The following is a 115,343-nucleotide window of genomic DNA, read 5'->3' on the forward strand; positions in this document are numbered from 1 at the left end:
AGGCCGCTTTTTTCATTAAAAAATCGTCATGGATAACTAAATGAATTTCTTCAGCTTCGCCAAACCATAAGCAGCGATGGTGACACAATCTTTAATCGTACCGTCGATCATCATCTGTTCGAACTCCTCAACAGAAAAAGCGCGCGTGATCAAATCCTCTTCTTCACTGTCGAGTTGATTGCCCACGTCCGTTAAATCACTGGCGAAGTAGACGTGACATGTCTGATTCAAAAAGCCGTATGCGATAAACTGCGCGCCGACATACGCCATGGCGCTCGCCTGCATGCCCGTTTCTTCACGTAGCTCACCTTTGGCAAGCTCAAGATGATCCGCATCTGGGTTTGATTCCCACGCCCCTTGTGGGATCTCCCAGCAACGTTGACCTACGGTGTAACGGTACTGCTGAACCAAGTGAATCATCCCATTATCGATAGCCAGAATCGCAGCACAATCAGGTTTGTCGACCACACCATAGATGCCCTCTGCGCCGCTCGGACGTAAAATTTTGTCCTCACGCACCGTCATCCACTTATTCTGGTAAACGACTTTGCTGTCTAGCTGTTTGATGTCTGGCATGGTTATTCCTTGATTTTTCTGAGGGTTACTGCGGAATAATACCCTATTCGGTTACGCCACCAAAATGTTCTTTAGTTCACTCAAAGACTCAACAGTGTAATTTGGTGCGATACGCTCATCGACACTTGCGCCTGTGGTATTTAACCAGCAAGTTTCAATACCAAAGTTATTGCCACCAAGAATATCGGAATGCAGGTTGTCACCCACCATCAGTACGCGCGTTTTGCATGGGTTGCCCATTTGCTGCATCGCGTATTCAAAAATACCTAAGTCCGGTTTTGCTACGCCCACTTGTTCAGAGATCACCACTTTATCGAAATATTCAGTCATCCCTGTGCGCTCAAGGCGAATTGCTTGCAACTCTGTAAAACCGTTGGTGATGATGCCCATTTTAGCTTTGCCTTGCAGCGCTTCCATCAGCTCTTTTGCACCTGGCAACAAACTGCAAATATCGGCCATTGCTTCTAAAAATGCGCTATTGAGATCGGCTGTTGTAGTATTCAACTTCTCAGCCCACTCGGTAAAGCGGTTATGTTTTAGCTCATCTGCCGTTACTTTGCCGTCTTGGTAATCCACCCAAAGCGGTTTGTTTACGGTTTGGTAATGAGCAAAATCTTGTTCAGTAAAATCTACGCCTTTGCGAGAAAACATAAGCTGCAAACCTTTGAAAGCATCAAAGTGGAATAAGGTTTCGTCAGCGTCAAACAGGATCCAATCGTACTTCATTTTCTTCTTCCCAAAATCAAGGTCGTAATACTGGTGCATAGTCTAGATTGTTTTCTTCTTGAAGATAATCTCTATAATTGGAAATTAATTGTATCCTTGTGCTCAACAATAAATGCTTCACGATGATAGGAGATTGATGTGAACGCGATTGCCTCCCTGCCCGTTTTTGTTGCTGTTGTCGAATGCGGCAGCTTTTCCCTTGCGGCCAAACAGCTGAATCTGACGAAATCGGCGATCAGCAAACGCATCAACCAACTAGAAGACGATTTGGGCATTCGTCTCCTTAATCGAACTACGCGTAAGCTGAGCCTGACCGAAGCAGGAGAACGCTATTTTGAGTACGCCTCTCAAGCGCTCAACCTAGCCCAGCAAGGCGTGGACGCGGTATCGGAGCTGCAAGGTTCTCCACAAGGTCGGCTCAAAATAACCGTGCCGATGTCTTTCGGTGTGCTGCATATCGCGCCTTTGATCAGCGAGTTTCTCGCTCGTTACCCGAAAATTGAAGTGGATTTAAACCTCGAAGACAAAATGGTCGATTTGGTTAAAGACGGTTTTGATTTGGGGATCCGTATTGGTGAACTCACCTCTTCCAATCTAATCGCAAAACGTCTCGCCCCTTGTAAAAGTGTGCTTTGTGCCTCGCCAGATTACTTAGTGGAGTTCGGCACACCACAAAAACCAAGTGATTTAGTCAGTCACAACTGCCTTCGCTACTCCTATTTCCGTGGCGGCGTCGAATGGATGTTCATCAACAATGGCAGCGAATACAAGGTGCTTCCAAAAGGAAACTTTATCGTCAATAACAGCGAAGCCATTCGCCAGTTGCTGTTAAGAGGTTCGGGCATTGCGCAACTGCCAACGTTTATTGCAGGAAGAGACTTTGCCGCAGGAAATCTAAAACCAGTGATGGAAGAGTATTCTCTACCAGAACACGCCATTTATGCGGTGTTCCCTGAGCGCAAGCACATGCCGTTGAAAGTAAGAGCCTTTATCGATTTTATCAGCGAAAAACTCGGCACAGATTTACCTTACTGGGATCGTTACAACCGCCCAGAAAAATAACCATATTGATGATAAGTGAGTGAGATTTCACTACTGACATGTTCTGACATTCCATCCGCGTAACCTTATTTGGAACTCAACAGGCAATCCGCCAAAACCAATAAGGAATCACAATATGGAAACCGTTATCGAAACTGTGCAATTTCGTCTAACCGCAGGCACAACAGAGCAAGACTTGATCACCGCTGCCAAACAGTCACAAACGTTTGTGAAGAATCTGCCGGGCTTTTTGTATCGCTCACTCAGTCACGAAGCGACGGACGATGTGTGGACAGACATCATTTACTGGCGTTCAATGGACGATGCCAAACAGGCGGGAAAACAGCTTAAGCAAGCCGCTGAATTTCAGCCTCTGTTATCGATGATTGACTGCGAAAGTTTCGAGCTTAAACATCACAACTTAAAAATGTGCAGTGAGCTAGAGAAGTAATCAGCCACACTACCACTAACAACCAGTAGGTCTAGATAAGGAACATCATGAGCAAATCAGAACGACTGTTTGAGCTACTGACGCTTTTGCGCGCAAAGCGTTACGCCGTGACAGCGAAAGAGCTCGCAGAAAGAATGGAAGTCAGCGAACGTACGATTTATCGCGATATTCAGTCGTTGCTTAGTTCTGGTGTTCCTATTCAAGGTGAAGCAGGTGTTGGCTACTTGTTGCAAGCTGGCTCTCATCTGCCGCCTTTGATGTTCTCAGAAAAAGAGATGATGGCGCTTGAACTGGGTATGCGGATGGTTCGAGCTTGGTCGGATGCCGAACTTGCCGAAGCGTCTCACTCTGCGTCCACCAAAATACTTTCGGTATTGCCCGATAAGCTCAAACAACAAGTGGAAGATTGTCCGCTGATTGTGCCCGATTATCACACCCAATCCGAGACTGCCAAACGAGGGCAGCTTCTGCGCCACGCGATTGATCATCAGTTTAAAGTCAGTTTGGATTACCAAGATGAAAGCGGACAAGTGACCGAAAGAAAAATCCAACCGTTAGGCCAGTTCTTTTGGGGCAAAGTCTGGACGCTGGTCGCCTGGTGCGAATTGCGCGATGACTACCGCCAGTTCCGCCTCGACCGTATCCAAGCACTGCGTATGCACGATGAAGAGTTTCAGACTGCGGAAACCAAATCTCTCAAACATTATATTGCGCAGTATGAATCGAAAGATTGAGTGTTCTTCATCCTTCCATCACAAGGATTCTAAATTGCTCTGCTCAATGCGCAATATTTGGAAATGCACATTTGGTTAAACTAATGTTTCACTTTTAACAGATGCGTAGCCAACCTAAGATCGTTAACTTAAGTAGCACGTCAACCACACCGGAGCGTGAAGCTATGAAAGTACTGATTCAATACACCCAAGCAGGGAAATATCGAGATCAAGCGTGGGAGTCTTTAACTCTTCGATCTAAAGGTGATATGCAGGCCGTTACCCCTTCTTATGCAGCCCAACTTATCGAACAAAGCAAAGCGACACTTGTGATGACAGAGGATCAACAAATCGTTATTCATCCATAACCGACTATTAGCCTTGTTTAACCAACCTTTGTTAGTTACGCAAGGCTTACACCTCGCCATTACACGTTATCAATTTTATATACGACCACCTATATTTACAAAAAACCAATAAGATAGTTCTTATTTTCATTCTCGACATTCTTCTAAAACGCCCTTCCATTCATAGCTAAGATATAGGCTATCTGTTAGTCTCTTTATTTCTTCATGATAAATATTAGGATATTGATATCCTATAAATAGGATAAACCTTGAAAAAGCATCGGTTTATTATAAGGATAGGTGTAATATGCAATTGATCTGGAACATTATTGGATACTTAATGTTCTCTGGTGTATTAGTTATTTTTTTCCAGACATTCTTTATAGGTATCATGCACCTTTTAATGCCAAAAGACATTGTCAATAGCTACTTTAAAGAACCTTATTTTAACACTTTCGAACTAGCTCTATTTACAGGTTGGCCTTACGCATTTTTCCGAACATTGATGTTTGTTCGTTTAATCGTTCAACCTAACTCAGGTGAAAAACGAAAGTTACCCGATGTATCCCAAGAGGTGCCTAGATGGTACCGTCTATTATCCTTCATATTAATATGGGTAATTATGATAAACTCTACAATGTTAACGCTTGTATTTTTTATCGCAGGTTTCTTAGCACTAGCGGATCATTTATGATATTGACTTATCCAGTTAAATCCAACATCACAATTTAAATGTAAATAACGACACTAACAATTGCACGTAAATGACAAATATATCATCCAATTTGGATATTTTTAAAATGAAAGTCTAGAATGTAAAAAATAAACTTCCTAAATATAGTTTTTTGTTAGTATCTGAGCAAATTAATTATTAGCTAGAGGTGCTCTATGTCGGGATTATTTGAGTATAGAATAAAAACTCATGATAACTTATCATCAATTATATTAAACATGTATGGTGCTCCATATGGTAGCAAGGACTATCAGAGAGTGCTGACTCATATAATGACATTGAACAAGCATATTTCAGATCCTAACCGCATTAAAGCAGGCGATATCATTTGGTTATCAGCTCTACCCAAATCAAGCACCCAACTTAACACTCAACGTAACAATGCTTTACCTCCTAAAAGTATCGCGAAGCTAGGGACTTACCCAGCGTCTAAACCTCAAATGTCTAGTTCTCAGCGCCATAAAGTTTTGCCTCCCAATATTCTCAGCTACAATCAACCTCCAAAATCGATCTCAAATCAAGTTCCACCACAACATGCTGATATGTTTTGGGCGTTAGCATGGTTAGAAAATAACGCCAATATGATTACTATTCCAGGAGGTACCTTGATGGGTGCTACAGGAAACTTGATGAGTAAAGGAAATATTAAGCTCATTGAGAACATCAACGACCTTTACGCAAACTATAAAAACGGAGTAATAAGTAAAGGACAATATGATGGTCGACGAAAGAAACATCTAGACCTACTAAAGAAAAATGTTGACCCTATGGAAAAGCTGTTGTTTGGCAACAAAACGACTCACCAGTCTATTCGTATTGCTCGAAGTGGAGGATTACCAGCTAATGCTCATATAGTTAAACAGGCCGAAAAACTGAATAAAATAGCTCAGGCATCTAAAGTTGGCGGACATGTTTTAGTAGGTGTCGGTCTAACGGCTTCCTGTATTCAGATCGCGAATACACAAGACCAACATGAGAAGAATGAAATTTTTGTTGAGTCAATAACTAGCACAGCTGTAGGAATGAGCACTAGTGCGTTAGTCGGTCTATTTTTAGTATCAAATCCTATTGGTTGGGGGACTGCTATTGTACTCGCTGCAGGTTCAACGGCTGTAGGCTACGCTTCCGGCAAAGTGGCAAAAGGCTTTTATAATTCAAGTGAAAGCAAGCCAAACTTAGTCGCTAGTACTGGAATAGAAGCTACATGCAGCAAGTAATCACATTTCTTTTTTACACTTTAATGACTGGTGTGGTTATTATTTTCTTACAAACCATTTTTATCGGTGTCATGCACTTTCTGATGCCAAAGAAGATTGTTGGGAACTATTTTAAAAAACCATATTTTAATGAATTTGAGCTTTCTCTATTCACGGGGTGGCCTTACGCATTTTTCCGGACATTGATGTTTGTTCGTTTAATCGTCCAACCTAGCTCAGGTAAAAAGCGAAAATTACCTAATATTTCTGGAGAAGTACCAAAATGGTATCGTTATTTGTCGATTCTATTACTAGTTATTATCATTGTTAACTCTGTTGTCGTTACCCTGACTTTATCAATTGGGGCCGTTCTTTTAGCAATTGAGTGAGGAATTAACACTTAAATATAACGATGTACTCGACGAAGAGAGCTCAGGCAGAACTCTCTAATCGCCAGTATTTTGCCAACAGCCCTCTACTCTTCTTCGTTGAGACGACGAATCAACTTAGCAGGTGTGCCTCCGTATAGACAATCTGGCGGCACATCATGGTTGACAACCGAGTTCGCCGCAATCACCGAGCGAGCACCAATCGTTACACCTTGGTTAATGACGGAATTTCCGCCAATCCACACATCATCTTCAATCGTGATGGGTTTACAAAACGTTTCCCAACGTCGGCGACTTCGGTAATCAACAGAATGAGAAGCGGTATACAATTGCACGCTTGGACCGATTAGCACGTGGTTCCCGATGGTAATTTTAGCGCCATCAAGCATGACCACATTCATGTTGATAAAGGTTTCTTCGCCAATTTCGATGGTTTTACCGAACTCGCAATGGAAAGGTGCTTGAACAATGCAAAGACCCGCTTTGCCAAACAGCTGTTTTTGTAATTCGTCGCGCTGACTTTCGTCGGTATTGTTATTGAGCGCTCTAAGTGCTTGAAGAGCATGACTTCTAATTGCGTCAATTTCTTTGTCCATGCCATCAAAGATTTGACCAGACATCATTTTTTCGAGTTCTGTCACTGGGAGACTCCTAAAACCTGCAATTACTACTTTCAGATTAATCACACGGTACGTGAATTGCGGAATAAAAAAAGAGAAAAGCCTGCACTTTTCTCTTTCCTGTTTTTATATTTTGTGGAGTCTGTCGACTTACACGATTTCCCAGCTGTGGGTCATCTCAACACCTTCACCTAGCATTAAGCAAACCGAGCAGTATTTTTCTAGCGAGTCAGCCGCCACTTTTGCTACGACTTCTGGGTCAAGCTCGTCACCTGAAACTTCAAAGTGGATATTCACTTGCGTAAAGATACGTGGTGCGGTTTCACGACGCTCTGTGGTTAGCTTGGCATTAACTGACAAGACCTTTTGGCCTGCCGTTTTCAAACCGTCGACAACATCGACAGAGCTACAGCCACCAGCGGCCATTAGTACCATTTCCATTGGGCTTGGTGCCGTTGCACCGCCATTGCCATCCATCACTACGGAGTGACCCGACTGAGATTGCCCAAGGAATTTAAAATCTTCTACCCATTTAACTTCTGCTTGCATGATTTACCTCATTTAGCATCGCTCGTTGAAGACATCGTTGCCCTATCAAGCGGTGTATTTCGTGTCGATACTTTAGCTTTCTCGCATAAAAGGGCAACGGAATTTTCAACATTGCTGTAATTTTTTCGCTCGGTTGCCTTTCTCTATACGTAACACTTTTTCAATAACACTTTCTACGAAAAACAACGTTGAGGTAGCTATGAAGAATATATCTAAGTTATTGGTCGGATTCTCTTTCGCACTTCCTGTCTTGTTTCTACTTTTGAGTAAAACAGGCACCGCCGATACGATGGATAAGATGAAGGCTTCAGAGAATGCAGAAATCGCCACACTAGCTGGCGGCTGTTTCTGGTGTACAGAATCGGATTTGGAACAGTTGACTGGCGTAGTCGATGTCGTATCAGGCTATTCTGGTGGTCATGTTGAAAACCCAACTTATCGCCAAGTTTCATCAGGTAAATCAGGTCACATAGAAGTGATCGAAGTTAAGTACGATCCAAAAGTGGTTAGTTACGAGCAAGTGTTGGACTACTTTTTTCGTCATATCGATCCTACTGACGATAAAGGCTCTTTTGTCGACCGTGGCCCACAGTATCGCCCTGCTATTTTCTATCATAACGCTGAACAAAAGCAGATCGCAGAACAGTTTATAATGGAAATCGACAAGGCGATGATCTATCCAAAACCGTTGAAAACAGAATTGATCGAGTTTGAAAAGTTTTATCCCGCAGAAGAGTATCACCAAGACTACTACAAAAAGAGCAGCTTAAAGTATAAGTATTACCGCTATGCGTCTGGTCGAGATAAATACTTGGATGAAGTATTTGGTGATGATCGTAAAGAGACCCCAAAAACGCTTCGTCAGTTGATCGAAGAAAAAAAGTTGCTATCAAAAGTGAAAGAGTACAGTAAGCCTGCTAAGTCCGAGATCAAATCAAACTTAACGGAGTTGCAATACTACGTAACACAAGAAGAAGGCACCGAACGTCCGTTTGACAACGAATATTGGGACAACAAAGAAGCGGGGATTTACGTTGATATCGTAACTGGTGAGCCGTTGTTTTCTTCTACCGATAAATACAAATCGGGGACGGGTTGGCCAAGTTTCACTAAGCCAATCAACCCAGGTTACATCGTTGAAAAAACCGATTACAAGCTGATTTATCCAAGAACGGAAGTTCGCAGTAAGTTTGGTGATTCTCACCTTGGTCATGTTTTTAAAGACGGTCCGAAGCCAACAGGATTACGCTACTGCATGAACTCTGCGGCAATGAAATTTGTACCTGTAAGTGAAATGAAAACGCAGGGGTATGAAGAGTATCTGTATCTCTTTGATAAATAGTTCGTATTCATTCAACTTCAAGGGCATACGATGGCGAATGGGGAGGAGCAGATGAAAGGTTTTAAAACACAATTACCAACCAAAATCTGCTCTGTTTGCCATCGCCCATTTTCTTGGAGAAAGAAATGGGCAAGAAATTGGGACGAAGTCGTTTACTGTTCTGAGCGCTGCCGAAGAAACAAATCAGTCAAAAGTTAGAACCACAAAAACTTTATGTCGCACTGCTAGCCTTATTTTCCAAGGTAACGTGGCTCAGACCAAGCAGCGCTTCACCAAGGTAACAAGGCACCATCATAAGCCCAAAATGCCCCGCTATCCTGCGGGGTTGCTTTGTCAATCAATCCCCATAAGTCTCGCGCGACACGCTCTGGGCTAAACAGCTTTCCTTCAGGTACATTCGCTTGAAAAGGTGCCGACAAAGCCGTATCTGTTGTGCCTGGGTGAAGAGCGAGTACAGTCCCGTGTTTGACCATTCTCCGCCATTCAATCGACATGGTTTTGAGGAACATATTTAACGCGGCTTTCGATGCACGATAGCTGTACCAACCGCCTAAGTGATTATCACTAATACTGCCAACTTTGGCCGAAATGGTCGCAAACTTGGGGTTGGTACTGCGTTTTAACTTGGGCGTGAAGTATTTCGCCAACAGTAAACTCGGCAAAGTATTAACCATGATGGTTTGCTGAAAAAAGTCTGCGTCGAGCGAGCTAAGATTTTTCTCAGGACCTTTATCTTGGGTGTGCAACATACCAACGCAGTTCACCAACCAATCAACATGTTCAATTTGTTCACTGAACGCTGTCACCTGCTCGTCCTGCGATACATCCACTTGATGCCAAGCTACATTTGGGTGTTGCCAGTCTGGTTGATGCTTACGATAAGTGGCATGCACGCGAGCTTGAGGAAAGCGAACTAGCGCTTGTTGAACCATCGCCAATCCAATGCCGCCATTTCCACCAACGATCAGTATGTCCATTACAAGCTCTCCAAGTTTTCCATATAGTGCTCAGCAGTATCTAATATCGCTTGGCGTTGCTGCTCTTCCATATTGTCCCAAGATCGGAAAATCATCCCAATACGTGGATTCGTTGCTAAGCGTTTGTCGTGTTTGTTCATAAAGCGCCAATATAAGCTGTTGAACGGACAAGAGCCTTCTCCACTCCTAGCCTTATTGTCGTAGTGGCAACCCTTACAGTAGTCGCTCATTTTGTTGATGTAAGAGCCACTCGCCGCATACGGTTTGGTGCCAACAATCCCACCATCTGCAAACAGCGCCATACCGCGCGTATTGGGCATTTCTACCCATTCAATCGCATCAACGTAGATACCGAGATACCATTCATCCACTTGGTCTGGGTCGATCTCAGTTAATAAACAAAAGTTACCGGTTACCATCAAGCGCTGAATGTGGTGCGCGTAAGCGTAATCAAGAGACTGGCCAATCGCGTTTCGCATACAGGACATTTTGGTTTCGCCGTTCCAGAAGAAGTCTGGCAGCTTTCTACTCGCTTCCAGTTCATTCTTTTTCGGGTAATGAGGCATATTCGCCCAATAAACGCCTCGGATGTACTCTCGCCACCCCAAGATCTGACGAATAAAACCTTCTACCTGAGAAATATCGATGTCGGCATTGGCATGAAATGCCTTAAGTGAAGCGTCAATCACCTCTCGTGGATTCAGCAACTTGCTGTTCAGCGAGAACGAAATCCGGCTGTGGTACAAGCTCCATTTAGCCTCGTGCTGACCTGTCATGGCGTCTTGAAAACGACCAAACAGTGGCAAACAGACCTGACAAAAATGCGCGAGTAAAGACAAGCTTTGAGAGCGACTTACTGGCCAGAGTAAATCACCATTTAATTTACCTATGGTTTGAATGTTGTGCCGACCTAAGCGCTCGGCAATATCACTGACGTCATGACTAAACATTAATGGCTTTGGCAGCTGTTCAATGTCTTTTGCTTTAAGTTTATTTCGGTTATTGGCGTCGTAGTTCCACTTTCCACCAATAGGCTTACCGTCTTGCATCAAAATGTTGAAACGCTTACGCATACGGCGATAAAAGTGCTCCATCATGATGTGTTTACCTTGGGGAAACTGCGATTCTATTTCCTCAAACGGTAACAAAAAGTGTTCCGAATCGACGCTGCGCATCACGACCCCATCAAGCTTTAGTTTGGCTAACTGCTCTAGTAAACGGTATTCGTCGGGGCGTTGATATTCAAACTTACTTGCACCAACTTCACTCACGTAGTGTTGTAAGACTTGCGCAAGATCCTCGAAAGATTGTGTGTCATCCAACGTGAGGTGTAAAACTTGATGCCCTTCTTCCTGCAGCTCGTTAGCAAAATTCACCATCGCAGAGAAAAAAGCACACACCTTTTGAATGTGATGCGTAACGTAAGTATTTTCTTGTTTTAACTCAGCGACAAGGTAAAGCACCGAGTCGTCTACACGTTGAAACCACGAATGCTCGCTATTAAGTTGGTCACCAAGAATGAGCCGAACCGTCTCGTAATGCATTGGTTATCTCCCGCTCTCTTTTTTTGGCGCAATCGGCCAATCCACCATATCGACACTATCAAGATGTACGCCTACGCATCTCCCCTGCCATTTGTCGATAAATGAGAAATCTGGATCATAAGTTTGTGTCTGCTTTTCTAGATTAAACTGACGTGAGCCACGTGGGTCAGCGCCAACACCAGCCAAATACTGCCAGTTGCCCCAATTAGAGCCGACATCGTAATCAATCAACTGAGTTTCAAAATAAGCAGCACCGTAGCGCCAGTCGAGTCCGAGTTCATGAACCAGACAGCTCGCGACCAGTTGGCGCCCTCGATTAGACATATAACCCGTTTTATTAAGCTGATGCATACATGCGTTAACTATTGGAAAAGGTGTCTCGCCTTTCTTCCACTGCTTAAAGCGTTGCGCATAAAAACTGGTCAGTGGTGGCTGGTTGGCGATACCGCCAAATCGAAACAACTTCTGTTGATACTTTCTCGCGTACCAATAAAAGTATTCCCGCCACAACAACTCGAAATAGATCCAATAGGTTGAATCATTTGCTCCGTTCTTCCGCTCATATTGTTTGAGCATGGCATAAATGATTGTAGGAGAGACGCAACCATGAGCTAACCAAGGTGAAAATTTGGTTGAATACTCCATCCCATCGAGCCCATTGCGCGTCTGTTTATATTCGCTCGCTAAACTTGAAGCAAAATAGCGTCGACAATGTTCAAGACCGCTCAGTTCTCCGCCATCAAATGCTGGTTTGGTGTCAAAGTAATATGTCGTGGCGGTAGGAAAATTCATACCTGAAGGTTCTGGCGGTAAAGCATGAACGCTCTCGTAAGGTTGAGAGAGGTCTAAACCTTCGACCTGCTTTCTAAATTTCGTGAAGGTCGCAGGCAGTTGCCTTAATTCAAATGGCAACTGTTCTTCGCACAACAAAGTGCGGATCGCTTGCTGTTTGATGTTCACATGGGGAGTGCCTTCAATTGCACGCTCTAGAGCCTGTTGCTCATCCGAACCAGCAAACGCATCAGCATAAATATGAGTGATACCGAAATGACTGATGGCATATTTGATCGCTTGATAGGGCGTCAGTTCAACCGTCCATAATCGTTGCCCCAATTTAGCTAAAGATTGATTAAGTTCATTAAGCGATGCCTCGAGAAACTGCAATTTCGCACGCCCTAAAGAGGTCTCCTGCGCAAAATGCTGCAAGTAAGGTGTCACCGAGGGGCGACAATATAAACAAATTAACTCATCCATTTCTGCACAAGCGTCTATCAACAGCGGGTTGTCATGCAAACGCAGGTCATTAGTGAACCAATACAGTCCTATTTTCTTATCCAAGTCGCACCCTCTTTTTGTAAACTCGTTTTTTGTAAACTCGGAGTCCCGCGTTCTTGTTGCAAATAGCCTAAGCGCTAAGTCTTTTATTCCACTCGTTGTTGTACGGGCAATAGAGCTTTACGATCATTAGGTTACTGACAATCTCACTAAACCAATTGGCTGGTCATCTTAGAGCCCTTAACACCAAAACATCGTTTGCACATGTTTCATACTAAGATTTTATAAAATTAAAATTTGGCGATATTGATAACGGTCTTAATCACTCATTTTTTATATAAACCATGCAAAAATGATAAAAATTAAAGCGATATTGGTTAATATCCGTTAATCTAAGTCCAATTCCATTTTGCTAGTACCATCGCAGAAATGACCGACGAGTTTAAAAAATCGACCGCTAATTTGAAAAAAGCGGTCCCACTAATGATCAAAAATCATGTTGCTGCCACGCCAGCCAACTATGCGCTTTGGTATACCTACGTTGACAAGACCATTCCTGAACTCAACTTTGAGTTGGATACGGTGTTAGAAAACTACGGTATCTGCCCGCCTGCAACCAATAAACAGCTTTATAACAACTATGTTGCCAGTAAAGCAGAAACTAGCCTTGAAGATCTTAGAACCAATGTAGAAGTTCTGCTGCATGAAGTGTCCAGCTCGATGAGCGATACACTTTCAGATACTTCTTCCTTTTCTGAAATGGTAGACAAAAGTTTTAATAAGCTAGAAAAAGTTGAAGACAACAGCTTAAGTATTGAAGAAGTGATGGTGGTGATTCGTCAACTTGTCGCAGAGTCACACGAAATTCGTCACTCGACAAAGTTTTTGAATAGCCAATTAACTAATGCGAGTGAAGAAATTTCTCGCCTCAAAAATCAGCTGGCTGAAGTACAGCAAGACGCATTGTTTGATGGTCTATCCAACCTTTACAACCGTCGAGCTTTTGATAAAGATCTGTCTTCGCTTATCGCATCAAATCAAGCAATGACCTTGATCATGCTTGATATCGACCATTTCAAGTCATTTAACGACAATTATGGCCACCTTTTCGGCGATACGGTACTAAAAGCCATTGCCCGTCGACTACAACAAAGCTGTCGAGATGGAATATGCGCGTATCGTTTTGGTGGTGAAGAGTTCGCTTTAATTGTGCCCAATAAATCTCTGCGAATTGCTCGCCAATATGCAGACACACTACGCCGCATGATAGAAAAACTGCGCATCAGAGATAAGCGTTCTGGTACACAAGTTCACAGCATTACTGCTTCTTTTGGGGTAGCAGAATATGAGGTGGGTGATACACCTGAAGCTCTGGTCAATAAAGCCGATAAGCAACTTTATGAGGCAAAACAACTCGGTCGTAACCGCGTGATGCCCATTTAAATCAATTTGTTATGTAAGCTTGGTTAATAGGACCGACTTTTTCGAAATAGAATAAAAAACCCGCACTATTGAGTGCGGGGTCTATTTATCTGGCGCTTCACATCTTAATCGACACTGTAGCAGTAGCTTAGAATATAGTCGTCACCGTTTTTCGCAGTGTATTCTTTATCTTCACTGCATGCCATCGGCTTACCTTTTTTGTCGCCTTTGATTAAGCTGATCCAGTGGCGCATCGCCGTCGGCGCATTACCCGTTAGTTCAGGATTAAACGTAGTGCGTGTTTCCAGTTGAATGTCATCAATATCCATCAACTCCACACAACCGGTGCCTTTATGACAGCCAAATAGCACTTCTACGTGGTTACCTGAATCGTCTTTAAACAAGATCGATTTTGGATCTTCTTTCTCACCCGTATACGCTACAAAGTGTTTTGGGCTTTTCAGGCCGCTGTGTGTGCCGTCTTTGAAGTAAGCCAATACATGGCGGTAATCAATTACGTAACTTGATACATCTTGGTGCGACCCGTTCTCCAATGGGAACATGCGGTCTAGTAGTTGCTTCGCTTTTACTTGCTTCTCGCTCTGCTGCTCAGCACTTACCGCTTCGACGGCAAATACAGCTTCAGCGATAAATGGGCGTTGTTGTTGTTGCATCTCTTTTTTATCGAAGTTCAGCATATTCATCGTCATATCCTCGCACTTAAAAAAACTCGTCCTAGAGTAAAAACTTAATTCCTTCGTTTAAGTTTCAGGCAATTCTGTGAAGTTGATGGTTAATTTCCTTGCCTGCTTATTATGTAGACTAGCGAAATATTGGCTACAATTTCACAACAAAAATTTTACAATGTGAATTTTACAAAATGTCTGTGTCAAAAAGCCTTATTCGTCAGTCCCATTTTCTAGGTACGAAAATTCGCAACCTAAGGAAAAACAACCATTTAACTATGGAGGATTTATCTGCACGCTGTGTAAGGATCAATCCTGAGTACGCACCGTCGGTATCTTATCTTTCGATGATAGAGCGCGGAAAACGCGTTCCGAGTATTGATATGCTCGAAGTAATCGCGGAAGTTTTTCAAAAAGATCCTGCGTGGTTTTTAGATGATGAACCGGAATTAGAGGCCATTACCCCCAACAAAGGGAATCGTGGCGGTATCAACGGTATGGCATTGGAGCCGAGCTTTTTGTTCTCCAATGATATTCTCCAAATCGCGATTCCAGAGATGTTGTCTCAAACGGGTATTACTGGACGTCAATTCGCCCACTTGTTGATCCGTGCGCACCAAGAGAACCATCAAAACCATTTTCCTGATTTAGAACGCGCAGCCGAAGAGGTCGGCTTGAAACGCCTGAATCTATCGGTAGAAGATCTGATAGATATTGCGAAAAGCATGGGGTTGGATATTCGCTGGGTAGACCGAGCACCACAGGATGTGATTGATGAACTGGGCGTCAGCGCCAAACAGTTGATTACGTCTTTTATGGAGCCACCTGGTACCATTTATCTCAATAAACGAATGCGTGACTACCCAACCCGATTGAAATATGACTTGGCGGTATACATCGGCCATCGCGTGCTCCATAGCAGTGATGCAATGAATAACGTTTTATCTATTGGGCATCAAAACAACTGGGAGCAAATGGACAGCCCAGTTTCCAACTCTGAGCTCAACTCGCAAGATATCCTACAAGCTTGGCGCGATTTTGAGTCCAGCTTTTTTGCTGGTGCCCTGCTTTGCCCCAAAGTACCATTTCGTCAGTTGCTTGACCGTTCCGGTTACGAAATTGATGTTCACAAAAAGGCCGGCGTTTCTCCTTCCGTTGCGATGCGTCGTATGACCGTCGTTTCTCCGTACCCTCATTGGCACTACTTTGATGCCTATGGTCCGGGCAAGTTGAAAGCGGTATATCGTGGAAATGGCATCCCGCTTCCTTGGGGCAATATGCGCAAAGTGAACGATCCTTGCCAACACTGGGCTGTATTTAGACGTCTAGCCCAACCTTTGGATACCAGTTCAGCGCAAATTTCGATTTTGAATGTGGGCGACGAGCCACGTATTTACTGTTGTGAATCAGTCAACGTATTTGACCCTGCGGGGAACAACCGAGTGTTATGCGCGGGGATAGATTTAAACCCTGCGATTTCTGCACAAGGTGGTGATGCGGTTTCTATTGCGGAAGAGCTGAAGTCACTTTGTGTCGCTTCCGGCGGAAGTAGTGTCATTCCTCCCCACATCAAAAAAGACTTAACAACCATTGCTAAGATATTAAACATCAATTGGATAGAACGAGGTATTCAAACCCAAGCTAGGCTAATCTGCTCAAGAGGGGCCGTTTGTCCAAGGCAGCCTAGTTGTTACAGTAAGTGCGGAGAAGCCGATGAGACAGGTGACAACGTGAATATTATTGGTCTCTAGAAAGAAAAAACGCCAATCACAATAATCGTGATTGGCGGTATATACTTGTGAACAATGTGTATTCACTAACAACGTCAGTTGGCTAGGTGACCCTCGGCTTAATAAGGGTCACTCTAGATAAAGCACGATGCGTGCCAACTTTAAAAAGGCCGTTTTTTAATAGATCCAGATGCATATCGTTGCTTTATTGACCATAAATTTCGCAAACTGCATTTGCAAAATGCAACAACATGCAAATATGCTACTTAATGCACTACTAATAATGACTCTCTCAGCAAAGAGTCTATTAACATGTAAAGTCATATATTCTTATACCCAAATGATGGTGAGATTTCGGATTCTTAACCTTACCACTGCTCCAAAGCCCTGATTGAAACTGGGCTCAGGTTCATCCGCCATGTTTTTGTTGATACATTCTCTCATCGGCTATTTTCATCATTTGCTCTGGAGATGACATGTCCGGATCAAATATCGCGTACCCAATGCTGGTTCTCAGGTAAATGAGCGCTTCATCGTAAATCACGGGCGTCGAACATAAAGCTAACCTGAGCTTTTGTAGCAGAGACTGAACATTTTCTTCCGTCCCAGGGTTATGAACGACAACTAAAAACTCATCACCTCCCATTCGAGCCACTATATCTGATTTACGCAGAGAGCTTCTCACTCTTTCAGCCGTAGCGACTAAGACCTTGTCGCCTGCGTCATGACCATAGGTATCGTTAATATGTTTAAACCTATCCAGATCTATATTGATTAAGGCGAAGCTGTAACGCTTTTTGTAACGTTTCGCTATTTCAAACTGCTGCTTGTAAAACTTCATAAAATAGCGACGGTTTGGTAAGTGCGTCAGTTCATCATGCAGTGCTCTATCATCCGCAATGGTGTACAAGCGATAAATCGCAATAAGCGCGAGGCTCAGTGCAAAAACAATGGGATAACCGATAAGCCTTGCTAAATAAAGCTGATGCCAAGGAATTTGACGGTCGAGTTTGTCTCCGGAGAAAACCACCATACTCCACCCACCATAAGGAAAATGAACCATTTCTTTCGCGTATGGCGTTTTGGTTTCACTCAGTGCGCCAAAGAAAACGTCACCAAAAGCACCGCCACTGTCGTAACCACGAATCATCAAAGGATAGCGATAAGAGAAATCGATCACGCCAGTTTCTCGCATCAGAGCATCAAAATTAATCACCGCACTGATCACACCCCAATAATCCTGGTTCAACGGTGGATCAAGAAAAACCGGAACCCGCACGATCAAACCTTTGCCGCCTTGAATCAAGTTGACAGGCCCTGCTATAAATATTTCTTGTATATCTTTAGCTTTTTGCACTTGTACCCACTGCTGTGGCACCGTTCGGTAATCGAGGCCGATTAAACGCTCATTACCTTGGCGGGGAAATATATGACTGATAACATCATTCTTCGCAATGCCAATGATCGTAATATGTTTGCTTTTGCTCAGGATGCGGTGAGCCGCAATGTTCAATTCGTCTTCTTGGTTTTTAGGCAGTAAAGTAATGAGTGTCGCCAAGGTACTGGCTTTATAGATATCCGCCATAAGTACCGCTTCCAAATTGGAACGGAGGGTGGAAAGTTGCTCTTTGGCCTCAACTTGAACTCGCTCTTGGTGAAGCTCTTGCTGATTTCGATGCAACAGCTCAATAACCCCAACGCATAAAGCGAAAAAACTGAGGAAGAACAATGCAAAATAGCATCGCTTTCTGGGTAAATAACGCATTTTCTCCCCACAACTCGTATATCGTTACGAGATTTTTATTTATTGTTAAAATTCTTATTATCACAAGAATAACCAATCCCAATCGGAAAGGTAACAGTGATTAAAATTTTTTATGTTTTAGGTATGAGATGATGCATCAACAAGGCGATTTATTTGGCGGTACTCAGTGGCAAGAAGTAGAAAGGGGTAAACTCTATTACGATCCTTACTTTCTTAGCCATCTAGAAGCGGATCACTACTTTGACCAACTTCTGGAAACACTGCCATGGCATCAAGAGCGCATTACCATGTTCGGCAAGTCAGTACTTCAACCTCGTTTACAAGCGTGGCACGGTGATGCAGCATATACTTACTCAGGCTTAACCATGCAGCCTCACCCTTGGACTCCTGAATTAACTCAGCTCAAAGTGCGCTGTGAGTCGATTGCGGATGTAGCCTTCAACTCTGTACTTGCCAACCTATATCGACACGGCCAAGATTCGATGGGCTGGCACCAAGACAATGAACCAGAGCTAGGTAGAAACCCGGTTATCGCCTCTTTGAATTTAGGTGAAACACGTCGATTTTTGCTCAGAAATTTACATTGTAAAACTGAGATTGAATATGAGCTTTCTCACGGCTCCTTACTGGTTATGGCTGGCGAGCTCCAACATCACTGGAAACACTGTGTACCAAAAACCGCGAAAACCAAAGGTGAACGTATCAATCTGACTTTTCGACAGATTTTTAACTATTGACTCAGCTTTTACATTCTTAATTAATATTGATGGTAGGTTTAGATTCAGGACTTCATAGGGAATGGATTTATGCGTATCAAACCTCTTAGCTTAGCGGTCTTACTCTCTTGCTCACTTACCTTTGCTGTTCAGGCATCACAGGAAGAGATACCGCTCCTAGATAATGCTCAATCAGCACAGTTGATTCGTAATACCTACGAGCAGGAACTGTTCACTTTACCTGCGTTTAAAGAGGGGCACTTTGGCTTACGCATGTACCGCCAGACATTAGATGAGAAATATCACGCTGCCGTTTGGACCGACATGGCACAAGTAGCTAGCCGATTAAACCGATTTGCTAATGAAGTCGTTGAACCTGAAGATATTATTCTTTATTCATCACAAAGATTGACCGCGTATCAAGAGAAAGAAAGTGAGCGAGGGCAACGACGCTATACCGTCACTAAACACCATCCTGAATATCTTTATCTTGGCGTGGATTTGCTTGGCGCAATGGCAAGAGCAAACGAATATGGTCTGAAACATAAGCAAGACAAAACGCTGAGAAAGATCCTGAGGCGCTACGATTTCTCGCGTTACGTTACGGACAAAGAAATGATAGAGGCGTGGGCAGCTCAGCTCGCAAACCAAGTCTACTGGCTTCGCCAGCTTGGTGAGCAAGATGTGGTCGAGGAATTTACTCAAACCTTTCGCAATACCTACCCCGACGATAAAGATAAGATGCTTTCAGCTCAGCAGTATTGGAACAAACTCTATGGTATGACGCACATCATCTTTGCCGACTCACAGTACTATCAAGAACGAGTAAGCGAAAAGAAACACCAATGGATTTATGATTACTTTCGCAACAACATCGACACAATCCTGCTAAGAGCCAAAGAAGACGTGATTGCAGAAGTCGGCATTTCGTTTTTATTAGCAGGCCTGGATCACGATCCGGTCGTCGAGAAAACCCGCCAAGCCATTCGTCACGCAATCAACGCTGAAAAAGGGATGATTCCATCGGTCGATGGGAGTTTTGATCTCAAGTACGGCGAGCACCGTAATGTCCTAGCCATCATGCTGCTCGATTGGAAAGGGGTACATAAAGCGCCAACTTATCAAGAGCACCCTGACGCTTTTAAATCAATACCCTACGGCTTAATACCTAAGCCTTAGAAATAATAAAACCCGCCATTTAGGCGGGTTTTTAGTGTGCATCTTCAATCTAAATTAGAGCGAGATGAAAATGCCCGCTAAACACGCACTCATCAGGTTAGCGAGTGTGCCAGCAGCAACCGCTTTTAGGCCTAAACTTGCTACATCTTTGCGGCGCTCAGGTGCCATCACGCCGATAGAACCCAGCTGAATCGCAATTGAGCCAATGTTTGCAAAGCCACACAACGCAAAAGTGATGATGACTTGAGTATGCTCAGACAGCGTCGCTTTGTGCTGTACAAAATCGATAAACGCGACAAATTCGTTCATCACAACTTTCTGACCAATGTATGAACCCGCAGCAAGGATTTCGTGGCTTGGCACACCAATCAACCACGCTAGAGGTGCAAACAAGTAACCAAAAATCGCTTGTAGCGTCACACCAGAGAAACCAAGTATGTCACCTAAGTTTTCTAGTCCCGTGTTCACCATCGCGATAACACTAACAAAAGCGATAAGCATGGTACCAACAGCAACGGCCACTTTCATACCGCCCATGGCACCGCTTGCTAGCGCATCAATAACGTTGCTTTCTTCTGATTTATCTAGCTCAATATCGTTGTAATCGCTTGGCGTTTGGCGTTCAGGAACGATAATTTTTGCCATCATCAAACTACCTGGAGCTGCCATAAAGCTTGCCGCAATCAAGTATTTTAGGTCAACACCTAAACCGGCATAACCACCAAGCACACTGCCCGCCACTGAAGCCATACCACCAGCCATCACAGCAAACAGTTCAGAGCGAGTCATGTTCGAAAGAAATGGACGAATAAGAAGTGGGGACTCGCCTTGAGATAAGAAAATGTTACCTGTTGCAACCAGAGACTCTGCTTTACTCGTACCCAAGAACTTCTGGATAGCGCCGCCAATAAATTGAATCACTTTTTGCATGATGCCCAAGTAGTAAAGGGCGGAGATAAGAGCACTGAAGAAGATGATGATAGGAAGGACACGAATAGCGAAGATAAAGCCAGAAGAAGCGAGGTCACCAAAGAGGAATTTAATCCCCTCATCAGCAAAGCTGAGTAGCCCCGCGACACCATTACTTAAACTCGCCAGCGCCGCCTGACCTAACGGAAAATAAAGCACTAAGGCAGCAAATCCCATTTGTAGCATCAAGGCGCGAGATACGGTTTTCCAATTAATGGAAGAACGGCCCTCAGAAAGTAAGAAGGCACAACCTAGCAGTGCAACAATACCAAATAGACTAAATAGAACACTCATGAGCTGGACCTACTGAACGTTGAAAAAGAAAAAAGAGCCAAAGGAATTGGCAGAAGAAAGGGACAACGCAGCGAGTGATAACTCGCCTTCAGATCCAGAATGTAGACAGAACGAATAGTTCGACATCTTATTTTTACCTTATACAAGCAATTGAACGTAGCTGGTCCGGTCCGTGGGGTCATTCACTGCTGGCGAGCGTATTGCTTGGCCTGCTCCATGTGACGGCTTGTATGGGTAAGGGTCCTGAACAACTAAACCCTAATTCCCGCTTAAACGGGACGCAAGTATAGCCAACAAAAAGAGATATTCATCACATTTATTTACGCAAACGTTCAAGCGTTCAAAATTTAGTCAAAAACGTTCTTTTGTCGTCATACTGTTAATAAAAGTAAGGGTATAAGGACAGACTTTGATGGTAAAAAACGCAAAAGTGACCAATAAATACGCAATCAAACTCGAAAGATCCAAAATTCGTCATTTTGCTCTCGCCAACAGATGGATTTTGGTTATACAATTCGCGGTGCTTCTTTTCGAGGCCTCTGAGTATTCAGAGCATCATGATGCCGAGATGGTGAAATTGGTAGACACGCTAGCATGAGGTGCTAGTGCCTTTGGTGTGAGGGTTCGAGTCCCTCTCTCGGCACCATTATCCTTCTTCCCTAATTTTGTTCGAGTGTAATGCAAAGTTCTAAGCAGGCAAGACAGTCTACAGATGCTAACCAACTTCTGAGTGAGCTTGCGGTTCACGCTTTATTGCACCTGCACTTTAAAATTCACGCGTCCTCACATGGTCTCTCCCTTAAAGAGCGTAACGACTTACTGCAGAAATGGCTGAAGCCAAAACTGAAGAGTAATCGCTATAAGCTGATTAAAAAGCCGTTAAAGTCTTTGACTCAACAGGCAAAAGGCGAGAACGGAAATCTGGAAGCGTTACTCGAACGTTGCGTAGGTGCAGATAAACCAAGTAACCCTCAACCTGATCTAGATAGCTACTTGCTGTTGATTAACGAGATTGAGAAGAAGTTGGGGACTACCGTATTATTATCTCGACCGGAAGACGTCGACTTATCTCACGACCAACACGGCTGTTTGCTGTGTGTGCTTTCTGAGAACTTAAATCAGCACTTCGATGATAATAACGCCCTAATCGCTCCTATTTCGATGCTGTTCCGTGGACCAATGAGTCAACGCTCACTTTTCCTTGGCAGCATTTACGCCAGTGGTACCTTCAATTATGAAGTGCAGTATCAAGACGACCAGTTCGTTCGTATTACGTTGGAGTTGGCGTAGCTGTAACGCTAAGAAACAAATCGAAAAAGGCCGCGAAACTCGCGGCCTTTTGCTTTTCTATATTCAAACCTTAATTAATCGATTTCTTTAAACCGAGCAGTAAAGTGGCGCAGCACTGGTGGTTCATACTCAAAAGTGAGCCCTTTTAACTCATGTGCACGATTTTTCAGTTCGATAATCGCATCCGCAATGTAATCCATATGATCGTTTGTGTAGACACGGCGTGGAATGGTCAAACGCATTAATTCTAACTCTGACGCTTTTTGTTTACCTGTTTCAGGGTCACGACCAAGCAATAGTGATCCTATCTCTACTGCTCGAATACCCGCCTCCAAGTACAAGGCATTACACAATACCTGCGCAGGGAACTGATCCGTTGGAATATGTGGCAAAATCTTAGCGGCATCCACAAACACTGCGTGACCACCCGTTGGGTATTGAATTGGAATACCGCCTTCACGTAAGCGCTCACCTAAGTATTGAACTTGGCTAATTCGGTAGTGAAGAAAATCTTCATCTGCCGCTTCATACAAACCGCGAGCGAGCGCTTCCATATCACGCCCAGCCATACCGCCGTATGTTACAAATCCTTCCATAGGTACGCAGCGCGTCTGCACCGCCTGGAACAACTCCTTATGGTCACGAATACAACACATACCACCAATGTTTACCATCGGGTCTTTCTTAGCCGACATGGTGAGCATGTCACCGTATTGGTACATCTCGCGAATGATTTCCAGAATCGATTTATCTTCGTACCCTTCTTCACGCTGCTTAATAAAGTAGGCGTTCTCACAGTAACGAGCCGAGTCAATCACCACTGGAATATCGTACTTGGTTGCAATCTCGTACACGCTGCGCATGTTTTCCATCGACACAGGCTGGCCACCGGAGCTATTACAAGTAATCGTGGTGATAATCGCACAAATGTTATGTGAACCGTGCGCTTCAATTGTTGCCACCAGCTTATCGATATCAAAGTTGCCCTTCCAATCATAAGGCGTAGTGGTGTCGAATGCTTCTTCCGTTACCACGTTAATCGCTTTACCGCCATTGAGTTCAATGTGACCCGCTGTGGTATCAAAATGGTAGTTCGAGATAAATACTGGCGTTTCACCACCACGCACCTGACGCATACGCTCAATCAAAGCTGGGAACAAAATTTGTTCGGCACCACGTCCTTGGTGCGCAGGCACGGTGAGCTTGTAACCAAAGAAGTGCTCTACTGCATCACACAGGTTGTAGTAATTTCGGCTACCCGCATAGGATTCATCTCCCATCATGATGCCAGCCCACTGATTATCACTCATGGCACCAGTGCCAGAGTCAGTCAGCAAATCGATATAAACATCATCACTACGAAGAAGAAATGGGTTATAACCCGCTTCTTTTAACGCGACTTCACGGTCTGCCAAAGTGGTCATTTTGATTGGCTCAACCATTTTGATACGGAAAGGTTCTGGAATACGTTTCATTGTTAATTTCCTTATACGCATTGCCCTACGCGCTATCACGTAAGACTAAAAAAACAAATAGATAAAATGCTTTTCAATGCGGTTGCATTGAGGAAATCAACGAGAAGAGATTTTACTAAGAAGAGACAAGCAGTAGTCTAGGTTGTACCAGAACGACAGCACCAAACGGCTATCGAGAATATCCTTTATTCTCATCGTCTTCGTCCTCCTGATAAAAATAAAAAGCCAGAAACCCCATGTTTCTGACCTTTTCAATATAGTGCAGTTTTCAATCAACTTTCAGTGAAGTCACCCTCATTTTAAGAAGGTCTCGCCCTTTTCATTCTGCGTTTGATATTACTTTCTTTGACTAAATAATCGAAAAGTGGCGCGAATAAGTTAGCAAATAGAATCGCTAACATGATGCCTTCTGGATAAGCTGGGTTCAGCACTCGGATAAAAATCGTCATCACACCGATTAATAGTCCGTATGCCCATTTACCGCCATTGGTAAAAGCCGCCGAGACAGGATCTGTCGCCATAAAGAAGGTACCAAACGCGACCCCACCAATCACGAAGTGCCAGTAAAACGGCATGGAGAACATTGGGTTAGAGTCCGAACCGATCGCATTCAATAATAATGAAGCCGCCACTAAACCAACCAACACGCCTGCAACGATTCGCCACGACGCTATCTTCATAAAGATAAGAATAAAGCCTGTTAATGCAATCAACAGCGTGGAGACTTCACCCATCGAGCCTGGCAAATTACCAACAAGAGCATCTCCCCATGAAATTGGCTGTCCCGTCATACTATTTATCAAGGCACTTTGTCCACCTTCATACCATTGGCTCAGCGGTGTAGCGCCAGAGTAACCATCTGCCGCAACCCAAACAGCCCCGCCAGACATGTTAGCGGGATAAGCGAAGTACAAGAAGGCTCGCCCTGCTAGTGCCGGGTTTAAGAAGTTTCGCCCCGTACCACCGAAAATCTCCTTCGCCACAACAATACCGAAAGTGATACCTAAAGCCGCTTGCCACAGTGGAATTGTCGGAGGAAGGATCAGCGCGAATAGTATAGAGCTGACAAAAAAGCCTTCGTTCACCTCATGCTTTCGCACAATAGCAAACAGAACTTCCCAGAAACCACCAACGATAAACACCGTCGCATAAACCGGAATAAAGTAAGTGGCGCCAAGCCACATTTTACTTGCCCACCCCGCCTGTGAAACCGCATCTAACGAGCCCCATACCCAACTCAGTTGCCACGAAGAGGCCAGCGCTTGCTGAGCTGAGGCTTGATCCATTCCATACAACAAAGCATCGCTGGACTGCTGACCTATGTTGTACATACCCCAGAACATGGCAGGGAAGACCGCCAGCCACACCATGATCATAATACGTTTTAAATCGATGCTATCTCGAACGTGAGTCATGCCCTGGTTAACCTTACCAGGCGTGTAAAAAATGGTTTCGACAGCTTCGAACAATGGATAGAACTTGTGATACTTCCCACCTGGGCCAAACTTAGGTGTCGCTTTCTCAAAGTAGTGTTTAAGGCTCATAACAACTCCTCCTTTATCTAAAAGATGGTACGCACTGCCGTAAAAAGCGATCGTTTTTTAATCTCTTAGCCTTCCTTCTTCGTATTCCATTTTGTTCGTCGCTCTTCCCTCATCTCTTCTAATTCGGCGAACTGTTAATTCGAAACTTAAAAGGGAATGCCCATGGATACACTCGCCATCGATTTAGCCAGATTCCAATTTGCCTTTACTGTCTCTTTCCACATCATTTTTCCAGCGTTTACGATTGGTTTGGCAAGTTACCTCGCCGTGTTAGAGGGCTTGTACTTAAAAACGGGCAACAAACAGTACATGCAGATATATAAATACTGGCTCAAAATCTTTGCCATCAGTTTTGGTATGGGTGTGGTAAGTGGCATCGTGTTGAGCTATCAATTCGGGACCAACTGGAGCGTATTTGCCGACAAAACAGGCCCAGTCTTAGGCCCGTTAATGGGATATGAAGTTTTCACTGCGTTTTTCCTCGAAGCGGGGTTTTTAGGCGTGATGCTCTTCGGTATGGATAAGGTAGGCAAGAAGCTTCACTTCACAGCGACTTGTATTGTTGCATTCGGGACGTTTTTGTCTGCGTTTTGGATACTTTCGGTTAATAGTTGGATGCAAACACCAGCGGGCTATAGTATCAACGAAGCCGGACAGTTTATCCCAAAAGACTGGTGGGCGATTGTCTTCAACCCTTCTTTCCCTTACCGGCTCGTTCATATGTTGCTCGCCGCTTACCTTACTACTGCTTTTGTTGTAGCCGGCGTTGCCGCTTATCACTTGCTAAAAGCAAACCATAACCCTCTAGCCAGAATTATGTTCTCGATGGCAATGTGGATGGCTGCCATCGTGACACCAATTCAAATCGTTGCTGGAGACATGCATGGATTAAACACCCTTGAACATCAACCCGCCAAAGTCGCCGCGATGGAAGGGCACTATGAGTCTCACCAAGGCGCGCCATTGATCCTCTTCGGTATCCCTAACGATGAAGAAAAACGTATGGAATACGCACTAGAAATCCCCAAACTCGGTAGTTTGATTTTAACTCATGACCTCAACGGTGAAGTGAAGGGATTAGATGCTTTTCCAGAGGAGGAACCCCCTCCTGTCTCTATCGTTTTCTGGTCTTTCCGAGTAATGGTCGCGCTTGGTTTTGGCATGCTTGTTATTGGTTTGTGGAGCCTATGGCTAAGAAAACGTCGCAAACTTTTTGATTCAAGGGCACTTCAACGTATTTGTGTCCTGTTTGCCCCAGCGGGGTTCATTGCAGTTTTAGCAGGCTGGATAACCACCGAAGTCGGTCGCCAGCCTTACACCGTATACGGTCTTTTAACCACAGCCAATTCGGCATCGCCTATTGATGCCGCCGCGGTGAGCGTCTCCCTGACGGCGTTCATCGTGGTTTACTTTGTGGTTTTTGGAGCAGGCTTCTTCTACCTACTGCGTTTGATGCGCAAATCTCCAACTCGTTATGAAGAAGGCTTAGACAGCCGACTTCCTGATGGCACGAAAACCGATGCCATCGCACACTCTAACCATCTAACCTAGGAGGCTAGCTCATGGATTACGCATTAATTTGGTACGCTTTGATTGGGCTAGCCGTTCTGATTTATGTCGTGTTAGATGGCTTTGATCTCGGTATTGGTATCCTCTTCCTCAGCGCGAATGACGATGAAGAGCGCGACATGATGATGAACAGCATCGCTCCTGTTTGGGATGGGAATGAAACTTGGCTAGTTCTTGGCGGTGGTGGGCTCTTTGCCGTGTTCCCCCTCGCCTACGCGGTCATTATGCCAGCACTCTATGCTCCCCTGATTTTAATGCTGCTCGGGTTAATTCTGCGCGGGGTTTCTTTTGAGTATCGCTTCCGAACACAACGCGGAAAGTTTTTATGGGATAGCGCTTTTTTCATTGGTTCACTCACCGCGGCATTGATGCAAGGCATTATGCTCGGAACCCTGCTCCAAGGTATAGAGGTTAGTGAACGAGCATACGCAGGTGGATGGTTTGATTGGCTTTCGCCATTTAGCGTATTTTGTGGCCTGGCGCTTGTTTGTGCTTATATTCTGCTCGGTTCATGCTGGTTATTAATCAAACTTCCAGAAGAGCTGATGGGGCGCTATTACGTGGTCGCGCGACGATGGGGACTAGCGATGGTAGCCTGTATATTCATCGCCAGTTTGTGGTTGCCATTGAGCCAACATATCGTCTTTGAACGTTGGTTCTCATTACCAAACTCGCTGCTGTTTTTCATCTTACCAATTATTGCAGCGGCACTCATTTGGCAGCTATTCAAAGCCTTACTCGACCACAAAGCTGTTCGTGCCTATGTACTTGCCATCGGCCTGTTTCTTGTGTCCGCGATGGGTTTCGGTGTCAGTACATTTCCTTACTTGGTTCCCTTCGCACTCACTTATCAAGACGTCGCCGCGCCAGATAAAAGTTTGGCATTTTTACTTGCCGGTGCGGTGGTATTACTTCCTCTGATCATAGCCTACACGGCTTATTCGTATTGGGTTTTCCGCGGTAAGATGAAACGTGGAGAGGGATATCACTAATGAAACTAAAACCCATTTTGTGGTTCATTGGCATTTGGCTGGCAAGCGTGGTCGCCTTGTTTATCGTCAGTTCGCTGATACGAGCTGCGATATTGTAGGCCAAGAGTCTACTGCACCACATCTGAAGTCATTGAGGTCTATACTCAAGCAAGAGTAAAACAACGGAGTGTTTTTATGACCTTAAAGCGGTTTCTGGTAACTTTGGTTCCTTTGACGGTTCCACTGTTTTCACCAAATGCATTGGCCGTAGACAAGCAGATGTCATCCACCATGAAAAGTAAAATGCGGTCTATTTGCTCCGCAACAGAAGAGCAGGGCCATTGGCAAGTTGCTGAAGCAACTCCTGACGCCAGACGCTCACTCAACATGGTGCTTTATCAAATGAATGCCGATGATAAATTGAAAGCGATTCATGAAGTGAGAACGAAAATGGTCGGCGGCACCCATTATGCGTTTGAGTTCGAGTTGCAAGATGGCCAAGTCTGGAATGCAATTGTATTGCACAGTGCCCGAGGCGATTACATGATCGAGAGGCACGCTAAGAAAGACGAACTCTGCCCTAAAGAAGGCGAGTCATAAAACCTCGCTTCAAATATAGCAAAGGCGACAGTTACGTCGCCTTTGTTTTATACCGTTTTCGCCTCTATCTTCTCATTCACCTTATCGCAAATGTACTCTCCAATAGGCATTGCAGATGTCGCTGCGGGAGAGGGGGCGTTGCAAACATGCAAGCTTCTTCCACTCTCGGCAAACAAGAAGTCATGAACCAAAGAGCCATCAGATAACACCGCTTGCGCACGAATACCCGCAGGATATGGTTTGAGGTCTTCGACCTTGATACTAGGGCAATATTTGTTGACCAACTTGAGATAGCCCGGCTTCCACCACGAGTTCTTAAACTCATCCAGTCCAGTTTTTAGATGCTTTTGCGTCACCTTCCAGAAACCGGAGAAACTCAGCATTTGCATGGTATCTTGCAGGCTAAAGTTGACCTTATCGTACCCTTCTCGCTTCCAGCCTTGCACCGCATTTGGACCTACGGTCACGCTGCCATCAATCATACGCGTTAGGTGGACACCTAAGAATGGCAAATCAGGGTCGGGAATTGGATAAATAAGATGATTCACCACTTGGTCGTGTTTGCTATCTAAGCGGTAGTATTCACCACGATAAGGGATGATTTGGAAATCGGTTAGAATACCCATCATCTTAGTCATGCGATCCGCCATCAAGCCACTGCAAGTAACCAAGAACTTGGTATTGAGCTGCATGGTTTGACCGTCTGAAATGCAGGTAAGTTGGACTTCTTCATCCCTCTCTTCGGCAGCCACTACTTTGGTTCTCAGGCTGATTTGACCACCGAGCTTTTGGAACTCTTCCGCCATCTGCTCAGTGACCAAACGATAATCGACAATACTGGTGGTTTTGACATAAATCGCGCCCAAGCCTGTGATGTTTGGCTCAGCCAGCTTGAGTTGAACTTCATCAAGTAGCTTTACGTCGATGCCGTTGACATGGCAGCGCTCATAGAGGGCATTCATACGTTCGACTTCTTGCTCATTGGTAGCAACCAGTAACTTGCCACAGTTCTCCACCGGAATATCGTGCTCGGCGCAGAACGAAATGGTTCGCTCTACCCCACGCTTACAAAAATCGGCTTTTAAGCTGCCCGGTGCGTAGTACACCCCAGCATGAATCACGCCGCTATTGTGTCCGGTTTGGTGCTTGGCAAAACCGGACTCTTTCTCAACCAATAAAATGGATTTGTCTGGGTGACGTTGCTGCAGTTGCCATGCTGTCGACACACCAACGATACCGCCACCAACAATGATGTAGTCATAGACTGATTTCATACGACCTCTTATAAAACCGATAGTTGAGATTGTTGCAATTTGAACTTACGACCACTGTAAATAAAAATCGCGACAAATACTGCGCAGCTTGCTACACGAACCAACATTGGGATGTCGTGCCAAACAAGCAATGTACCCACCACAATCAACACAAGACGCATCAGAATGTTTAGTGGACCTTCCAAGTAGCCTTCAATCGCACCAATCAATGCATAGGTACCGATGATGGCAAAGAAGCCCACGGTAATCACCGACGTCACATCCCAACTGACTAAGCCTGTGTAGGCAATAAGTAGCGGCACAAGATACAAACCTTTGGCGATTTTCCACGCCATCAAACCGGTGCGCATCGGTGGTGTTTTTGCAATGGTTGCTGCTGCAAAAGCGGTCAAACACACTGGTGGTGTTACGTTACTGTCTTGCGATAGCCAGAAGATGATGAGATGAGCAGCCAGCAGTGCTAAACCTACCGCTTCCATACCCAAACTTTGCTCTAGTAGGGTTTCCATAAAGTCAGCAGGTACTAGCGCCACCATTTCTTTCGCCGTTTCCAACGCCATTGGTGCATTAAGAAGTTCCAGCTTTTCTGGCGCTGCCAACATAAAGATCGCTTTTGCTTGTTCAGGCAATTGACCTGACACCATCAATTCAAGCAATTGGTTTTCTGCAATCAACTTGTAAAGCGCAGGGGCAGACAGTGTACCCAATACAATATACGCCGCTGTAACGGGTAAACCCATACCTAAAACAAGAGAAGCGAGCGCGATCAGAACGATCATGATGAACAAGTCACCATTCGCCCAGCCGTCGATCATCAATGAGAACGTGTTGCCAATGCCCGTTGTGCTGATCACGTTGATCACCAAACCAATACCCACCAGCAATACCGCGGTTGTCGCCATGTTTTTCGCACCTTGCGAAAGTGCTTCGATGATCGCTTTTGGTCCCATCTTATGCTCTTTCGAAAACCAAGAAGCCACCACCACAGAAATGATCGACAAGCCCGCAGCGTAAGTCGGTGTAAAGCCTTGAACCAACAAAGTAACCAAAACCGCCAGTGGGATAAGGTTGTGCCAACCACTGATCAACACTTTCAGTAAAGATTCATCGCTGGTCGTGATTTTTTGAACGCCGCTGCGTTTGGCTTCGATACGCACAAAGAACGCAACAGACAAGAAATAGATAAGAGCAGGAATGAAAGACACCGCAATGATATCAACGTAAGGAATTTGCGTGTAAGACGCCATGATGAAAGCACCCGCTCCCATCACTGGTGGCATCAACTGACCACCTGTCGACGCTGCAGCTTCAACCCCCGCCGCAAAGCGCGAAGGGAAACCTGCTTTTTGCATTAAAGGAATACTGATAACACCGGTTGAAACCGTATTTGCCACACTAGAGCCAGATACTGAGCCCATCAAACCGGAGCCAATCACCGCAATAAAACCGGGACCACCGATGATTTTGCCAGCCGCAGCACGTGCCACATTGATGATGTAATCACCAACACCTGAGCGAACAAGAAACGCACCAAACAGAATGAACATGAATACGAAAGTCCAACTGATGCGCGAGATAGAACCAAACATGCCCTCAGAAGAATAAAAGCTACGGTAGAGCAAGGTTTCCATGCTCAACCCCGGGAAATGGAAAATGCCTGTCGCCCACTTACCCCAAAGCACAACGTAGCTTAAACACACCACAATCAGCACTGGAATAAACCAACCCATGGTGCGTCGGATCAGCTCAATAACAATCAAAATTGCCATGATGGCAAAGACCCAATCGCTGGTCACGAACTTCACGCCACGCTCATACAGCGCATCTTCGGCATAGGGAATGTAGAGCAAACACGCGACCGCGCCCATAGCAATTAACACATCGATGCCGAGTGCAACCTTACTCTGCTTGAGAGAGATATGAGCCGGATACCAAAGCGCACAAATCACCGCAAAGCCAGCAAAGTGGGTCGCGGAAATCCATAACTCTGGTAACGTCGATAAGGTATTAAACCAAATGTGCAAAGCAGACAAAACCACGCCAAACACTGTGATTGTGGTGGTTACCCACGGAAAATCAGTGCGCGTGGGCAGCTCAAACTTCTGCAATTCCTTTTCTATTGAGTCGCTCATCTCATACTCCAAGCTCTGGCGGCTTTTTCCATCTTTGAAATCGGTAGGGATAAAATGCCCCGAGCCAAAACTCGGGGCGAAGTAGGCATTATTTCGCCATTAGATCTGATGGGATTTCGATGCCCATTTCTTTGTAGTAACGCGCCGCGCCGGGATGAAGAGGCACTGGCAAGCCAGCAATTGCTTTCTCAATCGCCATTGCTTTTGTTGCTTTGTGGATACCTTGTAAGAAAGGCAGGTTCTCGTAGATCGCTTTGGTTAGCTGGTAAACGTCTTCTTCCGAGATATCTTCACGAACAGCCAAGAAGTTTGGCTGTGCAATGGTGGTGATCGGCTTATCTAGACCCGGATACGTGTTCGCTGGGATCTCGTACTTCGTCCATAGGTTGTAGTTACCGTTCGCCTCTTTGATTTGTTCGTCAGTAAACGAAAGAATCGAAATGTCTTTACCCAGCGCAGCAAAAGCTTGAGTAACCGCACCAACAGGTACACCTGCAGGCGTGTTCATACCGTCAATGGTGCCGTTTTGAAGTGCACTCGCACTACCGCCGTAGCCCATGTAAGCAAGATTGAATTTATCAGGGTCTACCTTCAGACCTTTCATGATTTGACGACCCGAGTTCTCAGTACCAGAGTTCTTCTTACCGATAGAGAATTTCTTACCGTCTAGATTGTTCAGATCAGTCACTGTGCCCGTTTTTGCTAAGTTAGAGCGAACAATAAAGTGCTCAACGTTTTGCCACAGCATAGAGACTGAACGCAGTTGTTCTTGACGACCGCTCTTCTCATAAGGACCTTCACCAGACCAAGCCCAAGCACCGTAAAGACCTTGTAGGATCGCGAACTGTGCTTCGTTCTCGTTCAGCAGTTTGACGTTTTCACCAGAGCCCGCAGAGCTGATTGCAGAAAGGGAGAAGTGGTGCTTTGGTGCCAATTTCACTTTGCTTAACGTCGCCAGTGCTACGCCCACAGGGTAGTAAGTACCACCTGTCGATGCCGTTGCAAGAATGTAGCTACGATCCTCTGCCGCAGCGTTAGCAGCAATACCAAAAGAAGTTACAGCGACAGCCAAAGCTTTTACCAGCTTGTTCATTTTCATTATTACTCTCCGTGTAGTCGTTTCACGATTGGGGATTTACATCATGTTAAATCTTTATTAACAACACATTCCCTAGAGCAATTGAAATGCCAACTTTTAACCCTTTGTATTTATTGAACTAAGCGCTGAAAGACATCAAAAATGAGCAAAATCATGCTGATTTGATAGCAAAGCAATGAGCAAGATCTTGCTCATTGAAGAGAAGGAGGTTGCACGCCTAGAGCGCAAAAGGTTAATAAAATGTGATCAAGACAAAATAAATGCACGATAGGCTGATAAGCAATATTTTGCCGATGCAATTTTGGATTGAACTGCAACTAATGAGCGTCTTAACAATAAGAAGAAAAAGCGCATCATTCTAAACTGCTCACTTTATCAGCGGAGGTTTATAGCCTAAACGACTACAAATAGCACAAAAATACAGCAAAACAAGCCATGTTACAGAATTGATAAGTCATTTATTCTAATTTTGAATTAAAAAAGCAGTTCGATCCACCAGTTAAGAAACAAACATTGACCGTATCAACTTATTTTCTACTTCGGGGTTGTGCCAATAGCCCTATGTTCGTTAGGGTAACAACACGCCAAGGCAAACGTATTCCTTGGTGCTTTTTTGTCATTAAGGATCACTCATGTCAGCAACTGCGCAATTACAATTCGCTTTAAAACGCCCATCTGGCGTTGCTGCTGCGATCCTCCTGCTCTCTCTGAAACTGATTCAGAGCTGACAGGTTATATCTAAACTTTCTGTCAGCTTGAGAAGAAGCTGACGGGAACACCACATACTCCTCCCATTCCTTTCAGTTTCTTCCAAGCGAAACATAAGAGGAATAACAATGTTAAGCGCACGCAATATCGCCGCTTTGGGCTTCATGACTTTCGCCATGTACTTAGGCGCGGGTAACCTGATCTTCCCTCCATTTTTGGGTTATCAAGCAGGTGAAAACTTTCTGAGCGGGATGTCTGGCTTCCTCTTAACGGGCGTAGGTCTGCCTGCAATGGCGCTGGTGATGGTCGCTATCGTAAACGGTTCAGACAAATTAACCGCCGCCCTACCTAAACCTTTGGCGACCAGTTTTTGGGTGATGGTATTTATCGTGATTGGCCCTGCATTCGTGATTCCGCGCGCAATTACCGTGGCTTACCAATTCAGCTTTGCGCCAATGTTTGGTGATGCAGCTTTGGTGCCTTTCACTATTGCCTTCTGTGCTATCACCATTCTATTTGCCCTATATCCGGGTAAGTTGGTCGACAACCTAGGCAAGATCTTAACGCCTGCATTGATGGCTATCTTAATCATCATGTCTGTGACTGCTTTGGTTTCTCCTGCAGGCGAGCTAACTGCCGCAACGGGACCATACGTATCTGGTGCATTTGCTGAAGGCTTGACTCAAGGCTACATGACAATGGACGCGCTAGGCTCTATCGGTTTTGGTTGGATTATTTTCCGTGCGATTCGCAGCATGGGTGTGGATTGCCCGAAAGCCACCGCAAAATACACGCTAATCGCAGCTTTGATGTACGCGGTTGCCATGGCATTTGTTTACATCTCATTGGCTTACATTGGTTCGACGAGCTCGTACTTGGGTTCTGAGTTCAGCAATGGTGGCGACATCTTAACGGCATTCACCTTCAGCCACTTCGGCGCATTTGGTTCACTATTACTTGGTGCCGTGATGGTATTGGCGTGTTTGACTACTGCTATCGGCGTAACCACCGCAGGCAGTGAGTTCTACGACAACACTTTCAGCAAAGTGAACTACAAAGGCTGCGTTATCACGACCATGGTATTGGCAGGTTTGATCGCCAACGTAGGTCTGGAGCAACTATTGGCTATCACATTGCCAGCGGTTGTGGCGCTTCACCCAGTAGCAATTGCGTTGATGATCATGGCACCAGTGCGCAACAAGATGTCGCAAATCATGGTCGTCGCGACGGCGTTCACTGCTCTAACGTTTGGTTGTGTTGATGCGCTGCACATCCTAGGTTACATGCCAGATTCCACCGATGAGTGGATGGGTAATTACATGCCTCTGTACAATGACTTTGCTAGCTGGATTATGCCTAGCGTATTTATGATGATTGTTGGTCTGCTGTTTACGACGAAAACCAACCAAACCGAACAATTCGAGCTGGTAAATGAATAGCCGTTTAACATAAGACATCACTCAATAAGTAAGTTAATATGTAGTTCGCTTATTGATATCAGGCAAAGGAGTTGCCTGAACTATGGATTGATGTGGAGCGCTTATGGACAATCAGTATTTAGACATCAGAACGCTCAACTTTATCGTTATTCTGTTCTCTTGCATTTACTCAATCAGTCTACTTTGTTACCAATACACACAGAAAAAAATCAAAGGCTTAAAGACTTTTTCTCTCTCGCTGTTATTTATTGGTTTTGGGCCTTTTTTACTGGGATTTAGAGGCTCCGCACCAGATTGGCTTACCATCGTCATAGCTAATACGCTCATATTAATCGGCTTCTTGCTTACGCTTTACAGCGTAAGCATTTTTCGTCAATTCCCTCTAAAACTGGCCCACTCACTCGCTTTTTTAACGCCCATTTTCAGCGGTTCGTTTTATTATTTCACCTTCCATGACCATTCAATTAAAAGCCGCATCATTTACTTAAGTGTTTATATCTGCATCGTTACGTTTTTTAGTGGGATCGCCATGCTGAAAGGCACCAAGCAAGACCAAAAACTCCCAACCATAGTGATGGCGTGCTCCTTCTTTTGCTTCAGTATTTTTATGGGCTTCAGAGCACTTTGGAGCGCTTTCGCCAATGAAGTGCCAAATTTTATGACCGCAGGTTTTATCCACCAGATGACGTTTTTACTTAGCATCTGTCTGATTGTCGCTATGAGCTTTAGCATGTTGTGGCTAATTAATGGCCGCTTGATACAGTCAATCAATGATCTCTCACATTTAGACGCCCTCACAGGGCTTCATAATCGTCGCGCGATGGAAGAAATTGTTCCAAATCTTGTTAATCAAGCGCACAAACGGAAGCAATCAATAAGCATCATCATGACCGACATGGACGAGTTCAAAGCGATTAATGATCACTATGGCCATACGGTAGGCGATTCCGTCATGGCTACGATTGCCGCTATCTTTAAGAAACACCTCCAAGAGTCAGCTTGCACAGTACGATTTGGTGGTGATGAGTTCATGATTGTTTTACTTGAAAAAGCACAACGCGCCAAAATTGTTGCCGAGCAAATTCGCCTGGCGGTGGAAACTGAAGCCTCATTACAGTCATTCGAAAATGAGATCACCATGAGCTTTGGAATCAGTGAGTTATCTGAGGGACAATCGCTTCACGAGGTCGTTGCTGAAGCAGACGAAGCGCTGTATAGCTCTAAACATACGGGCAGAAACCAAGTCACCTTGTTTGGAGAAGGGAAAGGCCTAACTTATAAGTTTGTCCCAACTCCCTCGAAAAGCGCATAATCATATTTGTGACGCCCATAGCGGTAAGTCAGCTTAAAAATTGCGTTAAGTATAATCAGAGCGATTTAAACCAAACTTTTGCATTTTTTGGTTAAGGGTTCGACGTGGTAAATCCAACTCCTGCATCACTTCATTGATGCGTCCGTGATGCCTGACCAATGAATCATGCAGCACCTTGCGCTCAAAATTATGTAATTGAATAACCAGTGGAACACCCACTTGCGTCTCCTCCGTGGTTGACGAAGGACGGCTAGAGAGAATTTCCATCACAGATACCGTTTCATCCAAAGCAAAACGCATAGCCACGTTTCGCAGCTCTCGAACATTCCCAGGCCAAGCGTAGGAAAGCACTGCGTTTCTGTCGGCATCACTCAATGGTCTGGTTTCAGGGTTAGTTTGCAAGGTGAAGTGCTCAAACAAAATCAGTGAATCTTCTTCTCTCTCCCTGAGTGGCGGCAAATAAATTTGCGCGACGTTGAGCCGATAGTATAAATCTTGCCGAAACTCTTCATGATCATTGAGATCTTCTTTCGCAGCCGCGATCACTCGTAAATCAACGCCGATCTGCTGATTCCCCCCCACTCTTTCAACGGTATGCTCTTGAAGCGCCCGCAGCACTTTCACCTGCATGGACAACGGCATGCTTTCTATCTCGTCAAAAAACAACGTGCCTTTATCGGCGTATTCCAATTTGCCGATGCGTCGTTTGTTTGCACCAGTGAACGCCCCAGCTTCGTGACCAAACAACTCACTCTCGAAAAGGTGTTCTGGAATCGCACCACAGTTTATCGGCACAAAGTGATGAGGTTTTCTTTGGCTTTCATTATGTAAACTGGTCGCTACCAGCTCTTTACCACAACCCGTTTCACCGTAGATGATCACGTTAGTATCGATTTTCGCCAATTTCGCAACTTGCTCGCGTAATTGCTGCATCACTCGACTTTGACCAATGAGCACCTCTTCTAAACCACTCACGCTAGCTAGATACTCTTGGCGGTGAAGCGTCGATGTTTGCGCGCGATGGCTCTCGACCGCATCTGTGACACGTTGAGACAAACGCTCCGGCTGGAAAGGTTTTTCAATAAAATCAAACGCGCCGTTTTGTAGCGCATTCACCGCCATATCCACATCACCATGACCAGTAATTAGTATCATTGGTGTTGGAATGTGATTCGCAATAAGGCTCTCTAAAATCGAAATTCCATCAGTATCTGGCAAACGAACATCACTAACTATCGCATCAAACTCTTGGTTCAGAATGGCGGTTTTACCTTCCTCCCCCGAGCTAAAAGCTATGACGTCAAACCCCGCCAATTGCAGCCATTGGCTTGTTGCTTGACGAACGATGTCATCATCTTCAATTAGGGCGATACGCGGAATGTCGTCAAAAGTCATGAGTTACTGCCTGATCGGTGATAGAAGTCTTTGCTAAAGTTAGCAAAAACCATTCTATAGAAAAGGAGTTAGATCCCACTTCTTAATCACAATTCTTTAACATCCAATCGGTTAAGCGCACTCTTTCACTACCAACTACGATAACTATGTTCAGCCAAACGGAGCTCGTATGCAGCGCACTAAGAATGGGAAAATGTGGCTAACCGCCGTATTGATCAGTACGCTGGTGATCTTTTTCTACGGTGCTAGCCGAGAGGTGGCCCATCAATGGCTGAGCGTCCAAACTCAACAAGAAGCACAACAGAAACTCCTCGACTACATTGGTGAAGTCCGCCGAGCATTAAAACGTTTCTATCACCTTCCCTATCTCGTCACGAATAACCCAGAAACAATTGCGTTTGTGAAAGGCAATTTAAACTACTACGAGCCACTTCAAGCACAACTGACACAGCTCGATAAAGCCGCGAATACAGAGGGTTGGTTGATACTTTCAACCTCGGGAGAAGTGTTGGTATCGAGTCTGATCGATGAACGGTTCAGCCGCTCTGACCGCCGTGCAATTGTCGAACAAATACAACGTCAGGGAGAAGGCGTCTCACTGGTGAATAAAACAAAAGGTTCTAGTCCGCTTTACTACCTCTCTGCACCAATTTTTGATGGTTTGGAGATAGCGGGCATCGTTGTTGTTCAAATCAACCTGAGTTTGCTAACGGAGCAGACCATCACCAGCCAAGACATCATCACGCTACAAAATCGCCATCAACGCTTCTTCCTCTCCAGCAGCACAAACTATAACGCCGACTGGTTTAATGAACCGAATAACCAAGTCAAAGTCGAAACTCAAACGCTGTATGACAATACGGTGATTCATTTCTGGACTCTCAATCAGCAGCGCTACTTTGCACACACAGTAAAGCTGGACGACTTAAACTGGTTTGTCAGTTACCTTATTCCGACCAAACCTGTTCAGCAAACGATTAGTGTCATTGGATGGAGCATCGCAGCGCTCCTCCTGCTCCTTATCCTGTTGGTCATCATTGGTTTACAGCGTCGACAAAAACATCTCAATCAGCAGCGTATTCAAGCCTTACTAGAAGAATCGCAACGCCGGCTTAAACAGATGATCAATAAAACACATGTTGGTTTGTTGTTGATTGATGAACAAGGTCTATTGTTCGACCTCAACCCAATGGCAAAACGCCTTTTTTGTCTTCCTGAAAGTGTGAATCGTCATACCTTCGCCTGGGAGTTATTTGATGCGGGTAATTCAAATTCGACCACACTCACTTTGCTTAGAGATCTGCCAAAGCATAAGGAACTAGCAGAGATTAGCGCTGTAGAAACCATTGCCAGACGCAGCGATGGAAGCGTCTTTCCTGTCCTATTTTCTCTGACCAGTTTTCCATGGCATGGCGAGCAGTATTTCCTTGCGACGATCATCGATATCAGCAAGCGGAAAAAAGCCGAGCAATCACTGCAACAGGTCAACCAAGAACTGGCGCAGCGGGTAGAAGAGCGAACTCAAGCGCTAAAAGAAGCGCAAAGCCAATTAATTGAATCGAGCAAAATGGCAGCCCTAGGTCGCATGTCGAGCGCACTCACTCATGAGCTCAATCAGCCACTAACAGGCTTGCGAACCCTGCTCACTACAAACGAGCTGCTAGCGGAACGTGGCGAAACCGAGATGATGAAAGCCAACAATGTCTTAGTACAGAAACTGATTGATCGCATGGCAAGCATGACCAGTCAGCTAAAGACATTTGCTTACAACAAGCCTGAAAGACTACAAGAGATTTCCCTCACAACCGCTTTAGAAGAAACCCTACGAGTCTATCAATCTCAATTAGAGAACGTTGACGTGCGTGTACGTGTTCCTCACGATTTACCTAACATCATGGGTGAAGAACAACGACTACTTCAAGTGCTCGGCAATCTTGTGTCAAACGCATTGGATGCAATGGACCAAACCGACAATCCGCAGCTGAGTTTGATCGTCAATCCAACAGAAAATCAAGTTGAACTGCTTGTCAGTGATAATGGCTGCGGCGTATCAGATGAGATGCTTGAATCCATGTTCGAACCATTCCAAACCTCAAAGAAAATTGGTAAAGGTTTAGGACTCGGTTTAGCGATCACGGCTAATAATATGCGTGACATGGGTGGCAGTATTTCTGTGCGCATAAACCACTCCAAAGGCCTTTCCTTTGAGCTTATTTTTATAGCTGCCTAGAAAGCAATCAATAACCACATATTTTTGCTCAAATATATTTACAAGATAATTGATAAGAGCGTCTAAATAATGAGACAATTTACATAAGTTGCATAAGCAGACAGAAACCAACGTCTGCACACCTATAACAATGCAACTGTAAATCCGATCTATTCAATTGCTTCGGCAACAAAAATATAAAGTAACAATGGAAACGTTATGAACAAATTAGCTTTTGCAGTGGCTAGTGCACTAACCGTGCTTTCAACACAATCAATTGCGGCACCATACGTCGCAGATGCTCGCAGCCATGCGATGGGTAACACTGGTGTGGTTTCAGCAGATTACCTAACAGCCCCACTTCACAACCCTGCTCTTGGTGCGTTATACCGTGAAAACGATGATGTCGGCCTACTTCTGCCTGCATTTGGTATCAATGCGAATGACAAAGATGAAGCGCTTACCACTGTCGAAGATGCGCAAGACCTGTACGATCGCATTAAAGGCATGCCAACACCTGCAGATGAGGCAGAAATGTCTCGCTTACTAGATAAGCTCGATAATAGTGCTCCAGTAGCAATCAACGGTGGTCTAGGTCTGGCTATCGCAATCCCGACTCGCCATGTTTCAATCAACCTATTTAGTACAGGTTACGTTGAAGTGATCGCGGCTCCAGACATTGCTGATTCTGGTACGGTAGAGCAGCGCTACCTGAACTCAAACGTTGAGCTAGTGGCATTTGGCACTGCTGAATACGGCGTTTCATTTGCACGCAACTTTGAGCTAGGCGGCCAAAACATCGCGTTTGGTATCTCTCCTAAATACCAACAATTGATGACCTACTCTCAGCGCACTTCTCTAGATGATTTTGATGTCGAAGATTACGATAAGAGTGAAGTATCAAAGAGTGCCTTCAACATGGATCTAGGCATGGCGTGGCACAAAAATGCATTCCGCGCTGGTATCACTATTAAAGATCTGTTCAAACAAGACATCGATACAGAACTTGGCGGGTACACTTACGAACTCACCCCTCAAGCAACTGTAGGTCTTGGTTATGCAAGCGACTACGTTTCATTTAGCATTGATGCCGACTTAACCAAGCAAAAACGTTTCAAAGAACTAGCAGACGACACTCAATTTGTTCGAGTTGGTATTGAAGGCAATGCTTGGGGTTGGGCACAACTACGAGCAGGTTATGAGATGGATCTAGAAGATACTTTAGAAAACTCAATTACTGCAGGTATTGGCATCAGCCCATTTGATGTCGTTAGCTTAGACATCGCAGGCTCTTATGCTGGTGAAAACCAACTAGGTGCAGCAGCAAACCTAGCATTTACTTTCTAAATGTTATCTCCAGCCTTGCATAAGCGGGGCTGGAACTCTATTTCCAACTATTCTGATTTACCCCCCTTCCGATTAAAAAAATACCAGTTGAGCCATATTCTCCCGAAGCTTGAGAAAAACACGATCTCAATATCAGAATCCCTCTTTGACCTACACTATTCTCAAATACAGAAAACACATATTTCAAAACAATAAAGAGTGAGAAACATGATTAAGTTTCCTGAACATTTTCTTTGGGGCGGTGCCATTGCTGCTAACCAAGTAGAAGGGTCGTACAACCTTGGGGGTAAAGGGTTATCGACTTCGGACATGCTGCCAAACGGTATTTTGAGTCCGCATCAAACCCGTGAAGAGCGTACGCCGGGTATCAAAGACCTGGCAATTGACTTCTACAATCGCTACCCAGAAGACATTGCGCTGTTCAAAGAGATGGGATTTAACTGTCTACGCCTGTCTTTGGCGTGGAGCCGCATCTTCCCGAACGGTGACGAGCTAGAACCGAACGAAGAAGGTTTGGCGTTCTACGATAAAATTTTTGATGAGCTAGCGAAGCACGATATCCAACCTTTCGTGACCTTATCTCACTACGAAATGCCTTACGCACTGGTTGAAAACTACGGCGGTTGGGGCGATCGTCGCGTGATCGAATTCTTCGAACGTTATGCTCGCACCGTGCTTGAACGCTACAAAGATAAAGTGAAGCTGTGGTTAACGTTCAACGAAATCAATATGTCTCTGCATGCGCCATTTACTGGTGTCGGCTTGCAAGAAGACGCTAACGAACAAGACATTTATCAAGCGATTCACCACCAGCTAGTCGCAAACGCGAAAGCGGTAAAACTGTGTCAGCAAATCGTACCAAACGGCAAGATTGGTAACATGCTGCTTGGCGCAATCAACTACCCATATACTTGTAACCCTGATGATGTGTTAGCCGCCATGCATGAAAACAACAAGTGGTTGTTCTTCGGTGATGTGCAGACTCGTGGTCAGTACCCAGGCTACATGAAACGTTACTTCCGTGAAAACGGCATTGAAATACAAATGGAAGCTGGCGACTTAGAAGAAATTGCATCGGCCAGTGTCGATTTTATTTCCTTCAGCTACTACGCAAGTGGCTGTGCGAGTGCCGATCCGCAACAAAAAGAAGTGGGTAACATCGTCGATAGCGTACCAAACCCATACCTTGAAAAGAGCCAATGGGGCTGGTTGATCGATCCAAAAGGCCTGCGCGTTTTGCTTAACTTCCTTCACGATCGTTACCAAAAGCCGCTATTTATCGTCGAGAATGGCTTAGGCGCTCGCGATGAATTCGATGAAAACGGGGAAATCCAAGACGATTATCGAATTTCATACCTTAATGATCATTTGGTTCAAGCACACGAAGCGATTCTTGATGGCGTTGAGTTGATGGGCTTCACCAGCTGGGGGCCTATCGACTTGGTGGCTAACTCAACAGCCGAAATGAGCAAGCGTTACGGTTATATTTATGTCGATCGTCATGATGATGGGCAAGGAACGCTAGAGCGTAAACGCAAGAAGAGCTTCTACTGGTATCAAGACGTGATTCGTACTTCAGGCGGTTCATTGAAAAGCTAAGCCTGTTGTCTGGATATAAAGTGCGACTAGGCATTCGCCTAAACCATCAAGCCCTGCATTTGCAGGGCTTGAATTTTAAGGTGTTAATGCATTTAGAGATTAAACTGCAATCTCTCCACCGTCTTCACGTCGAATGACAACCGTCGCCGCTCGTGGACGCACAGAAACACCAGCAGGCGTTTCTTCGGCGGCATCTTCACTGTATGGCCAGTTGCCTGGGTGCTGAATATTCACAAACAATGATTTGTAATCAGGGCTGATAGTAAAGCCTGTCACTTCACAACCATTTGGTCCAACAAAGAAGCGTTTAAGCTCCGCTTGGTTATCCGCACCAATCACTGCTTGGTCACCATTCTCATCTGTTAGCTTAGATGGCACAACGGCCAACATTTGATCATTAGTGTAAGACGTAACTTCATCTGCGCCGTTATCGGTCTGAATCCACAAAATACCACGGCCATCAAACGCTAATCCGTCAGGGCTAGCAAACTGGTTTAGCTCATTCAGGCCAGAACGGTTGGTATCTGCATCACCATTTGCTGGCGAACCAAAGACAAAAATATCCCAAGTAAAGTCTGTAGCTGAAGCCCCTTCATCCCAACGAATAACGTGACCAAACTTATTATTCAAACGTGGGTTCGCAGGATTGGTTTCATCTGTACGGCGCGTATTGTTCGTCAATGTTAAGTAAACCGAACCTGTGAATGGATCAACCGTACACCACTCTGGGCGATCCATTGGGGTTGCCCCAACGAGGTCAGCCGCGCCTGCCGTATTAATGATAATTTCAGCCAATGAGTTAAAGTGCTCCGCTAACGTACCACCAGATTTTGTTACGCTATCAAGCGTCAACGGCAACCAAGTACCTGTACTGTCTTCATTGAAACGCGCAACATAAAGTGTGCCTTCGTCCATGTACTTATCGCCTGTCGCTAGGCGGTTTTCCGAGTTTGCATCTGCTGGATCCCACGATGCCGCAGATTCAAATTTGTATAGGTACTCAAAGCGAGAGTCGTGACCAGAGTAGAATACCACTGGTTTGCCTTCTTCAAGCTTACCAAACGTACAGCCTTCGTGACGGAAACGACCTAGTGCAGTACGCTTTTTCGCACGCGAGTTTTGCGTGTAAGGGTCAATTTCGACGATGTAACCGTGACCATTGGCTTCATTACGGTAATCATCCATTGCACTTGCTCCTGTTGGAGCCACGTTAAAGCGAGAGAACTCATCGAGACGCTCTTCTGCATTTCCTGCAAGTGTTTCCCACAAGTAGCGTGTGCTTTGGTCATCAACACCAATGCGATCTTGTTCTTCTGTACGAGTCCCGGCGTTAACAAAGTAACCTGGCCAGTTCTCTTCACAAGTTAAGTAAGTGCCCCATGGCGTGTAGCCGTTGCCACAGTTGTTTAACGTACCACGTGCTTGGCTGCCATCTGGCGAGAAACGAGTGACGGTTAGTGACGTGTGCGCCACTGGGCCAGATAAGTCCATTGCTGTCGCACCAGTGTAACGGCGGTTTAGTGGATCAGTATCGACTAGCTTCCACATGTTATTTTCAAGCTGAATACGAACCACTGACACACCGTGCGCGTTAATCTCTTTACGCACTTCATCTACAATGGTACGTACGCCATTTTCAACCGTCGGACCGTTTGGATGCAGTGCTGATGTATCAATGTACTCGTGGTTAATACATAGTAAGCCATCTGTGGTGCTATCGTTCAATGGGAAAAAATGCATGCCGTCATGGTGCATGCCTAGCGCATTTAACTGATCGGTACTGGTGTTGGTACCATCATTTTGCCATGCGCTGCCTTGTGCATTAAGTGGTGTTCCCCAAGGTACCAATACTTGTGCGGTGTAGCCTTGTGGAATTGAAACGGCGTCAGTGAGTGAGCCAGGGATAGATTCAAAGTTAAGAACGGCTTTAGATACGCCCGAGCCACTGCTTACTGTACTTCCTGAGTCAGACGAATTACAACCAGCCAATCCGAAAGCACCAAACGCTGTCATCGCACTGATACCTAAACCACCTTTTAGAATGCTGCGTCGAGATAGGCTCGCTTCTAATACTTCTTCAAATGGTTTGTTTTCACTTTGGTTATAACGCGTCGCGTCAAAGGTTTCCTTGCTCATTTTTACTTTCCCGATCTTATAGTTTAATTAATAAATAAGTGATTAGTTGAACGGCAAGAAGTTTGGAGAAGAAAAATGACAAAAGTGCTTAAAACATATGAAACTTGTGTTTCAGCAGTGCAGCAAACTCAGCAGCGTTACCAATTGAGCAATTAAGTTTTGGTCACATAATCACCAACTGTATCGCTTCATTCTGATTTTACTTGGGCTAAAGTGTGATAGAAGGTATAAGGTGTACGAATTCAAATCATCTACGAGAGATAATCATGAAATTAGACAAGATCGATAACAAGAGCCGTCGTATCCGTAAAAAGCTGTTCTTAGGTGAGTTCGCAATCCTAGGTTTCGAGATCAGCTGTGAAACAGACATCAACGACTTCGACCGTTACGATGCATTCGTTGATGACTTTATCGACTACATTGATGGGCTTGGCCTTTGCTTCGGCGGCGGTGGTCTAGAACTGTTTGAAGGCTTCCTATGCTCTACTGACCGTTACGGCAGTGCTACTGAAGAGCAAAAAGCACAAGTTATTGCATGGTTAGAAGCACGTCCAGAAGTGAAAAGCGCAAAAGCTGGCGACTTGGTTGACGCAAACTACCTGTAAGTAACAGAGTCATACTGACAATAATAAAAAGCTGGTCTCCGGACTGGCTTTTTTACTTTTGGAAGTGTGTGATAGTAAAAGTAGAGTGCTTGGAGGTTGTGCGGAGTGAATGTGATTGTGGCGTTTTTGAGCTGGCAATCAGCGGGAAACGGCGTTCCACTGCCAGCTCGTGCCTTTAGGTATCATTAACTATGATTTTTTAGCTGGTGCGTCTTTCGTGTCTTTCCAGTATTGAATACGCACACGATGTAGCTGAGCTCTTCTAGTCTTTTTCATAGTAAAATCCCTCATCTTATATAAGTAACGCTCCTTATGGAGCTTATTGTCTAAGGTCGAATCCCCTTCAATCTATAAGGGAACCAATTATTTAACCGTGACCAATTTCACAACATAATGATAATTACCGATTTCTTGCAGTCATCTTTGGCTAGTAAACGGCGTATTATCTCTCTGACACGGTTAACTTACTCACCAGATATGACAGAAAAATGGCAATCAAGTTCCCTATATTATCTGTCACTGAATCTTAATAATGATTCCTGAAAAATTTTGCAAGTAAGATATCAATTGCCCATCACTTTCAGCCGAGTAACTCTTTTCGCGTTCGTGATCGCAGTTGTGTGCGACCCAATTAAGGCTGGATTCGCTGCTGATATTGCTGACGGTACTCGCGTGGCGTAAGCCCTTTATACGTTTTGAAGTGACGATTAAACAGGGCTTGGTTTCGATACCCTACTCTCTCAAACACAATTCCAATCGGCAAAGGCGTTGATTGCAGCAAATCTGCGGCATGATTGATCCGCAATTTCATTAGGCGTTGGCTAAACGGCTCTTTAAAGTGCTTTTGAAACAATCTTGTGACCGCACTTTCACTCAGCGATAAGTAGTTCGCCAAGTCTGCGAGCGTCACTTTGCTAGCAAAGTGACGCTCGAGATACACGTTGACACTTGCCACTCGTTCTCTTTCCTGTAATTCGTGTTCACTCATCGATAAATAAGAGTGAGTCATCAGTGTTTTCGCTCCTTCATCGTGAGCAATCAGAGACAAAACATGGAGAAATCTCGAGAGTTGCTCCATTGCAGGAAACGTCATGAGCTCATGCAGAAGATCCACAACGTGCTGAGTTGTCCGCTCAGAAAACACCACACCTTTGTTGGCCGCCTTTAAAAGCGGATCAAGCTTTCTAAGCTCTGCGCAATAGAACATCAAATTGGCAATCCACTCACGCTTAAACCAGATCACATGAGTCTCGCACTTGCTCTCGACCAATGTGGAATGAATAGAGTGAGGCACACCTGGAGCGATCAATAGCATTTGGTTGTGAGTCACTTCTAATTCGTGATGACCAATATGCAAACTGCCAGTGAAGTGGCGATGGATGACTAATTCAAACACATCATCGTGAAAATGGAGATCGTACTCTTTTTCTGGCTCATCAATGCGACGATAGCGCCAAGAAAAACCTGGTCTTTGTGGTACTTTTTCGATGTGTGCCATTGGCTACTCCACAAAATAGTATTGTTTCACGCTCAAATAATATCAGTATTGCCAGCTTAATCTTCATCACGCCGAAATAGTATTGATATTAAGCGGCATACTATCAACTTTGTGTCGTCACGCTCCTTATTGTTGCCTTGAAAGACAAGATAACTAAGGAGGCTTTCATGAGTCACTTCACTGTCAAGCTACGCCAAGTCCTGCACAAAACACGTGATGAATGGGCAACATTCGCCATCAAAGAAATGGAAATTCCACCTAATACTATCGCCAAATTTTATGGCTACAAATCGAGTTGTGATCTTGAGCAAATTCTTAAACAGGATGAAAACGACACCAATTCGGACATTTGCTCGACACCTTGTGCGAGATCTCTTACAAGCAATGTAAGTAAAACGACCATCATTGACTAAGACAAAATCGAAAAATTAACATAAGCCATTGAAAATTATCATTTATATCATTTCAAACAATATTCGCTGCCAAAGTTTTTTTACCTAGCTAATTGAGAGTAATCAGCAAAACATCAATACTGATTGTGTCGACAGGATGTTGGCGGGAACAGGAAAAAGCCTAATGGACTAGGTATCTTCAGGATGAAGATTTGGTAGCTTAGGATGAGTTATCAGCAAGGATGTAGTTAAGCTCTAGGATAGAGTTCGCCCGTCAGGATGATAGGCAAGAATGGACACCGCTAGGAAGGCGATGAACAAGGAACTCGGTTAAAGGACTTAACCACAATCAAGGATAGATGCAGGGAGCACCTATAGTAGCCGGATTGCTGCGAAAAAGAATAAGCCCCGTCTGGGAAACCAGGCGGGGTTTTATTTTGTCTGCTATTTATTATTCGCGAGGCACCCGATTCTCTTGCGTCGATTTATTTCGTGCCGTGCTATCATTTTCTCTACGTCTTTCAGCAAGCTCACAGCAAATCTCACATTATGCTTAATCCTGTTTGGTTACATACATTTAAGACATTGATTGAAGTCGGTCATTTCACACAAACGGCAGAAAAACTTTTTATGACCCAACCTGGTGTCAGCCAACACATCAAAAAGTTAGAGCAAAGTTGTCAGCATGCGCTGATCAAACGTGAAAACAAAAGCTTCGAATTAACAGAGCAAGGTCGGATTGTTTACGCCTACGCGCTGGAGTTAGAAGAAAGAGAGAAAGCGTTGCTCGAAGAACTCAGTTTTGATGATGCATTTTCAGGTCACTGTAAACTGGCCTGTTCTGGCGCAATGGCATTGATGCTGTATGGCCCTCTTTTAGAAAAGCAAAAACAGCACCCAGGCTTATCGCTGCATTTAGAAGCCGCACCCAATCACTCGATTCTCAATGCAATAACGGAAGGAAGCATTGATATTGGAATCGTAACTGATGTTCCTCACAAAGGTTTATTTCACAGTGAAAGAATTGGTAAGGAGCAGTTGTGCTTAGTCCTACCTAATCAATACCGCGAAAGGCAGATAACACCACAACTCTTGCACGACTGTGGTGTCATTGCCCATCCTGATGCCAAGCACTACATGACGCTGTTTTTTGACCAATGCGCGGAACAAGAGCTCCAAGAAATTAAGATGAGCGATTTACCATTATCCGGCTACGTGAATCAATTAAGCCAAATTTTACTGCCTGTGAGTAAAGGACTCGGCTTCACCGTGCTGCCTCAAAGTGCTGTCGACAATTTCCCACAAAAAGATACCTTGCACATCGCACAACTGAAAAACACCGTGTGTGAAGAGTTATTTTTAGTTCGCAAACGCAGCCGTGTTCTGCCACTGCGCTATCAAACAATTAAAGATGTGTTATTGGACGTCATCACAAACTCAAAACAAACTACAGAATAGCCTAACGTTTTAAACTCGTCGTAATCCGTTTGCTTAAAAAAGTCCACAGACAACTTCCGGCTTACGACGCTGAGAATGCCCGATGATTCAACAAATTATTTTTGTCGTAACGACGAGTTTTTTTCGTTTTCTTCTCGCGAGAAAAAAACCTAAGGTGCGCACCTCTAACGAAGTGGTTGTCCAACCACACATCTAAATCGTTGAAGTCAGTAGGTAATATCACCTAAATATCACATACCTGCTGCATTCTATACTCTATACTTATATTTTTAATTTGGTACTGACTTACTAAGGAATTGCCATGCGTATTGCTATTCTCTCTCGTAATGAGAATTTATATTCAACCATGCGCCTAAAACAGGCAGGTGAAGAGCGTGGACATCAAGTAGACGTCATCGATACTCTGCACTGTTATATGGACATTACGAGCAACAACCCTAAGATCCGCTATAAGGGTGAAGAATTGCCACAATACGACGCTGTGATTCCTCGCATCGGTGCATCCATCACATTCTACGGTACCGCGGTTGTACGTCAGTTTGAAATGATGGGCACATTTTGTGTCAACGAATCGGTCGCGATCAGCCGCTCTCGTGACAAATTACGCTCGTTGCAACTGTTATCGCGTAAAGGCATCGGCTTGCCGCGCACTGGCTTTGCTCACCACCCTGATAACATTCAGGACGTGATCAAAAATGTTGGTGGCGCACCTCTAGTGATTAAATTACTAGAAGGCACTCAAGGCATCGGTGTTGTGCTTGCTGAAACCAACAAAGCAGCAGAAAGCGTGATCGAAGCATTCATGGGGTTGAAAGCAAACATCATGGTGCAAGAGTTCATCGAAGAAGCTAAAGGCGCAGACATACGTTGCTTTGTTGTCGGTAATAAAGTGATTGCAGCGATGAAGCGCCAAGCGAAAGAAGGCGAGTTCCGCTCTAACTTACATCGCGGCGGCTCTGCACAGTTAGTGCGACTAAGCAAAGAAGAACGCGCTACTGCGATTAACGCGGCAAAAGTCATGGGGTTAAACCTATGCGGTGTAGATATCCTTCAATCTAAAAACGGCCCAGTGGTAATGGAAGTGAATTCTTCACCAGGTCTTGAAGGTATCGAGCTCGCTACAGAAAAAGACGTTGCTGGTATGATTTTCGACTTTATCGAGAAAAACGCAAAACCACACGCAAACCGTACTCGTGGTAAAGGTTGATAATTGTTTGAGTGAGAGCCTGCTTAGTAGGCTCTCGTATTACTCATCGCTAGGATGACACTATGAATCAGAAAATGATCATTGGGAACGCCGAAGCTATTTGCTTACCTGAGTTAGGGATTACTCACCTTGAAGCGCGCATTGATACGGGCGCACAAACCTCTTCATTGCATGTAGATAACATTGATTGCTTTGAAAAAGATGGTCAGTCTTACGTTGCATTCGATCTACACCCGGATGTTTATCATTTAGAACAAGTGGTTCGCTGCACAGCGAAGCTAAAGGCAAACCGTAAAGTTAAATCTTCAAACGGTACCTTTGAGCATCGCTGCGTTATCACCACCATGCTGCGCATGGGTGACAAACAATGGCCAATCGACATTACGTTGACCAACCGTGAAAAAATGACTTACATGATGCTGTTAGGTCGTCAGGGCATGGCAGACAAAGTGCTGGTAGACCCTAGCCAATCTCATTTATTGGCATCTTAACCCCGTAGCTTCAGATGAGTGATCGAGCGTCTTTGTTGAGCATCACTCATCTGGCTTTATCTTCGTCTACTTCCTGCGAAATAGCGCAAACAACAAGCCCTTAGCTTTAACCTTTGTGACGCGCCAATGGGTCATCGGCTTAGTCGGCGCAGTATGCAGAATGTGCTGATACGCTTTCTCATCAAAAGTCACCTCTCCCCCGTGCGCCAAAAGCAAACATTGCGGATCCATCTCAAACACACGCTTTAATGATTGGCGATATTGGTTTGGATGAAATATGGGAAACGGCGCAATCAGGTGTTTCTTAACTTGCACCATCAAATCCGCCACATACAATACATCTTGTTCAGAATGATAAACCGACAAATCTCTATCGGTATGTCCCTGCGTTTCTAGTACCTGCCAATCATCAAACCCCGGAATACACTCACCATCGATGAGTTCGATATCGGGCTTTAACTTGCGCGAATACCACAGGTTTTGCTTTGGTTTACGCATCCGGTTCGCCATCCAGCGCGCTAACATCAAATCGGTCAAATGCATTAGCCAACCGTCTACACCGCTATACCACTGGCTCTCTCGCTTTGCGGCCAATAGTTTACATCCAGTTAAATCACGCAGTTTGTGCGCGCCACCAGCGTGGTCTGGATGCATGTGAGTTACAACGACCAACTTTAGGTCAGAAAAAGGACGATGGAGTTGATGTTCAATAAAATCTTTAAGGTGAGGAATGTCTGCTCGACTTGCACCATCAAGCAACATTAATTTATCGGGATATTCGGCGAGATACATGGTCTGAATGTATCCCTGAATTCTGTGCAGCTGCAAAATATGTCCTTATTTGAGTGAGATTTTTCATGACCGCTTCCATACTGGTCAGACCAACTATAACAGCTGAATGGACGCACTGGTAAACAAATGTTCACATCAACGCACGACAAGAAATCATAATCGAGATGATAGATTTTAATCATTAGACTCAGCGGCACTTTTATCCGTTAATGCGCGCACACGGAGTTCGTGTCAGGGTATGAGGTTAATGCCTCATGATTTGCTTTTTTGTACTTTTCCTTCTAATTAATTAAGGACTTAAGTACATTTTTGTGAGAATCGAGTTGGAAAAAGCAACTAAATTAGACCGCATCCGCGCGGACTACAACGTTCACTACTGGAGCCAAGGTTTCTACGGTATTGATGACCAAGGCGAGGTTTACGTATCACCTCGTAGTGATCGTGCACATCAAATCCCTTTCAGTGCCATTGTAAATGAGCTAGAAGCGAAGCAGTTAAATCTGCCTGTATTAGTGCGCTTCCCGCAAATCGTGCACCAACGTGTGCATGGAATTTGCCACGCTTTCAACCAAGCAATTGAAGAATACCAATATCCAAACAAATACCTGTTGGTGTACCCAATTAAAGTAAACCAACAACGTGAAGTGGTGGATGAAATTCTAGCGAGCCAAGCTCAACTAGAAACCAAACAGCTTGGTCTTGAAGCGGGTAGCAAGCCAGAATTGTTGGCAGTACTTGCATTGGCTCAACAAGGCAGCTCCGTGATCGTGTGTAACGGCTACAAAGACCGTGAGTATGTGCGTCTTGCACTGATCGGTGAAAAGCTGGGCCACAAGGTATTCATCGTACTAGAGAAGCTTTCTGAGCTGGATCTGGTGCTAGAAGAAGCGAAAAGCTTGGGCGTAAAACCGCGCCTTGGTTTGCGCATTCGCCTCGCCTCTCAAGGTGCGGGGAAATGGCAAGCAAGTGGCGGTGAAAAATCGAAATTTGGTTTGTCTGCATCGCAAGTGCTTAGCGTTATTGAACGTCTGAAACGCGAAGGCAGCCTAGATGCGATGCAACTGGTTCACTTCCACCTTGGCTCACAGATGGCAAACATCCGTGACGTACGTAATGGTGTGAATGAGTCTGCACGTTTCTACTGCGAACTGCGCGCACTGGGTGCAAACATCGAATACTTCGATGTGGGCGGCGGTTTGGCAGTCGACTACGACGGCACACGCAGCCAATCATCGAACTCGATGAACTACGGCCTTGCAGAGTACGCACGTAATATTGTCAACACAGTGGGCGACGTGTGTCAGCAATACGAACAACCGATGCCAGTGATCATATCTGAATCCGGTCGTTCACTGACAGCGCACCACGCTGTGTTGATTTCTAACGTAATTGGTACAGAAACGTACCAACCGGAAGAAGTGCATGAACTTGGCGCAGATGCTCCACTATTGCTACAAAACATGTGGCGAAACTGGGAGAACTTACAAGATGGTACAGACGCTCGTGCGTTAATTGAGATCTACAACGATACCCAAAGTGATTTGGCAGAGGTACACTCTCAATTCGCAACTGGCGTGCTTAACTTGGAGCAACGTGCGTGGGCAGAGCAACTGTCACTGCGCATTTACTTCGAACTAAGCCGCAAGATGAGCACTAAAAATCGCTTCCACCGTCCGATTCTGGACGAGTTGAGTGAACGTCTTGCAGATAAGTTCTTCGTGAACTTTTCTCTCTTCCAATCTCTACCAGATGCTTGGGGTATTGATCAGGTGTTCCCTGTTCTGCCACTTTCTGGTCTTGGCGATGCGGAAGAGCGTCGTGCGGTAATGTTGGACATCACCTGTGACTCTGATGGCGCGATCGATCACTACGTTGATGGCCAAGGCATCGAGAGCACGCTACCTGTACCAGCTTGGAGCAAAGACAAACCTTACCTAATGGGCTTTTTCCTAGTAGGCGCATACCAAGAAATCCTTGGTGACATGCACAACCTATTTGGTGACACCCACAGTGCAGTAGTCAATGTTGATGAACACGGTCAATTTGAGATCAGTTACATCAATGAAGGTGATAGTGTAGAAGACATGATGCGCTACGTTCATATCGACGTGGATGCGATTCGTGACAATTACAAACAATTGGTTTCCCAAAGAGTTGAAGCCAATGAACAAGCACAAATCCTAGCAGAACTAGAACAAGGTCTAGCGGGATACACCTATTTAGAGGACTTCTGATATGAATGATTTGTTTACTAAAACCGATTATTCGCTTTACTCCAACTCTATGTCGTTTTTACGTCTACCGTACATTCGTAATCCGGTATCGGCAGACGCAGACGTTGTGGTGCTAGGGGTTCCTCTGGACATGGCTACATCTGGTCGTCCAGGCGCACGCATGGGGCCAGATGCGATTCGCCGTGCCTCAGTCAACTTGGCATGGGAAGGTAAGAAGTTCCCGTGGGACTTCAACGTATTGGATAAGCTGAAAGTGATCGACGCGGGTGACCTCGTGTTCGATTGCGGTGATGCGGAAGATTTCACTTACCGTCTAGAGGCGGCAACCAGTGAAATTCTAAAAAGCGGTAAAACCATGTTGGGATTGGGCGGTGACCACTTCATCACACTGCCTATCCTGCGTGCCTACGCGAAGCATCATGGTCAAATGGCTCTGATTCACTTTGATGCTCATACGGATACCTACGCAAATGGCAGCTCATACGACCACGGTACGATGTTCTACCATGCGCCGAAAGAAGGTTTGATCTCTGCGAAGAACTCCGTACAAATCGGTATTCGTACTGAATACAAACAGCAGGATCACGGCTTTAATGTGATTAATGCGATGCAAGCGAATGACATGTCGGTGAACGAGATCTTAGAAGAGATTCGTCGTACCGTCGCAGATAAGCCAGTGTATGTTACTTTTGACATTGACTGCTTGGACCCAGCCTTCGCGCCGGGAACAGGTACACCCGTTTGTGGTGGCTTGAACTCAGACAAAGCACTGAAGATCATTCGTGGCTTAGCCGGTATGAATATTGTGGGTATGGATGTTGTAGAAGTATCGCCTCCGTACGACCACAGTGATGTTACCGCATTAGCGGGAGCAACCATCGCACTAGAAATGCTTTACGCATACGCATCTGGTCGCGAATAAACATAATCATTTCTAAGGGAGCTTCGGCTCCCTTTTTATTCATGGTGCCTTCTCTAGTCTTTTCTTCGTTCGAACCATGTCTTGCTCTGGCTAACCAAAACAATTCTTCTCTCCTCGGTTTTAACCATAAAAACCAATGACCTATAAGTGGATTTACATTCACAACAAATAAGAGATTTAACGTAATTCAACAAAGAAAAGCAGCCTGTTTCCGAACGCAAATTAAGATTAGTTTTTCTAATCCATATTATAGATTTTTATCTTGCTCAACTTCACACTTTTCGATTGCTAATTGTACACGCAAAGACTAATATCTCGCGCAAAGAGCCCCGTAACACCAAAAGTTTGTTGGCACTCTGCATTAGAGCGCTAAGGGTTTTTACGTCTTAAATTTTTTGGAGAGATACGCAAATGTCTGCTTCGTTTCCATTAGCGAAACTTACCTTTTTAATCGCAATATTGACTGCCGTGGGTCAAATGACCCAAACAATGTACGTGCCTTCAATCGGTCATATGGCGGGTGAGTTTTTGGTGTCTGCGTCATCACTTCAAGCTGTGATGGCTTGTTACCTGATTCCATATGGCTTATCGCAATTCGTGTACGGTACGCTGTCGGACCGCTTAGGTCGCAAGCCAATCATCATAGCAGGCCTACTTATCTACATCGTAGGTACATTGGTGGCGCTCTTTGCACACCAATTTGAATGGTTCTTGATTGGTAGTTTCATCCAAGGTTTAGGTATTGGCTGCGGTGGTGCGATGTCACGTACTCTGACTCGCGACTGCTTTGAAGGTTCTGAGCTACACAGAGCAAATAGCTTAATCAGCATGTGTGTGATTTTCTCACCATTGTTGGCTCCTGTGCTTGGCGGCTACTTAACCGAAGCGTTTGGCTGGCGCTCTAGCTACCTATTCTTAGCGCTGTTTGGCATTGCAGTGGTGATTACCATGATGACCAGCATGATGGAGACGCTACCAAAAGAGAAACGCAAGTTCGAACCAGTAGCCAAAAGCTACAAACACGTTTTATCAGATCGCCGCTTCCAAGGCTTTTTGATCTGCCTAGTTGCGACGTTTGCTGGCGTAGGTGTGTTCGAGGCAGCAGCTGGGGTATTGCTAGGTGGTGTATTGGCATTACCAGCAACAACGGTAAGTTTACTGTTTATCTTACCGATCCCGGGTTACTTGGTGGGTGCCGGCTTATCTAGCTACATCGCGCAGCGTCGCTCTGAGCGTCGTGCTTTAAATGTGGGTTTGGTATCGATTTTTGTTGGTTCAGCTATTGTGCTCATCCCTGGCTTGTTTGGTTTAACCACGGCGTTAACGCTGGTTGGTGGCGCAACCGTGTACTTTTTGGGTGCGGGTATCCTATTCCCAGCCGCAACAACCGGAGCAATTGCGCCATTCCCATACCATGCAGGAACAGCAGGCGCGACATTGGGTGGCATGCAAAACTTGGGAGCAGGTATTGCGACCTTGCTTGCATCACTATTTCCAGCGCATAACCAGATGCCACTGGGTGTTTTGATGATGGCAATGTCGGTAATTGCAATGCTTGGGCTCATGTGGGTAAATCGAGCGCACAACCACTCAAACGAAGTGCCGCAAGTCATCTGATCATTATCGACTAACGTTCAAAATCCAAAAGGGACACACTAAACTAGTGTGTCCCTTTTTTCATATCACACTATATCGATTTACCGATGAGAATGATTTAACTTTCGAATTGATATTTGTTAAAAATAACAGCTGCTTACACAATGTGTTTTCAGCTCCCTTCAAATTGAGTAGCCAACTCGGAAATATTGAGAATTCTCACTTTTTCGGCACACCCCATAACAAAGAATGGACAACTGAAAACCACTAACGAAATGAAAGCCCAGCCCTCAGGATGAGGCCACTTGGGTGTATAATAAGGACAAAAACAGATGCGTTTCACTTTAACTACGTTGGCCGTCTCGGTCGCGCTTGTCGCCGGATGCAGCAATCAAGGAACCCCCAGCATGACTCAATACTCCCAATCACAGATCGTTGCTCAACAAACTCAAGCTCCGGTTGCGAAAAAAGTCCCTCACGCGATGACTATTCATGGTGATACTCGCGTTGATAACTACTACTGGATGCGTGACGACGAACGTAAAGATCCGGAAATTTTGCAGCACCTAGAGCAAGAAAATCAGTATGCGGAAACCGTTCTCAAGCACACTGAAGCTCTTCAAAATGAGCTATTTGAAGAAATTAAAGGTCGCATAGCAAAAGACGACAACTCCGTTCCTGTGCGTAAAGGCAACTACTTCTACTCAAGTGAAGTGACCGGAGATAACGAATACGAAGTTCACCTTCGAGCTAAAGACTTTGCAGGCAAAGACAAGCAAGTCATTTTAGATGTCAATGAACTTGCAAAAGAACATGAGTTCTTCAGTATTGGCGGCTTGTACGTTAGTCCGAATGAAAACTTACTAGCGTATGGCGAAGATACATTAAGCCGCCGCGTTTACACTCTTAAGATCAAAGACCTGAAAACAGGCAATTACCTACAAGATGAAATCGAAGGCGCCTCAAGCGCGATTGCATGGCAGAACGATAACAACGCCTTTTACTACATCAAAAAAGATCCACAGACCTTGCTGGGCTACCAAGTGTATCGTCATGTTTTAGGCACGCCACAAAGCAGCGATGAGTTGATTTTTGAAGAAACCGACAGCGCCTATTACACCTCACTAAGCAAAAGCAAAGATGGCGAAGATATTTATATCTGGCATTCCAGTACAGAAACCAGCGGCGTCTCCATCATCGATGCGAACAACCCTAAAGCAAAGGCGAAGCCTTTTTATCCTCGTGAAAATGGCATTGAATACAGCATTTCTAAGCTAGGCGATTGGTATTACATTTATACCAACTATCAAGCCGTGAACTTCCGTTTGATGAAAGTTAAGCAAGAAGAGATGCACGATCGCTCTAAGTGGCAAGACGTGATTGCCGCAGACGACAACACTCAACTTGTCGACTTCGAGCTATTCAATGATCACCTCGTCTATGAGCAGCGCTCTAACGGCCTAGCAAGCGTCACTGTACGTCAGCTCTCAACAGGAAAAGAATTCCCCCTCACATTTAATGACGATGCGTTTGCAGCCTATTTGACAGGTAACCTAGAGCTGGATAACGAGAAAGTTCGTATTTATTACAGCAGTTTAACCACTCCAGGAACCTACTACGATTTCGATCTAAAAACGGGCGAGTCAGAAATCATGAAGCAAACACCTGTACTTGGTGATTTTAATCCTGACAATTACCAATCAGAACGCATTATGATTACAGCCCGTGACGGTAAAGAAGTACCCGTTTCTTTGGTGTATCGTAAAGACTTATTTAAGAAGGATAGTACGAACCCACTCTACCAATATGGTTATGGATCTTATGGTGCAACCATTGAGCCAACTTTCCGCTCGACACGTTTGAGTCTATTAGACCGCGGCTTTGTTTACGCCATCGCTCACATTCGCGGTTCTGAAATGCTTGGCCGTCCTTGGTATGAGGATGGTAAAAAACTCACCAAGCAAAACACATTCAACGACTTTATTGATGTAACTAAAGGTTTGGTTGAACAAGGCTACGGCGCGAAAGATAAAGTCTTCGCTGTTGGTGGCTCTGCAGGTGGTCTCTTAATGGGGGCAGTCATCAACCAAGCACCAGAATTGTATCGCGGTATCGGTGCACATGTTCCGTTTGTGGACGTGGTAACCACCATGCTCGATGAATCAATTCCATTGACCACCAATGAATATGATGAATGGGGTAACCCAAATAACAAAACATACTATGACTATATGTTGAGTTACTCGCCTTACGACAACATCAAGGCGCAAAACTACCCAAACATGTTGGTAACGACTGGCTTGCACGACTCTCAAGTACAGTACTTTGAACCAATGAAGTGGGTCGCCAAACTTCGTGAAATGAAGACTGACGATAACGTTTTGTTGTTCAAAACCGATATGGAAGCCGGACACGGCGGCGCATCTGGTCGATTTAAGCGCTTGAAAGAAGATGCGTTAGAGTACGCGTTCTTCCTCGATTTACTCGATAAAAAATAAGCGTATTAATAGAACTGCATCTCTAACAACAAAAATGCCCGCAACTTGCGGGCATTTTTTATAGACGCGCTCTCTAAACAGAGAGTTGGGGTACCTAAGACATCATTACCAGTGTCTCTTATAGCCAACGGAAAGCAGAAAGAAAAACGCCTACTCACAATGAGTAGGCGTTAACACAATAAATGTGTTTAGGCAGTAGAAACTGGCCTATTTATTAGAAGTAGTAACGAGCACCTAGAGTCCAGTAGTCGTTCTCTTCATTGTTGTAGTCGTTACCTAGGTCAAACTGGTAACCAGCGAAAGTAACGAATGCAGGAGTTACTGCGTATTCTGCTTGTAGCGCAGTTTCGCTTGAAACTGTCTTGTTGTCTTTGTCGTCTTCTACACCTTCGTAGTTAACGCTGAACGTCCAATTGTTGACTCCGTACGCCAGTAGGCCCTCAAGCTGAGTAGTTTCTTCACGCATTTGGTAGAAGTACTCGTTCATGCCGTATACAACAGCTGCGTACAGACCAGAGCCATACTCACCGTAATTTACAGAAACAAGGTGTGATTCAGCAGTTTTAGTACCTAGACCAGAATTCTCAACATCACCGCCGCTGTATACATAGCCAAGACCGAAGCCCGCGACAGAGCCGCTTAATGCGATTTGACCACGTTGGTCATACTTGCTGCCTTTAGAGACGTATTCTGGAAGACCTGTGTTAGGGTTTTGTTGTAATGATAGGCCTCTATCATCATTTTCACCTTGCCAACCAAGACCTAGGTTGAAAGCAAAACCTTCGCCAAACTCAAAGCTTTTACGGTAGCTGATCATTTTTTCAGCACGACCAGTACCTAGATTGTTGTGATTGTCGTACAAAAAGTCGTTCGCGAACGCGATTGGTAGATCCGCAACGCCAGCGACATCGTAGTACGGAGACCACTGTGTACCTCCCACTAAACGGCCAAACTGCTGGTGGGTCGCGCCGATGTAGCCCAAACGAGTTGAAAACGACTGGCTACCACCATTTAGGTAGTTAAGTGCCCATTCGCCTTTAGCATCGATAGTAATACCGTTGCCAATGTCTTTCTTACCCGCAACGTTAATACGTGGAGATACTTGGTGAACTTTTACTTCTTCTTCGAAATACTCACCCACGCCAACTGAAACGTGACCGCCGATCGATAAAGATGTACCATCGCTGTTGTAAACTTCTGCTGCGAAGGCCTGTGAACCACATGCTAGTGCCGCCACTGCAACGGCTAGAGTTTTCATTTTCATTGTTAACATCCGTATAGTTGTTTGTACCGGTTCGCTTAGAGACAGATTAAATCCGAATCAATCGCAACGAACACATAACAAAGTAGTAATGAAATAGAAATGAAACAAACACTTTCTTATGCAACCAGTGGTATTAATGCTCACGTTTTGAAATAAGTCACAAAAAAATAGGGAACTTTTCATTCCCCATCATAAAATCTGTGGCTTTTTACGTGTCACATCTCCCAACGTGCGAGTGGCTTCTCAGTTTTGATACCCTTACTGCCCCAGCGGTCAATAACATCAATTTGCAGTATACGACTCGGTTTAATAAGCGATGTCAAGGTTTTCGACGGTCGTTTATCCGTAACTAACCATAGCGTTTTATCTTGTTCAAACTGAGCTTTTAAAGATAATTTGTCTTCTTCTGTCCACTCGAGTTCTGGCTTAAATTCGCGCCCAACCACAAACAATTGGTTGCCAGAGGCAAAGTCCTCTAGTGACTCACTCATCAGTACCACTGAATCGATGCCTTTATCGAAGATCTCTGCCTGTTGTTGGTTGATCAGTTCACGCACATTGAGCATAAAAGCCTGTTGATTCGTTTGAATCGCCTTTTGGTGTTCAGGATATACACGTTGTAGATCCTCTCCAACAATGCCCGCCATTCGGATTAAGTTTGTAGGGTTCAGCCACGCGTACTTCGATGTTGACCCGTTTTCCAATGTCAGTGCTGCAACTCCTTGAGCTCTAGGAGAAATGGCCTGCGATGCATCGATTTCAATCAAGTGAATGTTGCCCTGTCGAGCGTAAACATAAGTCGGGTCTTGTTTCCAAATCGCACCAAGAGTAATAGCAACCGTCGCGGCTTGACCCGCTTGCTTAACTTGCTCTGTACCTTTATTTGCGAACCAGTTCTCAAGACGCTCAACGCCGTAACGCTTTGGAGGCAGATACTGAGTCTCTATCCCTGTACCTTTCATGAGTTGCTCAGACAACATGTACGTGACGGGAGTGCTGGTTAAAATGTCTTTGGCGCTTGCCAACGATGGAAGTGTCGTCGCTATAACCAAACCAAAAGTTATCGCTAATTTTTTTATCTTCATGTTCATTACTTTATAAAAAGGGTTACGCTTTTTTGATAATTCGGTAAACCGTTGCTGTTAGGAAAAATGCCGCAGAAACAATGATGATGGATGCGCCTGATGGCACTGGTAGCTCAAGCTCCATCGGCAGTATGGTTCCGACTAAACACGCAATGGTTGCCAATAAAGAAGAAAGGAGAACGAAACTGCCCATGCGTTTAGTCAATAACCTAGCCGTTGCACCAGGGATCAGTAGCAATGCACCAACCAATACCGCGCCAATAATCTTTACCGCGGCGATGGTGACCAAGGTGATCATCATGACAAATAAGTAATCATAAAAGCTGGTATTAAAGCCGCGTACACGTGCAATATCCGGGCTAATACAAGTCAGCAAAATGCGGTTAAACGTTGGAATAAGAAGCAGTAATATGATCAAACAACTGATCGCTAAAATAAGGATATCGTTGTCCGTCACCGTCAAGATCGAGCCAAACAACACGTTCTCCAACATGTGAATGTTGATCTTACGAGCGACGTACATTAACAGCGCAGCACCAACCGCTAACGCTAGTGCAAGAAAAACCCCAACCAGTGTGTCGTAAGGTACATTCGTACGATTACGAACAAAGTGAAGCAACAGCGCAAAAATCATACAAAAGCTAAACAATCCGATGATCGGATTCTCTGGCGGCTCACCGAGCAACACACCAATCGCGATTCCGGTAAGCGCAGCGTGCCCAACCGCTTCAGAGAAAAAAGCCAGTCGCTTGGCGATGACTAATGTCCCAAGGCCACCAAGTAATGGTCCTAATATCAGCGCTGCCACAATTGCGTTCACCATGAAGGCATAAGAAAAGCTATCGCTTAACCATCCAGCTTCAACGCCGCTAACCGCTAACTCTCGTAACCAATTCATTATGCAGCCTCCACTTTTGCTGTGTAGTGCTTGAATAATGTTTCTATACGATCGGGACTTAATACATCTGAATGGTGCCCTGACGCCACAATTTGACGATTTACGACATGGACCTGCGCATCTAAACGGCGCACTGCGGTCACGTCATGGTGTACTGCCAGTACCGTTTTGCCTTCTCCAACGACTTCATGAATCAAACCTTCAAGGTACCGAACACCTTGCTCGTCCATCCCAGTTGTAGGTTCATCTAAAACCAATAAATTGGGCTCATCCAGTAAAGCTTGCGCAAACAAAACACGCTGTTGCTCTCCGCCAGAGAGTTGCCCCATACGACGATCGCAACGCGTTGCCATGCCCACACGATCAAGCTGGGCCAGGGCATGTTGAGTTTGCTTTGTTTTACGTCGCCAAAATAGAGGGATACGGGTTTGATTAAGCAGCACAAAATCCATCACGGTTAACGGGAGGCTTGCCTCGAACATCGCCTTTTGTGGTACATATCCTATCTTACCCGATGCAGCTGATTGCTCTGGCCAATTGAGTGCAATGTTTCCCGAAAATGGTGTTAGCCCAAGTATCGAACGAAGCAAAGAGGTTTTCCCACCACCATTCGGCCCCATGATAACGTGGCATTTGGCGCTCTCGAATTCAGCGTTGATGTTCTGCAAAATAATATTGTCGGCGTATTTCAGGCCCACGTTATTTAAGGAAACGGAAGGACCTGTCATTACGCCTTTTCCCCTGCTCGCTTGCTCGCAACAAACTTCATTGCTTCAATGAGCGTTTCCACGTTATCTCGCATCTCAACCTCGACTTTATCAGCCTCATACTCACCGTGAGTCATGTGAGAAAAGCGATAAAGCTGCACCCCTGTCGCCTCTTCGATGGTATCAACAAAACGGTTCGGCATATTGAGCTCATAGAACAGCACATCAATGCCCGATTCACGAATTTTCTCAATCGTTTCCTGCAACTGACTGGCACTTGGTTCAACGCCATGAGCAGGCTCAATGACAGCTGCGACGTCAACACCAAACTCCTGAAGGATATAGCCGTAAGCATTATGGGTTGTCGCCACCTTCATACCAGCCGTGTCCAACTCACCAAGAGACAACATTGCATCACGCTTCATCAGGCGGAAAGTTTTCGCATATTTACGAGCATTTTGGCGATAAAAAGTAGCGTTGTCTGGGTCCAGTTTACTTAGCTCACTCGCGATGGTGTAAACCTTTTGAATAGTGGTCGATAGACCAACAAAGGTGTGAGGGTTCACTGCACCTTGACCAACTGACTGCCCCATCGCCGGTAACAGAGGCACTTCTTTGTTCGCTTCGATAACCACGAGATCATCACGCTGAGAGGCTTTGATCACTTTCAGTGCAAAATCGTCATGACCAATACCATTGATCACTATCGCATCCATTTCATTCAAACGTTTAAGATCATTGGGTTGCGGTAAATAATTATGAGGGTTAAAACCAGCATCGACCAGAGGAATGATGTTCGCCTTGTCATCAACAACAGCTTTGACATAGCTGTAATAAGGTTGAAGCGTAATACCAATACTGAGTTTATCGGCAGCAAAGCCTGTAGAAGACACCGTCAATAACACGGTGGCTGTAAGAATACGACGTAAAAGAGAGCGTTTGATCATAGTTCTTATCAATTATGTTGTCTTAATGGGCGTGAGAATGGGAAGAAGAGGAATCTGACAGAACGATTTGTTGCCAGCCATGCTGGCGGCGTTTTGCTAGATCGCTTAGTACCTCCGCATTTAACGATCGGCTAGAATCACTAAACCAAATATCAGCTTGAGAGCCACGGCTATCCAGAAGCATAGAGGCAGAACCTTGGGCATTTTTCTTCATGCCAATGTAGACTCCGTCATCGATTCGTTTCCACTGATGAGACCCTTTGCGCTTCCAATTTTGGTCTTTTACGAATGGAGCAATCCAAAGCGCCTCCATGTCAGAGACCTCAGGCCAAGTTCCAGTTTCTAGCTGCAAATCACGAATCTCTTCATGAGCAAGCTTAAGTTCAGCGATCAAACCCAACTCGTTTTGATGTAAGTCCGTGATTAAAACTTGATGAGCCTGTATGTCTGGCTTTTCAGTCGCGACCTGATGGTAGGGCATAAGTATGGCTGCAGAACCGAGAATCGCTGCGATAGTCAGTGCGACCCACTTTCCTTCTCGGTTACCATCATCGGGACGAACTTTCTGTACACTCATTTCTCTTTCAGCTCAACGATATCCACTTCCACCGGGCTTTCATGTCCGGCATCAAATACCAAATAGAAATCTGTTTCAGGGTGAGTAAATTCTGCTATGGAACGCTTATCTGTTTTCTCTTTGGCGATCAGATTGTCGTCGTAATCGTACATTTCGACATCGTAGTCGACCGCTGTCGATCCATCCGAGTAGCCCGCTTCACAAATCACTTTATCTTGCGCCAAGTGACAACTCATCAGAGGGAAGTGTGCAGCAGCGTGAAAAGAAGCAAATCCAGAAAAAATCAAAGCAGCTTTGAGAAGAGAAGTGTTATTCATGATGATTCCAAAATGGCCCAGCGATTGCTGAGCCTAATTCGATTAGTTAAGTTGAGTTTCAAACGTAAGGTGAACATTGGCACTCGCTTTATCCGCCAATGGATTATCTTTTAATTCACCTTTGTAGTTCGCTTTCATTAAGTAGCGCCCTGCGACCTCTGGCGTGAAGATCACTTTGCCATCTTTATCACTCACCACATCGATTTGTTCTTGATGGTTTCGGTACATGGTGCCTTCACGTGTGATCTCCGCTGTGACGCCCTCTTGTGGCTCACCATTGAAGAAAAACTGGAAAGTGACTGGTTCACCTTCAATGATATCCGATGGATGCGTGATCGGTTTCATCTCCAGCATTTTGCCTTCAATCTCCAACGCTTTTTCCGTTGGCATACCAACCGTGATGTAGCTTTCTGCTCGGGTGTAGATCAGTTGTGTAACCACATCACGCGCCTGTTTTGGAAGTACATCATGACGCTCAGCTTTGTTTGCTCGCGCCCATTTCACCGTATCACGACGACCCGCTTTGTATTGGGTGTAGTAGCTCGGCTGATTATTGATCGCGACTTTGTGCGTGCCTTCTTCCGTAAAAAAGAAATCAAACATAGAACGACGTTTGCCACGAACAACAAAGTTAGGACGCTCAGAACGGCCATCCGGCATCACCACGAACGCTTGGTCACTACCCGCAGGCTTATCAAAAACAAACGTCCCGTGAGAAGCAGTAACATCAAATGTCAGCCAGTCACCGCCTTCTTTTGAAACCGTAAAGTGAGAAGGCAGAACCCAACGTGGATGCGCTTGTGCGGTGGTTGTTGCAGCCAATCCCATTGCCATTACACTCGCCAATGCCACTGCTTTGATTTTGGTTTTCATTGTTGTGTCCTTTAATCACTTAACTTGATAATTGACGGTGATGACACCCGTCTCTTGAGTTGGTTTAAGCTCATAGCGCACTTCACTGTCCGCTAGCGTTATTTTTTGACGTAAGTAGTTACGCCCACCGTGTTCACGAACGACTTCGACGTACAATGTGTAATTTCCCTGCTCCAAACGCTCCCCTGCGTCATTGGTTCCATCCCAGACAAAGCGGTATTGACCAGCAGGACGTGTTGCTGACGTCACCGCATCAACAAGTTCACGATCATAACGACCCGCTTTTCTCCACCAGCTACGTAGATCTTTTAACCATTCGTCTTTCCCTACCCATAGCTGAATGGTTTTAACCGGTTTACGCTGGCCGTTTTCAACCCACACCGCCACATAAGGGCGTGCGTACATTGAAGTGTCTATCTTTGGAAGTTCGAATTCGAAATCGATCTTCGCGTTATCTGGTAGAGGAGCCGCAGAAAGAGAGAAAGGAGCAAAAGCCGCGATCAAAGCGGCTTTACAAAAGTGATTACGGCGGAAAAATCTTCCTGTGTTCAACATAAGTGTTCTCTAAAAAAGCTGTTATGGAACAGCAACAAAATAAATCACGAGCGACAGTAACGTACCAAAGCTCATCCATTGCATTGACGTTCTAAGCGTCTTCTTCTTAGGCAGTAATAAGCACACACCTGTTAGAACAAAAAACACCATCAAAAGCGCAGTGACGTCGATAAACCACTTCCAAATCCCACCACTGTTGCGGCCTTTATGTAGATCGTTCAGCAGCGCAACAATACCGTAGTGCGTCGTTTCAACCTCTGCCGCACCGGTGGTCATATCAATAAAGACCGTAGCGTTATAACCTGGGCCTTTAAAATCCATAGACAGCTCTCCGAGTAACAACTCACCTTGCTCAACTTCGGTATACACATCTAGTGCGGAGGGAGTGCCGCGAAGCTCGGTTTCTTTAGTCAAGAAAGCCACCAGCCCTTCACGATTAGGTTGAAAGGTATCTGAATGTGAGAATAGAACTGAGTGCGGAACCGTCAGAGTATGTTGTTGAATGATAGGTTCACTGCGTTCAAATAATTCGGGGCGATTGAGGGTAATTCCAGTTATTGCAAAAAACAGCGTAACTAAGAGAAGAGCCATCGAAATATAGATATGTAGGCGGCGAGCCCAAGTTTGAACACCTTTGCTTTTAAGCAACATAGAAACAATCATCACCAATAAATGTGGGGCATAATTTAGGTGATAATCATTCGTATTGGCATTTAATTTACATTGTTTACCTTTTCAATTCAGCTTGGCTGGCGCATGTTGTAACTATTTGAGCCAATGTGAGTTACCGATTGCTTACCCTCTAGAAACAATCATCTCAATTAAAATAACCAAAAGTTAAACCACTTTCTCAATTCGAAAAAATGACACAAATTGCATACCAATATAAATTAGTATGTTCTTTTTCAACTTAACTAATTTCGGTGCAAAACATGAATAAATGTCCTGCGATCATCGGTGTTGTATTTGATGAAAAGAGTTTGAAAGCTATCGATAGAATAAATGAATTACATGAATTAGAGAGATCGGCCAAAGTATTTATTAGCTTGGGTAACCTTTGGAGTATTTTTGGAGGAAACTCCCTGAAGGGGACAGCGAGTAGTGGTCTTTCTAAAGCAATTACCGCTATTCCTGCCACAGCAAGATTGGAAACCGCTAAGAATGTTAGTGTTGGATTAGGAAGAGGCATTTCTTCCGATGCGAGCCAAACTGCTTGGAGTATATCACAAGCCAATTGGGAGTATTACTTCAAATCATATAGTGCCTTAGACCAAATCAAGCTAAGAGAAATCGAAAAAATCGCCACTTTCCAAGCACTTGACCATGTGCACGATAGCAAGCAATATAGATTTTGGAAAGCGATCTCAGATGGATGTAAAATATGAACAAGAATGTTGTAATAATACTCTTATCACTTTTCTCAAGTGCCACTTTAGCAAGTGAAAAATTTGAAGCCAGTTTGTTTAAAAACGTAAGCCAATCTATTGATAATTATGGTGCTAAGATAAAGCTGTGCGAATCTATGGCAGACCAGAATACACCTGACAAACAAACCCTAGAGTATTCAAAGAAGCATATAGAAGCATTAACTCCTGTTCTGCCGTTTTTAAGCGAGAAAGCTTTTGAGGCTTGTGTATTAAAAGAGAAGCAAGAGCTAGCATATTATCTATTAATAGCAAAAAATAACGCTTCAAGAACCTCAACATTAAAGCTTGTAGAATCGACTGAAAGCCTTACTTTTCATATCGAACCTACATCGAGAGAAAAGTTTGAAACACTGAGCAAGGTACATCAAGAATATATAGAGAAAAGCCCTTTTTTCTCCCGACCATTTGATGCATTAGCTTTTTATGAAAAGCTCATACAGTAAATAGCCTTTATGACTTTAGACAAAAAATACCCGAGACTGAGCTCGGGTATTTAATAAAAATGTTCGCTATGAGTTTTGCGTCGATTCTACTTTGCGTAGCTGAGATAGATACTTAACCCAACTTTTTGCCTGATTCGACGGTTTTATCTCATCCGCTCTTTTGGCATTAGCAAGTGCATCGTCAAACCGCTTAAGCTTGTAGTAAGCGCGAGTTTTGATAAGTGCGACATCCGCTTTACGACCGCTGACCTTATCGAGCGCGGCAAGGGCATCTTTATAGTGGCCTTCTTGCACCAATAATTGAGAGTAGTTCCAGTAATACTGTCGGTCTAACTGAGCAGCAACACGCCAACTATCGATAGACTCTTCCCACTCTTTTGCCATTTGCCAATACGTCGCTTGCTGAGCTTTCAGTTTACTATTCGAGTTTACATCCTCTAGCTCGTTCATCACCAACGCAGCTCTCTCAGGAATACCTCGTTTCGCGTACAATTGTGCCAGCAGCTTTAAGTCATCTTGGCTAAGTTGTAATCCTTTCAGTTTTGCCAACGCCAAAGAGTCCAGAGCACGTTTGTTGTCATCAACACGCAGGTAAAGAGCAACAAGCTGACGCCACCATTCAATTCGCTCAGGTTCAATCGCGATCAAGCGTTTGATGGTCGAGATTGCCGGCTTCCACTTTTTCAGTTCTAGCTCAGCAGAAAGCTTTATCGACAATGCGCCAAGCTTGTCTGGCTGACCAAACTTCTCATAACGAGCCATTGCTGAAAGCACTTTCTGCCACTGACTCAGTTGATAATGAGATTGGGAAATACGCAGCCATAGCTCATGCGCTTTTTGACCTTTAGGAATGTTTTTGCTCAAGGCATAGTAATGAGGTAACGCCTTAGAAAAGCGTTGCTCGTTCAGCAGTATATCTGCCAACATCTTTCGGGTTTGCCATGCTTGCTCATCTTGTAGCAAACCACTATTGACTGCCAACTCAAGTTGCTTAATTGCTGCTTGAGTTTGTTCATTCTGCCAGTAAAAAATACCCAACATTCGAGCGACATAAGCTTGGTCATATCCACGAGAAAGCTCCATAGCTTCAAGAGATGAAATCGCTTCTTTTAGTTTCTCCTCTTGAGCCAAGTTGTGTGCTCGTTGAACTCTCGCGGCAGTGTATTGGCTTAACTCACTGGCAATGGTTGAAAGTGCACTCAGGCTTAATACCGTACCGATTAAGAATTTTTTCATCATTTGGCTAACTTGAACTCCACTTTAGCGGTTTGTCCATACTGCTCAATTGACACACCATCCTCAACTTTTGGCTGATACTTCCATTTTTTAAGCGCACGGATTGCTTCCCTTTCGAACATACGCTGTGGCTCAGCCTCGATCACTTCAATATCTTTTGGTCGTCCTGTTGCATCGATCGTGAAACGCATAATGACATAGCCTTCAACTCTACGTTTCAGCGCCTTACTTGGATAACGAGGATCAACACGATACAACGGCAGTGCTTGTTGGTTGCCCATTGTTCCCTTCAAGTTTGGCGCGCTGATCGCGATACCTTCAAGAGCAGTGTTCAAACCTAAAGCACTGACTGGCGTCATCTGGCTCATTGGCTCCATTTGAGTGTCAGCTTGAGACAGATCCATTGGCTCCGGCGCTTGGGGTGGTTCTGGTTGCTCCGGCACTGAACGTTGACGACGCTGCACGTCTGCTTCATTCTCTACCATCACCATATCAAAACGAACCGCTTCCGAAGCTTCTGGCGCACGCTGGTTGCCTTTATCAACCATCCACGCCATAAAGCTAAACAGGCTCACAGAAATTAACAATGATGCTGGTAGTGCAAGTAACAGCCTGCCCATTAAGGTTTCTCCGCCGCCAATGCGATGTTTTTCACGCCCGCCGCTTTTGCAGCGTCCATCACTTTCACGACAGTGCCATTGTAAGCATGCTCGTCAGCTTGGATAACTAACGAAGCATCAGGCTGATCAAGTAACAAGTGCTCAATAGAGGCCTCAACACGCTCAATATCAACCACTCGTTTGTCGATGTACACGTCATTTGCTGCCGTTACCGCGATAAAAATGCCCGCATCTTTTTGGCTTACCACATTAGAAGCCTGAGGGCGGTTCACTTCTACACCGGATTCACGTACAAACGAACTAGTCACAATGAAGAAGATCAACATGATGAAGACGATATCAAGCATCGACGTTAAATCGACTTGAGCTTCATCTTGTTGGTTAGGTCTGCGTCCGAGTCTCACTTTTGACTCCTTAAAGATTGTTCTAACTGGATAGCTTTTCGTTCACACACTTTGCTAAGGCGAGCATGAATAAACATGCCCGCCAGCGCTGCTACCATACCCGCCATGGTTGGCAGCGTAGCAAGTGAGATACCAGAAGCCATCAATTTCGGATTGCTGCTGCCTTGCGATGCCATTACGTCAAACACCGTAATCATGCCCGTCACCGTCCCTAACAACCCTAACATTGGGCAAACCGCCACAAGTAGTTTAATAGTCGATAGGTTTTGGCGCAGTTCGATTTGCGCTTTTGCAATCCATCCTTCACGGATTTGATGCGCGTACCAAGAGTGGTGCTCTGATCTTGCTTGCCACTGCTCACAAAGCTGTTTCTTTACCCCAGGGAAAACCGTTGTGAGATAAATAACTCGCTCCATAACCAACAGCCAGCACACCGCCACGACGGCAGCCAGCCACCATAGGATTTGACCACCTTGCTGCATAAAGCTCATCAAGGTTGTGGCCCAATCCTCACTGATCAAACCCAATGTGTTGAGTAGGATCTGCTCCATTACGCTGCGTTCTCCGCTAAGGTGTTAGAGTGACTTTTGTTGCTCGGCATATCACGCTCAGCTTGTTCTGCAACTAAACCGATGCCTTGCTTTTCTAAGATACTGCGAATATTTTCTGCTTGAGAGCTCAATACGTTGTGCGCCAATAACAATGGCATGGCTGAAACAAGGCCAAGTACAGTAGTTACAAGCGCCATCGAAATACCACCCGCCATTACTTTCGGATCACCATTACCAAATTGAGTGATGACTTGGAAGGTTTCGATCATACCCGTTACCGTGCCCAGTAGACCAAGCATAGGGGCCAGCGCAGCAAGAAGCTTCAGCATCGACAACCCTTTTTCTAGGTGGGTTTGCTCATCAACAACGGCTTCCAAAAGACGTAGCTCTAACGCTTCTACGCTGCGATGCTTATCTTTCTGATACACCGCAAGCACACGACCCAAAGGGTTGTCTCCTGGCTGTGCTGGAGTTTTCAGTTGCTTCATGATTTTCTGGCGCGAAATCATCAGAGATGCACCACGTACGAGAGCAATCAATAGGCCGATAGCTAATAAACCAAGGATAATTTTACCGACAACGCCACCTGCATTTAGGCGATCAGCCAAAGTCGGTGAGTTTGCGAGCTGCTCAAGAAGAATGCCGCGTGACGGGTCAATGACAAGCGCATCAATGTCACCAGAGGAAATAGTATTCGCTGTTGGACCGCTTTCAGGCTGACGAAGATAGTTTACCGCATCTCCGCGTTGACCATTCCACTTAACGTAGCCAGTGTCACCCAGCAGCGCCATAGAACCAAGACGAACACCATTAACCGTTTGTTCACGACCTTCGCCATTTAGCAGTGTGAAAGAGACGTTTGCCATCTCACCACTTGCTTTGATTTGTTCTTCCATGCTGCGCCACATCGCCTGAAGTTGGGTCAACGTTGGCAGTGATTTAGCTGCAACAATAGCATCGATATCTTTCTGATATGAATTTGCATCAACACCCGTTACTGAGCTCTTGAGCTCTGACTCTAGCTCTTTTGCGTTCTGGCGAACGACGCCAAATAGCTCACCTAAGCTCCCGGTTTCTAGACGTAGCTTTTCTTCTAGCTGCGCCAGTTCCGCTTCGTTTTCACCGAAAGTAACACTTAATGAGTCCGCTTCTGCTTGAAGAGCCGCTCGCTCTGCGGCCAATTTATTCTTTATAGCCTGTAGCTCTTGCTCTGTTTTCTTAAAACCTGATTCACGCGCGACATTGTGCGATTGCTGTTGACGATTTTCTTGCTGCGCCTTTTGTAACAACGCATCACTAGCAAAAGTTGTATGAGGCATTAATGCGGATGTCGAGATTAGTGCAACTGATAACCATTTTTTCATCATTTATTTGCCCTCCGCAGCGGTTAACGACACTGGCAGAGTTAACATACTCGGCGCGATCTGTTTATTCGCCATAGCGAACGCTTTATCTAGCTCTGATTTTTGCTCAGAACCCACTTGTTGCCATGCTTGTTGTTGCTGTGACCAGCTCCAGAATGTCTCACCAGATAAGCTACGTGCTACCAAAGACAAACGCCCTAAATAGAGAATGTCCGCCTCCACAGCTTCATTGTCACCCAGGTTAATCTTGCCTTGGTAAACGCCAAGCTTGGTGCCGTAATCCATTTCAATTTGGTACGCTTCTAAAATACGACGAAACTTCTCTGCATCCGCAACGTCTGCACGCGTCATCATGGAATCCAGCTTTGCAATTCGCTCCTCACGTTGCGCTTTGCGTATAGGCTTGTCGTTAGCGACGAGCACTTTTAAGCCCTCAAGCATGTGATACATCAAAGGCACGACACCTTGACGAGTTTGAGCAATCTGCTCAATTTGCTCGTTCAAGCTATCAACTTCTTGATTTTGGCTCTCAACAAGGCTTGCAAGATGATCGCGATAAATCTTCAAGTTACCGACTTCCTCTTGCAGCTGCTCAATTTCAGCTTCTAGAGTAAGTGATTTTTCTGCGCTTGCATCAATACGTTTTTGGCTTACCGCCGACGACTGGTTTGTTTTACTCTGCACAGCTTGTGCATCGTTTAAGTTCGCCGCGTGAGCGGGAATCAAAACCGATGATATCAACAGAGCGATACTTGATTTCATTAGATTCATACGAGTTATATTTCTGTGTTCCAAAAACGACCAAAGGGGAAGACTACCCTTCCCCTTTAATAATCAAATTGTTATCAGTACTTGAACTGGATTGTTGCCATGTAGTTGCGGTCTTCTCCAACCACAACCCCACTCGCACCTTTTTGCTCGCTATTCGTGCTACCGCCACCTGCGAAGTAGTCGGTATCGAATAAGTTCTCGACATTGAATCGAGCAATGATATCCAAGTTTTCATCGTACTTATGTTTGTATGACACGCCCATATCAACGCGAGCGTAGCCATCTTTCTTGAAGGTGTTCTTTGCATCACCGTAGCGATCACCTTCATAAATCAAACCGAGGTTTAAGTTAGTGTTGTCTTGAACTTTGTAGCTAGACCATAGACTTGCTGAAAACTCTGGCACATCTACAGGGCGGTTGCCTTCATATCTTTCTGCCTTCTTAAGCTCTGCATCCAAGTACATTGCAGAAGCGGTTAGCGACAACTCAGGGGTCACAAAACCTTGGGCCATTAGCTCAGCACCTTTGTGTACTTGCTCACCACCTTGAGTTTTCTTATGTAGAACCTTATTACTAGCATCTTTACCACTTTCAACATCTAGCGACATGTTCTCTAATGTGATATCAAACACAGCACCTGATACAAATAAGCGCTGATCAAACAGTTCCCACTTCGTACCGATTTCATAAGAAATTCCGCGCTCTGCATCTAGCTTCTCGCCATCGTTCACGTAAGTTTTGCCACGACCACTGCTGACTTCACCTTGCGGCATAAAGCTTTCAGAGTACTGAACGTAAACCGAGCCATTCGTCGCTGGGTGGAAAATTACACCAAATTTTGGAGAAACCTGGTTTTCAGTCAGGTCATCATCACGCTTTTCGTCATAACGAACACCTGCAAGCACTTGCCAGTAATCATTAATCGTCATCATGTTTTGCGCGTAGATACCCCAAGTGTCGTGCTCGCTTGTGGACTGTTTAACTTTCCCAGAGTAGCCAGGACGAGGCACTGACTGACCGGCTTCTATACTTATAGGGTTGTAATACTTTTGGAAACGGTCATAGGTATACTCTAGATAGTTCGCGCCTACCAAAAACGTGTTATCTGTACCAAACAGAGAAAAGTCCGTCGTCACATCTATATATGCAGTATCAAACACCCAATTATCTTTGCGTTCGTTACCAGAATGGTCGATCTTAGTATCTTGGTCATAAGTATCGAAACCTGGGTAAGACTCTACATCAAAACGCTTAAAGTCTTGACGGTTGTAACCCGCTTTTACGTTTACATTGTCAGTCACTTGAGCATTAATATCGATACCGTAGTTTTCTACTTCGTTGTCAATCTTTGACCACTGGGCATCCCAGATGTGCTTGTCACCGCGAACCGCTTTACCATCCACAATGTAAGCACCAGAATCCACGCTACCATCGTCTTTCGTGCGATCGTAATGCGCTGACACCATAAAGTTGTCGGTGATGTCGTACTCAACCACTAGGCCCGCAACCGTACGATCCGTTTCGGGCTCGGTACCATCTCCATAGCTGCGCCAAGAGCCGTAGCTTTCTTTGGCAAAAATTGCGCGCGCGCGCAGTGTCTCTGCATCATTTAGCGCGCCACTCACATCAAGCACCGTGCGTGAGTGATCATTCGAACCTAGATCTTGACTCAAACTAGCTTGTGTTTGAGTTGTTGGTTTTTTCGAAACCATGTTTACCAAGCCACCCGGCTCAGATTTACCGTATAGCAAGCCTGATGGACCTTTAAGCACTTCAACACGCTCTAAAAGCTCAATTGGCTGACGGTAGTGTGACCAGTGTTGACGGCCATCACGAAGAAAACCGTCTGAACTGCTAAGTTCAAAACCACGTAGAGAGAAACGTTCGCGGTTACGGCTTGTACCACCCGCGCTAACACTTGCATCGTTACGTAGCACTTCACCAAGTGTACTTGCACGCTGCTCATCAATTACCGTTTCATCGATAACCGCTACTTGTCCTGGCGTTTCCAGCTGCGTCATTTCCATGCGCATTGCTGTACTGTTTGTATCCGCCTTGTAGCCGAACTCTCGACCTTCTACAACTACATGTTCGTCTGTTTGAACGTCCGCCACTGCAGGTGTTGCTAACACCGCACCGATCACTAGCGCCAAATGGCTCTTAGTAAACATATCCTTTCACTCCGATTATTATTTTTCGGGTCACATGCTTGTTGAATGCGATTCCCTCTTAGTTATTTCGCGGGTGAATATAAGTGATAAGTATTACCATTTGCATTAAATTTACATTCTTTGCATTTGCAAACTTTTGTAAAGTACTCTCTGATGACGAGCCCCAATAACGTGATCAACATCACGGTTAATAAGACTTAACCATACTTACTGCTTGAACACCAAAGTAACACTCAGACCTCCTTGTTCACGATTTTTCGCCGTAACGGATCCACCCATAATGCGCATGGATTCTTTGACAATCGCGAGACCTAAGCCATAACCGCCAAGTTTCTTATCTCTTGATGCATCTAAGCGAGTAAACGGGTCAAAAATATCGACCAACTTGTTCTCTGGAATACCAGGCCCATTGTCGGATACAGACATGGAAATCAATTGCTGCCCATCTTTGACATGATTAGCCAGAGAAACTTCTATCTGAGATGCTTGCCCTGAATATTTGATGGCATTTCCAACAAGGTTATTCAAACAACGAATGATGAGCGTTTCTTCGCAAAAAGCTTTGGCGCATGTTGCTTCTGAACGGAATGACAATGTTTGTTCTGGTTTTAAATCGATTTTGCACCGCTCTACTTGCGGTGCGAGCAACACCTCTAAATCACGGCGTTTCGCACCTTTGTCGAAACGCGCATTTTCCAAGCGACTGAACTCCAAGATATCGCTTATCAAATGGTTTAGCTCTTTAGCTTCGTCTTCTAGCCTGGTCACCAAGCTTTGCTCGTTCTCCCCAACTCGCTTACGCAAAAGGTGTAGAACTAAATTCTGTCTTGCTAACGGCGTTCGGAGCTCGTGGGAGACATCTCTTATAAGCAATCGCTGCTTTTCGGCAAGAGAATGAATTTGCTGTGTCATGTGGTCGAAGTCTTGCGCCAGCTCGTTAAACTCGCGCGTATTCGATTTTAACTCTTTCACCACACTGACATTAAAGTCGCCGTTAGATAGCTTTTTGCTTGCTTCTCTTAAGCGATCAAGCGGCTGTTGTAAGTTGCGTGCCATTAGCAATGAGAACAACGCCAAAATAACTACCGCAATCACCACTTTGAGAATAGAGAAATATAAAATGAAGTCATGTGCGGGATGCAGTCGATGTGGCAGTTGAATCACCAAGCTATTATCTTTAACCAAAGGGATATTGATAATCGGGCGATTTACCTTTCCCTCAAGTTGATCATCAATACTTCTTTTAAATTGAAGTTTGAACTCGAAGTGTGGATGCATTAAACGGTGAGTGACGGGTTGCTGGTGCTCATTCAGCACAAACAGATAAAAGTTTTGCGCGTTCGCCCAGTCAGCAAGTTCATCCATGTCTCCGTGCTCAATCAGCACATTGGCTTGATGTGCAAGATCGAGCATTTCTTCTCGCACACTGTCCGGCACTTTTAGCATGGCTTTCACGAGAGCTTGCTCCGCCATTGCTTGTACGACCAAAATACTTATCACAATTGCAGTCATATAACTAAACAACTTAAACGCTAAGCTGTCTTTACGTTTCGCGATAAAAGGTGGGCACGTGAGCTTCATTAATTGTTTACAGCCTCTAGGTAGCTGTAACCTTTGCCACGGAAGGTTTTGATATGTTGCTTAGAGAGCCCTGCTTCTACTAGCTTGCGACGTATATTACTGATGTGCATATCAAGGTTGCGGTCAAAAGGGCTTAGCTCTTTCTTTAATACTTCGGTTTGGAGTTCCGCTTTTGAAATCACCACACCTTGGTTTTTGACTAAATAGCTCAGTAATTCGGCTTCCGTGCTTGTGAGTGGTAAGCTATTGAGCTGATCACTGATCGTTTGAACGGTACTGCACATCGCCTGACGTTGGCGCTCTAAACCAACACGACGAAGAATCGCTTTGATGCGCATCAGAAGCTCAGCAACATTAAAAGGCTTTCCTATGTACTGATCGGCTCCCGCTTGGTAGCCATCAAGCATCGAGTTTTCATCATTAAGCGCAGTAAGCATTAGAATAGGTGTCGCGAAGCGTTGACAGATTCTACGGGCAACTTGCATGCCGTTAAGGTTTGGTAACATGACATCAAGCAGTACAAGATCTACCGGCGTTTTTTCCATATATTGCAAAGCACTTTCACCGCAATGTACAGAAGAGACAATATAGCCCTCCTCTTGCAAAACTGCTTCTAATAGCTCACACAAAGGAACGTCATCATCCACTATCAAAACTCGAGACATTACCACTCACCATTCAAATAAAAATGGTTCGCATTCTATTACTCATTTACAAATTAAACAACTACACACCCTAGGGCTTTAGTACAAATAGCTCTATAGCAGTAGCCCGGAGTGCTAAGCTAACTAGCACCTGATAATGAGGGTAGATCAGGGCTTTAGCTTCGTCTCCTTAGCGACATTTTCCACGATGTGTTTTAAATGGATGCTGATCGTTTTTAATGTGACAAGCTCCTCTTCAGTGAAGGGATGCATCAGAACTGAATTTGCTCCGTTTTTTCCAATAACCGTAGGTAGGCTGAGAACAACATCATGCAAACCATATTGCCCCGACATCATCGTACCGACGGGCAACACCGATCGTTCGTTAATCGTCACGGCTTGAATGATTCGAAAGACACTGGCGGCAATGCCATGAACGGTGTTCTGCTTACGCCGAAAGATTTCGTATCCCGCCTGTTTCACCGCCTCAAGAAGTGCGTGCGGATCAATTCTCTCAATGTTATGGGTATCGCAGTAATAGTCGGCCGGTTGCCCAGCGATAGAAATTAAGCTCTTAGGAGTAAAGCAATGGCTACCATGCTCTCCTAATACATAACCAAACACGTTCTTCGGGTCTAGGTCTACACGGCCAGCAACAATACTCATTAAACGAGCGGTATCAACTACACAGCCACTGCTAATAACTTTACTCGGCTCAAAACCGGTGTTGGTGACAATAAAGTGCGCCACGATATCGCATGGGTTTGACACAACAATCAACACCGCATTTGGCGCTACGCGTTCTATTTGACGCGCAATATCAACTCCAATTTGAGCATTAACCTCAGCAATATCTAAACGAGTTTGTCCTTGTTTAATCTGCGTACCAGCGGTGATAACAACAAGAGAGGCTTCGAGTAAATCTAAGTAATCATCCGACGGCATAATGCGTGTGTTTTTTGAAAAAGTCAGTGCCATCGTGTGACGAAAATCAAACACTTCACCCTCGGCACGTTCTAAATTTTTATCAAGTAGAACAAGCTCACTAAAACCACCCAGAGTGAGTAAGTAATTACATACTCCCACACCAACAGCTCCTGCACCAATAACACCGATCTTCATATTTCTCTCTCCCGATAACCATGATGCACTCGCAACTACCTTGCTCTTTAAAAATGAGCGGCAGGAGAATAAAAGTCCAACTTTGGTTCATGATTCGACAGGAGTTCTTCCAACGACCTACCTTGACGAATGGGCGATGTAGCTTTTATTAAGACGATCTGACAACATGCACCTTGAGGTATATCTTCAAAGCAAAAAACGAGTACAATCTGCTCAACACAAAGCAGAAGATGAAGAACATGGAAACATTAGTAATTGGTCATCGTGGTGTTGCTGGCTCATACCCAGAAAATACAAAAGTGAGCGTTCAGGCCGCCATTGACCTCGGATTAAATTGGGTTGAAGTTGATGTACAACCGACCAAAGATAATGTTTTAGTGGTTTGCCATGATCACACCATAAATCGATGCAGTAATGGACAAGGGCGTGTCGATGAACTGACTCTGGAAGAGTTAAAGGCGTTGGATTTTGGTAGCTGGTTTAGCACAGATTTTTCAGGTGAGAAAATCATGACATTAGATGAGCTGCTCACTTTAGCTACTGAGCATAAGCTTAACTTGAATATTGAAGTTAAGGTAGATCGCCACCCAGCAGAAGAAGTGGCACAAGCTCTCGCCAACGTACTGGCAAAAAGTCCCATGCCGCAAGAGAAGGTACTACTCTCCAGTTTTAGTCATGATGTCATTAGAGCGCTGCATAAATACTGCAGTGAGTATCGATTAGGTGTATTGAGTGAATTCTTAACGAGAAAAGATAAACGCCTTTTGGAAGAAGTTAACGCCTATAGCTGCAACCTAAACATTAACTGGGTTCGCTCGCACCAAATAAACAAACTCCAGCAGGCGGGTTACAAAGTGATGTGTTATACAGTGAACAATCCAAACAAACTGAAGTACCTACCTCAGTTAGACGGTATATTCAGTGATCATCCACAACGCTTTATGCCATAGCACATACCACCTTGAGCTTCAGAGGCACCATTTCGTTACCACTCAATCTGAATTGGTGTCCCCATCTCTACAAGCTGGATAAATTCATCCATCTCTTCATTGGTAATCGCAATACATCCATTGGTCCAATCAAAGCTTTGGATATAAATCGGCAACTGACTCTCACCGTTTTTTAAACCATGAATTTTGATGTTCCCTCCTGGGGACACACCTCGGCGCTTCGCTTCCAACGTATCAATCGCATCAGGGTAGCTAATATGCACAGAACGATAAAAAGCCGAGTCTTCTATGACGTAATCTAAGGTGTATTCGCCCTCAGGTGTACGATTGTCTCCCTCTTCTTGTTTATGCCCTTTAGGGTTCGCTCCTAAAGCAATGCGGTATTCTTTTAGTATTGTGCCTTGTTCCATTAAATACATTCGACGCTTTGACTTGTCGACTTTAACAAAATCTACAGCTGCATGGACGCCAGAAGCCAACACACAACACAAGAACATAGAGCACCATTTCACTGACATTGCCGGAACGCCTAACCTAACTAAAGTGAACAAGAAAAGAGCGATTATGCTAGTCAGTTAGCGCCCGTAAAGCAAACAGTATCTAGGGTAGAACCTGTATTACCCCAGGAGCTAAAGGGATGAACGCACAAGTGCAGAATCGTAAGATAATACTCATTGAAAGGCGTGATCGTTATCGTTGTTTGATATGGCAAAAGTTAAAGAGAAGATTTCTCTATTCATTCCGGCGAAGTTGCATTACTTTATAAGTATATTTATTTATAAAGTCCGCACTTTTTGAGAGGGAACCATGATTAATATTGCTTTTTTTAGTGCAAAATCCTACGACGAGGCCTCTTTTAATAAAATTAAAAATAACCGAAATTTTGAATTCCACTATCACGACTTCCGGCTAACCGAAAAAACCGCCAAAATGGCACATGGTTGCGATGTCGTGTGTGCTTTCGTCAATGATGACCTTTCAGCTCCCGTTCTTAAACAGCTTTCTCTAGGCGGAACTAAGCTTATTGCCATGCGCTGCGCGGGTTTTGATAAAGTTGATCTACAAGCCGCTAAAGAACTTGGCTTACAAGTGGTTCGAGTTCCTGCTTACTCACCAGAAGCGGTGGCTGAACACACAGTCGGTTTGATGATGTGCCTAAATCGTCGCCTTCACAAAGCCTACCAACGTACACGTGACGCCAACTTCTCGCTAGAGGGCCTAGTTGGCTTTAACTTTTACGGGAAAACCGTTGGTGTCATTGGTACAGGTAAGATTGGTATCGCGACGATGCGTATCTTCAAAGGGCTTGGCATGGAGCTGCTTTGCTATGACCCTTACGAAAATCCATTAGCACTAGAAATGGGAGCGCGTTACTGTTCGCTTGAAGAAATCTACGCTAATGCGGATATTATCTCTCTCCATTGTCCAATGAGTGAAGAAAACTATCACCTATTGAACGAAAAAGCCTTCGCGCAAATGAAAGATGGTGTGATGATCATTAACACTAGTCGAGGCGAGTTGCTGGATTCACTAGCGGCGATAGAAGCCTTGAAACAAGGTAAGATTGGCGCGCTTGGTCTAGACGTGTATGACAATGAAAAAGACTTGTTCTTCCAAGATAAATCTAACGATGTCATCGTAGACGATGTTTTCCGTCGCTTATCGGCTTGTCATAACGTGCTGTTTACTGGCCACCAAGCATTCTTGACTCACGAAGCACTTAATAATATTGCCTCTGTGACCCTTGATAACGTCGAAGCCTTTTTCTCTGGTAACGTATCGGGCAATGAACTGATTAACTAAAGCCAGACAATCGAGAAGTATAGTAGAGCGTGTGATCTCAGCTATGCTATACTTCTCGACTATTTAAAATTTGAGCCAAATTACCATGAGCATAAAAACTGATATTCAAAAGCTGCACAACCGTTTAGATACATGCCAACGTAAACTTGATGCGGCACGTTCTCGTGGTGATCACGAAATGATTACAAAGTTCACGGATGAAGTAGAACAGCTAACCAAAAAGCTTAACCAGTTAAAGCATAAGCAAAACTATGAGCTGAACAAAGAACGTAAAAGCTTACTTGATATGCCATTCTCTCGTGAAATCACCAAAGCAGAACAAGCGGACATCGGCAAACTGAAAAAACGCGTACGCGGCTTAGTAATCGTTCACCCACTAACAAAAGTTGGTAAAGAGCTTCGCCTCGATGTCATGACAGGCTTTGCGCCAAAAGAGTTTTAAACTCATATTAATACTCGTTGAGCCTAAGCATTTGCTTGGGCTTTTTATTTTGTACTGCTTCATTAAATGTCATCGAAATATCAACCCATAAGCTCCTAAAAAGGCCAGCGACAAAAGCCACGGACCTATTTTCAACCAATACCGTCTGCATTACATCTCAACGCTACGACAGTTGCTGCAACTTGTGCTCCACAACGGGGTCATTCGGAACTAACTGCTGAGCCACTTCCAAAAGTTGTACTGCATCTTGCGGATTGTCATGCTCATGCTTCATCGCAATATCAACAAGTGGCTGAATATCGATTTGCGCTTGATGCTCCTTCACATGTTCTTTCTTTTCTTCAATTAACACATTATGAGCGGTACTCAGTAAGTTCAAACGATGCTGTGAACTCGCATTCGCCTTGTTAAGGCACTGATAGTAATCTTCTTTTAATCGCAGCGTTTTGGTCTGATGACGAAACTGCGCTATATCTATCTTCTGATAACGTATAAAGTCTACAGCCACTTGCTTATAAAAACCGAATTTATTCAAATACGTCGCGTGGGTACCATGTCCCATACCGAAGACTCTCAAGTGAGTGAGCTCTGGGTAGCGTTTGGCGTGAAGGCGGTCGATTTCATTGGTTGGATCATAAATGATGTAACCTTTTGCATCTCCAAGGTTGAGGTCGTGGTACTTTCCTTCCCAATCAAATTGTTGGGCAAGTTCAGTACTTGGCCTGTCATCCCATGGCACTAGCACTTTGTTTTTTGTACTGACCGGGTGAAACATCAATACTTGATCCAACTTTAATAGATTGGAAAAGGCGCCAATAGCAAAACCACCGCGGCTAAGGCCATAACCTAAACGGCATTCAAAAGGCTCAAGTAATGTCGATAACTGCTCTAGAAAGAAAATCAAATTACGGCTGCGAAACCAGTTACTTTTCCCAAGATGCTGAAAAGAAATAATATTTACTTTTTGTTTCTGGGCTAAGCGATAGCCCCAAGGCGCAAAGTCTGAGTGTAAGTCCTGTACTTGTAGATTCGTACCAGCAGGGGAAAAGGTGAACAACAGCGGTTTATTGCGGTCGACAAACTCATACTTAACAAACACATCATCAAGTAAGTCCTCCCCGAACATCGGTAGCCTGGTTTGCTGTTCTTCACGAGAAAGAGCCAGCCATTCATCCAACCAGTACAGTAACTTCATTAATCCTCCATCTAAATTGCGCCTAGCAATTGTGTTAAAAATCTAGTTTTTAGTGTGTGATCATCTCCCCCTGATTCCAGGGGACTCTGATATCAGTCCTCTTTTAAAACAAAGCGTGAATTTGCTTATTAAATTGGTCAATATCTATGGTTTGATGACGAACAAACTCCTTCGCCACCAGATTAAAAAATTCTAATTTATCTAATTGTGTGGATTGAGTGCCGTGCCCCATACCGACGACTTTTAAATGAGTAAGTTCTGGATAACGTTCAGCATGAAGACGATCAATACGATTGGAGGGGTCATAAATAATGTAACCTTTGGCATTGCCCAAATCTCGATCATGGTAGCCGCTTTCCCAATCGAACTGTTGAGCAAACTCAGTGCTGGGCCGATCATCCCATGGCACTAACGCTTTATTTTTTGTGCTAACAGGATAAAACAACAAAAGATGATCCAACTTCAGTAAGTCAGCGAATGCGCCAATAGCAAAACCACCTCGGCTCTGCCCATAACCCAAACGACATTTGAAAGGCTTAAGCAACTCCGACAACTGCTCCAGAAAGAAAATTAAATTCCGGCTACGGAACCAATTACTTTTACCTAAATGTTGAAAGGCAATAATATTTATTTGTTGTTGTATTCCGAGGTCGTAACCCCAAGGAGAAAAATTCGGAGTTAAGTCTTGTACCTGAGCATCAGTACCGGAAGGAGAAAATGTGAACAACAATGGCTTGTTAAGATCGACGAATTCATACTTCACAAAAACATCATCAAGTAAATCGTAGCCAGAAATTGGTAAAGCAGCATTTTGCTCTTTTTGAGTAAGCGCTTGCCATTCATCTAACCAGTAAAGTAGCTTCATTTTTTCTCCAAGTACATCAGCAGTATTTAGACTGAAACTCTATCAAAATGCTTTTAAGCATCCCACGTTGAGACTTAACAAAGCTCTACTTAAAGCCTAAATGACCTATGAAAATGTCTTCGATTGAAGATATTACTGCGTAAACTAAACCCAAAGTGAGTACGCTAAAGAACTTAGAGAAAGGGCCGGAGAAAAGCCAATTAGACGTTTTCGATAACAGCTGTTAAAAAACAGCAGATACAAAAAAACCGCTGTAAGAACAGCGGTTTTTTAAAGGTGGCGGAGAGATAGGGATTTGAACCCTAGATACGCTATTAACGTATGCCGGTTTTCAAGACCGGTGCTTTCAACCACTCAGCCATCTCTCCACAAATTGTCACTAAAACTTAGTCTTATACTATCGATGCTAATTTTTAGTTTTGCCTTCAGTTATCTTAATTAAAAAGAAAACTTGAAAGCGATATTTAAAGCCTGGCGATGTCCTACTCTCACATGGGGAAGCCCCACACTACCATCGGCGCTATTTCGTTTCACTTCTGAGTTCGGCATGGAAATCAGGTGGGTCCAAAACGCTATGGTCGCCAAGCAAATTCTTTATCAATTTGCTCGCAAATTCAAACGCACTTTAGTGCGGCCCTTTAGGGTGAGATTTGCTTGCAAATCGAATAATTCGGAAAGCTGTTTCTTAATTCTCGTTACTACACATTCAATGTTCTTTCATTGAGTCCATCAAAACCCCTTGGGTGTTGTATGGTTAAGCCTCACGGGCAATTAGTACAGGTTAGCTCAACGCCTCACAACGCTTACACACCCTGCCTATCAACGTCGTAGTCTACGACAACCCTTTAGGATACTTAAAGTATCAGGGAGAACTCATCTCAAGGCTCGCTTCCCGCTTAGATGCTTTCAGCGGTTATCGATCCCGAACTTAGCTACCGGGCAATGCGTCTGGCGACACAACCCGAACACCAGAGGTTCGTCCACTCCGGTCCTCTCGTACTAGGAGCAGCCCCTTTCAATTCTCCAACGCCCACGGCAGATAGGGACCGAACTGTCTCACGACGTTCTAAACCCAGCTCGCGTACCACTTTAAATGGCGAACAGCCATACCCTTGGGACCGACTTCAGCCCCAGGATGTGATGAGCCGACATCGAGGTGCCAAACACCGCCGTCGATATGAACTCTTGGGCGGTATCAGCCTGTTATCCCCGGAGTACCTTTTATCCGTTGAGCGATGGCCCTTCCATTCAGAACCACCGGATCACTATGACCTGCTTTCGCACCTGCTCGAATTGTCATTCTCGCAGTCAAGCGGGCTTATGCCATTGCACTAACCTCACGATGTCCAACCGTGATTAGCCCACCTTCGTGCTCCTCCGTTACGCTTTGGGAGGAGACCGCCCCAGTCAAACTACCCACCAGGCACTGTCCGCAACCCCGATGAGGGGTCGACGTTAGAACATCAACACTACAAGGGTGGTATTTCAAGGACGGCTCCACGCAATCTAGCGACTGCGCTTCAAAGCCTCCCACCTATCCTACACATGTAGGGTCAATGTTCAGTGCCAAGCTGTAGTAAAGGTTCACGGGGTCTTTCCGTCTAGCCGCGGGTACACTGCATCTTCACAGCGATTTCAATTTCACTGAGTCTCGGGTGGAGACAGCGTGGCCATCATTACGCCATTCGTGCAGGTCGGAACTTACCCGACAAGGAATTTCGCTACCTTAGGACCGTTATAGTTACGGCCGCCGTTTACCGGGGCTTCGATCAAGAGCTTCGACCGAAGTCTAACCCCATCAATTAACCTTCCGGCACCGGGCAGGCGTCACACCGTATACGTCATCTTGCGATTTTGCACAGTGCTGTGTTTTTAATAAACAGTTGCAGCCACCTGGTATCTGCGACTCTCAATAGCTCCATCCGCGAGGGACTTCACCGTCGAGAGCGTACCTTCTCCCGAAGTTACGGTACCATTTTGCCTAGTTCCTTCACCCGAGTTCTCTCAAGCGCCTTGGTATTCTCTACCCGACCACCTGTGTCGGTTTGGGGTACGATTCCTTACAATCTGAAGCTTAGAGGCTTTTCCTGGAAGCATGGCATCAATGACTTCACATCCGTAGATGCTCGACGTCGTGTCTCAGCCTTAGAAAGAGCCGGATTTACCTAACTCTTAAGCCTACGCACTTGAACCTGGACAACCGTCGCCAGGCCCACCTAGCCTTCTCCGTCCCCCCATCGCAATTGTAAGAAGTACGGGAATATTAACCCGTTTCCCATCGACTACGCCTTTCGGCCTCGCCTTAGGGGTCGACTTACCCTGCCCCGATTAACGTTGGACAGGAACCCTTGGTCTTCCGGCGAGGAGGTTTTTCACCCCCTTTATCGTTACTCATGTCAGCATTCGCACTTCTGATACGTCCAGCATGCGTTACCACACACCTTCAACCGCTTACAGAACGCTCCCCTACCCAATGTGCAAAAGCACATTGCCGCAGCTTCGGTTTACTACTTAGCCCCGTTACATCTTCCGCGCAGGCCGACTCGACCAGTGAGCTATTACGCTTTCTTTAAATGATGGCTGCTTCTAAGCCAACATCCTGGCTGTCTGAGCCTTCCCACATCGTTTCCCACTTAGTAGTAATTTGGGACCTTAGCTGGCGGTCTGGGTTGTTTCCCTCTCCACGACGGACGTTAGCACCCGCCGTGTGTCTCCCGGATAGTACTTACTGGTATTCGGAGTTTGCAAAGGGTTGGTAAGTCGGGATGACCCCCTAGCCTTAACAGTGCTCTACCCCCAGTAGTATTCGTCCGAGGCGCTACCTAAATAGCTTTCGGGGAGAACCAGCTATCTCCAGGTTTGATTGGCCTTTCACCCCTAGCCACAAGTCATCCGCTAATTTTTCAACATTAGTCGGTTCGGTCCTCCAGTTGATGTTACTCAACCTTCAACCTGCCCATGGCTAGATCACCTGGTTTCGGGTCTATATCCAGAGACTGAACGCCCAGTTAAGACTCGGTTTCCCTACGGCTCCCCTAGATGGTTAACCTTGCCACTGAATATAAGTCGCTGACCCATTATACAAAAGGTACGCAGTCACAGGACAAGCCTGCTCCTACTGCTTGTACGTACACGGTTTCAGGTTCTATTTCACTCCCCTCACAGGGGTTCTTTTCGCCTTTCCCTCACGGTACTGGTTCACTATCGGTCAGTCAGTAGTATTTAGCCTTGGAGGATGGTCCCCCCATATTCAGACAGGATATCACGTGTCCCGCCCTACTCGATTTCACTGAATATGCGTCGTCAGTTACGGGGCTATCACCCTGTATCGCCAAGCTTTCCAGCTTGTTCACCTAACGCCTATAAAGCTTAAGGGCTAGTCCAATTTCGCTCGCCGCTACTTTCGGAATCTCGGTTGATTTCTTTTCCTCGGGGTACTTAGATGTTTCAGTTCCCCCGGTTCGCCTCGTTATGCTATGTATTCACATAACGATACTTACTTATGTAAGTGGGTTTCCCCATTCGGAAATCCCAGACTCAAGTGGTTTTTACTACCTAATCTGGGCTTATCGCAAGTTAATACGTCCTTCATCGCCTCTGACTGCCAAGGCATCCACCGTGTACGCTTAGTCACTTAACCATACAACCCGAAGGAGTTTCGAATTGATGTTAAACAACCAAAGTTGTCTCTCATTATTTGAATGAGCGAGAGACATTCGATTTTGCCGGACTCATCTCTTTACCTTCATTTTTAGAAAAAATGAAAACAAAAAGCCAAGAACACTTGAATGTGTTTTTTGGTGTTTATCTTTCGATAAACATTGAGAACTTTACAAACAACAATAAATTGTTGTTTTGTCAGCTTTCCAAATTGTTAAAGAGCTATGTTTCTTCACAAGGAAGTTACATTTTCTAAAGACTTTCAGAGTCAAAAATGCCAACCAGTATCAATTGCTTGTTCTGGTTTGGACGTTTTATTCCAAAAATACTTAGAGAATGGTGGGCGATACCGGGCTCGAACCAGTGACCCCCTGCTTGTAAGGCAGGTGCTCTCCCAACTGAGCTAATCGCCCACATAAGTTTTAATTCTTCGTGGAGAAGAATGGTGGGTCGTGCAGGATTCGAACCTGCGACCAATTGATTAAAAGTCAACTGCTCTACCAACTGAGCTAACGACCCAATGGTATCCCGTAGGGGAGTCGAACCCCTGTTACCGCCGTGAAAGGGCGGTGTCCTAGGCCTCTAGACGAACGGGACACTAAGTTGAACATCTTGGGGGATGTTCTATCTCTTAAACTTCATAAACCGTATCAATCTGTGTGGACACTCATCGCAATAATCATCGTATAAGGAGGTGATCCAGCGCCAGGTTCCCCTAGCGCTACCTTGTTACGACTTCACCCCAGTCATGAACCACAAAGTGGTAAGCGTCCCCCCGAAGGTTAAACTACCTACTTCTTTTGCAGCCCACTCCCATGGTGTGACGGGCGGTGTGTACAAGGCCCGGGAACGTATTCACCGTGGCATTCTGATCCACGATTACTAGCGATTCCGACTTCATGGAGTCGAGTTGCAGACTCCAATCCGGACTACGACGCACTTTTTGGGATTCGCTCACTTTCGCAAGTTGGCTGCCCTCTGTATGCGCCATTGTAGCACGTGTGTAGCCCTACTCGTAAGGGCCATGATGACTTGACGTCGTCCCCACCTTCCTCCGGTTTATCACCGGCAGTCTCCCTGGAGTTCCCGACATTACTCGCTGGCAAACAAGGATAAGGGTTGCGCTCGTTGCGGGACTTAACCCAACATTTCACAACACGAGCTGACGACAGCCATGCAGCACCTGTCTCAGAGTTCCCGAAGGCACCAATCCATCTCTGGAAAGTTCTCTGGATGTCAAGAGTAGGTAAGGTTCTTCGCGTTGCATCGAATTAAACCACATGCTCCACCGCTTGTGCGGGCCCCCGTCAATTCATTTGAGTTTTAATCTTGCGACCGTACTCCCCAGGCGGTCTACTTAACGCGTTAGCTCCGAAAGCCACGGCTCAAGGCCACAACCTCCAAGTAGACATCGTTTACGGCGTGGACTACCAGGGTATCTAATCCTGTTTGCTCCCCACGCTTTCGCATCTGAGTGTCAGTATCTGTCCAGGGGGCCGCCTTCGCCACCGGTATTCCTTCAGATCTCTACGCATTTCACCGCTACACCTGAAATTCTACCCCCCTCTACAGTACTCTAGTCTGCCAGTTTCAAATGCTATTCCGAGGTTGAGCCCCGGGCTTTCACATCTGACTTAACAAACCACCTGCATGCGCTTTACGCCCAGTAATTCCGATTAACGCTCGCACCCTCCGTATTACCGCGGCTGCTGGCACGGAGTTAGCCGGTGCTTCTTCTGTCGCTAACGTCAAACGATGCCGTTATTAACGACAACGCCTTCCTCACGACTGAAAGTACTTTACAACCCGAAGGCCTTCTTCATACACGCGGCATGGCTGCATCAGGCTTGCGCCCATTGTGCAATATTCCCCACTGCTGCCTCCCGTAGGAGTCTGGACCGTGTCTCAGTTCCAGTGTGGCTGATCATCCTCTCAGACCAGCTAGGGATCGTCGCCTTGGTGAGCCCTTACCTCACCAACTAGCTAATCCCACCTAGGCATATCCTGACGCGAGAGGCCCGAAGGTCCCCCTCTTTGGCCCGTAGGCATCATGCGGTATTAGCCATCGTTTCCAATGGTTATCCCCCACATCAGGGCAATTTCCTAGGCATTACTCACCCGTCCGCCGCTCGACGCCGTTATCGTTCCCCGAAGGTTCAGATAACTCGTTTCCGCTCGACTTGCATGTGTTAGGCCTGCCGCCAGCGTTCAATCTGAGCCATGATCAAACTCTTCAATTTAAGATTTTGTTCGGCTCAATGAATACTGAACATTACATAAAGTAATGTTTGAATTGACTGTGCTCTTATTGGTTTTCACTTTTGAAAAAGTGAAACAAAACAGCTCAAGGCTGCTTCCCAATTCGAATGGTCACTTCGTTTCATTGAAACCTAATTTGATACCGAAGTATCGAATTGGATTATCATCAACGAGTGCCCACACAGATTGATAGGTCTATATTGTTAAAGAGCTTGCTTTTCGAGAAGTTTTTCTCTCAAAGCGGAGGCGTATTCTAATGAACTAATTCTTAGTGTCAAACACTTTTTAAAATTAATTTTTAGAAGCTTTTCGCCTTATTGCCAGCTGCTTTCGCGTTTCCGCTTTGCCCTGACAACGGAGGCGCATTATAGGGAGATGATTTTTCTTAGCAACCCCTTTTTAGAAAAAAATTTAAAAAAAAAGCGTCGAGTGATTAAATCTCACTCAAACGCTTGTTTTTAGCACTCAGTTGTTAACTTCAAGTAGCAAATAAGCAATCAGTATGTGTCTACCCAGCGCTCTTTAAAGCTGGTGATATCAAGATCCAGTGATTGCTCCGCTTCGATTTGCTCAATTGCCTCTAATTCTTTATTTACACTACTCATCGTCAATGTGTTGTTGTCTAACTCAAACACTTGTTGTTGAGTTTTGTAATAGAACTTAAGCGTAGTGAGCGCTTTTACATCGTCATTGCTCGCGGCTGCTTTAATGCTTTTTAGTTTACGAAATATTTTGTTGTGCAGTTGCTTGAGCTTCCAAACGTACAACACCTCTTCCATGTATGGCCGAGTTTTAATTTGATTCAATAAAGAGAGGGAAGTTGCGACTGCGAGAACGACACCAATCAAATTCCAATGGAAGTTTCCCGTTGATTGTTCAGGTACGACTTCAGTGTTACCAAACAAAACAATAAGCAAGGTACTAAAGGCAAGAGATGAGATAGCGAGCAACGCAACAAAACCGCCAATCACCAGGTTTACTTTCTTTTTATAAATGTCTTTATTTATCTTTTTGATTTCCATATACCGCTCCTAACAGGGTTGCCTCCTATTCTAACTAGCACACTCCGCACGACAATCGAAGCTTTGTAAGTAAGTTCACATTTACTATTAAACTCGCATCCCTTCCCTGCTTGGGTATATACTTCCGCGCATTCACTCTTCCTATATAGAGGCTAAACTCATGCGCTCTTTTGTTTTACGAGCTCGCGCGGCGCCAACCACCAGCAAAGCACTATTAGAAGGTGTTGGTAACGAGGCGCATACCGAGATCCTTGCTCATACCATGATGAACACCATGTTCGTGGCACAATCTCACCGTGAAGATGTGGTTGTCCACTTGGTATTAGAGAGCACGAAGGATTACTCGCGCACGATTACCATTCGTTCAAACGACATTACCAATATTGGTGGTTTTCACGAGTCAACGTTGATCGCTGCCGTTGCCCGTGCGTTAGACGCATCTGTTGGTATGGGTAAAGAGCAGCTTCGTGAAGTTGAACCCGGTATTACGGTTCGTACAGTGAGCTTTGAACGCTTGGTGCAAGAACTGGCGGAAGACCACCAACTTTATATGTTGGACAAGAAAGGCGAATTTGTTCGTGACGCAGAAATTGGTGAAAATCCATGTTTCTTACTAACCGATCACATTCCGATGCCGAAGAAGTCGTTCAACAGCTTGAAGCGCCTAGGTACTGAGAAAATCAGCCTTGGGCCTAAGATGCTGTTTGCTTCTCAGTGTGTAGTATTGATCCACAATGAGCTGGACATCCGCGAATTTTAGTTATTCGCGTACACGTTGCTAGATGATGAAAGAGGACTCGATTGAGTCCTCTTTTTTGTTTCTGACTTTCTATGCCGCGCTTATTTACCACCAATGCTCAAACGAGCAAAGCGAACGTCTGGCGAGAAGAAAGTGCGGCTATCGTTGATTAGCTGAGTATCACCTACTGCCTCAACTTCTTGCAGCATCTTGTAGAAGTTACCCGCTACCGTGATCCCACGAACTGGTTGAACGCGCTCTCCATCACGGCACAAGAAACCACTCGCACCAAATGAGAAATCACCACTGACAGCATCTGCACCAGAGTGAACCCCTTGCAGTTCCACTAATTCTAGGTATTCACCTGCATTGACTTCTGACGCATTGCTGTTGCCTGTCGCAATCACTTTGTGATTCGCTGACACGTCTAAGCTCGATTTTGCACCGCGAGCAGCACTTGCCGTCGACACTGCACCCAAATAACTCGCTGTTTGGCTATTGTGCAATAGCGTATTCAGTTGGCCATTGGCGATCAACACATTGTCTTGGGTGGCAAAACCTTCACTATCAAACCCTGCGATAGCCATACCATTCGGCATGTATGCCGCATCGGTAAAGGTAATCAAGTCACTCGCAACACGTTGACCAAGCTTATCACCCAGTGGCGTAATGCCTTTCATCGCGCTTACACCAGAGAAAGCACTGCCGAAAGCACCGAATAAACTTGCCAGCGCATTGATGTGGAAAATAGCGGGGTAGTTACCCGTCGCAACCGGTACACCTTCAAGAAGATCACGAGCAAGGTTGTAACCGCCTTCTATACAATAAGCTGGATCCAACTCATCAAAACGGCGACCTAGCGACATTCTTCCCGCCATCGACTGTTTGCCGTCTTTTTCAAACAGGGTATACGCGTAACAAGTGAACGATCGCTCGAAATGTTGACATAACGTACCTTGAGTATTCGCGATGATGAGCTGAGTTTCACCGTCACTGTAACCATTGTATGGTGAGCTTGAAGCGTGAGGCAGAGCCACAACACCTTGCTCAAGCGCAAGGGACAGTTCAATTTTCTCATCGACCGATGTGGTATCGTCTTGCGCAATTTCTGCAATATCAGTGGTGATTTTGCTGTTTACGCAGCTGATGGTTTGATGTTCATCTTGCTTGGAAAAGCGAGCACTTTGCAGCGCGTTTGTGAGCATCAAATCTAAACTTGGTTGCTCTAGTGATTCAGAATAACTTGTCGCGACACGAGCATCTTTAATAACTCGAACACCCAGCACTTGACTTGAGCTTACTTTGTACTCATCCAGCTTGCCTTGGTTTGCTTTCAGCGAAAAGCTGCTGTTGCGGTTTACAATGACGTCCGCTTCTGCGCCTTGACGCTTTGCTTCTGATAGGACGTAATCAACCGCATTAAGAAGTTGTTGTTCTTGGCTCATTAGTTACCGCCTCCTACCAGAATATTATCTACTTTCAGTGTTGGCTGACCGACTGTTGTTGGTACTGAACCACTTACTGAACCACACATGCCCGGCGCAAGCGCCATGTCTTTGCCGACCATGCTGATTTCTTTCAACACTTTTGGACCCGTGCTGATCAGCGTTGCTGTTTTCAGAGGTTTGGTGATTTTGCCATTTTCAATGAGGTAAGCTTCACGAACAGCAAAGTTAAACTCGCCCGTTCCCGGTTGAACCGAGCCGCCGCCCATCTTCTTCGCATAGATACCACGTTCGATACCTGCCAGCATGTCGTCAAGTGAATGCTCGCCTTCTTCGATAAAGGTGTTACGCATCCGCGAGGTTGGTGCGAACTTGTAGTCCTGACGACGACCAGAACCCGTAGGCTCATAACCAGTCTTCATGCCACCCATTTTATCGACCATAAAGCTGGTTAGCTTACCGTCTTTGATCAATTGAGTTCGCTGAGTCTTCATGCCTTCGTCATCAACATGAATCGAGCCCCATTCGTTGGTCATGGTGCCATCATCGACAGCATTCACGGCAGTGTGAGCAACCATTTCGCCCATTTTGTCGTGGAATACGGACGCTTTCTTCGCAACCGAAGTGGTTTCGAGTAAGTGACCACACGCTTCATGGAAGATAACGCCGCCAAAGCCGTTACCAATTACCACTGGCATTTCACCCGATGGACAAGCATCCGCACCAAGTTTCACTAACGCTTGCTGCGCGATAGTTTGACCCAGCTCTTTCGCATCTATCTGCTCACTGAACTCCCAACCGGCAAGAGCGCCAGGACCTTCCATACCAGAAGACTGCTCATTACCTTTTTGAGCAACGGTGTTACCCGCCACACGAATGTAGTGACGCGTATCGTCTACATGCAAACCTTCTGAGTTGAAGATAGACACTTGCTGCTCGCGCTGAAGCACACTACCAATGAACTGGCTGATGTACTCACTTTCTGCACGCGCAGCTTGGTCAACTTTCAATAGAAACGCGATTTTTGAATCTAAGTTGGCATCCTGACTTAACGGCATGCGGCAACCGTGTTGGATTGGGTAGCGGTTCAAATTTAAAGAACCTGCTGACGCGATTTGTTCACGCTTGTCTTTTGCCGCAAGCAATGAGGTTACGCGTTTTAGCTCGGCTTCGTCCGTGCTATTGGTGTATCCATAAAGCACTTTGTGACCGAAGAAGAGGCGAATACCGATACCAAAATCAATCCCCGAATTGACCTTGTCCACCTCACCAGATGCGATCTGGACGGTGTTAGTTTGATGATGTTCAACGAATAGTTCAGCGAAATCAGCCCCTAAAAAGAGAGCATGATCGATCACTGACTTCGCTGTTGCAGAATTAAGCATGAAGTCTCCTTGCTCGATGATCGTCTTAGCCTTCCTAATTAACTGTCGAAAAGTTCAACAAAGTTAAATTGGCAACGCGTTAAATTTTAACAGTTTTTTAACCTTGTTTTGTGCTAATCCTTGCTTAACGAGACCACGATTATTTATTAAATATTCCAGGTTCAGCTCTTTCACCAGAGCGTTGCACTAGTAAATTCCACACGACGAACCATTTAGATGCTTACTCTATCACTCACCTCGCATAATTGAATACTCAATAATAATTACTCTCAAAAAACGTATCCCTTCTACAAGGGTCCTGCTATCATCCGAGCGAAATAGTCGGGGGGCCACGCGATAAGCGTTGGCTGAGATCGAGATTCGAGACCCGTTGAACCTGATTCAGTTAGCACTGACGTAGGGAACTATGCGCACTTTGCCTTTCGCCGCTCCTCTTCGGCGAGCGATAACGATCGAACAATCGATCTATCCACAACGGTCAAAGTCAGTTCCTATACGTCTTGTAGTAGGAGCGACCATGACGCAGCAATCACAGCCATCTTTACACCAGGCACAATCACCTATAACCACCCCTGTTGTCTTAACCATCGCAGGCTCCGACAGCGGCGGCGGCGCAGGCATCCAAGCCGATATCAAAGCGATGTCCGCAACTGGCAGCTTTGCCTGCTCAGTGATTACCGCCATCACCTCACAAAACACGCAAGGCGTTTCTGCGATTTTCCCGATCCCACTTGATCACGTTGAAAGCCAACTCGATGCGGTGTTTACCGATCTCAATATTGTGGCGGTAAAAGTCGGCATGCTGGCGGATTCGAACATCATCAAAGTGGTGGCAAGCAAAATAAGACAGTACCAACCCAAGCATCTTGTGATTGATCCCGTCATGGTCGCCACCAGCGGTGATTTGCTACTTGAGCAATCAGCAATCAGCACATTAAAAGAAGAACTAATTCCACTGGCAGACATCATCACTCCTAACCTGCCAGAAGGTGCAGCATTGACGGGTAAGCCAGTGCCTCAATCAGAATCTGAAATGAACGATATGATTACCGACCTTCGTGCACTTGGTGCCAAAGCTATTCTGCTCAAAGGCGGTCATCTTGAAGAAAATGAAAACAGCAACGATCTGCTGATCATGCAAAACAGTGCGGAGTTAATCAGCGCCAAGCGTTTTCCGACCAAAAACTCCCACGGTACGGGCTGTACACTGTCTTCCGCCATTGCGTCTTACCTTGGTCAAGGCAACAACCTGCACAAAGCGGTTCACCTTGGTAAGCAGTACATCAGCCAAGCTATCGCACACGCTGATGAATTGGAAGTGGGGAAAGGTCACGGGCCAGTGAATCACTTTTTTTCGGGTCATACTTATGTTCGCTAACGCGATTGGCATTCAGCTTTCCGACGCCAGTTTGCAATACAAAGACAGCCAAACACCGACTTTAGCGGGAGTGAACATGACCATTCCTGTCGGTCAATGGACGGTATTACTCGGACGAAGTGGCTGCGGGAAAACCACAATATTGCGTTACTTAGCTGGTTTACTGGATGACCAAGTTGACTGGCATGGCGAACTCATCACAACCGATGGCGCTGCACTGCATGACCGTATCGCTTATATGGCTCAGCAGGATTTATTGCTACCGTGGCTTAACGTGCTGGATAACGTCTGCCTCAGCTCGCGATTTTCTCACACCAACTCAAATCCAGCGGATGAGAAACAACGCGCTCTCAACTTGTTAGAGCACGTTGGGTTGGCAGATTACGCTTACGCCAAACCCGCTCAACTCTCCGGAGGTATGCGACAGCGCGTAGCCCTTGCTCGCACTCTGATGCAAGACAAGCCTCTGGTTCTGATGGATGAGCCCTTCTCTGCGCTGGACGCGGTTACTCGCCATAAGTTGCAAACCTTGTCTGCCGAATTATTGAAAGATAAGACGGTTGTTCTGATTACCCACGACCCACAAGAAGCGGTGCGATTGGCACACCAACTCTATGTGTTACAAGGCACGCCTGCTCAAGCGCAGCACTTGGTTGTTCCGGACGCCAAGCCACCAAGATCTCTCGATGGAGAATGCGCAACTCTACAACAAGCGATTTTGAATCAATTGGAGAAAGACTATGAGTGATATGACTCAGTACAACTCCGTTTCGGCGCGTATCAGTAAAAAGGAACGCGTGACTCATCCGGCATTGCGTCTGCTAATCAGCGCAGCCGTGATCTTAGGTTTGTGGCAACTCATTGTAGTGGTGTTTGACATGCCAAGCTTCATCTTGCCTTCGCCGATTGAAGTATTGGATAGATTAGTCACTCGATACGACGTGCTACTCAAACACACTTGGGTTACCGCGCAAGAGATCCTACTTGGCCTCGCACTCGGCTTATCAATGGGTTTGCTGTTCGCATTACAAATGCTGATGTTCGAGCCGCTCAAACGCTGGCTATTGCCGATTCTTATCGCTAGCCAAGCCATTCCAGTATTTGCTATCGCGCCCGTGTTGATGCTTTGGCTGGGTTACGGCATTACATCGAAAGTAGTTATGGCGGCCATCATCATCTTTTTCCCTGTAACAACTTGTTGTTACGACGGACTGCGCAACACCCCCACCGGCTATCTCGATCTTGCCAAAACCATGGGCGCATCGAAATGGCAATTACTGCGCCATATTCAACTCCCTGCCGCCCTACCAACGTTAGCGTCTGGTATTCGTGTTGCCGTAGTTATTGCGCCGATTGGTGCCGTGGTAGGTGAATGGGTTGGTTCAAGTGAGGGCCTAGGCTATCTGATGCTGCAAGCCAACGCTCGCATGATCATCGATGAGATGTTCGCGGCGCTGTTTATTCTCGCCGCACTGTCTATCACACTCTATTTCACCACTGACAAATTACTGAAAAAAGCCATTCCCTGGGAAAACAAATAGGGAAAGAAAAAGGAAGAACCCCGTGAATAAAAACAAACTCATGAGCGCTGTTGCTCTGCTCGCATCAATTGTTTCAACTAACGTACTTGCTGCCGAAAAAGAGCTTACTTTAATGCTGGATTGGTTCGTTAACCCGAACCATGGCCCTATAGTGATTGCACAAGAACGAGGCTACTTTAAACAGCAAGGTTTGAAGGTCAATATTCAAGAGCCTGCAGATCCAAGCACTCCACCCAAACTAGTTGCGGCTGGCAAAGTCGATATGGCGATTTCATACCAACCTAGCCTGACCATCGACGTAGCGGCTGGCTTGCCATTAATTCGCTCTGCGACCTTGATTGCTACTCCCCTCAACACATTGATGGTGTTGGATAACGGCAAGAACGACAACCTTGGCGACCTTAAAGGCAAGAAGATCGGTATTGCGATCGCAGGTAACGAAGAGGCGACAATCGGCACCATGCTTGCGCAGGAGAACGTGAAGTTTTCTGACGTGCAAATCATCAACGTCGGTTGGGCACTCTCTTCCTCTCTTGCCTCAGGGAAAGTAGACGCTATTTGGGGCGGCTTGCGTAACTTCGAAACCAACCAACTTGCGCTAGAAGGCTACAAAGCCAAAGCCTTCTTCCCAGAAGAGCACGGCGTACCAGCGTATGACGAACTGGTGTTTGTGGCGAATGCAAAAACCTACGACAAAGCGGCTATTAAAGCGTTCAACAAAGCGCTGGAGCAAGCGACCACTTACATCGTCAACCATCCTAAAGAGTCCTGGAAAGAGTTTGTCGCTTACTCGCCAGACACGCTAAATAACGAACTCAACCAACGCGCTTGGAACGACACGTTAACTCGTTTCGCGCTTCGCCCATCAGCAGTCGACCTAAAACGCTATGACGATTACGCCGAGTTCATGTACTCACAAAAAATCATCGGAACGCTACCAAAAGCGAAAGATTACGTACCGAGTTTTGACTAATTACGAGGCTGCCCCATTATGAAATACCAAGATTTGATCGACGCTTGCCGCCAAGATTGGCAAGAATACACTGAGCATGCCTTCGTGCAGCAATTGGCCAAAGGCACACTGGCTCAACCTTGTTTTCTGCATTACTTAAAGCAAGATTTCTTATTCCTAAAACAGTATGCACGAGCTTATGCGCTGGCAATCTACAAAGCGCGTACGTTAGACGATATGCGCCGCGCACTACCAAGCGTACATGCGCTTTTAGATTCAGAGATTACCCACCATGTTACCTACTGCGGTCAGTGGGGATTAACGGAATCTGATCTCGAAAACGAGCCGGAAGATTTTGGCACGGTGGCTTACACGCGCTACGTATTGGATGCGGGAATGACGGGCGACTTAGTTGACTTGTATGCCGCGCTCGCCCCTTGCTCCATCGGCTACGCCGTCATTGGTAAAATGCTGATTGAAGATGAAAACACGGTATTCGAAGACAATCCTTACGCAAGTTGGATTAACTTGTACGGCGGTGAAGAGTTCCAATCTGGCGTGGCAAGTGGGGCCGAACACTTTAACCAGCTACTGGCTGAAATCGACATCCACAGCCAGCGCGGTCAAAACCTGATTCAGGTCTTCAAAACCGCAACGCGTATGGAAGTGGCGTTTTGGCAACAAGGTCTAAACGCGCAATAAGGTTAATTGGAGAATCTCATGTTAATAGAACAAATCACTCAAGCATTAACCGCAGTGCGTCAGCAAAAGCCTTTAGTCGTGAACATTACCAACTACGTGGTGATGAACAACACGGCGAACGCTTTGTTGGCTATCGGTGCTTCGCCAATCATGGCACATTCAAAGCAAGAAATGGCAGAAATGATGTCGTTTGCTGGCGCTTTGGTGATCAACATCGGCACCCTAGACAGCGTTTGGACACCGCGCATGAGCTACGCCGTAGAGCAAGCCAACTCGAACGGTAAAATCGTTGTGCTCGACCCTGTCGGTTGCGGTGCAAGTTCACTACGTACCGAAACCTCGCGCGAAATCGCCCGCCTTGCAAACAAGTTAATCATTCGTGGTAATGCGTCCGAAATCATTGCTCTCGCTGGTGAGCAAGCGCAAAGCAAAGGTGTAGATGCACTCGACGGTAGTGATGCAGCCCTTGGGGCGGCTCACTTCTTAGTTGAAAAATACGGAGCGAGCGTGGTCATCTCCGGCGAAACTGACTACATCGTGACAAAAGAGCAAACCGTCCAGTTGAATAATGGTCACGAGATGATGCCTTACGTAACCGGAATGGGCTGTACACTAACGGCACTGACGGGTGCTTTCGCTGCTGTTGGTGATCACTCCGGACTTGCTGCTGCGGCGGTACTTGGCGTTGTTGGCGAGATTGCAGCGGAACAAGCTCGTGGTCCAGGCAGCCTGCAAATGAACTTGTTGGATGAGCTTTACCAACTGGATGAAGAAACATTGGTAACACGTCTTAAATTACAAGTGAGATAAATCGCTTCTCAATGCTTTAAACGCCTCTCACTCCAAAGACAGTGGGAGGCGAAAGGAAACACAATGAACGCCTATCGTTTGTATTTGGCCACCGACGACCAACAAGATTTACCCACTCTCAAACACGTTGTAAGAATGGCGGTAGAAGGTGGCGTAACCATGGTGCAAGTTCGCGAAAAGCACGGTGATGTACGTGCGTTTATCGAACGTGCTCAAGCCGTCAAGACGATCCTTGAAGGCACTGACGTCCCGTTAATCATCAATGATCGTGTTGATGTTGCCCTTGCCGTCGATGCCGATGGGGTTCACCTCGGGCAGTCAGACATGCCAGCAGAGATCGCTCGTCAATTGATTGGCCCAAACAAGATTCTAGGCTTGTCGATTGAGACTGAAGAGCAGTTGGCAGAGGCGGATTCTCTGCCCATTGATTACATCGGTTTGAGTGCCATCTTCGCTACACCAACCAAAACCAACACCAAAAAACACTGGGGTATTGAAGGTTTGAAGATGGCGCTGAACACCACGTCTTTACCAATCGTCGCTATTGGTGGCATCAACGAAACCAACATTCCTGCCCTGAGTGCGACAGGTGTGCATGGTTTGGCTTTGGTTTCTGCCATTTGTCATGCAGAAAACCCAACCAAAGCAGCAGAGTACTTACTTTCTCTGATGGATTAAGACCCCAACGCTTAAGGATGAGCGCCTTTACCCTCCAGATAAATGCCATCAATTCATCACTCAACCTTCATTCTCTCGTCAAATTGACAAAGCGTTGATAAGTTTTTCACGCCAGATAACGTAAGATAAGCCCCTTATTTTCACGTGGTTGAATAACCCTCAATAAAAACAAAACGCTCTCAATGAAAACCAAAAAATATGGATTGATGATGCTCGCCTTGTTTGTTCTTGGCATCATCCCAATGTCGCTGTTTGGCTCTTATCACAATCTCACTTCACAGGTGCCTGAAAGTCTGGGTATTACTTTTACTTTGCTCACAGATTCTGCTGGCAGCAAAGGCTTTTTAATTACCTTAACGCTGCTACTGCTTTCTTTATTTCGCTTTAAACCAAGTCGCACTGAGTGGATGCAAAAACTCTCAATGTTAGGGCTGTTACTTGTGATTGGCTTTGCCAGCAAAACGGGGCTAAAACTGATGACAGAAAGCCCGCGCCCATACACGGAATTGCTCGCAGCAGAACAATTGATTGAAACACCAGAAACGTTTTATCAGTTAGATACAAAACAACAAGCCAACGTAATTAACCAGGTTACTGAACAAGTCAGTGATTGGCGAACACGCCATTGGCAAGGCGAGAAAGACTATTCTTTCCCATCCGGCCATACGATTTTCGTTTCGATTTGTCTGGCTTTCTTTGGTGGGTTGTTCTTACAGAACAAGTGCTATATCTCTGCACTGTCATTGTGGATGTGGGGAATGAGCGTCGCATATAGCCGCTTATGGCTGGGCATGCATCGCCCTGAAGATTTAATAGGTTCGGTCTTGTTTGTCGCTATTGTATTTACTTTACTCCCGACATTTCAAATTAAGAAACAGATGCCATTTGTTTCTCTCGCTTCGCGCTAATGTGAACGATGACTAGATAAAAAAGAAGCCAGCGATTCGCTGGCTTCTTGCTTTCAAGCGCTACTTTTTTCTAGCCATTTTTTGGTGGTTCAAACGCCGTTAGTTCTAATTCTGGGCCAGTGTATTTTTCAATACGAACCAGTGCCGAGTTCGCCGCACAGCCGTTTGCAAGTCGAGAGGTCGGAATATCCAACGTTAACACGTTACAACCGCCGTTCTTACAAATGCCGGTTTTCGGATCCAAATCCGGCCAACCGCCTTCATGAATACACACTGAACCTTGCTTGATTCGGTCAGTCACTTCTGCACCAACCAATACTTGGCCACGGTTGTTAAACGCACGAACTAGATCGCCCGTTTTAATACCACGCGCTTTCGCATCTTCAGGGTGAATCCAAATAGGTTCACGGTTTGCAATTGCGTACTCTTCGCGAATCTTCGCGTAGTTAAACTGGCTGTGTAGACGATGCGCTGCGTGCGCGGTCATCAGCTGCAACTCGCCATCTTTTGCATTGCCGGTGTACTCGGTTGGTGCCATCCATGTTGGGTGTGGAGGACAGTCTTCCAACTGGTAACCTTCAATCGTTTTCGAGAAGATTTCAATCTTACCACTTGGCGTACCTAGCGGGTTCATGATCGGGTCTTCACGGAAATCCGCGTAACGAACAAACTGTGCGTTCTTCTCGTTCCACTTCATCTCGATCAGTTGGTTATCTTCCCAGAACTTGCTGAAGTTCGGCATTGCTACGCGAGAGCTACGGCCACCTTGTTGCGCCACCTTGTAGAAGCCGTACAGCCATTCCATTTCAGTTTTACCTTCGGTGTACACATCACGTCCACCCGGTGCTAGCATCTCCGCCATGTCCGCGAATACATCGAAGTCATTACGCGCTTCACCTTGCGGCTCAACCACTTGCTTCATTGGCACCAAGTGTTGGTTACTGTAGTCACCCGTCATCGTTAAGTCGTTGCGCTCGAACGATGTGGTGATTGGTAGGACGATGTCCGCGTGCTTCGCAGCCGCTGTCCAGTAAGGTTCTGAAATCACGATCAGTTCAGGCTTTTGCCATGCTTTAATCAAGCGGTTGGTGTCTTGGTGGTGAGTAAAGTTCGCACCACCTGCCCACCAAATCATCTTGATATCTGGGAACGTCAGTTCATGGCCGTTGTGATGGTAGGATTGACCTGGGTTTTCCAACGCCTCGACAATACGCGCCACAGGGAAGCTTTGCACCGCGCCAGATACAGCCCAGTCGTTACCCGCAGAAGAGCCGCCACCCAGTGATGCTGAAATCGCAGGAAGCACGCCAGCGTCACGAGCAGGGTTACCACCGTTTGAGTAGTGGTAAGAGAAACCAAAACCACCGCCCGGTAAGCCGATTTGACCCAACATCGTTGCCAGTGTAACCAGCATCCAGTGACGCTGTTCACCGTACTGTTGGCGCTGCATGCCCCAACCCGCCATCAGCATGGTGCGGTTTTTACTGAAGATGTCAGCCAATAGCTCAAGTTGCTTCGCAGGTACGCCACAGATTTGTGATGCCCATTCTGCTGATTTTTCTACGCCATCTTCTTCGCCCATCAGGTACGCTTCAAACTTGTCGTAACCTGCGGTGTATTTATCGAGGAAGGCTTTATCGTGCTTACCTTGTTTCACCAAGGTGTGTGCGATACCCATCATCATTGCCACGTCGGTCATTGGGTGAGGAGCAATCCACTCCGCATTCTCGCCAAAGAACTCGATGGTTTCAGAACGAATAGGGTCAATCGCAATAACCGTCTTGCCTGATTTTTTTAATTGATGGAAGAACTCAAGACCAGCACAGTCTGTTGAGCTCCACGCGATTTTTAGGGTGTTGATCGGGTTTAAGCCCCAAAGTACAACCACGTCGCTGTGCTCTAGTACCACTGGGTACGTGGTTTGTTGCTCGTACACTTCGATAGAGCCCACAACGTGCGGCATGATGATCTGCGCAGCACCCGTTGAGTAGTCACCCAAGTGGCCTGAATAGCCGCCCGCCATGCTCATGTAACGTTGCAGCAAGGTTTGTGCTTTGTGCAGCACGCCACTTGAACGCCAGCCGTAAGAACCAGCAAACACAGAAGCTGGGCCATATTCTTTGCGAATTCGCATGTGCTGTTCGTGGATCAGCTTGTAAGCCTCATCCCAAGACACACGCACAAACTCATCACTACCGCGCACACCTTCTGGCGACGATGGGTTTGCCAAGTAGCCTTTACGTACCATTGGGTACTTCACACGCGCCTTGGTATGCACTTGGTCAGGCCCAGTAGTTTGTAGACTATTTGGTACAGTTTGTGGAAGAGCATTAGTAGTCGAAACCAACTTACCATCTTTCACTTCACATAACATTGGGCCCATGCGGCCCGCTGTCAAAATGCCCTTGCCACGCTGGTTTGAAGACGCAACAGACATAGGTGCAAAAGAAGTAAATGCCATGGCGCCAGCCGCCATACCTGTGCCTTTTAGAAATCCACGACGGGTTAAATTAGTCATAATCTTATCCTTCTATTTATCGTTAGTGACCAACCACATCTTTCGCGTGGTGCTGGAAGAACTTAGTAAGAATTTCTAGGTTTTCGGCAGTGATGTCTGTTCGATCACCCATACTCTTCGCCACTGGTCCCCATGCGTTCACTGTGAAGTGATTTGAAGGAATTTTCGCGTGACAAGTTGCACAATAAACGTTGTCTAGCTCTTCTGCGTATGACCAAACTGGGTCAAGTGTATCCACAACAGGAGAATCGATCGTGCCTGTTAGTGACACTGCGCGCCATTCGTTGCCGTAAACGTCGGCCTTAAACTCACCGCCCTCAAGAGCTTGCTGACCTTGCTCGGTTAGCGTTGCTACGATGGCACGTTGACCTTCACCCATGTACAGCACTTGCTCTGCGCCTTTCATTTGGAATGCGTCCAACTTAACAGTACGCTCATCACCTTCAGAGCTGATTACTTCTAACTTCGTCGTTGGGTTAATTTTACCCATCTCACCCATTGCGATTTCAGTCACAGGGTAAACGACTTTGGCACCAGGTGATGTTTTTGTGGTGAAGCTCATCAACGTTTCAAATGCCTTGCTGTCTAGCTCAGCTTCTGGTGCAAAGTGAGCAACGCCTTTGTGACAATCGATACACGTTTGATCGTTCGCTTTTGCGTACTCGTGCATTTTCGCTGCATCGCGAGATTGCTCAAATTCTTCCATCGCGTCAAAGTCGTGGCAAGAACGGCACGTTGCAGAGTCGTTTTCACGGAACTGCTCCCACACCATCTCCGCAAGCTCTTTGCGGTGCGCTTCGTATTTTTCTGGCGTGTCGATCTTGCCAGTCACAAACTCATGGTAGATGTCTTTCGATGCACGAATCTTCGTGATCAGGTAGTCCATCGGTTCTTGTGGGATGTGGCAATCAGAACACTCGGCACGAATGCCTTTCGCATTACTGAAGTGCACTGAGCCTTGGTACTCTTTGTAAGGGATTTCCATAGAGTGGCACGAGAGACAGAACTCAGTATCAGAGGTGTAATGCATTACCGCTGCAGTACCACCTAATGTTAACCAGCCCACACCAATGCCGGCAGCAACCAGCAGTGCAACATATCGTTTTTTTATTGACATAATTAGCAACACTTCCAAATAAAATGTAATTATAGATCGCAAAATACTACTTTATGGGTAGTTCTCTCTTGATCCACATCATTTCCGTGTTGCTCTATGTGTCTCAAGTATGAAATTTCGTTATTTTCATCCCATAAATGAATATTCAGTAAGAATTCATTACCCAACCAGGCATTCACCACACAAATCACTTTTGTAAGTGCAACCGTTTGATTAAAGAGATAAGAGGATGAGAAACTGGCTCTCTACATAAATGCTGTAAGGACACGCATGTCAGTTTATATTGAGACTCACCGAAGCCAATTAAGACCTATCGAAGCCAGCGATTGGGAACTATTTCAGCGATTACATTCCGAATCAGAGATCATTGAGCTCTGTTTTGATCGCCCGAGCGAAAAACAAATAAAAGAAAAATTTGCTTCGCGATTATTACCATGGACACCAGACAGTCCGCACTGGCTTTGCCTCGTCATACTCGATAAGCAATCTGAACAACCGATTGGCGTCACTGGCCTTGCCATTGAAGAAGGTAACGCAGAGGTGGGTTACTTACTTTTGCCTGAATTTCATGGCCGACAGTTTGGAACAGAAACCCTTCAAGCGCTTCTAAATTGGGCGAGAGCAACACATGACATCGACCGCTTTTCCGCTACGGTCACTGAAGGGAATATTGCTTCAGAGCGTGTTCTCATGAAGTGCGGATTCGAGCTATCTGAAGTCATTCCTGACGCATACCAAATTGGCGACAAGCGTTACGCCGACAAAATCTACTCACTACAAAAATAAGGATGTATTTTGAATAAAGTAGTCATCGTTACTGGCGCAAGCCGAGGCATTGGAGCCGCAACAGCGAAAAAACTGGCCGAGCAAGGCTATGCCGTGTGTGTTAATTACCGTGCGCAAAGTGAAGCAGCTCACCAAGTGGTCAGAGATATACAAGCAAATGGCGGAAAAGCGATCGCCGTTCAAGCAGATGTATCGGACGAGCAACAAGTGCTCAATCTTTTCGATGCAACAGAAAACGCACTAGGCTCAGTCACCCATTTGGTCAACAACGTTGGCATTCTATTTACTCAGTCACCGTTGGCGGAAATCAGCTTGGAACGCTTTCAGAAAGTAATGAACACTAATGTGAATAGCTGCTTTCTCTGTTGTAGAGAAGCGGCGAAGCGATTCAGTACTGGTGGCGCAATTGTGAACGTTTCTTCCGGGGCATCACGCTCAGGCGCGCCATTTGAATATGTCGATTACGCCACATCAAAAGGCGCAATGGATACCTTAACCAAAGGGCTATCGCTTGAATTGGCAGACCGAAATATTCGCGTCAATGGCGTTCGACCTGGTTTCATTTACACCGATATGCACGCCGATGGTGGAGAACCAAACCGAGTGGATAGACTCAGCCCTCAAATTCCACTAAAACGGGGCGGTACGGTAGAAGAAGTGGCGAATGCGATCGCTTGGCTACTCAGTGATGAAGCTTCTTATGTTACAGGCTCTTTTATCGATCTTTCGGGCGGTAAGTAAAATGGAAGTCAACATTCGACAAGCAACTCCTGACGATTTGGATGCAATTTTTGAATTAAACCTACAAATTAACGCACTGCATTTTGCCAACGCGCCTGAAGCTTTTGTAGCGCCTTCGGAAGACGACCGAGCGTTCCTAATTCAGGCTCTCGAGAATGATGAACGCTTGTTTTTAGTCGCAGAACATGAAAAGGAGGTAGTCGGCTTTTTAACCGCGATGATCACTCAGAATGAAACCGTCAGCTTTCTGATCAAAGATCCAATTTGTCGAGTAGGAACGATTGTCGTCAATGAAGAACAAAAGCAGCAGGGTATCGGTCGCCAACTACTTGAGGCCTGTGAGCAATGGGCGCGCGATGCCAATGCTACACAAGTTCGATTAGAAGTGATGGAATTCAATCAACCAGCACAGCGGTTTTACGACAAGCAAGGTTTTAAAACTAACTCACGCATTATGCAGAAACATTTGTAACGATAACGACAATTAAGCGCTTTTCACGACTAAAGCCACCTAAATCGCATTTATCGATGCAATTTATCCCCTGATTTTAGAAAAGACGATATGATGTGCGGATAAAGGAGATTCGAACATGATTTATCTTTTCGATTGGGGGAACACCTTAATGGTGGATTTCCCTCACGCACAAGGAAAAATGTGCGATTGGGAACACGTAGAAACGATTCCTCTGGCCAAAGAAACACTGGCAACACTTTCCCAAAATCATGCTATTTACATCGCGACCAGTGCGTCTGATTCCAACATGGAAGAGGTTCAGCGTGCGTTCGTCCGCGTCGACTTAGACCAGCACTTAAATGGCTACTTTTGTTTTGCCAATCTCGGCATCGCTAAAAACCAACCTGAGTTTTATCTTGCTATCGCAAAACAGCTAGGGGTCAACGTGAGTGAGTTAACCATGGTTGGCGACTTGCCCCATAAAGACATTTACCCTGCAATGCAAGCTGGCGTAAATACGATTTGGTTTAATCCAACAGGAGCCAATGCGCCAGCCGATCCCATTCCGAATCAAATTCGCTGTTTATCTGAACTCGTACCTTAACCATCACTAACCTGCACTAATCAAGGAAGATGAATGCAAATTAGACCCATCCAGGTAAGCGATATCGAGCGCTTTACCGAACTGTGGAACCGAGTCTATGCCGAAGGTAAATACCTGCGCAGTCCGGCTCCAGATAAAGACACCCTGACCAATATTTTACGTCGCGTAGAACTTGAATCGATTCCTCAATTTGTTGCTTTGGACCATCACGTTCTGATTGGTAGTGTAGAGATTTTTCCTGCCGAACTGTGCGGTTATGAAGGTGGTCAACTCACTAGCACAGGCATTTTAGGTATTCATATTGATAGAACATTCAGAGGAAAAGGGCTAGGTAAGCAGCTATTGTCTGTCGCACTTAAAAGTGCCTGGGAATATGGTTACGACACCATTGTACTTAATGTTTATAAGGACAACCTTGCCGCGATAGCGTTGTACGAGCGATTTGGATTTGAGCACCATGGTGAACTAGGAGAAGTCACTCTCCCCAATGGCGAAGTGTTGATGAGTCAGAAGATGATGTTAAGCGCGCCTAACAACCCTCAGTAACGTGCCCTCGGACGATAGACTCTGTGGATGCTTGATTTACATAATAGAAATAGCATGCCTCTTCTGCCAAGGTATACCCTTGCGGCCAAATGTACACCACCCGATCAAGACCTGACTGGTCGACAAATTGATAATCGGGAATAGACACAAAGTGGGTACTATTTGGGTGTTGCTGACCAATAATACAAAAGTCACTGCCTTTGCAGGGAACATCAATTTTGGACACGCCACTCTGCGGCAAATCGATTTCTAATAACGCGCCAATGCTATTGGCGCTCGCTTCTGGCATACCACTTAAGGTTTTTACGTTCCTATCAATATAGTGGACTTGGTTTTGCTCGGCAGCATTGTCTATCACCACTCGGGCGTTAAAAAATTTAAGCGCGGTACCCAATGACGAATTGGAACTGTGTAACATCGACGCATAGGCTTGGCGATGAATGTGGAGTAGTGTTGGCAACGCAGCCAAAGCGATGAAAGCCAAAGTGGCGAGCACTATGGTGATTTCCATCAGAGTAAATCCCTTTAATCTCACTTTTTTATCTCAGCAGAATGAATGGTCGTTTGCCTCACATCCATGTGAGACCTTGCCAATATATCGCTGATTTAAAACGTTTAAAGCCCTAGTAGATGACAAACAAGAGTCATGGGCCAAAGTTGAGACCGCTCGCCAAGTTACTATGCAAACGCACACATTTATGTGTCAATTTTAGGACTTTATTTATCAATCACTTATTTACTGAAGTAGATTACCCGAGTAGTGGAACGTTATTACGAACAAGTCCGCGACGTACGTTAGTGCACATCTTCCCGAAACGACGGATCTCATCAAACTGCGGAATCACACCCCGCTCCATTGCCGACTCCCAATAAGTAACCTCTGAATCGACCATTTCTAATAATTTCTTTGGACAACCGATGCACTGCCCTTCCGGCCCACACACAAAGGTTTCCGGTTCGTAAATCGGTAGTTCAGCTTTTACTTGCTCGATGATATTACGCATCGCGGTCATTCGGTCTGGCTTTGCCGTCATCACTCTGCTCCACGGATTAAGATGAAGCAGAATTGTACTCACTGGCACGTGAATGTCCCTACCCAATTTAGGTATATTCTGTTTGAACCGATTTTTTTATCGTCAGCTCTGGCTTTTTAACCACTAGATAGACCGCCGTGGCCGCCAATGCAAAGCCAGAAATGCCCATCCAATCAAACGACTCACCAAACGCGAGCCAAGCTTGAATCGCGGTTGTTGGCGGCACTAGGTAAAACACAGACGCCACACTCGAAGACGCGCCATTTCTCACCATGTACAGCAGCAGTAGGATAGCCACACAAGAGAGCACGACGACCAACCACAAGACGGTTAAAATAAACTCCAGTTCCCACTGAACTTGCATGGTTTCAAACTGCATCGCAACAGGCAAAAACATGATGAGTGCGGCCAAATATTGCACCGTCGCACCACCAACCATATCCACCTGTTGGCAATGTTTTTTCTGATACAGCGTCCCTAACGTGATACCAACCAAAGACAGTAAACAGACTCCAATGGCTAAGAACTTATGTTGCTCAGACTGCCACTCCATGTTTCCCATCAGCACCATAGCGATGCCGACAAAGCCAAGAGCCAAACCCAGCCATTGCGAGGGTTTAAATTCCTCACGAACAAACACCACCAGCAAAGCCGCGGTTAAAATCGGCTGAATGCCCACCAACAACGAACTCAGCCCGGCAGGCATACCCAAATCAATAGCGAAATAAGTGCCGCCTAAATAGAAGCCATGGATCAACACACCCACCACACAGCTGTGCCAGAAATCGCTTCCTGTCGGCAACCTTCTACGCAATACCGCCACAAGAACCAAAAACAGTAAGACATTGAATGCCATACGGATAGAAAGTAGTGTCGCTGGCTCGGCATACTGCAAACCAAAACGCGCACCAACAAATCCAGAAGCCCAAAGGATGACAAATACAAAAGGGATGGCTCGGATTAACATGATCGCCTCACTCACGCTTGTTTTATGTTTTGAGATACTGTTAATGTAATTAGGTACAGTGTTTTCAAAAAGTGACAGATGGAAGTATTTTTATGGGTACAGATTTATTGGAAAGCGGTGAAGGGAATAAGTACCTCGTAGTGGAAAAGCACCTTAAACAAGCCATCAATGGTGGCGTTTACCAAGTGGATGATCGACTACCCTCCATTCGCTCATTGAGCCAAGAATTAAGCGTCAGCAAAAACACCGTGATTCGTGCGTATCAAGAGTTGGAAGCGCAAAACTTGGTTTACTCGGTTCCCAAATCGGGTTATCGAGTTAAAGTCGCCTTGCCGACTTCTCGCTCAATTCCGGATCCGACTCGCGTGGATTTGCTCTCGATCTGCAAAGAAATCCTCACGTACCCTGAATACCAAGAGCGTTTGCCCGCAGGCTCTGCCCACCCAAATATTGACTCCCCCGCGATCAAAAGCTTGTACGCCGAGATTGGCCGCCACAGCCGCCAGCAAACGCATGTACCGAGCCATTACCAATTACCACCCGGTGATCACCTCTTAATCAAACAACTGGCGAAAATCACGCAAGATTTGGGCACGCCAGCCAAGTTGGATGAGATCATGGTGACGCACGGCGCGCAACAAGCAATTAGCCTAGCGCTGCGCGCAACGACACAAAAAGGCGATATTGTCGCGGTGGAGTCCCCTTGCTATTTTGGCAACTTATTGATGCTCGAATCACTCGGCCTCAAAGCGGTGGAAATTCCGAGTTGCCCACGAGACGGTATGTGCCCCGAAGCCTTAGCAAAAGCAATGGCGACATGGGACATAAAAGCGATCATCGTAACGCCAAACTTCACCAACCCAACTGGTGCCATGATGCCGCTAGAAAAGCGCCGGCAATTGCTATTGGCGTCTGGCAATATTCCTATTATCGAAGACGATGTGTTTGGCGGGTTAAGTTATAACAAGCCTTTGCCAAGCTTGAGGTTGCTCGATGACAAGCAACGCGTAATTTACGTGAATTCGTTATCCAAAACGCTCGATTCGCGTTTGAGAATTGGTTGGATGTTAGCGGGGCGATATCGAGATCAAATTGAGCAATATCTACTGTGTGAAAACATGGGCAGTTTGAACCTAATGCAATCAGCCGTGGCAACGTTTCTAACGTCCGGTAAGTATCGAACGCATACTTCGCGAATGGGTCGGGTTTATCAAAACAACATGCGCCGATTTATCCAGATGCTTCATCAATACTTGGATGAATACGAATCTCTAAAAAATCGATACCAGATCAACGCCGTGCAAGGTTCGTTCTTGCTTTGGTTGCGCCTGCCCAAAGAAACGGACAGCTATGCGTTGTATCAAGCGTGTAATCAACACAGAATCAGCCTACTTCCCGGTACCGTATTTGGCACTCAAGGGCAATATCGACATTGCGTGCGCCTCAGCGTGGCAAACTTTGGTAGTGAAACCGATTGGAGTCACGCGATGCAAACACTGGCAAAGTTGATAGCAAAGCATGTTCGTTAACTCGCTCTTGCTAAATGAACTTATGCCCGCATACGCAAACAGGTAACAACAAAAAACTCCACGCAAAGGTGGAGTTTTTTCGTATCGTCATCGCCCTCAGTGCGACTTAATTCGCCACATTCTCGCGACGTTTTCGGCTAAATTGGCAACGTTGACGTCGGCCTCTTTCATGGCCTCAGATAAGCTCATCGCCCTTGGTACACAAACAAACACCGCATCAATACCGCATTCATAGACCGCCTGATAGTTATCGCCCACACAACCAGCCAATGCAACGACTGGTAAATCAAACTGCTTGGCCACCTGAGCAACGCCCATCGGCGTTTTGCCATGTGCGGTTTGATGATCGATTCGACCCTCGCCTGTGAATACAATATCCGCATCCGCAACATGCTGAGCAAGCTTGACCGTTTCAAGCACAATCTCAATTCCCGGTTGCAAACGTGCTGGCGTGTATCCGAGCAAGGCCGCCCCCATACCACCAGCAGCGCCCGCCCCTTCACGAGTCAGTACATGCTTACCCGTCGCTTGTTCCGTCAACTCGCCAAACTTGCGCAATGCGTTATCGAGCAGAGTGACGTCTGACGTCGTCGCTCCCTTTTGCGGGCCAAAGATAGCCGACGCGCCTTTGTCGCCACAGAGTGGGTTATCAACATCGCACGCTACCAACACTTCGCAAGCAGCTAAGCGTGGGTCAAGACCAGAAATATCGATGGAGGCAAGCGCCGCTAACCCGCCTCCATTTGGGGAAATTGCATGGCCAAATTCATCAAGAAACGTTACCCCCAACGCGGTCAACATGCCCACGCCACCATCATTAGTAGCGCTGCCGCCCAAACCAATGATTAAGCGTTGAATACCGCGGTCTAGCGCGTGTTTGATCAGCTGTCCGGTACCGATGCTGCTGGTCAGTTTTGGGTCGCGAGCGTCACTCGGTACAAGGTGCAGCCCACTGGCCTCCGCCATTTCAATAACCGCGGTTTCGCCATCACCGAGGATGCCATAAAACGCTTCAACATCATTCCCTAATGGCGCGGTCACCGTTGTGAAGACTTGTTCGCCTTGAGTTGCATCTATCAAAGATTGAACCGTGCCTTCGCCACCGTCTGCGACCGGAACCGTAACAAACTCGGCATCATGCCATACGCGAGCAAGACCCGTTTTGATCGCCTCGCTCACTTGTTTGGCGGTTAAGCTTTCTTTAAATGAATCAGGTGCAATTACCACTTTCATACGTATTTCCAGAGACTTATAAGAGAACGAGACTCAAAATGTACACCAATGCCATTGCCGTGACACCTTGAACGAGCGTAGCCATGGTTTGCGCGCGGTAGGCTAAGCCCACTGACATGCGGCTAAACTGCGACACTACCCAGAAGAAGCTGTCGTTTGCATGAGAAACCGTCATCGCACCTGCACCGATCGCCATCACCGTTAATACGCGGCCCATTTCTGAATCTAGCCCCAATTGCGTAAGCATAGGCGCAACCAAAGCCGATGTGGTCACCAGCGCAACCGTTGACGAACCTTGTGCCGATTTTAGCGCAGCCGCAACGATAAATGGCATGAAAATACCCACGCCCAGCGCCGATAGCGTCGTACCCAAGTATTCACCTAGCGGCGTTGCTTTTAATACCGCGCCAAATGCGCCACCCGCACCGGTAATCAAAAGAATAGGCGCAGCAGCCGTAATACCTTGGCTGATTCGCTCGCCAAATTCTTCAATCTTGTTGTCTGACTTGAGTAAGCGAACAGAAAGGAACAGGCCAATCACCAATGCCGTTAGTGGCTGTCCTAAGAAAGTCAGAACATCAAACACAAAACCTTCGCCCAGCGGTAGGCTTGGGAATTTCGCGATAGAGCCAAAACAGATCAATAAGATTGGAACAAAAATAGGAGCGAATGCTTGGCTCGCCGTTGGCAATTTGCCGTAAGACGCTTTGAGTGCTTGCCAGTCATGCTGAATTTCATCTTCGGCTTCAATGCCATCTGGTTCAACATGTTGGAATCGGTTCGCCCACAACATACCTGCTAGCGCCGCAACCGCTGCAACAAACACACCCACACCAATCACTAAACCAAGGTTAGATTCCAGGCCTAAGTTACCCGCAGCGGCAATCGGGCCAGGAGTTGGCGGCACAAACGTATGCGTTGCGTATAGGCCAGTTGCCAACGCCACACTCATCGCAACGCTTGAGGTTTTTAAACGCTTCGCGAGTGATTCTTTTAGCGAGTTCAGAATGACAAAGCCTGAATCACAAAATACCGGAACAGAAACGATGTAACCGATGATGCTCATGGTCAATGTTGGGAAACGCTCACCCAACACTTTGATGACCGTATCGGCCATGGTGATCGCCGCACCACTTTTTTCCAAAATAACACCGATGATGGTACCTAAAACGATAACCAAGCCAATGTAACCAAGGATGCCGCCAAAGCCAGAAGCAATGGTTTTGGCAATGCTATCTGCCGGTAAGCCGTAAGCAAATGCCGCAAGGAACGCCGCGATGATCAGCGCTAAAAAGGGATGTAATTTGAATTTGGTGGTCGTGAGCACAATAAATGCGATCACCCCGAGCAGGATTAATATAAGGTTCATGATAACTCCATTTATTCTTATTTTGCTGAGCGAGTACGTGTTGGCTCACTCAACATGTAGGGACGCATGAATTATTAATCGTTTGCTTTCGAATTCCTTTAGGCGGAGTGACAAATGATGTGGTCAAAAAATGACGCGTATTGTGCAAATGCACAATATCACGCCATTTTTGAGAGCCGAGTCGCAATATAAAGCTCCGCTAACCCCACAAAATTGGTGGTTGGCAGCCCTGTTATATCGGTGATTTTTTCTAACCGATAGCGCAGAGTGTTCCGGTGAATAAACAGCATTTTAGAGCATTCTGTTACATTGCCATTGCATTCAAACAACGCATCTAGGGTTTTCAATAATTGCCCGGATTTGTCTTTCTCTTTCAACCGTTTCACGCCATCAATAATTTGTTCACCTTGCCAAATATCCGCCAACGGCGCCAACAGCACAGGCAAACGAAGTTCATCGAACAGGTACTTACGTTTCTCTGGGTAGAACTGCTTGCCAATGGCTAATACCTGCTTCGCGCTTTGGTATGACAACGCGACATCTTTAGGTTCATTAAACAGCTGCCCTAGCGCAATGTGAAACGTATGCGAATCGTGATCGCTTAAACGCGACATCAACTTATCAATGCGCTCACTTTCAACTTGGCTATCCCACTGCTTGGCGGAATGACACGGTTTCAACACCACAATTTCATTCACCGAGACAATCGCAACCAGGTTGTTACGCTCCGGATATTCAAGCAGCTCAACAATATTGCGCACGCTCTTCATGCTTTTTGAAGCGGACGGCGTCGAGACTTCAATCACCGTTGCCACTCTTGGTTGAGTCACATCGATAGAAAGACGCATCGCCCAATCTTTCAGCTCTTCATCGGTCAATTTGCCATTGATCCAAGCCAGAATAAACTCTTCGCGATGACGTCTGTCCCACTGAAATTTTTCCACCAGCGCGGCTTGCTCGATTGTCAATTCAGCGGTCATTTTGACCAGTTTGGCGAAATCTCGAATTTTCTCGGGCTCGCCTGTCACACCAACAATACCGACCACGTCTCCATGCAATTTCAACAGCATATTGATTCCGGGTTTGACACCCTGCAACGTCAAACATTGCTGCTCATTCAGC

104 protein-coding genes, 5 tRNA genes, 3 rRNA genes and 1 riboswitch (1 of these 113 only partly in view) are annotated in these 115,343 nt (G+C 45.6%); of the genes, 52 read left to right on the forward strand and 60 right to left on the reverse strand.

Translation table 11 applies throughout. From position 1 onward, the window contains the following. Positions 1-36 precede the first annotated feature (36 nt). On the reverse strand, positions 37-576 hold the full coding sequence (locus J8Z23_RS20305; protein ID WP_005393699.1) for an NUDIX domain-containing protein: 540 nt from the start codon (positions 574-576) through the stop codon (positions 37-39). Between the two features lie 51 nt (positions 577-627). Continuing rightward, positions 628-1,302, reverse strand: a complete 675-nt coding sequence (yjjG, locus tag J8Z23_RS20310) for a pyrimidine 5'-nucleotidase (protein WP_029800868.1) — start codon at positions 1,300-1,302, stop codon at positions 628-630. A 138-nt stretch (positions 1,303-1,440) separates the two neighbouring features. Between yjjG and J8Z23_RS20315 the strand changes: the two genes are divergently transcribed. The 6 genes from J8Z23_RS20315 (at position 1,441) to J8Z23_RS20340 (ending at position 6,172) form a co-directional block, all read left to right on the forward strand. Next, a complete protein-coding gene (locus J8Z23_RS20315; RefSeq protein WP_301577308.1) occupies positions 1,441-2,364 on the forward strand; it encodes a LysR family transcriptional regulator in 924 nt (307 codons plus the stop codon). Between the two features lie 115 nt (positions 2,365-2,479). Continuing rightward, on the forward strand, positions 2,480-2,794 hold the full coding sequence (locus tag J8Z23_RS20320) for a hypothetical protein (protein ID WP_301659923.1): 315 nt from the start codon (positions 2,480-2,482) through the stop codon (positions 2,792-2,794). 47 nt (positions 2,795-2,841) lie between these two features. Then, complete coding sequence (locus J8Z23_RS20325) at positions 2,842-3,528, forward strand: helix-turn-helix transcriptional regulator (RefSeq protein ID WP_301659924.1); 687 nt, start codon at positions 2,842-2,844, stop codon at positions 3,526-3,528. A 164-nt stretch (positions 3,529-3,692) separates the two neighbouring features. After that, on the forward strand, positions 3,693-3,875 hold the full coding sequence (locus J8Z23_RS20330; protein ID WP_047008158.1) for a hypothetical protein: 183 nt from the start codon (positions 3,693-3,695) through the stop codon (positions 3,873-3,875). An 867-nt stretch (positions 3,876-4,742) separates the two neighbouring features. Continuing rightward, positions 4,743-5,804 (forward strand): glycine zipper family protein, encoded by a 1,062-nt coding sequence (locus J8Z23_RS20335; RefSeq protein ID WP_434635305.1) that lies wholly within the window; start codon positions 4,743-4,745, stop codon positions 5,802-5,804. Continuing rightward, positions 5,792-6,172, forward strand: a complete 381-nt coding sequence (locus tag J8Z23_RS20340) for a hypothetical protein (RefSeq protein WP_256952656.1) — start codon at positions 5,792-5,794, stop codon at positions 6,170-6,172. The genes J8Z23_RS20335 and J8Z23_RS20340 overlap by 13 nt, the downstream gene beginning before the upstream one ends. Positions 6,173-6,258: 86 nt before the next feature. Here J8Z23_RS20340 and J8Z23_RS20345 read toward each other — a convergent pair whose 3' ends face one another. Together J8Z23_RS20345 and J8Z23_RS20350 are read right to left on the reverse strand one after the other, a co-directional pair. Beyond that, a complete protein-coding gene (locus J8Z23_RS20345) occupies positions 6,259-6,813 on the reverse strand; it encodes a sugar O-acetyltransferase (protein WP_005393677.1) in 555 nt (184 codons plus the stop codon). Between the two features lie 129 nt (positions 6,814-6,942). Further along, the gene (locus tag J8Z23_RS20350) at positions 6,943-7,341 is read right to left on the reverse strand and encodes an OsmC family protein (RefSeq protein WP_005393675.1); all 399 of its coding nucleotides are present in this window, start codon (positions 7,339-7,341) and stop codon (positions 6,943-6,945) included. A 199-nt stretch (positions 7,342-7,540) separates the two neighbouring features. Between J8Z23_RS20350 and msrB the strand changes: the two genes are divergently transcribed. Beyond that, positions 7,541-8,683: a peptide-methionine (R)-S-oxide reductase MsrB gene (gene msrB, locus J8Z23_RS20355; protein ID WP_047007986.1), complete on the forward strand. Its 1,143-nt coding sequence runs from the start codon at positions 7,541-7,543 to the stop codon at positions 8,681-8,683. A 51-nt stretch (positions 8,684-8,734) separates the two neighbouring features. After that, positions 8,735-8,881, forward strand: a complete 147-nt coding sequence (locus J8Z23_RS20360; RefSeq protein ID WP_074189751.1) for a DUF2256 domain-containing protein — start codon at positions 8,735-8,737, stop codon at positions 8,879-8,881. A 71-nt stretch (positions 8,882-8,952) separates the two neighbouring features. Here the strand turns inward: J8Z23_RS20360 and J8Z23_RS20365 are convergent, their stop codons facing one another. From J8Z23_RS20365 to J8Z23_RS20375, 3 genes are read right to left on the reverse strand one after another with little or no spacing between them, the layout of a single operon-like run. Continuing rightward, a complete protein-coding gene (locus tag J8Z23_RS20365; RefSeq protein WP_048624688.1) occupies positions 8,953-9,660 on the reverse strand; it encodes an SDR family oxidoreductase in 708 nt (235 codons plus the stop codon). Further along, positions 9,660-11,204 carry a cryptochrome/photolyase family protein gene (locus J8Z23_RS20370; protein ID WP_434635306.1) on the reverse strand — a complete coding sequence of 515 codons (1,545 nt, stop codon included), beginning with the start codon at positions 11,202-11,204 and terminating at the stop codon, positions 9,660-9,662. Before J8Z23_RS20370 ends, J8Z23_RS20365 begins: the two co-directional genes overlap by 1 nt. A gap of 3 nt (positions 11,205-11,207) precedes the next feature. Next, entirely contained in the window at positions 11,208-12,542 is a 1,335-nt protein-coding gene (locus J8Z23_RS20375) for a DASH family cryptochrome (RefSeq protein WP_434635307.1), read from the reverse strand. Between the two features lie 366 nt (positions 12,543-12,908). Between J8Z23_RS20375 and J8Z23_RS20380 the strand changes: the two genes are divergently transcribed. After that, positions 12,909-13,922, forward strand: coding sequence for a GGDEF domain-containing protein (locus J8Z23_RS20380; RefSeq protein WP_005393654.1), 1,014 nt, complete (start codon positions 12,909-12,911; stop codon positions 13,920-13,922). A gap of 104 nt (positions 13,923-14,026) precedes the next feature. Here J8Z23_RS20380 and J8Z23_RS20385 read toward each other — a convergent pair whose 3' ends face one another. Next, positions 14,027-14,605, reverse strand: coding sequence for a malate synthase (locus J8Z23_RS20385; protein WP_005393653.1), 579 nt, complete (start codon positions 14,603-14,605; stop codon positions 14,027-14,029). A 176-nt stretch (positions 14,606-14,781) separates the two neighbouring features. Between J8Z23_RS20385 and J8Z23_RS20390 the strand changes: the two genes are divergently transcribed. Next, positions 14,782-16,338 (forward strand): DUF3612 domain-containing protein, encoded by a 1,557-nt coding sequence (locus tag J8Z23_RS20390; protein ID WP_104973366.1) that lies wholly within the window; start codon positions 14,782-14,784, stop codon positions 16,336-16,338. Between the two features lie 388 nt (positions 16,339-16,726). Here the strand turns inward: J8Z23_RS20390 and J8Z23_RS20395 are convergent, their stop codons facing one another. Continuing rightward, positions 16,727-18,082 carry a diguanylate cyclase gene (locus J8Z23_RS20395; protein WP_256898395.1) on the reverse strand — a complete coding sequence of 452 codons (1,356 nt, stop codon included), beginning with the start codon at positions 18,080-18,082 and terminating at the stop codon, positions 16,727-16,729. A 131-nt stretch (positions 18,083-18,213) separates the two neighbouring features. Here J8Z23_RS20395 and J8Z23_RS20400 point away from each other — a divergent pair, with 131 nt between their 5' ends. Continuing rightward, entirely contained in the window at positions 18,214-18,819 is a 606-nt protein-coding gene (locus J8Z23_RS20400; RefSeq protein ID WP_048624683.1) for an alpha-ketoglutarate-dependent dioxygenase AlkB family protein, read from the forward strand. A 69-nt stretch (positions 18,820-18,888) separates the two neighbouring features. After that, positions 18,889-19,977 (forward strand): DUF3541 domain-containing protein, encoded by a 1,089-nt coding sequence (locus tag J8Z23_RS20405; RefSeq protein WP_193448184.1) that lies wholly within the window; start codon positions 18,889-18,891, stop codon positions 19,975-19,977. Positions 19,978-20,031: 54 nt separating this feature from the next. Here J8Z23_RS20405 and J8Z23_RS20410 read toward each other — a convergent pair whose 3' ends face one another. After that, on the reverse strand, positions 20,032-21,240 hold the full coding sequence (locus tag J8Z23_RS20410) for a NupC/NupG family nucleoside CNT transporter (RefSeq protein ID WP_005393641.1): 1,209 nt from the start codon (positions 21,238-21,240) through the stop codon (positions 20,032-20,034). 562 nt (positions 21,241-21,802) lie between these two features. Between J8Z23_RS20410 and J8Z23_RS20415 the strand changes: the two genes are divergently transcribed. Continuing rightward, a tRNA-Leu gene (locus J8Z23_RS20415) sits at positions 21,803-21,886 on the forward strand. A gap of 32 nt (positions 21,887-21,918) precedes the next feature. Next, positions 21,919-22,530, forward strand: a complete 612-nt coding sequence (locus J8Z23_RS20420) for a DUF2913 family protein (RefSeq protein WP_005374167.1) — start codon at positions 21,919-21,921, stop codon at positions 22,528-22,530. 74 nt (positions 22,531-22,604) lie between these two features. Here the strand turns inward: J8Z23_RS20420 and J8Z23_RS20425 are convergent, their stop codons facing one another. Together J8Z23_RS20425 and J8Z23_RS20430 are read right to left on the reverse strand one after the other, a co-directional pair. Next, positions 22,605-24,005 carry a tryptophanase gene (locus J8Z23_RS20425; RefSeq protein ID WP_005393637.1) on the reverse strand — a complete coding sequence of 467 codons (1,401 nt, stop codon included), beginning with the start codon at positions 24,003-24,005 and terminating at the stop codon, positions 22,605-22,607. A 299-nt stretch (positions 24,006-24,304) separates the two neighbouring features. Beyond that, on the reverse strand, positions 24,305-25,549 hold the full coding sequence (locus tag J8Z23_RS20430; protein ID WP_047007977.1) for an NADH:ubiquinone reductase (Na(+)-transporting) subunit B: 1,245 nt from the start codon (positions 25,547-25,549) through the stop codon (positions 24,305-24,307). A 162-nt stretch (positions 25,550-25,711) separates the two neighbouring features. On the opposite strand from J8Z23_RS20430, the gene J8Z23_RS20435 reads away from it, so the two are divergent. The 4 genes from J8Z23_RS20435 (at position 25,712) to J8Z23_RS20450 (ending at position 28,689) form a co-directional block, all read left to right on the forward strand. After that, positions 25,712-27,100, forward strand: a complete 1,389-nt coding sequence (locus tag J8Z23_RS20435; protein ID WP_301659930.1) for a cytochrome ubiquinol oxidase subunit I — start codon at positions 25,712-25,714, stop codon at positions 27,098-27,100. Positions 27,101-27,111: 11 nt separating this feature from the next. Beyond that, complete coding sequence (gene cydB / locus J8Z23_RS20440) at positions 27,112-28,110, forward strand: cytochrome d ubiquinol oxidase subunit II (RefSeq protein WP_005393631.1); 999 nt, start codon at positions 27,112-27,114, stop codon at positions 28,108-28,110. Then, on the forward strand, positions 28,110-28,208 hold the full coding sequence (locus tag J8Z23_RS20445) for a DUF2474 family protein (protein WP_080955913.1): 99 nt from the start codon (positions 28,110-28,112) through the stop codon (positions 28,206-28,208). Before cydB ends, J8Z23_RS20445 begins: the two co-directional genes overlap by 1 nt. Before the next feature lie 76 nt (positions 28,209-28,284). Then, positions 28,285-28,689, forward strand: a complete 405-nt coding sequence (locus J8Z23_RS20450; RefSeq protein ID WP_301659931.1) for a cystatin — start codon at positions 28,285-28,287, stop codon at positions 28,687-28,689. Between the two features lie 47 nt (positions 28,690-28,736). Here J8Z23_RS20450 and lhgO read toward each other — a convergent pair whose 3' ends face one another. The 3 genes from lhgO to J8Z23_RS20465 form a co-directional block, all read right to left on the reverse strand. Beyond that, positions 28,737-29,963: an L-2-hydroxyglutarate oxidase gene (gene lhgO, locus J8Z23_RS20455; RefSeq protein WP_434635308.1), complete on the reverse strand. Its 1,227-nt coding sequence runs from the start codon at positions 29,961-29,963 to the stop codon at positions 28,737-28,739. An 8-nt stretch (positions 29,964-29,971) separates the two neighbouring features. Further along, a complete protein-coding gene (locus J8Z23_RS20460; RefSeq protein ID WP_301659933.1) occupies positions 29,972-32,095 on the reverse strand; it encodes a TRAP transporter permease in 2,124 nt (707 codons plus the stop codon). An 88-nt stretch (positions 32,096-32,183) separates the two neighbouring features. After that, complete coding sequence (locus J8Z23_RS20465; protein WP_253658281.1) at positions 32,184-33,194, reverse strand: TAXI family TRAP transporter solute-binding subunit; 1,011 nt, start codon at positions 33,192-33,194, stop codon at positions 32,184-32,186. An 836-nt stretch (positions 33,195-34,030) separates the two neighbouring features. Here J8Z23_RS20465 and brnQ point away from each other — a divergent pair. Next, on the forward strand, positions 34,031-35,341 hold the full coding sequence (gene brnQ, locus J8Z23_RS20470) for a branched-chain amino acid transport system II carrier protein (RefSeq protein ID WP_104970290.1): 1,311 nt from the start codon (positions 34,031-34,033) through the stop codon (positions 35,339-35,341). A 103-nt stretch (positions 35,342-35,444) separates the two neighbouring features. Next, positions 35,445-36,653, forward strand: coding sequence for a diguanylate cyclase (locus tag J8Z23_RS20475; RefSeq protein ID WP_434635309.1), 1,209 nt, complete (start codon positions 35,445-35,447; stop codon positions 36,651-36,653). Between the two features lie 45 nt (positions 36,654-36,698). On the opposite strand, the gene J8Z23_RS20480 is transcribed toward J8Z23_RS20475, so the two are convergent. Then, on the reverse strand, positions 36,699-38,048 hold the full coding sequence (locus J8Z23_RS20480; protein WP_006741248.1) for a sigma-54-dependent transcriptional regulator: 1,350 nt from the start codon (positions 38,046-38,048) through the stop codon (positions 36,699-36,701). 169 nt (positions 38,049-38,217) lie between these two features. Between J8Z23_RS20480 and J8Z23_RS20485 the strand changes: the two genes are divergently transcribed. The 3 genes from J8Z23_RS20485 (at position 38,218) to J8Z23_RS20495 (ending at position 43,203) form a co-directional block, all read left to right on the forward strand. After that, on the forward strand, positions 38,218-40,278 hold the full coding sequence (locus J8Z23_RS20485; protein WP_301659934.1) for an ATP-binding protein: 2,061 nt from the start codon (positions 38,218-38,220) through the stop codon (positions 40,276-40,278). Between the two features lie 198 nt (positions 40,279-40,476). After that, entirely contained in the window at positions 40,477-41,604 is a 1,128-nt protein-coding gene (locus J8Z23_RS20490; protein ID WP_301659935.1) for a conjugal transfer protein TraF, read from the forward strand. Between the two features lie 207 nt (positions 41,605-41,811). Then, a complete protein-coding gene (locus tag J8Z23_RS20495) occupies positions 41,812-43,203 on the forward strand; it encodes a glycoside hydrolase family 1 protein (RefSeq protein ID WP_434635310.1) in 1,392 nt (463 codons plus the stop codon). A 99-nt stretch (positions 43,204-43,302) separates the two neighbouring features. On the opposite strand, the gene J8Z23_RS20500 is transcribed toward J8Z23_RS20495, so the two are convergent. Then, positions 43,303-45,339: a PhoX family protein gene (locus tag J8Z23_RS20500; RefSeq protein ID WP_256898386.1), complete on the reverse strand. Its 2,037-nt coding sequence runs from the start codon at positions 45,337-45,339 to the stop codon at positions 43,303-43,305. Between the two features lie 266 nt (positions 45,340-45,605). On the opposite strand from J8Z23_RS20500, the gene J8Z23_RS20505 reads away from it, so the two are divergent. Then, the gene (locus J8Z23_RS20505) at positions 45,606-45,944 is read left to right on the forward strand and encodes a YggL family protein (protein WP_005393599.1); all 339 of its coding nucleotides are present in this window, start codon (positions 45,606-45,608) and stop codon (positions 45,942-45,944) included. Between the two features lie 631 nt (positions 45,945-46,575). Here the strand turns inward: J8Z23_RS20505 and J8Z23_RS20510 are convergent. Further along, complete coding sequence (locus tag J8Z23_RS20510; protein WP_395202226.1) at positions 46,576-47,442, reverse strand: helix-turn-helix transcriptional regulator; 867 nt, start codon at positions 47,440-47,442, stop codon at positions 46,576-46,578. A gap of 167 nt (positions 47,443-47,609) precedes the next feature. Between J8Z23_RS20510 and J8Z23_RS20515 the strand changes: the two genes are divergently transcribed. From J8Z23_RS20515 to J8Z23_RS20530, 4 genes are all read left to right on the forward strand, one after another. Next, on the forward strand, positions 47,610-47,855 hold the full coding sequence (locus J8Z23_RS20515; protein ID WP_065645589.1) for a hypothetical protein: 246 nt from the start codon (positions 47,610-47,612) through the stop codon (positions 47,853-47,855). Between the two features lie 528 nt (positions 47,856-48,383). Next, a complete protein-coding gene (locus J8Z23_RS20520; protein ID WP_046873895.1) occupies positions 48,384-49,292 on the forward strand; it encodes a LysR family transcriptional regulator in 909 nt (302 codons plus the stop codon). 301 nt (positions 49,293-49,593) lie between these two features. Continuing rightward, positions 49,594-50,499 (forward strand): 30S ribosomal protein S6--L-glutamate ligase, encoded by a 906-nt coding sequence (rimK, locus tag J8Z23_RS20525; protein WP_005393586.1) that lies wholly within the window; start codon positions 49,594-49,596, stop codon positions 50,497-50,499. A 62-nt stretch (positions 50,500-50,561) separates the two neighbouring features. After that, positions 50,562-50,990 (forward strand): ATP-dependent zinc protease family protein, encoded by a 429-nt coding sequence (locus J8Z23_RS20530; RefSeq protein WP_005393584.1) that lies wholly within the window; start codon positions 50,562-50,564, stop codon positions 50,988-50,990. A 66-nt stretch (positions 50,991-51,056) separates the two neighbouring features. Here J8Z23_RS20530 and J8Z23_RS20535 read toward each other — a convergent pair whose 3' ends face one another. Continuing rightward, on the reverse strand, positions 51,057-51,782 hold the full coding sequence (locus J8Z23_RS20535) for an MBL fold metallo-hydrolase (RefSeq protein WP_048625145.1): 726 nt from the start codon (positions 51,780-51,782) through the stop codon (positions 51,057-51,059). A 323-nt stretch (positions 51,783-52,105) separates the two neighbouring features. Between J8Z23_RS20535 and speA the strand changes: the two genes are divergently transcribed. From speA to J8Z23_RS20555, 4 genes are all read left to right on the forward strand, one after another. After that, complete coding sequence (speA, locus tag J8Z23_RS20540; RefSeq protein WP_161444533.1) at positions 52,106-54,016, forward strand: arginine decarboxylase; 1,911 nt, start codon at positions 52,106-52,108, stop codon at positions 54,014-54,016. Between the two features lies 1 nt (position 54,017). Next, complete coding sequence (speB, locus tag J8Z23_RS20545; protein ID WP_005393578.1) at positions 54,018-54,938, forward strand: agmatinase; 921 nt, start codon at positions 54,018-54,020, stop codon at positions 54,936-54,938. A 411-nt stretch (positions 54,939-55,349) separates the two neighbouring features. Further along, entirely contained in the window at positions 55,350-56,555 is a 1,206-nt protein-coding gene (gene emrD / locus J8Z23_RS20550) for a multidrug efflux MFS transporter EmrD (protein ID WP_005393574.1), read from the forward strand. Positions 56,556-56,866: 311 nt separating this feature from the next. Beyond that, entirely contained in the window at positions 56,867-59,032 is a 2,166-nt protein-coding gene (locus tag J8Z23_RS20555) for a S9 family peptidase (protein WP_434635311.1), read from the forward strand. A 214-nt stretch (positions 59,033-59,246) separates the two neighbouring features. Here the strand turns inward: J8Z23_RS20555 and J8Z23_RS20560 are convergent, their stop codons facing one another. The 10 genes from J8Z23_RS20560 to J8Z23_RS20605 form a co-directional block, all read right to left on the reverse strand. Beyond that, on the reverse strand, positions 59,247-60,296 hold the full coding sequence (locus tag J8Z23_RS20560; RefSeq protein WP_104970300.1) for a porin: 1,050 nt from the start codon (positions 60,294-60,296) through the stop codon (positions 59,247-59,249). A 215-nt stretch (positions 60,297-60,511) separates the two neighbouring features. Continuing rightward, positions 60,512-61,381 carry a metal ABC transporter solute-binding protein, Zn/Mn family gene (locus J8Z23_RS20565; protein ID WP_114323503.1) on the reverse strand — a complete coding sequence of 290 codons (870 nt, stop codon included), beginning with the start codon at positions 61,379-61,381 and terminating at the stop codon, positions 60,512-60,514. 22 nt (positions 61,382-61,403) lie between these two features. Next, positions 61,404-62,279 (reverse strand): metal ABC transporter permease, encoded by an 876-nt coding sequence (locus tag J8Z23_RS20570; protein ID WP_182034865.1) that lies wholly within the window; start codon positions 62,277-62,279, stop codon positions 61,404-61,406. Beyond that, entirely contained in the window at positions 62,279-63,007 is a 729-nt protein-coding gene (locus tag J8Z23_RS20575; protein WP_104972215.1) for a metal ABC transporter ATP-binding protein, read from the reverse strand. Before J8Z23_RS20575 ends, J8Z23_RS20570 begins: the two co-directional genes overlap by 1 nt. Continuing rightward, on the reverse strand, positions 63,007-63,933 hold the full coding sequence (locus J8Z23_RS20580; RefSeq protein ID WP_006741228.1) for a metal ABC transporter solute-binding protein, Zn/Mn family: 927 nt from the start codon (positions 63,931-63,933) through the stop codon (positions 63,007-63,009). Before J8Z23_RS20580 ends, J8Z23_RS20575 begins: the two co-directional genes overlap by 1 nt. A 22-nt stretch (positions 63,934-63,955) precedes the next feature. After that, positions 63,956-64,510, reverse strand: a complete 555-nt coding sequence (locus J8Z23_RS20585) for a DUF6162 family protein (RefSeq protein ID WP_046873903.1) — start codon at positions 64,508-64,510, stop codon at positions 63,956-63,958. Further along, the gene (locus J8Z23_RS20590) at positions 64,507-64,827 is read right to left on the reverse strand and encodes a hypothetical protein (RefSeq protein WP_301659939.1); all 321 of its coding nucleotides are present in this window, start codon (positions 64,825-64,827) and stop codon (positions 64,507-64,509) included. Before J8Z23_RS20590 ends, J8Z23_RS20585 begins: the two co-directional genes overlap by 4 nt. Positions 64,828-64,869: 42 nt before the next feature. After that, positions 64,870-65,700, reverse strand: coding sequence for a DUF4198 domain-containing protein (locus J8Z23_RS20595; RefSeq protein WP_301659940.1), 831 nt, complete (start codon positions 65,698-65,700; stop codon positions 64,870-64,872). Positions 65,701-65,715: 15 nt separating this feature from the next. Continuing rightward, a complete protein-coding gene (locus J8Z23_RS20600; RefSeq protein ID WP_301659941.1) occupies positions 65,716-66,255 on the reverse strand; it encodes a DUF2271 domain-containing protein in 540 nt (179 codons plus the stop codon). A gap of 21 nt (positions 66,256-66,276) precedes the next feature. Next, positions 66,277-66,906 carry a PepSY-associated TM helix domain-containing protein gene (locus tag J8Z23_RS20605; protein ID WP_046873933.1) on the reverse strand — a complete coding sequence of 210 codons (630 nt, stop codon included), beginning with the start codon at positions 66,904-66,906 and terminating at the stop codon, positions 66,277-66,279. Positions 66,907-67,187: 281 nt separating this feature from the next. Between J8Z23_RS20605 and J8Z23_RS20610 the strand changes: the two genes are divergently transcribed. Both J8Z23_RS20610 and J8Z23_RS20615 read left to right on the forward strand, forming a co-directional pair. After that, on the forward strand, positions 67,188-67,640 hold the full coding sequence (locus J8Z23_RS20610) for a hypothetical protein (RefSeq protein WP_243328101.1): 453 nt from the start codon (positions 67,188-67,190) through the stop codon (positions 67,638-67,640). Further along, positions 67,637-68,125 carry a hypothetical protein gene (locus J8Z23_RS20615; RefSeq protein ID WP_065645578.1) on the forward strand — a complete coding sequence of 163 codons (489 nt, stop codon included), beginning with the start codon at positions 67,637-67,639 and terminating at the stop codon, positions 68,123-68,125. The genes J8Z23_RS20610 and J8Z23_RS20615 overlap by 4 nt, the downstream gene beginning before the upstream one ends. 66 nt (positions 68,126-68,191) lie before the next feature. Here J8Z23_RS20615 and J8Z23_RS20620 read toward each other — a convergent pair whose 3' ends face one another. From J8Z23_RS20620 to J8Z23_RS20665, 10 genes are all read right to left on the reverse strand, one after another. After that, positions 68,192-69,364: a tetratricopeptide repeat protein gene (locus tag J8Z23_RS20620; RefSeq protein ID WP_046873906.1), complete on the reverse strand. Its 1,173-nt coding sequence runs from the start codon at positions 69,362-69,364 to the stop codon at positions 68,192-68,194. Next, entirely contained in the window at positions 69,361-69,981 is a 621-nt protein-coding gene (locus J8Z23_RS20625) for an energy transducer TonB (protein ID WP_006741220.1), read from the reverse strand. The genes J8Z23_RS20620 and J8Z23_RS20625 overlap by 4 nt, the downstream gene beginning before the upstream one ends. Further along, positions 69,981-70,385 carry an ExbD/TolR family protein gene (locus J8Z23_RS20630; protein WP_005374257.1) on the reverse strand — a complete coding sequence of 135 codons (405 nt, stop codon included), beginning with the start codon at positions 70,383-70,385 and terminating at the stop codon, positions 69,981-69,983. Before J8Z23_RS20630 ends, J8Z23_RS20625 begins: the two co-directional genes overlap by 1 nt. Next, the gene (locus tag J8Z23_RS20635; RefSeq protein WP_006741219.1) at positions 70,382-70,936 is read right to left on the reverse strand and encodes a MotA/TolQ/ExbB proton channel family protein; all 555 of its coding nucleotides are present in this window, start codon (positions 70,934-70,936) and stop codon (positions 70,382-70,384) included. Before J8Z23_RS20635 ends, J8Z23_RS20630 begins: the two co-directional genes overlap by 4 nt. After that, a complete protein-coding gene (locus J8Z23_RS20640) occupies positions 70,936-72,303 on the reverse strand; it encodes a MotA/TolQ/ExbB proton channel family protein (protein WP_258663295.1) in 1,368 nt (455 codons plus the stop codon). Before J8Z23_RS20640 ends, J8Z23_RS20635 begins: the two co-directional genes overlap by 1 nt. Then, a complete protein-coding gene (locus tag J8Z23_RS20645) occupies positions 72,304-73,071 on the reverse strand; it encodes a DUF3450 domain-containing protein (protein WP_053807981.1) in 768 nt (255 codons plus the stop codon). Positions 73,072-73,145: 74 nt separating this feature from the next. Then, a complete protein-coding gene (locus tag J8Z23_RS20650; RefSeq protein WP_047007952.1) occupies positions 73,146-75,242 on the reverse strand; it encodes a TonB-dependent siderophore receptor in 2,097 nt (698 codons plus the stop codon). 207 nt (positions 75,243-75,449) lie between these two features. Further along, positions 75,450-76,823: a sensor histidine kinase gene (locus tag J8Z23_RS20655; RefSeq protein ID WP_005393533.1), complete on the reverse strand. Its 1,374-nt coding sequence runs from the start codon at positions 76,821-76,823 to the stop codon at positions 75,450-75,452. Beyond that, positions 76,823-77,488 (reverse strand): response regulator transcription factor, encoded by a 666-nt coding sequence (locus J8Z23_RS20660; RefSeq protein ID WP_046873911.1) that lies wholly within the window; start codon positions 77,486-77,488, stop codon positions 76,823-76,825. Before J8Z23_RS20660 ends, J8Z23_RS20655 begins: the two co-directional genes overlap by 1 nt. A 147-nt stretch (positions 77,489-77,635) precedes the next feature. After that, entirely contained in the window at positions 77,636-78,589 is a 954-nt protein-coding gene (locus J8Z23_RS20665) for a lactate/malate family dehydrogenase (protein WP_434635313.1), read from the reverse strand. Positions 78,590-78,828: 239 nt separating this feature from the next. Between J8Z23_RS20665 and J8Z23_RS20670 the strand changes: the two genes are divergently transcribed. Then, positions 78,829-79,539 carry a glycerophosphodiester phosphodiesterase family protein gene (locus J8Z23_RS20670; RefSeq protein WP_434635314.1) on the forward strand — a complete coding sequence of 237 codons (711 nt, stop codon included), beginning with the start codon at positions 78,829-78,831 and terminating at the stop codon, positions 79,537-79,539. A gap of 35 nt (positions 79,540-79,574) precedes the next feature. Here J8Z23_RS20670 and J8Z23_RS20675 read toward each other — a convergent pair whose 3' ends face one another. Next, positions 79,575-80,057, reverse strand: coding sequence for a L,D-transpeptidase family protein (locus J8Z23_RS20675; protein ID WP_048624649.1), 483 nt, complete (start codon positions 80,055-80,057; stop codon positions 79,575-79,577). A gap of 289 nt (positions 80,058-80,346) precedes the next feature. Here J8Z23_RS20675 and J8Z23_RS20680 point away from each other — a divergent pair, with 289 nt between their 5' ends. Beyond that, complete coding sequence (locus J8Z23_RS20680) at positions 80,347-81,342, forward strand: 2-hydroxyacid dehydrogenase (RefSeq protein WP_054866878.1); 996 nt, start codon at positions 80,347-80,349, stop codon at positions 81,340-81,342. Positions 81,343-81,427: 85 nt separating this feature from the next. Continuing rightward, complete coding sequence (locus J8Z23_RS20685) at positions 81,428-81,784, forward strand: YibL family ribosome-associated protein (protein ID WP_005374274.1); 357 nt, start codon at positions 81,428-81,430, stop codon at positions 81,782-81,784. A gap of 163 nt (positions 81,785-81,947) precedes the next feature. On the opposite strand, the gene J8Z23_RS20690 is transcribed toward J8Z23_RS20685, so the two are convergent. From J8Z23_RS20690 to J8Z23_RS20735, 10 genes are all read right to left on the reverse strand, one after another. Then, on the reverse strand, positions 81,948-82,979 hold the full coding sequence (locus J8Z23_RS20690) for a cytosolic protein (RefSeq protein ID WP_301659945.1): 1,032 nt from the start codon (positions 82,977-82,979) through the stop codon (positions 81,948-81,950). A gap of 103 nt (positions 82,980-83,082) precedes the next feature. Beyond that, complete coding sequence (locus J8Z23_RS20695; RefSeq protein WP_301659946.1) at positions 83,083-83,844, reverse strand: cytosolic protein; 762 nt, start codon at positions 83,842-83,844, stop codon at positions 83,083-83,085. Positions 83,845-84,121: 277 nt separating this feature from the next. Next, positions 84,122-84,212: transfer RNA gene (locus tag J8Z23_RS20700), tRNA-Ser, on the reverse strand. Between the two features lie 101 nt (positions 84,213-84,313). After that, positions 84,314-84,430: ribosomal RNA gene (gene rrf / locus J8Z23_RS20705) — 5S ribosomal RNA — on the reverse strand. Positions 84,431-84,594: 164 nt separating this feature from the next. Beyond that, a 23S ribosomal RNA gene (locus tag J8Z23_RS20710) occupies positions 84,595-87,484 on the reverse strand. Between the two features lie 357 nt (positions 87,485-87,841). Next, positions 87,842-87,917: transfer RNA gene (locus J8Z23_RS20715), tRNA-Val, on the reverse strand. 30 nt (positions 87,918-87,947) lie between these two features. Next, positions 87,948-88,023: transfer RNA gene (locus tag J8Z23_RS20720), tRNA-Lys, on the reverse strand. 2 nt (positions 88,024-88,025) lie between these two features. Beyond that, positions 88,026-88,101 (reverse strand) — tRNA-Glu (locus J8Z23_RS20725). A gap of 90 nt (positions 88,102-88,191) precedes the next feature. Beyond that, a 16S ribosomal RNA gene (locus tag J8Z23_RS20730) occupies positions 88,192-89,744 on the reverse strand. The 16S, 23S and 5S rRNA genes sit together here with 4 tRNA genes alongside, the layout of an rRNA operon. A 516-nt stretch (positions 89,745-90,260) precedes the next feature. Next, a complete protein-coding gene (locus J8Z23_RS20735) occupies positions 90,261-90,785 on the reverse strand; it encodes a DUF3087 domain-containing protein (RefSeq protein WP_046875566.1) in 525 nt (174 codons plus the stop codon). Between the two features lie 160 nt (positions 90,786-90,945). On the opposite strand from J8Z23_RS20735, the gene trmY reads away from it, so the two are divergent. Next, positions 90,946-91,545: a tRNA (pseudouridine(54)-N(1))-methyltransferase TrmY gene (gene trmY / locus J8Z23_RS20740; RefSeq protein WP_005459965.1), complete on the forward strand. Its 600-nt coding sequence runs from the start codon at positions 90,946-90,948 to the stop codon at positions 91,543-91,545. An 80-nt stretch (positions 91,546-91,625) separates the two neighbouring features. Here the strand turns inward: trmY and J8Z23_RS20745 are convergent, their stop codons facing one another. Together J8Z23_RS20745 and J8Z23_RS20750 are read right to left on the reverse strand one after the other, a co-directional pair. Then, a complete protein-coding gene (locus J8Z23_RS20745; RefSeq protein ID WP_243327362.1) occupies positions 91,626-92,969 on the reverse strand; it encodes a TldD/PmbA family protein in 1,344 nt (447 codons plus the stop codon). Further along, positions 92,969-94,354, reverse strand: coding sequence for a TldD/PmbA family protein (locus tag J8Z23_RS20750; protein WP_434635315.1), 1,386 nt, complete (start codon positions 94,352-94,354; stop codon positions 92,969-92,971). The genes J8Z23_RS20745 and J8Z23_RS20750 overlap by 1 nt, the downstream gene beginning before the upstream one ends. Before the next feature lie 312 nt (positions 94,355-94,666). Next, a riboswitch (TPP riboswitch) is annotated at positions 94,667-94,774 on the forward strand. 97 nt (positions 94,775-94,871) lie between these two features. On the opposite strand from J8Z23_RS20750, the gene thiD reads away from it, so the two are divergent. The 8 genes from thiD (at position 94,872) to J8Z23_RS20790 (ending at position 101,323) form a co-directional block, all read left to right on the forward strand. Further along, positions 94,872-95,732, forward strand: coding sequence for a bifunctional hydroxymethylpyrimidine kinase/phosphomethylpyrimidine kinase (gene thiD / locus J8Z23_RS20755; protein WP_434635316.1), 861 nt, complete (start codon positions 94,872-94,874; stop codon positions 95,730-95,732). After that, the gene (locus tag J8Z23_RS20760) at positions 95,722-96,480 is read left to right on the forward strand and encodes an ABC transporter ATP-binding protein (RefSeq protein ID WP_248380525.1); all 759 of its coding nucleotides are present in this window, start codon (positions 95,722-95,724) and stop codon (positions 96,478-96,480) included. Before thiD ends, J8Z23_RS20760 begins: the two co-directional genes overlap by 11 nt. Next, a complete protein-coding gene (locus J8Z23_RS20765; protein WP_434635317.1) occupies positions 96,473-97,273 on the forward strand; it encodes an ABC transporter permease in 801 nt (266 codons plus the stop codon). Before J8Z23_RS20760 ends, J8Z23_RS20765 begins: the two co-directional genes overlap by 8 nt. A gap of 22 nt (positions 97,274-97,295) precedes the next feature. After that, the gene (locus tag J8Z23_RS20770; protein ID WP_301660009.1) at positions 97,296-98,246 is read left to right on the forward strand and encodes an ABC transporter substrate-binding protein; all 951 of its coding nucleotides are present in this window, start codon (positions 97,296-97,298) and stop codon (positions 98,244-98,246) included. An 18-nt stretch (positions 98,247-98,264) separates the two neighbouring features. Next, entirely contained in the window at positions 98,265-98,927 is a 663-nt protein-coding gene (gene tenA / locus J8Z23_RS20775; RefSeq protein WP_301660010.1) for a thiaminase II, read from the forward strand. Between the two features lie 18 nt (positions 98,928-98,945). Further along, positions 98,946-99,737 carry a hydroxyethylthiazole kinase gene (gene thiM / locus J8Z23_RS20780; protein WP_301660011.1) on the forward strand — a complete coding sequence of 264 codons (792 nt, stop codon included), beginning with the start codon at positions 98,946-98,948 and terminating at the stop codon, positions 99,735-99,737. A 63-nt stretch (positions 99,738-99,800) separates the two neighbouring features. After that, positions 99,801-100,415 (forward strand): thiamine phosphate synthase, encoded by a 615-nt coding sequence (thiE, locus tag J8Z23_RS20785; RefSeq protein ID WP_301660012.1) that lies wholly within the window; start codon positions 99,801-99,803, stop codon positions 100,413-100,415. 182 nt (positions 100,416-100,597) lie between these two features. Continuing rightward, a complete protein-coding gene (locus J8Z23_RS20790; protein ID WP_065645281.1) occupies positions 100,598-101,323 on the forward strand; it encodes a phosphatase PAP2 family protein in 726 nt (241 codons plus the stop codon). Positions 101,324-101,393: 70 nt separating this feature from the next. Here the strand turns inward: J8Z23_RS20790 and J8Z23_RS20795 are convergent, their stop codons facing one another. Together J8Z23_RS20795 and J8Z23_RS20800 are read right to left on the reverse strand one after the other, a co-directional pair. Next, positions 101,394-103,841: a trimethylamine-N-oxide reductase 2 gene (locus J8Z23_RS20795; RefSeq protein WP_301660013.1), complete on the reverse strand. Its 2,448-nt coding sequence runs from the start codon at positions 103,839-103,841 to the stop codon at positions 101,394-101,396. 22 nt (positions 103,842-103,863) lie between these two features. Beyond that, positions 103,864-104,958 (reverse strand): NapC/NirT family cytochrome c, encoded by a 1,095-nt coding sequence (locus tag J8Z23_RS20800; RefSeq protein ID WP_005391870.1) that lies wholly within the window; start codon positions 104,956-104,958, stop codon positions 103,864-103,866. A 270-nt stretch (positions 104,959-105,228) separates the two neighbouring features. On the opposite strand from J8Z23_RS20800, the gene J8Z23_RS20805 reads away from it, so the two are divergent. The 5 genes from J8Z23_RS20805 to J8Z23_RS20825 all read left to right on the forward strand — a co-directional run bounded on the left by J8Z23_RS20805 (position 105,229) and on the right by J8Z23_RS20825 (position 108,089). Next, complete coding sequence (locus J8Z23_RS20805; protein ID WP_256936786.1) at positions 105,229-105,744, forward strand: GNAT family N-acetyltransferase; 516 nt, start codon at positions 105,229-105,231, stop codon at positions 105,742-105,744. A 9-nt stretch (positions 105,745-105,753) separates the two neighbouring features. Next, entirely contained in the window at positions 105,754-106,485 is a 732-nt protein-coding gene (locus tag J8Z23_RS20810) for a glucose 1-dehydrogenase (RefSeq protein ID WP_006740993.1), read from the forward strand. 1 nt (position 106,486) lies between these two features. After that, positions 106,487-106,957, forward strand: a complete 471-nt coding sequence (locus J8Z23_RS20815; RefSeq protein WP_301660015.1) for a GNAT family N-acetyltransferase — start codon at positions 106,487-106,489, stop codon at positions 106,955-106,957. Between the two features lie 118 nt (positions 106,958-107,075). Further along, entirely contained in the window at positions 107,076-107,543 is a 468-nt protein-coding gene (locus tag J8Z23_RS20820) for an HAD family hydrolase (protein ID WP_104972190.1), read from the forward strand. A gap of 33 nt (positions 107,544-107,576) precedes the next feature. Further along, on the forward strand, positions 107,577-108,089 hold the full coding sequence (locus J8Z23_RS20825; RefSeq protein ID WP_074190229.1) for a GNAT family N-acetyltransferase: 513 nt from the start codon (positions 107,577-107,579) through the stop codon (positions 108,087-108,089). On the opposite strand, the gene J8Z23_RS20830 is transcribed toward J8Z23_RS20825, so the two are convergent. The 3 genes from J8Z23_RS20830 to J8Z23_RS20840 form a co-directional block, all read right to left on the reverse strand. After that, positions 108,073-108,600, reverse strand: a complete 528-nt coding sequence (locus J8Z23_RS20830) for a hypothetical protein (RefSeq protein ID WP_005391876.1) — start codon at positions 108,598-108,600, stop codon at positions 108,073-108,075. The two genes, J8Z23_RS20825 and J8Z23_RS20830, sit on opposite strands and share 17 nt — an antisense overlap. Before the next feature lie 238 nt (positions 108,601-108,838). Beyond that, on the reverse strand, positions 108,839-109,123 hold the full coding sequence (locus J8Z23_RS20835; protein WP_046875577.1) for a hypothetical protein: 285 nt from the start codon (positions 109,121-109,123) through the stop codon (positions 108,839-108,841). 67 nt (positions 109,124-109,190) lie between these two features. Continuing rightward, positions 109,191-110,090, reverse strand: coding sequence for a DMT family transporter (locus tag J8Z23_RS20840; protein WP_152813794.1), 900 nt, complete (start codon positions 110,088-110,090; stop codon positions 109,191-109,193). 92 nt (positions 110,091-110,182) lie between these two features. Between J8Z23_RS20840 and J8Z23_RS20845 the strand changes: the two genes are divergently transcribed. Beyond that, positions 110,183-111,619, forward strand: coding sequence for a PLP-dependent aminotransferase family protein (locus J8Z23_RS20845; RefSeq protein ID WP_301580429.1), 1,437 nt, complete (start codon positions 110,183-110,185; stop codon positions 111,617-111,619). 96 nt (positions 111,620-111,715) lie between these two features. Here the strand turns inward: J8Z23_RS20845 and J8Z23_RS20850 are convergent, their stop codons facing one another. The 3 genes from J8Z23_RS20850 to J8Z23_RS20860 form a co-directional block, all read right to left on the reverse strand. Beyond that, a complete protein-coding gene (locus J8Z23_RS20850) occupies positions 111,716-112,852 on the reverse strand; it encodes a glycerate kinase (RefSeq protein ID WP_434635318.1) in 1,137 nt (378 codons plus the stop codon). A 16-nt stretch (positions 112,853-112,868) separates the two neighbouring features. Continuing rightward, positions 112,869-114,221, reverse strand: coding sequence for a GntP family permease (locus tag J8Z23_RS20855; protein WP_023584364.1), 1,353 nt, complete (start codon positions 114,219-114,221; stop codon positions 112,869-112,871). A 158-nt stretch (positions 114,222-114,379) separates the two neighbouring features. After that, positions 114,380-115,343: the 3' portion of a sugar diacid recognition domain-containing protein gene (locus tag J8Z23_RS20860; RefSeq protein WP_434635319.1), read on the reverse strand. The gene runs 179 nt beyond the window's last position; only the last 964 of its 1,143 coding nucleotides appear in the window; the start codon falls outside the window, past its right edge — the gene reads right to left on this strand; it ends in the stop codon at positions 114,380-114,382.

This window comes from Vibrio sp. SCSIO 43086 (genome assembly GCF_051132235.1).
Taxonomy (GTDB): Bacteria; Pseudomonadota; Gammaproteobacteria; order Enterobacterales; family Vibrionaceae; genus Vibrio; species Vibrio diabolicus.

Excerpts from the sequence above, each read along its gene's own strand:
- J8Z23_RS20450 (WP_301659931.1), top strand. The coding sequence starts at position 28,285 with ATGACCTTAAAGCGGTTTCTGGTAACTTTGGTTCCTTTGACGGTTCCA.
- J8Z23_RS20685 (WP_005374274.1), top strand. The coding sequence starts at position 81,428 with ATGAGCATAAAAACTGATATTCAAAAGCTGCACAACCGTTTAGATACA.
- J8Z23_RS20590 (WP_301659939.1), bottom strand. The coding sequence starts at position 64,827 with ATGAATAACACTTCTCTTCTCAAAGCTGCTTTGATTTTTTCTGGATTT.
- J8Z23_RS20805 (WP_256936786.1), top strand. The coding sequence starts at position 105,229 with ATGTCAGTTTATATTGAGACTCACCGAAGCCAATTAAGACCTATCGAA.
- J8Z23_RS20400 (WP_048624683.1), top strand. The coding sequence starts at position 18,214 with ATGCATCAACAAGGCGATTTATTTGGCGGTACTCAGTGGCAAGAAGTA.
- J8Z23_RS20735 (WP_046875566.1), bottom strand. The coding sequence starts at position 90,785 with ATGGAAATCAAAAAGATAAATAAAGACATTTATAAAAAGAAAGTAAAC.
- J8Z23_RS20535 (WP_048625145.1), bottom strand. The coding sequence starts at position 51,782 with ATGTATCTCGCCGAATATCCCGATAAATTAATGTTGCTTGATGGTGCA.
- J8Z23_RS20675 (WP_048624649.1), bottom strand. The coding sequence starts at position 80,057 with ATGTCAGTGAAATGGTGCTCTATGTTCTTGTGTTGTGTGTTGGCTTCT.
- J8Z23_RS20460 (WP_301659933.1), bottom strand. The coding sequence starts at position 32,095 with ATGAGCGACTCAATAGAAAAGGAATTGCAGAAGTTTGAGCTGCCCACG.
- J8Z23_RS20395 (WP_256898395.1), bottom strand. The coding sequence starts at position 18,082 with ATGCGTTATTTACCCAGAAAGCGATGCTATTTTGCATTGTTCTTCCTC.
- speB (WP_005393578.1), top strand. The coding sequence starts at position 54,018 with ATGAATGATTTGTTTACTAAAACCGATTATTCGCTTTACTCCAACTCT.
- J8Z23_RS20830 (WP_005391876.1), bottom strand. The coding sequence starts at position 108,600 with ATGGAAATCACCATAGTGCTCGCCACTTTGGCTTTCATCGCTTTGGCT.
- lhgO (WP_434635308.1), bottom strand. The coding sequence starts at position 29,963 with ATGAAATCAGTCTATGACTACATCATTGTTGGTGGCGGTATCGTTGGT.
- J8Z23_RS20655 (WP_005393533.1), bottom strand. The coding sequence starts at position 76,823 with ATGAAGCTCACGTGCCCACCTTTTATCGCGAAACGTAAAGACAGCTTA.
- thiD (WP_434635316.1), top strand. The coding sequence starts at position 94,872 with ATGACGCAGCAATCACAGCCATCTTTACACCAGGCACAATCACCTATA.
- thiE (WP_301660012.1), top strand. The coding sequence starts at position 99,801 with ATGAACGCCTATCGTTTGTATTTGGCCACCGACGACCAACAAGATTTA.
- J8Z23_RS20760 (WP_248380525.1), top strand. The coding sequence starts at position 95,722 with ATGTTCGCTAACGCGATTGGCATTCAGCTTTCCGACGCCAGTTTGCAA.
- J8Z23_RS20695 (WP_301659946.1), bottom strand. The coding sequence starts at position 83,844 with ATGAAGCTACTTTACTGGTTAGATGAATGGCAAGCGCTTACTCAAAAA.
- J8Z23_RS20555 (WP_434635311.1), top strand. The coding sequence starts at position 56,867 with ATGCGTTTCACTTTAACTACGTTGGCCGTCTCGGTCGCGCTTGTCGCC.
- J8Z23_RS20640 (WP_258663295.1), bottom strand. The coding sequence starts at position 72,303 with ATGATGAAAAAATGGTTATCAGTTGCACTAATCTCGACATCCGCATTA.
- J8Z23_RS20560 (WP_104970300.1), bottom strand. The coding sequence starts at position 60,296 with ATGAAAATGAAAACTCTAGCCGTTGCAGTGGCGGCACTAGCATGTGGT.
- J8Z23_RS20340 (WP_256952656.1), top strand. The coding sequence starts at position 5,792 with ATGCAGCAAGTAATCACATTTCTTTTTTACACTTTAATGACTGGTGTG.
- J8Z23_RS20490 (WP_301659935.1), top strand. The coding sequence starts at position 40,477 with ATGAACAAATTAGCTTTTGCAGTGGCTAGTGCACTAACCGTGCTTTCA.
- J8Z23_RS20515 (WP_065645589.1), top strand. The coding sequence starts at position 47,610 with ATGAGTCACTTCACTGTCAAGCTACGCCAAGTCCTGCACAAAACACGT.
- J8Z23_RS20620 (WP_046873906.1), bottom strand. The coding sequence starts at position 69,364 with ATGATGAAAAAATTCTTAATCGGTACGGTATTAAGCCTGAGTGCACTT.
- J8Z23_RS20800 (WP_005391870.1), bottom strand. The coding sequence starts at position 104,958 with ATGTCAATAAAAAAACGATATGTTGCACTGCTGGTTGCTGCCGGCATT.
- J8Z23_RS20325 (WP_301659924.1), top strand. The coding sequence starts at position 2,842 with ATGAGCAAATCAGAACGACTGTTTGAGCTACTGACGCTTTTGCGCGCA.
- trmY (WP_005459965.1), top strand. The coding sequence starts at position 90,946 with ATGCGCTCTTTTGTTTTACGAGCTCGCGCGGCGCCAACCACCAGCAAA.
- J8Z23_RS20680 (WP_054866878.1), top strand. The coding sequence starts at position 80,347 with ATGATTAATATTGCTTTTTTTAGTGCAAAATCCTACGACGAGGCCTCT.
- J8Z23_RS20390 (WP_104973366.1), top strand. The coding sequence starts at position 14,782 with ATGTCTGTGTCAAAAAGCCTTATTCGTCAGTCCCATTTTCTAGGTACG.
- J8Z23_RS20745 (WP_243327362.1), bottom strand. The coding sequence starts at position 92,969 with ATGAGCCAAGAACAACAACTTCTTAATGCGGTTGATTACGTCCTATCA.
- thiM (WP_301660011.1), top strand. The coding sequence starts at position 98,946 with ATGTTAATAGAACAAATCACTCAAGCATTAACCGCAGTGCGTCAGCAA.
- J8Z23_RS20610 (WP_243328101.1), top strand. The coding sequence starts at position 67,188 with ATGAATAAATGTCCTGCGATCATCGGTGTTGTATTTGATGAAAAGAGT.
- J8Z23_RS20385 (WP_005393653.1), bottom strand. The coding sequence starts at position 14,605 with ATGAATATGCTGAACTTCGATAAAAAAGAGATGCAACAACAACAACGC.
- tenA (WP_301660010.1), top strand. The coding sequence starts at position 98,265 with ATGAAATACCAAGATTTGATCGACGCTTGCCGCCAAGATTGGCAAGAA.
- yjjG (WP_029800868.1), bottom strand. The coding sequence starts at position 1,302 with ATGAAGTACGATTGGATCCTGTTTGACGCTGACGAAACCTTATTCCAC.
- J8Z23_RS20835 (WP_046875577.1), bottom strand. The coding sequence starts at position 109,123 with ATGACGGCAAAGCCAGACCGAATGACCGCGATGCGTAATATCATCGAG.
- J8Z23_RS20435 (WP_301659930.1), top strand. The coding sequence starts at position 25,712 with ATGGATACACTCGCCATCGATTTAGCCAGATTCCAATTTGCCTTTACT.
- J8Z23_RS20320 (WP_301659923.1), top strand. The coding sequence starts at position 2,480 with ATGGAAACCGTTATCGAAACTGTGCAATTTCGTCTAACCGCAGGCACA.
- J8Z23_RS20405 (WP_193448184.1), top strand. The coding sequence starts at position 18,889 with ATGCGTATCAAACCTCTTAGCTTAGCGGTCTTACTCTCTTGCTCACTT.
- J8Z23_RS20365 (WP_048624688.1), bottom strand. The coding sequence starts at position 9,660 with ATGGACATACTGATCGTTGGTGGAAATGGCGGCATTGGATTGGCGATG.
- J8Z23_RS20615 (WP_065645578.1), top strand. The coding sequence starts at position 67,637 with ATGAACAAGAATGTTGTAATAATACTCTTATCACTTTTCTCAAGTGCC.
- emrD (WP_005393574.1), top strand. The coding sequence starts at position 55,350 with ATGTCTGCTTCGTTTCCATTAGCGAAACTTACCTTTTTAATCGCAATA.
- J8Z23_RS20465 (WP_253658281.1), bottom strand. The coding sequence starts at position 33,194 with ATGAAAATGAACAAGCTGGTAAAAGCTTTGGCTGTCGCTGTAACTTCT.
- J8Z23_RS20815 (WP_301660015.1), top strand. The coding sequence starts at position 106,487 with ATGGAAGTCAACATTCGACAAGCAACTCCTGACGATTTGGATGCAATT.
- J8Z23_RS20485 (WP_301659934.1), top strand. The coding sequence starts at position 38,218 with ATGCAGCGCACTAAGAATGGGAAAATGTGGCTAACCGCCGTATTGATC.
- J8Z23_RS20585 (WP_046873903.1), bottom strand. The coding sequence starts at position 64,510 with ATGAGTGTACAGAAAGTTCGTCCCGATGATGGTAACCGAGAAGGAAAG.
- J8Z23_RS20475 (WP_434635309.1), top strand. The coding sequence starts at position 35,445 with ATGGACAATCAGTATTTAGACATCAGAACGCTCAACTTTATCGTTATT.
- J8Z23_RS20330 (WP_047008158.1), top strand. The coding sequence starts at position 3,693 with ATGAAAGTACTGATTCAATACACCCAAGCAGGGAAATATCGAGATCAA.
- J8Z23_RS20850 (WP_434635318.1), bottom strand. The coding sequence starts at position 112,852 with ATGAAAGTGGTAATTGCACCTGATTCATTTAAAGAAAGCTTAACCGCC.
- J8Z23_RS20410 (WP_005393641.1), bottom strand. The coding sequence starts at position 21,240 with ATGAGTGTTCTATTTAGTCTATTTGGTATTGTTGCACTGCTAGGTTGT.
- cydB (WP_005393631.1), top strand. The coding sequence starts at position 27,112 with ATGGATTACGCATTAATTTGGTACGCTTTGATTGGGCTAGCCGTTCTG.
- J8Z23_RS20820 (WP_104972190.1), top strand. The coding sequence starts at position 107,076 with ATGATTTATCTTTTCGATTGGGGGAACACCTTAATGGTGGATTTCCCT.
- J8Z23_RS20670 (WP_434635314.1), top strand. The coding sequence starts at position 78,829 with ATGGAAACATTAGTAATTGGTCATCGTGGTGTTGCTGGCTCATACCCA.
- brnQ (WP_104970290.1), top strand. The coding sequence starts at position 34,031 with ATGTTAAGCGCACGCAATATCGCCGCTTTGGGCTTCATGACTTTCGCC.
- J8Z23_RS20580 (WP_006741228.1), bottom strand. The coding sequence starts at position 63,933 with ATGATCAAACGCTCTCTTTTACGTCGTATTCTTACAGCCACCGTGTTA.
- J8Z23_RS20430 (WP_047007977.1), bottom strand. The coding sequence starts at position 25,549 with ATGAGCCTTAAACACTACTTTGAGAAAGCGACACCTAAGTTTGGCCCA.
- J8Z23_RS20305 (WP_005393699.1), bottom strand. The coding sequence starts at position 576 with ATGCCAGACATCAAACAGCTAGACAGCAAAGTCGTTTACCAGAATAAG.
- J8Z23_RS20425 (WP_005393637.1), bottom strand. The coding sequence starts at position 24,005 with ATGAAACGTATTCCAGAACCTTTCCGTATCAAAATGGTTGAGCCAATC.
- J8Z23_RS20660 (WP_046873911.1), bottom strand. The coding sequence starts at position 77,488 with ATGTCTCGAGTTTTGATAGTGGATGATGACGTTCCTTTGTGTGAGCTA.
- J8Z23_RS20370 (WP_434635306.1), bottom strand. The coding sequence starts at position 11,204 with ATGCATTACGAGACGGTTCGGCTCATTCTTGGTGACCAACTTAATAGC.
- J8Z23_RS20605 (WP_046873933.1), bottom strand. The coding sequence starts at position 66,906 with ATGTTGCTTAAAAGCAAAGGTGTTCAAACTTGGGCTCGCCGCCTACAT.
- J8Z23_RS20500 (WP_256898386.1), bottom strand. The coding sequence starts at position 45,339 with ATGAGCAAGGAAACCTTTGACGCGACGCGTTATAACCAAAGTGAAAAC.
- J8Z23_RS20690 (WP_301659945.1), bottom strand. The coding sequence starts at position 82,979 with ATGAAGTTACTGTACTGGTTGGATGAATGGCTGGCTCTTTCTCGTGAA.
- J8Z23_RS20650 (WP_047007952.1), bottom strand. The coding sequence starts at position 75,242 with ATGTTTACTAAGAGCCATTTGGCGCTAGTGATCGGTGCGGTGTTAGCA.
- J8Z23_RS20595 (WP_301659940.1), bottom strand. The coding sequence starts at position 65,700 with ATGAAAACCAAAATCAAAGCAGTGGCATTGGCGAGTGTAATGGCAATG.
- J8Z23_RS20625 (WP_006741220.1), bottom strand. The coding sequence starts at position 69,981 with ATGGGCAGGCTGTTACTTGCACTACCAGCATCATTGTTAATTTCTGTG.
- J8Z23_RS20445 (WP_080955913.1), top strand. The coding sequence starts at position 28,110 with ATGAAACTAAAACCCATTTTGTGGTTCATTGGCATTTGGCTGGCAAGC.
- J8Z23_RS20845 (WP_301580429.1), top strand. The coding sequence starts at position 110,183 with ATGGGTACAGATTTATTGGAAAGCGGTGAAGGGAATAAGTACCTCGTA.
- J8Z23_RS20530 (WP_005393584.1), top strand. The coding sequence starts at position 50,562 with ATGAATCAGAAAATGATCATTGGGAACGCCGAAGCTATTTGCTTACCT.
- J8Z23_RS20635 (WP_006741219.1), bottom strand. The coding sequence starts at position 70,936 with ATGGAGCAGATCCTACTCAACACATTGGGTTTGATCAGTGAGGATTGG.
- J8Z23_RS20505 (WP_005393599.1), top strand. The coding sequence starts at position 45,606 with ATGAAATTAGACAAGATCGATAACAAGAGCCGTCGTATCCGTAAAAAG.
- J8Z23_RS20495 (WP_434635310.1), top strand. The coding sequence starts at position 41,812 with ATGATTAAGTTTCCTGAACATTTTCTTTGGGGCGGTGCCATTGCTGCT.
- J8Z23_RS20855 (WP_023584364.1), bottom strand. The coding sequence starts at position 114,221 with ATGAACCTTATATTAATCCTGCTCGGGGTGATCGCATTTATTGTGCTC.
- J8Z23_RS20600 (WP_301659941.1), bottom strand. The coding sequence starts at position 66,255 with ATGTTGAACACAGGAAGATTTTTCCGCCGTAATCACTTTTGTAAAGCC.
- J8Z23_RS20750 (WP_434635315.1), bottom strand. The coding sequence starts at position 94,354 with ATGCTTAATTCTGCAACAGCGAAGTCAGTGATCGATCATGCTCTCTTT.
- J8Z23_RS20825 (WP_074190229.1), top strand. The coding sequence starts at position 107,577 with ATGCAAATTAGACCCATCCAGGTAAGCGATATCGAGCGCTTTACCGAA.
- J8Z23_RS20420 (WP_005374167.1), top strand. The coding sequence starts at position 21,919 with ATGCAAAGTTCTAAGCAGGCAAGACAGTCTACAGATGCTAACCAACTT.
- J8Z23_RS20565 (WP_114323503.1), bottom strand. The coding sequence starts at position 61,381 with ATGAAGATAAAAAAATTAGCGATAACTTTTGGTTTGGTTATAGCGACG.
- J8Z23_RS20790 (WP_065645281.1), top strand. The coding sequence starts at position 100,598 with ATGAAAACCAAAAAATATGGATTGATGATGCTCGCCTTGTTTGTTCTT.
- J8Z23_RS20645 (WP_053807981.1), bottom strand. The coding sequence starts at position 73,071 with ATGAATCTAATGAAATCAAGTATCGCTCTGTTGATATCATCGGTTTTG.
- J8Z23_RS20840 (WP_152813794.1), bottom strand. The coding sequence starts at position 110,090 with ATGTTAATCCGAGCCATCCCTTTTGTATTTGTCATCCTTTGGGCTTCT.
- J8Z23_RS20520 (WP_046873895.1), top strand. The coding sequence starts at position 48,384 with ATGCTTAATCCTGTTTGGTTACATACATTTAAGACATTGATTGAAGTC.
- rimK (WP_005393586.1), top strand. The coding sequence starts at position 49,594 with ATGCGTATTGCTATTCTCTCTCGTAATGAGAATTTATATTCAACCATG.
- J8Z23_RS20795 (WP_301660013.1), bottom strand. The coding sequence starts at position 103,841 with ATGACTAATTTAACCCGTCGTGGATTTCTAAAAGGCACAGGTATGGCG.
- J8Z23_RS20510 (WP_395202226.1), bottom strand. The coding sequence starts at position 47,442 with ATGGCACACATCGAAAAAGTACCACAAAGACCAGGTTTTTCTTGGCGC.
- J8Z23_RS20765 (WP_434635317.1), top strand. The coding sequence starts at position 96,473 with ATGAGTGATATGACTCAGTACAACTCCGTTTCGGCGCGTATCAGTAAA.
- J8Z23_RS20575 (WP_104972215.1), bottom strand. The coding sequence starts at position 63,007 with ATGACAGGTCCTTCCGTTTCCTTAAATAACGTGGGCCTGAAATACGCC.
- J8Z23_RS20480 (WP_006741248.1), bottom strand. The coding sequence starts at position 38,048 with ATGACTTTTGACGACATTCCGCGTATCGCCCTAATTGAAGATGATGAC.
- J8Z23_RS20380 (WP_005393654.1), top strand. The coding sequence starts at position 12,909 with ATGACCGACGAGTTTAAAAAATCGACCGCTAATTTGAAAAAAGCGGTC.
- J8Z23_RS20360 (WP_074189751.1), top strand. The coding sequence starts at position 8,735 with ATGAAAGGTTTTAAAACACAATTACCAACCAAAATCTGCTCTGTTTGC.
- J8Z23_RS20570 (WP_182034865.1), bottom strand. The coding sequence starts at position 62,279 with ATGAATTGGTTACGAGAGTTAGCGGTTAGCGGCGTTGAAGCTGGATGG.
- J8Z23_RS20350 (WP_005393675.1), bottom strand. The coding sequence starts at position 7,341 with ATGCAAGCAGAAGTTAAATGGGTAGAAGATTTTAAATTCCTTGGGCAA.
- msrB (WP_047007986.1), top strand. The coding sequence starts at position 7,541 with ATGAAGAATATATCTAAGTTATTGGTCGGATTCTCTTTCGCACTTCCT.
- J8Z23_RS20335 (WP_434635305.1), top strand. The coding sequence starts at position 4,743 with ATGTCGGGATTATTTGAGTATAGAATAAAAACTCATGATAACTTATCA.
- J8Z23_RS20665 (WP_434635313.1), bottom strand. The coding sequence starts at position 78,589 with ATGAAGATCGGTGTTATTGGTGCAGGAGCTGTTGGTGTGGGAGTATGT.